Source organism: Magnetospira sp. QH-2, from assembly GCF_000968135.1.
Taxonomy (GTDB): Bacteria; Pseudomonadota; Alphaproteobacteria; order Rhodospirillales; family Magnetospiraceae; genus Magnetospira.
The window spans coordinates 2,279,433-2,394,775 of record NZ_FO538765.1; the positions used below are offsets into that span (position 1 = coordinate 2,279,433).

Consider the following 115,343-nt stretch of genomic DNA (forward strand, 5'->3'; position numbering starts at 1 on the left):
GCGCACCAAATTGCGCGCCCGCTCCTGCGTGGCGTCCGGGACCTCTTGCGCCGCCAGCACCGCATTGACCGAACTCACGGCTCCGGCACCATAGGAGCTGCCGGCCGCCGCCGGTTCCGCCGCATCTTGAAGATGCTCCGCGAAATCAGAAGAACCGCTGCTATCAGCTTTTTTCTTGCGATCCGCCGGGCCAACCCCGCGTGAGGCGCCGGGCCCGGTAACCTTCATGCCTGCCACGGAATTTTCCTCGCTCGTTTCCGTTGCCTGGGTACTCATAGCAACTAACCATAAAACAACGAACTTTGCTACTCGGCAAATGTTGCCGTCTTCTGCACGACAAGCGCCCCTGAAGGCAATTCCTGCCCCTCCGAACTATCGACAAACCGCGCCTTTTCAACGGGTTAGATATATTTTGCTCTGGCACGTTCCTTGCGAATGTCTTGATGGACTACTGGTTTCATTAAAGGGAGCGCCCAACCGGGCGTTTTGGTTGCCATGTTGTACGGCATGTTTTCATCCGCGATTATGGGCATGTACTCCCAGGCTCAGACCATGAGTAACATCGGCACCAATATCGCCAATGTGAATACAGGCGGCTACAAACGCACCGACACGCACTTCTCCACGGTGCTCAGCGAGCGGATGCAGCACGAAGGCGATCAAGGCGGAATCAGACCTAAGGAATACAATCGGATTTCCAATCAGGGCAATATTGTCGGCACCGACAGAGCCTTGGACCTGGCCATCAACGGCTCCGGTTTTTTCGTTTTGAACACCAAAGCGGATGGGAGCGGTGATACTTTTTACGGACGCGACGGCTCGTTCCATCAGGAAAGTGGCGAATTGTCCTCCGCCGTTGATAACAATGGCAATACCGTCCAATTCAAGAAAGGCTATCTGGCCGATAAGAACGGTTATTTCGTGCAAGGCTGGGAAGCCGACATCAACGGCAATTTCTCTCCAGGAGGTACCTTGAAGCCCATCCGCCTGGATATGTTCGCCTATTATGACCAGCCGGTTTCGACCACGGAGGCCAACCTGCACCTCAATCTGCCCGCCGATGCGGTGCCCGGTGAGAATTTCCGTTATAGCGCGGCGGTGTTTGACAGCCTGGGCGCTACTCAGGCCGTAACCTATAACTTCACCAAGACCGATACGGAAAACGAATGGACGGTGCAGGGCACTTACGACACCTTGCCCACGGCCCAGGTGAATTCGGTTTCCCTAAGCGCTGGGCAGACCGACACCCTTACTCTCACCGGAACCGTCGAGGCTGGTGATACCTACACGGCATCCATCAACGGCAACGCGGTTAACTATGTCGTCCTTCCCGGGGATGTCACCATTGACGATGTGCGCACCGGCTTGATGAATGCCATCAATGCAAGTGGTACCGTCAATACAATTGTCGCGGCCACGGCCGGGGCATTGCCGGGACAGATGGTTCTCAACTCCGTGGCTGCCGGCGCCACTTTCACAACCACGACCAGCGCCACCAATGCCGGCATCGCCACTGACGAAGCCATTGCGGTGAGTAGCGGCAGTTCCATTGAAGCTGGGGACGTCTATACCGTGACCATCGATGGCACGGCGGTAAGCTACACGGCATTGGGCACCGAGACCGATATGGACGGGGTCCGCGACGGACTGGTCGCGGCCATCAATGCCCACGCCACCGTCAGCACCAAGGTCACCGCAACGCCAAGTACAACCACCGGCGAAATCACCCTGACCGCCGCCACGGCAGGCACGGCCTTCGACGCCACGGTCTCGGCCACCAATGGCGGCGCCATTGCCGACAACAGCATCACGACCGCCATCACCACCGCCAATCTGAGTGCAACGCCGACCACCACTTCCAAGTCCACATTTGTTTTTGATGGCCAAGGCAAGCTCTCGGAGATTCGCACCGGCGCGGCGCAAGCCCAGGTCAATACTCTTACCCTGACCGGCGGTGTTATCGAGGCCGGTGATACCTATACGGCGACCATCGGCACCACCGATGTCACCTATACGACTTTGGGGACGGAAGCGGATATCGATGCCGTCCGTGACGCTCTGATGAATGCGATCAACGCCGATGCCACCGCCGGCGCGACGGTTGTCGCCACGGCGGGAGCGAACCCTGGCGAAATCGTGCTAACCGCGAACACGCCCGGTACGCCGTTCACCATCGGATTCAATGCCGCCAATGGTGGGGCGACCGCCGACAATGCCATCGCCGGGGTGAATACGACACCCAACAAAGTCAACCTGCCCTCGAGCAATCCGGCCACGACACTGACCAATTCCTTTACTTGGGCCAATGGCGGCACGGCCACCACCGCCTTCGATTTCACCGATACCACCCAGTTTGCCTCCGATGATCTGGTACAGCTCTACTACGACAGAAACGGCAATACCGGCGGGCAATTGAGCGGTATTACCTTCGATACCTTCGGGGTGGCGGTTGGCTCCTTCTCCAACGGCACCTCGCGGGCCTTGTACAAGCTGCCTTTGGCCCAGTTCGTCAATCCGGATCTGCTCAGCATCTATGACGGCAATGTTTACGGGATCAATGACAACGTGCTGGCCCCGTCCTTGGTTTCGGCGGAATTGGATGGTTTCGCCACCTTTACGCCCAACGCCAAAGAGCTTTCAAACGTTGACATCGGCGATGAATTCTCCAAGATCATCATGACTCAAAACGCCTATAATTCCTCTGCCACGGTATTCAAGACCGTGGACGAAATGACGGTGGTGGCCAAGGACCTGATCCGCTGACGCCATCTCACCCACTGAAAGGGCCCAATGGCTAATGCTCCACTGAAAAAAGCCTTGGTCACCTTGATCATTGGCGATTCCTACGTCGAGGCGTTCGAGAAGTACATTCAGCCTACCTGGAAGCCTTATGCCGAAAAGCACGGCTATGATATCGTTGCGCTGACGGATCTCATCGATCAGGACTGCGATCTATCGAGAAAATCCATCCATTGGCAAAAACTGCTCATTGGCCTGCATCCGCAACTCAAGGAATACGATCGGCTGGTCTGGATCGATTCGGATATTCTGATCAACTATCATATCGCTCCCTGCATTGTTTCCGCCCATACCGGCACCGGGATCGGCGGCGTCGCAACCAGCCCGCCCGACTGGGGCATGGGCGGCCAAGCGTTCGGGCGCTCCAGCCTCCATAGCATCATGCAGCAGTTGCGCATTTGCGCCCACAGAGCCCCGCCCCGCCCCGTCAGCATCCTGCAATCAAACTACCAAGACTATTATCGGGTCATGGGACTGGAAGGCACCGCCGACCAAATGATCAACACCGGCGTACTGGTCTTTGATCCGGCCGTTCACGCCTCGCTCTTGGCCGAAGTCTACTTAAAGCATGAAAAGAACTTTATCGATTTCGAGATGACTCCCCTGTCTTTCGAGATTCTGGAACAGGGGCTGTTTGACCCATTGGACGAGCGCTTCAACATGCCTTGGAGCCAGGTGGTCCTGCGCCATTACCCGTTCCTGTTTAACAACGAGTTCCTGCATGCCCATCCGGATCTGATCGTCCAATGTGTCAATGCCACCTTCCGCCAGTCCTGGTTTTTGCATTTCGCGGGAACGAGCAAGCATCCAATCACCAAACTGCCACTGCACTCGGTGGATATCACCTGCCCCGACCTCCCCGACCTGGTCTTTCCCGATATGAAGGATCAGTGGCGCGAATGGTTCGAATTTGTTGACGAAATTGGTTTCCGCAAGCGCTTTGCCGAACGCAGCGCGGGACGCGATATCGACGTGTTCATATGAAAACGCAAGGTCTCGCCCCCCTGGCGGAGGGGTTGGGGAACTAGGCCAGTATGACCCGGCAGATGTTGCCCGCCGCCTCGGTTTTCTTCCCTCACGGCTGACCGCACTCAAAATTATGGCATTAATTTCAATAAATTAGATAATCCGCGCAAGTGGCATGGCGCTTGCAAATTCCTTGTCGGACCTTTGTAACAGGACCCAACGGAATAGCGGAATACGTCATGAAAACCATTACCAAGCGCGTTCTCACCCTTCTAAAACCGGCCCTGGTGGCCTGTGCTTTGGTGGCTGTATGGGCTCAACCGGCCGATGCCGCCTCGCGGATCAAGGACATCGTCGAATTCGAAGGGGTCCGTGACAACCAATTGGTCGGCTACGGCCTGGTGGTCGGCCTCAACGGCACAGGCGATAGCCTGGGTGATGGGCATTTCACCAAGCAAAGCCTGCTGGCCATGTTGGAGCGCCTGGGGGTCAAACCCACCAGTGACGGCCTGACTTCCAGCAATACCGCCGCCGTGATGGTCACCGCCACCCTGCCCCCCTTCTCCCGCAAGGGAAGCCGCATCGACGTGAGTGTCAGTGCCCTTGGCGATTCAGACAGCCTCACCGGCGGTACCTTGTTGGTTACGCCGCTGCTTGGCGCCGATGGCGAGGTTTATGCCGTTGCGCAAGGTCAGTTGGCCGTGGGCGGCTTCAGCGCTGCGGGCAACGCCGAGAGCGTGACCAAGGGTGTCCCCACCGCCGCACGGATTGCCAATGGGGCCATCATCGAACGCGAAATCGGATTTGAGCTGAGCTCCTTGCAAAGCGTCAACATCAGCCTGCGCAACCCGGATTTCACGACCGCCCGACGGTTGGCTCAGGCCATCAACGCCTTTCTCGGCACCGATGCCGCCCGGCCGCGTGATCTCGGTACCGTGCTGCTGCGGGTTCCAGACAACTACGAAGGCAATGTGGTTGGTCTCCTGACGGACATCGAACAACTGCGCATCCATCCTGACCTCATGGCCCGCGTGGTCATCGACGAACACTCCGGCACCATTGTCATGGGCGAGAACGTGCGCATCAGCACCGTTGCCATTGCCCAAGGCAGTCTGACCATTCGGATCACCGAGGCGGCGCAGGTCAGCCAACCCGGCCCGTTCGCGGAAGTGGGCGAAACCACCACCGTCGACCGCACCGATATTCAGGTAGACGAACAAGCCGACAACCGCCTGGCGGTGGTGGACGGCGGCGTCAGCCTCCAGGACCTGGTCAACGGTTTGAACGCCCTGGGCATCGGCCCCCGTGATATGATTACCATCTTGCAGGCGATCAAGGCCGCCGGTGCCCTGCAAGCCGACATCGAGGTGATGTGATGACCGGAACAGACCTGATGGCCGCCCAGATGGAAAATGCCCTGATGGCCGGCAAAGCGCTGCAACAGCCGAAGCCAACGGCCAACCTGGGCCGCATGCGCGAAGTCGCCGAGGATTTCGAGGCTGTGTTCCTTGGCCAGATGCTGCAACCGATGTTTAACAGCATTGGCGCCGAAGAGCCTTTCGGTGGCGGCCACGCGGAAAAGGTCTGGCGCAGCATGATGGTCGATGAGTTCGGCAAGCAGATGGCCAAATCCGGTGGCGTCGGTATCGCTGATTCCATCATGCGACAAATGATCCTGATGCAGGAGAAAGCCCAATGAATAGCCCCGATACATCCAAGTATCCCCATGCGGATCTGGTCGACGATATCTTCTATGTGGCCGAGCGCATGATCGATTTCCTGGAACGCGAAAATCAGGCCCTCTACGACAAGAACTACGACCTTATCAAGGAGACGGTCGACGAGAAAATCAAACTCTCCATCGGCTACGAGAAGCTCTATCGAAAGCTTTCATCCAACCCGGAAGCTCTGGCCCAACTGCCCGATGAAGTGCGCCAGGAGTTGCGTGAAATGGCCAAGGATTTGGATGACCTGCTGGATGAAAACGGCATGCTTTTGGAAGCCAAGATCAAGGCGGTTCAGATCGTCGTGAACATGGTGGCCGAAGCCGCGCGAACCACCAAAAACGGTCCGAGTACTTACGATGCAGACGGCGCCGTGGCCCGCGAGGAACCTCGCGCGCCTACCCGCACGTCCTTCGCGCTCGACCGCAACTTCTAGACCTCGAGGAGAGGTTTCATGGCCGGCAATATCACCCTCGCATTGCAGACAGCTACTTCCGGACTCATGGCCAGTCAGGCCGGTCTTGATGTGGTCGCCAATAACATCGCCAACAGCAATACGGAGGGATATTCCCGTAAGATCGCCAACTTCGAGCAACGGGTCGTCGCCGCCGACGGCGCGGGCGTGCAGATCGCCGAGGTCACCCGCATCGTCGATGAAAACCTGCTGAAAAGTTTCCGTCGAGAACTGGGCAATACGGCCGAAGTATCGGTCAAAATGGACTACTTCGACCGGGTGCAGAATCTGTTCGGGGAACCCGCAGACAATGACTCTGTGGCTCACCTTATCGAAGAATTGACCATGTCCTTTGAAACCCTGTCCACCTCGCCGGAGCGTACCTTCGAGCAGGCGGAAGTGGTGCGCCGGGCCACCGAAATCGGCGTCAAGCTCAACCTGATGACCAATACCTTGCAAGACATGCGCTGGCAGGCGGACAAAGCCATCGCCGATGCCACGACCCGCATCAACAATCTGTCCTCCGAAATCGAGGATATGAACAATAAAATCGTCACCAATTCAACCATCGGCCACGACGTGACAGACCTTCTGGATAAAAGGGACATGGCCTTGGACGAACTGTCCTCCTATTTGGATATCCAGTATTTCACCCGTGAAAACAACGATGTGGTGGTATTCACCGAAGGCGGCGTGGCGCTGATCGATCATACCGCGCGGCAGATGACCCATATCGCGGCCTCCCAATTGGATGCCACGGTGACTCACTCCAAGGGCAACATCGGGGCCATCACCCTTTCCGGTGGCGGCACGTCTGAAATCGACATTACCGGATTGATCACCCGCGGCGAGTTGAAGGGCCTGATTGACCTGCGCGATCACACGTTGACTGATTTGCAAAGTCAGCTCGATATGCTGGCCGGTGAGTTGCGCGACACGGTGAATGCCCTGCACAACGACGGTGCCCCCTTCCCCGGGCTAACCTCGGCCACCGGCACTCGCACTTTCGTCGATCCCTCGACCCAAACCATCACCTTGTCCGGCGGCGATGTGACGGTGGCCCTGCTCGATACCAGTGGTGATCAAGTAGCCGCAACAACTCTTGACACCATCATGCAATCGACCACCTACGGTTCGTTGGCCGCCGGTCTCGCGGCCAATGCGAAAACCGCGACCGGCCCTTGGGATATCACGGAAATAGCCGCGACCTTGCAATCCTACATTCAGGCCAACGGCGGCAGCACCAGCGATACGGTGACGGTCAACACTGCGGGCAATCTCGAAATCAATATAAGCACCAGCAACCTGGGAATCGTGTTCCGCGATGAAACGGCCACCGCCAATGGTTCCACCAACAGCGATGTGACCATTCAGTACGATGCCAATGGCGATGGAACGGTCGATCGCCATGTCTCGGGTTTCTCGACATTCTTCGGTCTCAATGACCTTTTTGTCGATGGCCTCGACCGGACCCGCCACGACAGCGACATCAAGGCCAGCAACTACACCTGGCGTCCCACCAACGGCATGAACATGATGTTCAAGGATGGCACCAGCACGGCGGAAAGCATCACCTTGTTGGGTGGTACGGCCTACTCGCTCAGTGACATCGCCGAACTGATCAATGACGCCAACGATGGCATTTCCTTTGTGACCGCGACGGTCATTCCCGATGGGTCAGGCAATCGGTTGCGCTTGGAGCATGATGATGGACAGGTCTTCGAGGTTCTTGACGATCAAGGAGTCGGTGGCACCGATTCTTTCATCGAAAACCTGGGCCTGGAAATGAGCGATGCCAGAGCCGCCCAATTTTTTGGCGTGCGCTCCGATATCGTCAGCTCTCCGGCGCTGCAATCCCGCGGGGTCATCCAATGGAACGCGGACCTGGGCATCAACGGCGAATACTTCTTGAGCATCGGTGACAATACGATCAGCCAGAACATCGCCGAAATGATGACTAACGGGCATAGTTTTGAGGCCACCGGCGGCCTGTATGACCAGACGGTCACCTTCTCGGAATACGGCGGCGCCATTTTGTCTTACAATGCCGGTTTGGTCGCCACCACGGAACGCACACTTGAAAGTCAGGAAACCCTCAGCGAGGCCCTGCGCGAACAGGCTGACAACTACAGCGGCGTCAACTTGGATCAGGAAATGGCCAATCTATTGATTTTCCAGCAGTCCTTTTCCGCCGCAGCACGGGTGATCAATATCATCACCCAAATGTTCGACGACTTGGAATCGATGATCAGGTAAACTGGTTATAGAAGGATAAGGAGGCCGTCATGGTCACCCGCATAGCAGATTTATCGTTCACCACCTCGATGGTGGGTCGGCTGCAACAGCTGCAGGCGAACCTTCTTGAAAAGCAGGTGCAGGTCTCGAGCGAAAAGAAATCGCAGCAGTACTCTGGTATCTCTGACCATTCCCAACGCTTGGTCAGCATTGAGAATTTGACCGCCCTGAATGATCGATATGTCCGCAACAACGATATTGTCGGCACAAGGTTGGAAGTTCAGTGGAACGCCTATCAGGCCACGGAGATTACCATTACCGACATGCGCGACCGCCTCGAGACTTTCCTTGAATTCTCGACCAGTGACGAAACCGCGGTCGATGACATTCAGGACTGGGCGTATAAATCCATGCTGGCCATTGAATCACAGCTCAATGCCTTTGTGGATGGGCAGTATCTTTTCGCCGGATCCAAAACCCATACCAAGCCGGTGGATTTCGGACTGACCAATCTTAGTGACTTCCAGGCCAAGTATGACGGCGAGAAGGTCACCTATCCGACCACTCGCGATGCCCACTTGGTCGAAACATCCTTGTCCGAGGACACCACGGGCAACAGCACCTCCTGGCTCAGCTTCAACGCCACCACCAATATCATCACGGCCTCCACATCGGCCTTTGGCACGCTGAAAGCGGGATCGGTCTTTACGGTCTCAGGATCCCCCAGCAACGACGGCAACTACAGCGTTCGTGACGCCTATGCGTTCGATACCAGTGCCTTGGACGCAGCACCGACGATTACTTTGCCTGATGCCTCGACCCTGACCAATGCCGACTTCGGGACATTGAGCTATTCCAATCCAGTGACCATCACCGCGGCAACAGCGAGTTCCTTGTCCGGAATCGCGGTCGGTGATTCCATTACGATCGCCGGATCGACGGATGCCGACAACGACGGCACCTATACCGTGTCCGCCAATACCGGCACGGTGCTGACCGTTGTCCCCAACAAGATCACCGTCGCGACAGCCTTTGACACCAGTGCGCTGGACGCTGCGCCGACAATCGATTCATCGGTCTCCGGTGTCGGCGATCTGACCGCCGCCGACTATGGCACCCTGAGTTTTACCACCCCCAATACCGTCGTTGCCGCGACAGGAGGATCCCTGGCCAATTTGTCCGTTGGGGACGTGTTCACCATCTCCAATGCCACCGATTCCGACAATGACGGCAAATACACGGTGCTGACCAACGACGGCACCACCATGACCGTTACCTCATCAACCTTGACCACCGAAGCCGGTGTGGCTGGGACCATCACCGCCTCCAACTACTTCAAGGGCGACGATACGGTGTTGACTCATCGCATCGACAAAGACTTCACCATCGACATGGACATCAACGGCATCCACCCGGCATTCGAGAAAGCCATCCGGGCCATGGGCATCATCGCCCAGGGCACTTTTGGCACCGCCGGCGGTCTGGACGCCAACGAAAACCGGGTCACCGAGGCCCGCTGGTTGCTGGATTCAGCCTTGGATCAGGTCACCGGCGAGGCGCCACCCTACGGCACCGAAGTTTCCGGAGACATGGTCTCGTTGGGCTTTAATATCGGCTTCAAACAAATCCTGATGGAAGATACCAAGGAGCGCTTCACCAAGCTCAACACGGTCCTGACGGTGCAGGCCGACGAAATTGAAAACGTCGACCTGGCCCTGGCCATTGCCGAGTTCACCGATGCGTCCACGGCGTTGCAGGCCGCTTATCAAGCCTTCGCCCAGGCCCAATCCTTGTCCTTGGCTGATTATCTTTAAGAGGCGGATTTAAAAGTATCCTTTAGATATCAAGGCAGTAAATTTTTGATCTGGCCAGGAAAGGCCGACGACACGGGGCGGCGCCCCGTTAGGAGGTCTTGACGCCGCCAGAGCGGAAATATACGCCCTCGAGATCAAAGGAATACTTTTGAATCCGACTCTAAGGGCACTCGCGCCGGTCGGGTTCAATTGAACGGCATGGCATAGAGCAGCCCGCCATCCCGCCATTGCCGGTTCAAGCCGCGCTTGGTTTTCAATGGCGAGTCTTCTCCCAAATTGCGGGCAAATACTTCGCCGTAGTTTCCTACCTGAGCGATCACGCGCTTGGCCCATTGGGCATCCAACCCCAACAATTGCCCCAAATTGCCCTCGACGCCCAACAGCCGCGCCATCTCGGCCGAGGTGGGATCCTTGGTCATCTGATCAACATTTTTCGAATTCACCCCGAGTTCCTCCGCCCCGATCACCGCGTTGACCACCCATTTCACGATATCGAACCATGCGGGGGAATCTTCGCGAACCACCGGCCCCAAGGGTTCCTTTGAAATGATGTCGTCCAATAGGACATAGGCCTGAGGGTCCGGGGCGAGGGAATGGCGCAAAGAAATCAACCCGGATCGATCATCGGATATCAAGTCGCATCGGCCATTGAAAAATGCCTTGAACTGCCCCTCCCATGATCGAAAGGTATGCACGTCGAAGGCGATTGTTTTCCTGCGGCTCATATCGACAATGTTTTGGTGTGTGGTGGTATTCTCGGCCACACAGACGCTGGCATGGTCCAGGTCAGCGATCTTTTCCGCACCCAGGGATTTCAAGGCCAGAAACCCTTGGCCATCAAAATAGGTGACCCCGGCAAAATGGAAGGGCATATCCGCATCGCGAGACAGGTTCCAAGTGGTACTGCGGATCAACAGGTCGATCTCGCCACTTCGCAAGGCCTCGAATCGCGTGGAGGGGCCGAGGGGGTGGAACTGCACCGAACCAGCATCGCCAAGGACCGCCGCCGCCACGGCGCGGCAGAAATCCACATCAATCCCTTCCCATTGCCCCCCTTCGCCCAGACGGGCAAAGCCCTGATGATTCTCGGCCACGCCGCAGACCACAAATCCCCGGCTGCGGACGTCATCCAAGGTATCGGCAGCCACGGGAAGAGCCCGTAGTATGATGAGAAACAAGGACCCGCACAGGATCGCTATCGCCAATCGATTCATTTCGATTTTTCCTTTGTGCCCCCCATACGATAGGGGTAGCAGTATAGATTGGTCCAGAAAGGCTGTCGCGGCCAAATGGAGCCTGGATTCTTGATCTTCGTCAAGGGCTTCATAGGGATGCTGGCGCACATTCTCATGGAACCGGTTCACTCTCCGAGGAGGCTTCCTTTGACCCAACGCTGGCTATCCATTTTGATCGCGATCTTGATGCTGATGGCGTCCGGCCCCGCATCGGCGGAAATCGGCGGTCGCTATATTATGCGGGATCACCTGGGCAATGTGGTCTACGACAAAGATTTCGAGGGTAAATTCCAGCTCATAACTTTCGGTTACACCTTCTGTCCTGATATCTGCCCGACGCAATTGCAAACCACCGCCGATGCCTTGGCCCTGCTCACACCCGAGCAACTGGCCCAGGTGGTCCCCATTTTCGTCTCCGTGGATCCGGAAAGAGATACCCCTTCCGTCCTGCGGGACTACGTGGCAACGTTCCATCCGGCGATCATCGGCCTGAGCGGCACGCCACAACTGACCGACCGGATCATCGGCCTATACAAGGTCAAAGTGGCCAAGGTTCCCTCCTCCACAGGCGATCCGGACATGTACACCATGGACCATACGGCAGGCGCATTTCTGATGGGGCCGGACGGCAAATACATCGCCAAGATCCCCCATGCCTCCACACCGGAACAGATGGTCGAAAGACTACGCACGTTCATCAAATGATGGGAGGGGCATGGCCCCCATCGAAGCTGTTTTCAAAAGGGTCTTCAACCGCTATACTGCCGCCCGCCAGCATCGCAACAAAAGCCAGAAGGCATGAGCAATGAGTGACTTGGAAACCCTGTTGGACCGTGGCACGCGTGCACAGGTTATTGCCGGCCTGAGCTACGTGGGGGTGCTGTGCTTTGTGCCTTTGATGGTTCGCGACAACGCTTTTGTCCACTTTCACGCCAAACAGGGGCTGGTCTTGTGGGCCTGGAGTGTGATGGCAGGCATGGCCCTGTTCGTGCCATCGATCGGACGCCCCTTTGCCATGTTGTCGCTCATCGCCATCGTCATGCTATCGCTGATGGGCCTGGCCGCCGTGGCCTTGAAAAAAGCCTACAAGCTGCCTTTGGTCTACGAACTGGCCAACAAGATTTGATTCCCTGATCGAAATGCCCGCCTCCGCCAACATGGGGTGGAAAATCTGATTCATTCGGGTACAATCATTTCGGCTCAAAAACTAATTGCTTTCGAAATGCCTTTGATTTGGGGCAAAGGACCCGATATTGCCGCGGACCCGACTCCTTCCTGACGCCTTGCGCGCGCCTGCCGATGCTGCGGCGACCTCACCGCCGCGCAAAACTCTCGCCAAGGGCATGGTTGATTGGGAAATCTTTTTCGAGGCCAAGGACCAAGGGGTGATCCCGCTGGTCAAACAGGCCCGATCCCTCGATACTTTAGAAAAATGCTATGCGGTGACCGTGGCGCAGTTGTTTCGTCGAGACGGCGATTCCGACCGACGTCGGACCTTTGAGGCCTTGTTCCATGAACTGGTGGGAGCCGGGGAACAAGACCTGGAGGCCATCAAGGAGCGCCTGACCCTCGTCTTTCGCCATATCAAGGAGGAACGCAAGGAACGGGTCGATATGCTGCTCAAAGCCAAGGCTTCCAAAGCCGAAGAAGAGGAGCGCCGCGCCACCGAGGCGCAAGTGGACCTGGACGAGGATGAATCGGTCGAACTAGAGACTCCGATGGCCACGAGCCCCGATGAACCGGAAGGCCCCACCGCGCGCGAGGCGTTCAAGGAAGTGTTTGCACAGTTGTTCATCAATCGACTGATGCTGATGGAAGCGGACATGGACTGGTGCCAAAAAAACCATGTAAAGCCGCCCTTCTTCTGTTCCCCGGATTTCTCGGCCTTGTTCAAACAAGCGCTGATCGATCATCTGGGAGATGCCATGGCCGATCATTTCCCCAGCCTGCTCACCCGTATCAAGCTCAAGGAACCGGACGACCGCCTAGCCTATACCCTGGAGAACCTGGAAGACCGCAAATACCGCCGGGTGCTCTGGGAAACCTGGCAGGGGGTTTGGGCGCGCGTTACCCAGGAGCAAGTGGCTCCCAAAAAACCGTCGCCGGAAAAGCAAAAGAAAAAAGGCTTTCTGGAATCCCTGACCGGTCAATCGGGCGACAAAAAAGGCGATAGTATCGCCGGGTGGAAGAAAAAGGTCGCGGCAGTCAAGGAGCACAACGCCAACTGCGTGGCCCTATGGGAAATAATCACCGATACGTCAACGCTCTTCGTGCCTCCGACCAAGGAAGACGATGGCAAGATGCTCATGCAATTGTTCGGGCGCAGTATGTCGGGCCTGAAAAAGGAAATCACCGCCCTACGACAGATCGCCGGACAAGGCGGTGAATTGGGTCGCGCCTTTGACCGCTATCAGGCAGGCAAAAGCCTGGACCTGTCGCTCACCGTGGTCAGCTTCCAGGCACCGGATCTCTATCAGGATGACCATAAGAAGATCTTGAAAAAATATTTGGCTGGAATCCCTGCCGAGAGTCGCGCCTCGGCCTACCCCCTGACCACCCGTTTTCTGGGTGAATTCTTAAACTAAAGATTTTAATCGTTCCTAATGAATACCGGCCTCGTCCGTGGCCTTGACCGCCGTCAGGAATCCTGGGGTCGATCCGCTATGCAGATAGGCCAGGGCGCATCCTAGAGCCTTGTCCTTGCCTTCTTCCCCGGCGGGGGGGCAGCGGTCTTCAGACAGAGTCACCTTGGCCTGTCGCTCCTGACCATGATCGACCTTCAATGCATTCGGCAGATCTGCTTCCCGGCGGGCTCTATGCTCTTCGGCTTCGGCTTCGGTCTTCGCATCGACTTCCGCTTCGGATGTCTCGTCCTCCGAGGCCGCTTTTGCAGAGCTCTTGTCCTCTTTTTTCGCCGAGGCTTGCAAAACGATATCAGGCAGCACGCCAACCCCCTGGATCGCCCGCCCCGAAGGAACATAGTAAAGATCCGTGGTCAGCTTCAAAGCGCCTTCAAGATCCAGACGGGAAACCACCTGGACCGACCCTTTGCCAAACGACCGGGCCCCCATGACCGTGGCCCGTCGGTGATCCTGCAAGGCCGCCGCGACAATCTCGGAAGCCGACGCGGATCCCTCGTTAATCAACACGACAATGGGCAATCCGCGGGCCAAATCACCCCATTTGGCGTTGTGGTCGCGCCCGTTCCGTCCATCCCGACCACGGACGGAAACCACCTGGCCCTCATCAAGAAAACTATCGGCAAGGGTCACTGATTCACTCAACAGTCCGCCAGGATTGTTCCGCAGGTCCAGAACATAACCCTTCAATTTCGGTCCGATCTCCGCCCGCAGAGCCTCAATGGCTTCGACGGTGCCTTCGTCCGTGGTTTGCGAGAATCGGCTGACGCGGATATAGCCGATATCCCCCTCGGCCCGCCATTTGACCGCCTTCACATGCACGATGTCGCGCCTCAAGGTCACATCGAAAACATCGTTTTCGCCACGCAGAACCGTCAGTCTGATGGAGGTACCCGGTTTGCCGCGCATCACCCGAACCGCATCGGTCAGCTTCTTACCTTTGACTGCTTTGCCATCCAGATGGGTGATCAGGTCGTTGGCTTTCAGGCCGGCCCGAAAAGCAGGTGTATCATCGATCGGTGAAATAACCTTCACCGCACCGCTTTCCTTGTCCAGAGTTACCAAAATCCCAAGCCCGCCAAATTGACCTTGGGTGGTCACCTGCATTTCCTTGAATTCCTGCGGGTTCAGATAGCTGGAATGGGGATCCAGCTTTTCCATCATCGCATCCAGCGCCGCTTCGACCAAATGCCGATCCGTCTGCTCCTTGCCCTCTTCGGGTTTGTAGAGACGCAGGCCTTCGATGGCGGCATCGATCAGGTCCGCGTCCACCACGGGCTGAACATACTGAGTGCGGACCTTGGAGAAAGCATTGCGGAAATGTTCAAGCTGCTGAGGGTTGTCCGTCGTGGAGACTTCCAGGTAGACGTCTTGGAAGCGGGACAACTCTTTTTCCGCTTCCGAACCCAGGTCATCGAACAGGCGCCCCAGACCAAAAACGGCTTGGGCCGAATTCGCCCCGACACATCCCGCCAACACATGGGTCAACAGGCCACCGATGAGGAACCCGACGACCAGCAGTCCAGACCGATAGGCTAGGTTTCCGGCTCGCCCGGATCTGAGGGAAAAACGTTGTGCCACCGGTCAACCGTCGGCCGTGATGATTTCGGTCAGCTCCGCCAACACCTTTTCGGCATCATCGTTTTCCACCTGACAGGTTCCCGCCGCTTCGTGGCCGCCTCCGCCATATTTCAATGCCAATTCACCCACGTTTGTCTTGGAGCCACGGTCAATAACCGATTTACCGATGGCGAACACGGTATTGAGCTTTTGCAGCCCCCAAATCACATGAATCGAGATATTGATCTGCGGATAGAGCGCATAGATCAAGAACCGGTTGCCGGCGAAAATAATCTCCTCGCCGCGCAGGTCCAGCACGGCCAGATTGCCATGCACGGTTGTGCAGCGCTTAATCTGATCTTCGAACTGGCTTTGGTGCTCTTCGTACAGCTCCACCCGCTCCCGGACATCGGGCAGCGCCATGATCTCGTCGATGGTGTGATTGCGGCAATAGTCGATCAATTCCATCATCAACTGGTAATTGGAAATACGAAATTCCTTGAACCGCCCCAGGCCGGTGCGTGCGTCCATTAGGAAATTGAGCAGTTCCCAGCCACCCGGCTCACGGATTTCCGCCTCGGTGAACTGAGCCGAGTCGCCCTTGTCCACGGCCTCCATCAGATCCGGTGCCACATTGGGGAAGCCCTCGGGACCCTTGAAATGGTCATAAACCACCCGCGCCGCCGAGGGAGCATGGGGACTGACAATATAGTTTTCGGGAATGGCTTCGAGACGCAGAGTCTCGCTGAAATGATGGTCGAATGCCAGATGCACCCTGGGGTCATAGGGCAAGTTGGTTGTGATATCCGTGCTGGCCAACAACACCGTACCGTCCTGCACGTCTTTGGGATGGACGAACTTGATCTCGTCAACCATCTCCAGTTCCCGCAATAGCACCGCACAGACAAGACCGTCAAAATCGCTGCGCGTGACCAACCGATATTTAGCTTCCGACATGGAATGTTCTCCGAAGAATCCCGATTGCGTTAACTTTAAGTGCTTCTGTCGCCGGAGGAAAGCCTTCTCGCGGCAATCAGAAACTCCTTATTGCCCTCGGGCCCCTTGATGGGGCTTTCGGTCACGCCGAGAACCGCCCATTCGGCCTGGCATTCAATCCAGTTTCGAATGCTTTCACAGACTTCTTCGTGCAGGGCTGAGTCCCGCACGACACCGCCCTTCCCGACCCGCTCGCGCCCCACTTCGAACTGCGGCTTGATCAGCGCCACCAGGACCGCGCCGCGGGCCGCCAGAGCCAAGGGAGCGGGCAGCAAAGTGCGCAGCCCGATGAAACTGGCGTCGCAGACAATCAGGTCGATCGGTTCGGGGATCATCTCCGAAGTCAGGTAGCGGGCATTGGTGCGTTCCATGACCACCACCCGCGAGTCGGTACGCAGCTTTTTGGCCAATTGCCGGTGGCCCACATCTACCGCATAGACCTTGGTCGCGCCGTTGTTCAGCAACACATCGGTGAAGCCGCCAGTGGAAGCGCCCAGGTCGAGGCCGGTCTTGCCGGTCGGATCGATGCCAAACTCGGACAGGCCCTTGGCCAGTTTCAGCCCGCCACGCGAGACCCAGGGGTGATCCTGGCCATTGATATCGATAGGGATATCGGTGCGTACCTGCTGGCCCGGCTTGCCCAGGCGCTTACTCTCGGAGGTGACGCAGCCCGCCATGATCAAGGCCTGAGCCTTGCTCCGGCTTTCCACCAGACCGCGATCAACCAACAGCTGATCGAGGCGCATTTTCGGATTGGCCATGACCGCCTCACTTGATGAGGATCTGGGCCTCAGCCCCCCTGCGCCACCGTCGTCACTTCGATGCCCAGGGCGGCCAGGGCGGTGCCGACCATGGCACCGGCGCTCAGTCCGGCCCGGTCGTACTGCTTGGCCGGGTCGTCGTGATCCATATAGGTATCGGGCAGCACCAGCGGGCGGAACTTCAGATGCCCAGTATCCAGCAGGCCCGCATGGGCCAGATACTGAGCGACATAGGAGCCGAAACCGCCGACCGAGCCCTCTTCCACGGTGATCAGCACTTCGTGGTTGGTGGCCAGACGATGAACCAGGTCTTCGTCCAAGGGTTTGGCGAAGCGGGCATCGGCGACCGTTGTGGTCAGGCCACGCGCCGCCAGTTCTTCCGCCGCCGACAAGGCTTCGGCCAGACGGGTACCCAGGGAGAGGATGGCCACCTTGGTGCCTTCCTTCATCACCCGCCCCCGACCGATTTCCAGGATTTCGCTGCCCACCGGCATGTCCACACCGACCCCTTCGCCGCGCGGATAGCGGAAGGCGATGGGGCCTTCGTCATAGGCTGCCGCCGTGGCCACCATGCGATCCAGGTCGGCTTCGTCCGCCGCCGCCATGATGGTCATATTCGGGATACAGCCCAGATAGGCCACATCAAACGCGCCCGCGTGGGTGGCGCCGTCGGCCCCCACCAGCCCGGCCCGGTCGATGGGGAAACGCACCGGTAAATTCTGTAGAGCCACGTCATGGACCACCTGGTCATAGGCCCGCTGCAAGAAAGTGGAATAGATGGCACAGAAGGGCTTCAGCCCCTCGCAGGCCAACCCGGCGGAGAAGGTCACCGCATGCTGTTCGGCAATGCCCACGTCAAAAAAGCGCTTGGGATAGAGCTCGGCGAACTTGTCCACGCCGGTCCCAGCAGGCATGGCGGCGGTTACCGCGACAATCTTGCCGTCATTTTCCGCCTCGCGCACCAGGGCATTGCCGAATACCTTGGTATAGGCGGGGGCATTGGATACGGCCTTGATGGGCTCGCCGGTCACCACATTGAAACGGCCCACGCCGTGATACTTGTCGCGGGCTTCCTCGGCGGGTTGATAGCCCTTGCCTTTTTGAGTCACCACATGGACCAGCACCGGCCCCGGGCTATCTTCGAATTCGGCGTCTCGGACGTTTTTCAGCACCGGCAGAAGGTGTTCCAGATTGTGGCCGTCGATGGGGCCCACGTAATAGAATCCCAATTCCTCGAACAAGGTACCGCCGGTGACGAAGCCACGGGCATATTCATCGGCGCGCCGGGCGGCGGCTTCCAATGTACGGGGCAGATAGCGGGTCACTTCCTTGGCCAGGCTGCGCAGGCTGAGGAACGACTTGGAGGACACCACCCGAGACAGATAGGCGCTCATGGCGCCGACGGGCGGGGCAATGGACATATCGTTGTCGTTGAGAATGACCACCATGCGTGAGCGTTCGTATCCGGCGTTGTTCATGGCCTCATAGGCCATGCCGGCGCTCATGGAGCCGTCACCGATGACCGAGACCACGTGATTGTCGGCCTCTTTGATATCGCGCCCGACCGCCATGCCCAAACCGGCGGAAATGGATGTGGAGCTATGGCCGGTGCCAAAGGGGTCATATTCGGACTCGGTGCGCTTGACGAACCCGGAGAGTCCACCGCCTTGCCGCATGGTCGCCATCCGATGACGCCGTCCAGTGAGAATTTTGTGCGGATAGGCCTGATGCCCCACGTCCCAGATCAGCTTGTCGCGCGGTGTATCGAATACATGATGCAGGGCAACGGTCAGTTCCACCACACCCAGGCTGGCCCCCAGATGGCCACCGGTGACCGAAACATGTCGCACGATATCCGAACGGATTTCCGCCGACAGTTCGATCAACTGTTCGAGATCCAAATCCTTCAGATCGTCGGGCGACTGAATGGCATCCAACAGCGGTGTGGGGGCGTCCACGTTCAAAATACTGGTCCTTAGTTCCGCGCTCTCACGTCGAGCGTTCAACAACGAAGCGGGCGAGGTCCCGCAAAGGGTCTGCCTTTTCCCCGAACATTTCAAGGTGTTTAGCTGCCTGGTCGGCCAGCATGTCGGCCTGTTCCCGGGCCCGCCCTATGCCCAGCAGGGACACAAAGGTGGCTTTTCCGGCATCCGCGTCCTTATGGACCCGCTTGCCCACGGCAGCCTCGTCGCCGGTCTCATCAAGCAAATCGTCGGCAATTTGGAAGGCCAATCCCAAATCATGGGCATAGGCAATCAGTGCCTGCCGGGCGGCCTCGGGGGCCTTGCCCAGGATCGCCCCAGATTCGCAGGAAACGCGGATCAATGCCCCGGTTTTCATGCGTTGCAAACGGGTGATGGCGGGAATATCCAGATCGTTGTCCTCGGCCCACAAATCAATCATCTGGCCGCCAACCATGCCTTCAACACCGGAAGCCCGGGCCAGAGCCACCACCAGAGCGGCGCGTACCGCCGGGTCGGAATGGGTATCCTCGTCCGCCAGCACCTCGAAGGCCTGGGTCAACAGGGCGTCACCGACAAGAATTGCCGTCGCTTCGTCATATTGTTTGTGGCAGGTCGGACGCCCACGCCGCAGGTCGTCGTCGTCCATGGCGGGCAGATCGTCATGGACCAGGGAATAACAATGCACCATCTCGATCGCCGCCCCGGTGCGCAGGGCGGATCGCTCCGAGACATTGAACAGCTTCGCGCCCTGGACCGCCAAAAATGGCCGGATCCGTTTGCCGCCGCCCAAGGTGGCGTAGCGCATGGCCTCGATCAGCCGGTTTTCCGGCCCATCGGCGGCGGCCAACAGGTGATCGAGCATCTGCTCGATGGCGTCAGCGGTTTGAACCATGGTTTGTGAAAGGGTCATCGTTCGATTCCGCTCAATCCAATTCCGCCGGTTCGCTCGCCAAGCTCCCGTCCGGGCGTTGGACGATGCGGTCGATGCGAATGCGGGCCTCGCTGAGCTTTGCCTCGCAGTGACGTTTGAGATTGCTGCCGCGCTGATAGGCGTCGATGGCCTCGTCCAGCTTACCCTTCCCTTCTTCCAAGGTGCGGACGATGGTCTCCAATTCGGCCAGGGCTTCTTCGAAGCTCAGGCGCGTGATGTCGTCCGGCATGGTGCTGTCCGTATCGGTCATGAGTCTCTGTTCCGCTTATAAGGCGCGGCAGTCTAGTGCCGCCTTTTCGCACACGCAAGAAAAACGAAGGGCGGAGCCTGAGCCCCGCCCCGTTTGCCGTTGGATTTGCAAGATCTACTGGCTGGCGGCCGGTGCCGCCGCCTGGGTCGCCGGAGCAACCGCGTAGGGGTAGCCATATCCATAGCCATAGGCCGGATATCCGTAGCCGTATCCACCATAGTATGGATAGCCGCCATAGGCCGGATACCCGCCATAGGCCGGATACCCGCCATAATACGGATAGCCACCGTAGCCGTAGCCGGGATAACCGCCCCAGCCGTAGCCGGGATAACCACCCCAAGGACCACCGCCCCAGCCGTCATCGAACGGCCACCAGAACGCCTGAGAATCTTTTGTCGGAATAGCGGATACCGCCAAGGCCAAAACCAAAGCGCCCAGCAGCATACGGAATTTCATCATGATGGACCCTCCCTTTAGATCAAGATCGCGCCCCGCACCCTCCGCACGAGGCACGCGTTACTCCAGACCTGGGAACTATATCAGATTATGCTAATGTGGTCAAAAGTCACCTTGGGTTTTTTCCACATTTGAACGGATCAATGGCCCATCAAGGCGCTGACATGAGCCGCCACGCCGCCTGCCAGCCCGGTCAGGTCATACCCGCCTTCCAAAACCGAGACGGCCCGTCCGTCGCAACAATCATCGGCGATGGTGAGCAGGCCTTCAGTCACCCAGCCGAAATCCTCGTCCTGGAGTCGCAGATAGGCCAGCGGATCCTTGGCATGGGCATCGAACCCGGCCGAGATGATCAACAGGTCGGGCTTCCATTGGCGTATTTTTGGAAAGATGACGTCTTCATAGGCGCGGCGGAAGTCCTCCGAACCGCTGCCTGGATCCAGCGGATGATTGCAGACGTTGTCATGCTTACCCCGGTCGCTGGTGGCGCCGGTGCCCGGATAGGCGCCCGCCTGATGGGTCGAGGCATAAAGCATGTAAGGATAGTTCTCGCAAATGGCCTGGGTGCCATTGCCATGATGCACGTCGAAATCCACCACCGCCACCCGCTCGGCGCCGCAGGACTCATGGGCATGCAGCGCGCCGATGGCCGCATTGGCAAAGAAACAAAAGCCCATGGCATGCTCCGGCTCCGCATGGTGCCCCGGCGGACGCACGCCGCAAAAAGCGTTGCGCGCCTTGCCCGCCATCACCTGTTCCACCGCATCGATCATCGCCCCGGCGGAACGCAAAGCCGCTTCGGGGGTATGGGGACAAAGCGCCGTGTCGGGATCCAAATGCCGGTGCCCCTGGGCCGGAACATTCTCCAAAATATCGTCCACATACCAATCCGGATGCACCTTCTCGATCAGTGCCCGATCGGCCCGGGGCGCTTCGACCCGGTGTAGATGCAGATAGGCTTCGCCTTCCAATATGCGATTAATGGCCCGTAGCCGGTCCGGCCGTTCCGGGTGCCCTGCCCCCATTTCATGATCCAGGCAAGCAGGATGGGTGTAATACAGGGTCGACATGGTGGGGCTCCTCGGACCGGCAATGGATTTGGTAACGCAAAGTAACAGGCCGTTGCACCATGACGCCAGACCCCTTACACAATAAATGAGTTGTTCTGGCGGGATTGGCTCCCGATATGCAGGGAAAGTCCAGCCACCCTTTTTGACCAATAGATAAAGATATGACATGCGCTCTTTTTCGTTGATCGTCGCGACCCTGTCCTTGCTCGTCCTCACCGGTGCCGCGTCGGCCCAGGAAAAGGCCAAGGCGGGTGCCAAGAAATCCCGCGCTACCTTGGTCAGCGTGGATATGGTGCGCAAAGAACCACTCACACAGACCGTGCCGGTGCTGGGGCGCTTGATCTCCAGCCGCATCGGGGTGGTTTCGGCCCGCACCGATGGTCCGCTGGTCGCCTTTCGCGTTCAGGTCGGAGATCGGGTGGAATCGGGTCAGGTGATTGCCGTTCTGGACGCCGAGCGGGCCAAGCTCGAACTCACCCTCCGCCGCACCGAAGTGGCCCAGGCCGAAGCCGCCAAGCGAACCTCGCAAGCCCAGGCCGCCTTGCTGCGTCAGGAGCTCAAACGGCTGGAAAACCTGAAAAAGTCAGCCGCCTTCAGTCAGGCCCGCCTGGACGACAAGAAACAAGAAGTGCATGCCGCTCAATCGGCGGTGGCCGAGGCCCAGGCCAGCATCGCCCGCAGCCGGGCGGCCCTGAGCACCATCGAGGTGGATATCCGTGACAGCGAAATCCGCGCGCCCTATGCCGGTGTGGTCACCGAACGCCATACGGAACTGGGCGCTTGGGTCAAGACCGGCGAAGCGGTGGTCTCGTTGATCGATGATCGCAATCTGGAAATCGAGATCGATGTGCCATCCAGCCGGATCGATGGATTGCCCCAAGGCCGGGAACTGCGCTTCGACATGGGTAGCCACAGCGATTTGATGGCCCGGATCCGCGCCGTCATCCCCCGGGAAAACCCGCTGACCCGTACCCGCGCCGTGCGCCTGACCCCAGACTTCAACGATGACCAAATGAAAGGCCTTGCCGCGGGGCAGAGCCTCACTTTGCATATACCGGTGGGGGCCACCCGCGATGTGGTTACGGTCCACAAGGATGCGGTGGTCATGCGCAAAGGCAAGAACCTGGTCTATGTGGCCAAGGACGGCAAAGCGGAAAGCCGCAACGTGGACCTGGGCGTATCTGCCGGGACCCGCTTCGAGGTTCTGTCAGGATTGGAACCCGGTGACAAAGTCGTGACCCGTGGCAACGAGCGCCTACGCGATGGTCAGGCCATCCGTGCCAATGGCAACCCGGCCAAAGGCATGGCCGAGACAATGCCAAAACCGAAAGGCTGATCGCATGGATTTGATCCGCACATCCATTCATCGCCCCATCGCCGTGGTGGCGGCGGTATTGATGGTGGTGCTGTTTGGCATGGTTGCCTTGCAGACCATTCCCATCCAGCTCATTCCCGACGTCAACAAGCCTTTGATCACCGTCGACACCCGCTGGCCCGGCGCCGCTCCGGCGGAAGTGGAACGGGAAATCGTCAACCGGCAGGAAGAAGTGCTGCGCGGCCTTGAGGGTCTGGATGAAATGACCAGCCGCTCGCGCACCGGTCGTGCCACGGTGCGCCTGGAGTTCGCCATCGCCACGGACATGGACAAGGCCCTGCTGCTGGTCTCCAACCGCCTTGACCGGGTCAATGGCTACCCCGAGGAGGTGGACGAGCCCACTTTGGATACGGCAGGCAGCGAAGACAGCCCGATTGCCTGGTTCGGACTGACCCGCCTGCCGGGCAACGATAAGCCGATCCATACCTTCGGCGACTATGTGGAAAACGTCATCCAGGATCGCATCGAACGGGTGCCCGGCGTTTCCAGGGTCAATGTCTACGGTGGCAGCTCGGGGCGCATGGAAGTGGTCATCGATCCGGCGGCCATGGCCCGGTACGGCCTGACCGTGCCAAAAGTGGTCACCGCGCTGCGCCAGGCCAACGTTTCGGTCTCGGCGGGGTCCGTGGACGAAGGCAAGCGACGCTACGTGGTGCGCTCTGAAGCCGAATTCACCTCGTTGGATCATGTGCGCCAGGTCCTGCTCCGCACCAACAGCAATGCCACCACCGGGCAGGTGGCACGGGTCACCGTCGGCGATATCGCCGAGGTCCGCTTCGGTCATGCGGAACGGGGCGCCACCATCCGTCGCATGGGCCAACCGGCCATGGGCATCAATGCCGTCCGCGAAACCGGCGCCAACGTTATCGAGACCATGGCCGGGATCCGCGAAGCAGTGACCGAGTTGAACAAAGGTCCCCTGCCCCGTGCCGGTCTGCACCTGCGACAGATCTACGACGAGACCTTTTACATCGAGTCCGCCATCGACTTGGTGAAACAGAATATCTGGATCGGCGGCAGTCTGGCGGCGGTGATCCTGATGCTGTTCCTGCGCTCCTGGGCGGCGACTTTGATCATCACTCTGGCCATCCCGGTTTCGGTGATTGGTTCGTTTGTCGCCATGGCCGCCATGGGCCGTTCCATCAACGTCATTTCCCTGGCCGGGATCGCCTTCGCCGTGGGCATGGTAGTGGATGCCGCCATCGTGGTGCTGGAGAACATCTATCGCTTGCGTCAGGAAGGCAAGCCGAGACGGGTCGCCGCCTACCAGGGCGCCAAGCAGGTCTGGGGCGCGGTGCTTGTCTCGGCCCTGACCACGGTCATGGTGTTCATCCCCCTGCTGACCCTGGACCTGGAAGTGGGCCAGTTGTTCCGCGATATCGCCGTGGCCATCTCAGTAGCCGTGATGCTGTCTTTGGTCGTTGCGGTCAGCGTTATTCCCGCGCTGGCGAAATCGTTGTTACGGCAACCAGCGAAAGAGATGGGCAATGAAAACCGCCATATCCCCCTGATCGACCCCGCGGCACGGATGTTCAGCCGGTTCGCGATCAATTCGACCCGCACGATCGTAGGAAACCGAGGCCTGTCCTTACTTGTCGTGGCTGCGGCCTGCGGACTGGGGGCCTTGGCAACCTGGGCCTTTCTGCCCAAGCTTGAATATCTGCCGGACGGCAATCGCAACCTGATTTTCGGCTCCATCCTGCCGCCGCCAGGCTACAACCTGGAAACCACCACCGCCGTCGCCAATGACATCGAGAGCGCGGTCAAACACCTATGGACCAACGACCCGACCGAAAAGGCGGCCGAAGGCGAGCCACCGAAGATGGACAATTTCTTCTTTGTCGCGGCCCGTACCTTTACCTTCGTCGGCGCCTCCTCCACCGAGGGCAGCCGGGTGCGCGAGCTGATCCCCATCCTCCGCGGTCCGGTGTTCAAGGAACCGGGAACCCTGGGCTTCATGCGCCAGCCATCGATTTTTGGGCGGACCATCGGCAGCGGCCGGACCGTGGATGTACAGATCACCGGCGCCAAGCTGGAAGAAGTGCTGGATGTGGCCCGCCGCGCCTTTGGCATGATCAATGGCATTCTACCCCGCAGCGAAGGTCATAGTGTCCGCCCACGTCCGGGCCTGGAACTGGGCGCGCCGGAGGTCCGTATTTATCCCGATCCGGTGCGCTTGGCCGACAACGGCGTCACCGCCCGGGAGTTCGGCGACACGGTGGATGCCTTCAATGACGGCCTGCGGGTGGCCGAGATCACCGTGGACGGGGAACGCATCGACCTGACCCTGATGGGACCGGAAAACCGCATCACCCAGACCCAGGGCATCGAAGGCCTGCCCATTGTCACCGCTTCGGGCACCATTCTGCCTCTGTCCTCCCTGGCCGATGTGACCGTCACCACCGGGCCCATCGAGATCCGCCACCAGGAACGCGAACGGGTTGTCATCCTGCAAGTCAATCCGTCCCGTGACATCCCGCTGGAAACGGCCATGCAGGTGATCGACGAAGAGGTTCTGAGCAAGCTGCGGCAACAGGGCATGCCCGACGGGGTAAGGCTGCGGCTGGCGGGTACGGCGGACAAGCTGGTACAGACCTGGGACGCCATGGTCTGGCAACTGCTGATCGCCATCGCCATTGTCTATCTGGTCATGGCGGTGCTGTTCGAAAGCTTTGTCTATCCGCTGATCATATTGTTCTCGGTTCCCCTGGCCACGGCGGGCGGAATCGGGGGTCTGGCGCTGCTCAACACCTATGTTCAACAACCGTTGGACATGCTGACCATGCTCGGCTTCGTGATCCTTATTGGCATTGTGGTCAATAACGCTATCTTATTGGTGCATCAGACTCTTCACCATCTCCGTGATGAGGGTGTGGGAATTCATGAAGCGATCCTTGAAGCCACACGCAATCGCATTCGACCCATATTCATGTCCACTTTGACATCGGTTTTCGGCATGCTGCCACTGGTGCTGTTCCCCGGTGCCGGATCGGAACTCTATCGCGGATTGGGATCGGTGGTTTTGGGGGGATTGGCCCTGTCCGCGATCCTCACCTTGTTGATCATTCCGCCACTACTGACCCTTGTGGTGGGCACCGTGGAAGCCCGCCGGTTGGCTCGTCGGCGGCGGCGCTCGGCGCGTATTGCCGCCAAGAAGGCCGCAGAATCCCCTATGGAAAGCACCTGACCGCCAGGCCGCCAGAAAATCATTACGGTTTTTTGCAAAGCACAAAGACCCGAGGAGTCCAACGCAGAAGGAAGGGATAGATTCTCTTGGAATTCTTCCATTTTTGCTCACGTTATCTTCGAAATCGAAACTGATACCTTGTTGCACCGCACATCATTTTTGAAAAAAAGATTTTGAATTCCATTTTCGTTCATATATTCTAAAAAAATAAAGTGGTAGCTGGCGATAGACCGGTCCCACGCCATAAAATCTAAAAAAACCCAACAGGAAAAACTAGAGGAACCCTGGGAGATGGACCTGGAAATTTTTCAGAACAATGTGAGACAGGCAAGTGAATTGCTCAAAGCCATGAGCAATCCACATCGTCTTCTCGTTCTATGCCAGTTGGCGAGCGGTGAGAAATCCGTTGGTCAATTGGAAACAGTGGTTGGACTCAAGCAGTCGGCTCTGTCACAGCACCTGGCGCGTTTGCGGCGCGACCGATTGGTCCAAGCCCGCCGGAGCGCTCAGAACGTTTATTATTCCCTTGAAGGAGAAGAGGCCAGTTCCGTCATTGAAACGCTCTATGGCCTTTATTGTGGACCGGCGGAAGCCATGGCCGCAGACAGTGAGCAGGAAGCCGACAGCGCCGCCTGCCCCGCTCCGAACGCGACCGCGCACGCCGCCTAAGGCATTTAGCGGAATGGTCTTTGACCTTTGGCGAGTTCGCAAGAACCCACCAAAGGTTTTCGGCTGTCCTTAAGCTGCTATTAGACGTTCCACATCCGCCAAAAATGCGTCCATCGGGATCGGCTTTTGGAATAGGACGTCCACGCCCTCCAAGGCCCCCCGCTCAACAAGGCGAGACATGGCTTTGTAACCAGTTAAGACTATGATCTTGGTGTCGGGGCACTCCTGCTTTAGCCGCCGCACCACCATGGCGCCATTTCCGCCGGGCATGACGATATCGGCGACCACCAGATCAAAGCACTGGGCCTCAATCCGATCCATTGCCTCGCCTCCGCTATGGGCGACCACGGTCTCATGCCCGACCGAAACAATCATTTCCCGGATCATCTCACAGAATTGAAAGTCATCATCTATGATCAATACGCGGGCCAAGACCATTTCCTTTTTGACTTTTTGCAGTCCATAGGCGTGCGTACGTCAGTCGTCCAACTGACCTTGCTGCACGATCCATTTGAGCTCTTCCTTGATGATTTCCACATGCGGCGCATCCTTGACCCGCAGGACTTCGGAAATCACGTGGCAACGCGTCGCCGTGGACAATCGGTCGAAATTCTCCAAAAACAAAAACTTGATCCCTGGACGGATGGTTGGCGACAGCAACAGGCTTGCCACCAGTTTGCGCCGTACATCGTGGCGCAAATTACCCGCTTCGGTCAGTTCGAAGAACTCACGCACAAACTGCCGGGGAGCGATCACCCCTTCCAACAGGGCCTGCAGGTTCTGCCGCAAGGCCGTGGAATACTGTTTGCGGGTCTGAATAATCATATGAGAAGCATGGCGCCGCACCGCCGCGATGGCGCCCGGATTGAAGGCACTATCGGTAATCAGATCGACGCATTTCTTGACTCCGGGATGTCGACTGGTCTCGCCGACCAATTGCAGCACCCCATTCACCAGCTTGGTGTCTTTGCCCTGAGGCCCCAATCGAGCCGCTGCGGCGAGGGCCATGGGGTTCTCCGGGTCACGGGTCGCCATCATGGCCAACGGCAAGGGATCTTCCAGGCCTGACAAGCCCACTTGCTCGTTGAGCAAGAATTCCGGCATCAAGATACGATCCTCTTCCCCGGGTAGGCATAGTGGTTGCCCTGTCTTGTAGCGCTGCTTGATCTCCCCGGCGAGCTTGACGCTTTCGGTGGAGATTGTCAGCGCCGGACGCTTCATTTCAGCAACCTTTTTCTTCAGCGGTGCCGCTGCTTTCGTGGTCATTGTCCGCCCCGATCCCAAGTCTCTATATGCTGTACCGTTCATCCCAACAAAAAGTGCCGGACCGACTTCCGCCCGCGCCCCTCTTGCCTGATGACCTGCTTTATTGGTCGGTTCAATTATGCGGTGGTAGCCGGTTAATAAACCTTCAAAGCTCATCTAATCCCCAAACCGGCGGAGAACAAGCTCTTTCGCTGTTGCAAGAATGACTCACTTTCCGGCTTTTTTCCACCCTATCGTTTTCAATCCCCCAATTGCCTCGAACCGCACCGAGGTGAATCGGGTTTTGGTAGGCATCCGCCACCCCCTTGATGTGACTCTTGTTTTCACCAATGTTCACGAATTGATTCAGTGAAAAATTAGTGTTTTCAAATTGTCCATTGCTGAAATTTCAGTATTTCCAGGTCAATAGGCATGAAATCGATATTTGACAGAGCCCAAATACGCTTCTAACAATAATCGTGCTTGGCAAATCGAACGTGTGCTTGGGATACAAATAACAAAAAACATTATGAATTTCTGAAATACGACGATAGTTCAATAATTCTGATAAGGAATAATTGTCGTCACCAAAGGTCACACCGGCAGGTTTGCGCATCGAAGTCTTTGCGAAACGACCATCAGGGAACCAATGGGATGGCTGCCAAACAACCGCCGAAACTTGATCGCTTCCATATTTCCTATCGATTGGCCGATGACCGAACCTCATTTAGAAGCCTGACGCTCCACGCTTCCGATCGAGAACAGGCTCTGCGCCTTGCTCATCGGCAATTGGGGGCGGTATCGGTCATCGCGATCGAGAGCAGCGACGAAACGCCGCCGGCAGCCCGCTTCATTCATGGGCAATTCCTGGCTCAAGACTCAAAAGACGAAGGATTGTTGTACGGCCTGTGCAGCTAATATGCGCATCGGCATCGACCTGGGCGGCACCAAGATCGAAGGGATCGCTCTGGATGACCAGGGACGGGAACTCCTCCGGGACCGCATTTCCACCCCAGCCGGAGATTATCAAGGCACCCTGAGTGCGGTCATTCAACTGGTGGAAACCATTGAAAGAAAAACCGGACAGCAAGGGTCCGTGGGTGTCGGCATCCCCGGCACAATCTCTCCTGTCACGGGCCTGATCAAAAACGCCAATTCAACCTGCCTTATCGGCCATCCCTTGGACCGGGACCTGTCCAAAGGTCTCAATCGTCCGGTCAATCTGGCCAACGACGCCAATTGCTTTGCCGTGTCTGAGGCCATGGATGGCGCGGGAGAGGGCTATCAGGTGGTATTCGGCGTGATCCTTGGCACCGGCGTGGGCGGCGGCCTGGTTTTCAACCACCAAGCTCATGTGGGACCCAATGCCATTGGCGGAGAATGGGGCCACAACCCCCTGCCCTGGCCCACCGACGATGAACGGCCCGGCCCGCCCTGCTATTGCGGCAAAAGAGGCTGTATTGAGACTCATTTGTCTGGGCCGGGTTTCGCGGGGGACTATCGACGCCGCGCGGGGGCCGACCAGACCGTGCAAGGCGCCCTGGAAATCTGCCAGCGGATCAAGGACGGCGACCCAGCGGCCCAACAAGCCATGCAGACCTATGAACACCGCCTCGCGCGCGCTCTTGCCGGGGTCATCAATATAATCGACCCGGACATTATCGTGCTGGGGGGTGGCCTATCCAATATTGATCGATTGTACAACAACGTCCCGAAGCTGTGGCAAGATTGGGTATTCTCCGACCACGCCGACACGCCTTTGCGAAAGAACCGCCATGGCGATTCAAGCGGCGTCCGGGGCGCTGCATGGCTGTGGCCGTCGGCAGGCTAACACCCCTCGTCGGGGAGCAATTCCAACTGCATCAGGACACCGCGAATAGCAAAATCGCCGAAATCCTGAACCAGGGATTCAGCGATCCCGTCGGGCCTGTAATGGGCGGAGAGTTCCACCACCGGCAGGGGCTCGCCACTCGCGGGATCAAAATAGGCCATATGAATGGGGGTCACCGGAAGCGGTGTCAATCCGGCCCCCTCCAGCAAAGAGCCCGCTCCCTTGTCAGACGGTTTCGAGCCGGAGATCATTGCCGACACTTGCATGGCCCCACCTTGATCGGCCCCATCGAACAATGGAACCGCCATCATCCTTTTTCCGTCGCGTGCTGCCTTTAGAAGCTCGATCAGGTGGCGGCTGGGAAACAGGGTACCGGGCGGCAGATCAAAATAGGCCTCTTCCGGCTGGGTAAAAACCACTTGGCGGTTGTCAGCCTCCAACGTCGCTTCTCCGCGCATCAAACTGATCACCGCGCCATTGTCCACTTCGCGGCCCCAAAAACGATAGTGGGTACCATCACGGGCTTCCCAACTCGTCAAGGACCAGAGATTCTCCTCCAGCCCCCCATCCGCATCACCAAGGATCAATCGACTGCGGTTCTCGGTAGACCAGCCGTCACAACGGCTTTGGAAGCGGTAAAAAAAGATCCCGGTGGCCTGGACAACCCCCGAGCCTTCTCGGGATTCCAGCAACGACACATCATATAACGCCCGGTGCGACACCAAGCCCTGCGCGCGCGCGGTGGCGTCGCCCCAGACGAGGACGATCAGAAGGATACCAAAGAGGCCGCGCAGCAAGAACATCATGGACCGGTTCGAAGTTCATCATGAATGGGCCTCGAAATTGGACCTAATTGGTCGCCCTGTCCATGGGGCATGTCTTGCCGGGTAGGGAAATATCTGCCGGGTGAACTGGGCAAATAGTGCCTCTCGAGCCTTCCTATCCTCGCCATGAACAAATATATCGCTTTCGATTCAATCCTCTGAAAGCTGGCACGGTCCCTGCTTGGAGAGTGTTGGTAATCCCTCTCTCCCGGGTTCGCTCCCGCAACGTGAATGGAAGAATACCATGAACGCTCAATTCGGACTGCCCATCAAGACGGCCAATGACGAACCGGAACACGATCTGGTCAGCCATATCACCCATTTGATTTACTGGCTGAGCGATGATGTATCCCCTGCCTCCTCTCTCCGCGAAACCGGCTCGACCATTGATGCCGCCGAAGCAGCCCTGATCTCCGCCATGCAGGCGGCCAACCTAATTGCCGAGCAGAAAGCCCGGATTGCCAAGTTGGAAGAACAGGTGCTGACCGACGAGCTGACCCAACTGAGCAACCGGCGTGGCTTCTTGCGAGAAGTCCGCCGGATCCGCTCAGCAATGGACCGGTACGACGAACAAGGGTTGCTGCTGTTCATCGATCTGGATGGCTTCAAGCAGGTCAACGACACCTTCGGCCACGCCGCCGGAGACACCGTCCTGCAACGGGTTGCCGATGTGCTGCGTGACAGCGTGCGGCAATCGGATGTGGTCGCCCGTCTCGGTGGCGACGAATTCGTGGTGCTGCTTTCCCATGCCTCTCCCGAGGCGGCACGGACCAAGGCACGGGAGCTGGATCGCATTCTCAACGCTGCAAAGGCTTGGTGGCATGATCATCAAATTCCCATCCGGGCCAGCATCGGCATCCGTAAAGTGACCCGAAACTGCGCCATGGACAAGCTGCTGCGCGAGGCCGACAACGCCATGTACGCCAGCAAGCGGTCGCGATGTTCGAGCCTGCCCGCCTTGTCCCAGCCCTGACCGGTTATGAAAATCGAAATTCTGCCGCCGCTGCTCAGACCGGACCTCACCCCCCAGGAAACGAAATCCCGCGAGATTATCCCCGTCGGCCCCACTCAGCCGCTGGTGATTGACGGCGAGCGGGTAGACGTACAAGTCGCGACCCCGGAACCGTCAGGTCCACCCACCGCCCTGCAAAAGCTTGTGGGCAACCGGGATGTACGGGATCTTTCGCCCCGACAGATGGTGGATCTCAGCCTGGACCTCTATGCCGGGAACATTATTTCTTGGGATGAGTACACCCTGCTCGCCTTCCAGCCGGACCTGCATCCAGACTATGACGCCACGGTCGGTGCCTTGACCGGACGCCCGGCGGCCCCGGACACTCCCCGGGACTATGTCGCCCAATGGGAGGAAAAACTCGATTTCGAGATGAAGCACAACACCGATGATCGGGCGACCCTGGATAAGGTCGCCCACATCGTCACGGTGCTCAGGCAGATCGAAAACCCGACCAACCTGTCCATCTAAGAATTACTGAATGCGGACGTCCGCCACTTCGGCTCCGGCAGCTTTGGCCAGTTCCGTTTCGGAAACCACAGGCCAAGCTTCCTGCTCGAACCGGGCAGCCCAAAGATTTCGGACACCGGCCTTGACGATGCGGCTCCGTACTCTCTTTTGATCCGCTTCGCTGAAGCCAACCACCAAGCGATAGACCATGCCGCCATCCATGGGACGATGGACCACCACCGGACGCAAACCGGCCAGCTTGAGAGACTTGCTCGCCGCCTCTTCCATGGTGCCGTAGGACCCAATCACATAGACCAGTTCACTATTGACCAACCGCAGCGGCGGCTCATCGGTTTCGTGTACCGGAAGCCGGTCGGCCTTGGCGATCAGTGTCTGTTCGCTGACAGGGGCCACGGGCTTGGATTTGGGAAGCGGCAATCCGGCCAACAGGGTCTCGGTAGCGGAATACTGGCGCGCGGTCTCTTCATTTTTTTGGACCGGCCCAGCAGCGGTGACGAATGTCGCCAGATCTTCACCCGCGTCCTGTTCATCAGCTTCCGCGACCGGTGTTTCGGTCATCGCGGAGACAGCGCCCACCGGCGGCTGCTCACCCGTGGCCTTGGCCACTTCGACCGCCGCCACTTGAATTTCGTCGCTTGTATCGATGCAGATGTCGTCGCCCTTGATACCACGCCATACCGCGCAGTCCTGTTCGGTCACCGCCGACAGCATATGATCGCTCAGGGATTTCTCGGTCGCCAGATAGCTGATGCCGTCCACCGCCCATGTGGCGATACGAACCGACATGGGTAACGCACAGCCCCCGACCAATAATGGCAGGGCCAAAACAACGATTGCTTTTTTCATGGCCTCATCCTTCACAACGGAAACTATTGTGATTCCGCAACAATTTCCGATCCCCGTCTATTCTTTATGCCTGACTTTGAGGCTAGAGCGCAAGGGTTAACAAACGGCGAATAGACGCGACGGTCCACGCCCATGCCCCGTTTCCCCCATACTCAGGTAAGGTATCGCATGCCGATTCAGGCAGGGACCCGACGGAGCGTCAGTCTTCCGACGCGTCTTCACCCTCTTGTTTTTTCTTTACTTTCACCTTCGGCAACTGAGCCCGGATATGCAATTCTCGATAGCGGGTCTCATCAATGACAGCCGGCGCTCCCATCAACAAATCCTGTGCCTGTTGATTCATCGGAAATGCGATGACCTCGCGAATATTGGGCTCATCAGCCAGCAGCATGACCATGCGATCGATGCCCGGGGCACATCCGGCATGGGGCGGCGCCCCGAATTTAAAGGCATTGAGCATGCCGCCGAATTCCTTTTCCACCACCGCTTCGTCATACCCGGCGATATCGAAGGCCTTGACCATGATGTCCGGGCGATGGTTCCGCACCGCGCCCGAGGATAGCTCGATCCCGTTGCAGACGATATCATACTGATAAGCCAGGACATCCAACGGATCCATGGTCTCCAGAGCCTCCAGACCGCCTTGGGGCATGGAGAAGGGATTGTGGGAAAACTCGATTTTGCCGGTTTCCTCGTCCAGTTCGTACATGGGGAAATCGACCACCCAGCAGAACTTGAAACAACCTTTTTCGACCAAATCCAGATCCTCGCCGACCTTGGTCCGGGCGGCTGCGGCAAATGCCGCGAACTCCGACGGCACCCCGGCGACGAAAAATACCGCGTCGCCGTCCTTGAGACCCAGTTCGTCCCGAAGCGCGGCGGCCCGGTCCTGGCCGATGTTCTTGGCCACCGGTCCGGCACCCTCGCCGTCGCGGAAGAAAATATAGCCCAGGCCCGGCTGCCCCTCGGACTGGGCCCAGCTGTTCATGCGGTCGCAAAATGCCCGGCTGCCGCCGCCGACGGCGGGGATGGCATAGACCCGCACACGATCATTCTTCTCGATCATCCCGGCAAAGATCTTGAAGCCCGAGCCCCGGAAAGTCTCGGTGGCATCGCTCATCTCGATGGGATTGCGCAGGTCGGGCTTGTCGGTACCGTACTTCTGCATGGCCTCGCGGTAAGGTATGCGCGGGAACGGATGCTCGGTCACATGGCGGCCCTCGCCGAACTCCTCGAACACGCCGCTCAGTACCGGCTCGAGGATTTCAAACACGTCCTCCTGGGTGGCGAAGGACATCTCGAAGTCGAGCTGATAGAACTCGCCCGGCGAGCGGTCGGCACGGGCATCCTCGTCGCGGAAACAGGGCGCGATCTGGAAATACTTATCGAAACCGGCAACCATCAGCATCTGCTTGAACTGCTGCGGCGCCTGCGGCAGAGCATAGAACTGCCCCGGATGGATGCGCGACGGCACCAGATAGTCCCGCGCCCCTTCCGGCGACGAGGCGGTGAGAATCGGGGTCTGCATTTCCAGGAACCCGGAATCGGTCATGCGGCGGCGGATCGACGAGATGATCCGCGAGCGCAGCACGATATTGGCATGGACCTTTTCCCGGCGCAGGTCGATGAAGCGATACCGCAGCCGGGTTTCTTCCGGATACTCCGCCTCGCCGAAGACCTGCAAGGGCAGTTGCTCGGCCGGAGATTCGATGGTCATGGTCGCAACCTGCACCTCCACGTGGCCGGTGGGCAGGTTGGGATTGATGGTGTCCTCGGTGCGATCAACGACCTTTCCATCTACAATGATCACGCTTTCCGGGCGCATGGCCTCGGCCTGGGCAAACAGCGGGCTGGATACGTCGATGACACATTGGGTGACCCCGAAATGGTCGCGCAGGTCGATGAACAAGAGATTGCCGTGATCCCTTTTCCGATGCACCCAGCCCGACAGGCGGACCTCTTGTCCGGTGTTGTGGGGGCGCAATTCCCCGCAGTTGTGCGAGCGATAGGGATGCATGACTGTCTCCTGGAGGGGTATCTCGTTCATTAATCTGGGGCGCAAAACGCCATGGACCCGAGCCTTTGTCAAGGGATTGGCCCCCACAGGGGCCGAAAACATTTGAAATAGACCAACAACCCCCTCGACAAGTCCGTTTGGACTCTGCTATATGCCGGGCCTCCCCGTTGGGGGCTGTTAGCTCAGTTGGTAGAGCAGCTGACTCTTAATCAGCGGGTCGTGGGTTCGAATCCCTCACAGCCTACCATTTAGATCAAGGCCTTAGCATGGACGCTAGGGCCTTGTTTCTTTTGGGCCATAGCGAGCATTGCGATATCTCGAATTGATATGCCCTACTCGCCGAGGATCGAGACGGCGGCATGGCGAGGAAGCTTGAACGGCTTCCGCGGGAGGCTGGCTAGATCACGTCGTGTTTGATCGGATTCGATCAAACATGAAAAACGTGATCGATTCCAATAAGGTCGTGCGTGTCTAACGGGTCCGATTGGACCCGACACGCGCTAGATCACGTCGTGTTTGATCGGATTCGATCAAACACGAAAAACGTGATCGATTCCAATATGGTCGCGCGTGTCTAACGGGTCCGATTGGACCCGACACGCGCTCGTGTCAATCCACCCCCTTTGAGGCCTCCGCCCGAACCACAACCAGACCCTTGATCGGACCACGTTTGGAATGAGGGTGTCGATTTAGTCGACGAGATGTTTCCATTAGGTGACAGATTTGTTACAATCACCTCCCCCAACAAGAAAATCCCAACACATCCAGTGCTGGAATAGAAAAACATAGCGTACCAAACAAATAGCAGCACACAAGATTGCTGCTATGAAAATATGTATCTGAATTAAAAAGGCATAGAGAATGCTCAAGAAAATATTTCTTCCCGTCATATTTTCCATATTGGTTTATGGATTCTGGGTAAGTCCGAATTTCAAGGAAATCTCCGCTGGCGTATCCATATTCTTATTTGGAATGCTCTTCTTGGAAGAAGGGTTTAGGTCATTCACGGGTGGCCTATTAGAAAGCTTACTGAAAAAAACAACAGACAAGCTGTGGAAAAGCATAGGGTTTGGTATTGCCACCACTACCATAATGCAATCCAGCTCTCTTGTTTCTGTCATCACCATCTCTTTTCTTAGTGCTGGACTGATTGGCCTAACATCTGGTATCGGGATTATTTTTGGTGCCAATATCGGTACGACGACCGGCGCCTGGCTGGTAGCCGGTTTCGGGTTGAAGGTGAAGATCTCGGCTTATGCCATGCCCATGCTGGTATTCGGCATTATTCTCGTCTTTCAGCGCTCCCGTAGCCTCAAGGGAATCGGCTACATCCTGGCAGGGTTGGGTTTCCTTTTTCTCGGCATCCACCACATGAAAGAAGGCTTTGAAGCCTTCCGCCATACCATCGACCTGTCTTCGTTTGCCATTGAAGGCTATGCCGGGCTGCTCATCTATACCGGGATCGGCATCGCCGCGACCGTCATCATGCAGTCAAGCCATGCCACCTTGGTACTAATTCTAACCGCATTGTCCGCACAACAGATCAGCTATGAAAACGCCTTGGCCTTGGCTATTGGCGCGAATATCGGCACAACAATTACCGCCATCATCGGTGCAATGAGCGCCAACTACCAAGGTAAACGATTGGCCGGGGCTCATCTGATGTTCAATCTCGTGACCGGCATGGTCGCGATCATCTTTATCCACCAGCTTGTCATTGCGGTGGAGTTCGTGGCCAACAATGTCGGTATCAGAGAGGACGATTACTCGCTCAAGCTGGCTGTTTTCCATACGATTTTCAATCTTCTCGGCGTGATCATCATGGTGCCGTTGATTGGGAAAATGGTGGCCTTTCTCGAGAAATCAATTACCGCGCCAGAACAGACGGTCGTGCAACCGCGCTACCTCAATGAGTCCGTGGAAGATTTTCCAGAAACCATGTTGGAAGCCGTCCGCAACGAGGCCATGCATCTTTATGACAATGCATTTGAAATCATGGCACACGGCCTCAATTTGCATCGACATGACATTTTGTCGGATGTGGACCTGGAAAAGAAATTGTCTTCCAGCAGGGAGGTCATCGACATTGAAATCGACGACGTCTATCTGACCAAGGTCAAAGCGCTATACTCGGCGATCATCGACTTCATCAGCCGCACGCAAACCCGCCTGCCCAACGAGTACGGCAATGAACTGTTCGAACTGCGTCACGTCTGTGGCACCATTGTTCAGTCGGTCAAGGAAGTGAAGCATCTGCGAAAAAACATGTCAGCCTATGCCAACTCCGACAACGAATTCATTCGCCGCGAGTACAATGGCATTCGCATTCAAATTGCGGAACTGCTGCGCATGATTCAGCAACTCCGCGACGGCCAAAATGAGGATGTGGATTCACTCGATCTGGATGAATTCAAGGTGGCGATCGCGGAAGAGAACATTGTCGTCAATGGCACCCTTGATGGATTGATTCGTGATGGGCGGATTACCTCCGGCATGGGGTCGTCGCTCATCAATGATATGAGTTATGCCAAGACCATCATTTGGAACCTGGCAGACCTGGCCGATAGCTTGTTTGGCAAGGATAGCCTTGATCAGCGTGAGGCCAAACTCCTCGTATCCCTGGACCAAGAAGAGGTTGATGAACTGGCATCTGAATCTGGTTCTGTGAATTAATTATGACGCTTCAGATTAATATCCCTTTGACCATCAAAGGGGTGTTAATCTGGTTCGGTCAAAACAAAGGGTGTCAAAATGAAAACTCAATCCTTGTTGGAATCACTGGGCAATGTGCTGAAGGACGATAAAAAGAAGCACAAGCAGATCGATTCCCTAAAAAAAGTATTGGCAAAACTGAAACACAAAAAGAATTCCCTACGGAAAAAGTCCGCCCAGGCCAGTGGTGTCGAGAAGAAAAAGATCGATAAAAAGCTTCATCTGATCCATGCCCAAAGAAAGAAAGGCCTCAAGGCTTTGAAACACCTGAAAAGCAAGAAATAGATTGCGTTTCGGATTTTAAAAAGCACAAGCAGGCTCTCCCTGCCTAGGGCACCTTTCGCCTCTGAACTACACCGAATTTGCCGGAGTCAGACCCTCCGCCGATCAATCACGCCAAACCTTGGATTTGGCTGTGTTGAAATGAGTCGGCATCGTAAGTACTGTGGAATCGTTGCCTTGGAAATCACGATCCTGCGAAATTAATCGTTTTGCTACCGCTGAATGCTGATCGTGCTTTGGCGGAAGGAGAGAAAGAACCATGGGAGTCTCAATCAACAAGAAACTCTTACCTGTTGAAGGACTCCAGGAGGTTTACGGGGTTGAATTGCCCATTGGGCTGAAGTTTCGCCAGTTGATTGTTACGGGGCCGCCAGGTTCCGGCAAAACATATATGATCAATAAACTGCACGGTTGGCCCAATGAGGGCTATATCGATATGACTCAGACCAATTGGTGGCGAGATCGTACGTTGGTGTATCGCCCCCGCGAGGTTCATTTGGGTTTGCCGTTCTTTGGTTTTTCGGAAGCTTTGACGGTTTTTGATCGGGAATGGCTGGAAAAGGGTGAGCAGCCCAAACTTGAAACAAACCGAATTATGATCCCTCCCCTCGGGCAAGGGTTGTTCCAGTCCAATTGGCGGGAACGCTATATTTTTGAATTTCTTCTGCCGTCTCCCGAAACAATACTGGCGTTCAGAATGTCCCGGAAAACTGATTCCTATCATACGGTTGATGACGATCTGAACCTGGAGATCATTCGGCGCCAGGTAAATACCTATGCGACCACGGCTCTGCACTTGCACCGAAGCAAAATGCAGGTCTATGTCCGCGAAACCCTCGATCACCCGCCCATGCGAATTGTCGAGGATGGTGAAGAAAGACCACCCGAATGGGCCATCAATGCGCCGGAGAAGGTGACGGATTACTTTGATCTGGGCAAAACCATCAAATCGATTCTGGGTCGTGATGGCGTGAAGTGGGTCGTGCCGGAAAAAGTGCCACAGGTCTTACATGGTGAATCACGGGTTGCCTATGATGGAAAACCCCTCGTGCTCAACCTGAACGGCATGGACGTTCATATTGTTCCAGAAATCCCCTATGGAGCGCGCCGCAAGCGGATCGAGAAAAACTGGGTTCTCATCAACGCCCAATCCGCCAAGAAGGGTGTGTATTCGTTTCTGCGCATCAAGGAAGGCGAGATACTTCTGCTGGGCCGTGGAAACGAAGAATGTGCCCAGGCGCTTGACCTGCCAAAAAAGGTCGCCAAGCGCCACCTGAATATCATCAATGAAAACGGCGACCTGATTCTGCGGGTTCTTGATGAAGAGTATGAAACAACTCTTTCGGCCCTCCATCGCAGCAAGGATGATTTCACCAATATCGGACGGCCCCTGGGCTCACGGGTCCGTGGTATCAATGTTGGCCGGCTCCAGGCCCTCCAGAGCGTTCGAGACCTGTATAAATGGCCCATGAAACCGCTGCCGCCGACCCCGGCCTTGGTGTTGCTCCGGGAAGTCATCGCCCAAATAGAGCAGGAGCCCTGCCAACCGAAAGATTCGAACGGACAGCCGGGAGCCGTTATCGAGTTGCCCTATGGCAAGACAACCGTGATCGTCGGCGATCTCCATGCACAAGTGGATAACCTGTTAAACGTCCTGAGCAGCATCAATATTCTGGACGGACTGGAGAATGATACCATTTCGCTCGTCATCTTGGGGGATGCGGTGCATTCCGAAGAAGATGGTGAGCTTGAAAATATGGATAGCTCCGTCCTGATCATGGATCTTATATTCAGCCTGATGCTCCGGTTTCCCAGCCGCGTATTCTACCTTCTTGGCAATCACGATAGCTTCGACCCGGAAATCAGCAAACAAGGCGTGCTGCAAGGGGTCTTGCTCTGCCGCCGACTACGGGAACTAAGGGGTGATGAATATATTGCCGATATGAAGCGTCTATTCGAGACCCTGCCTTACATCGCAAAATCCGACGAGTTCGCGGCCTGCCATGGCGGGCCTCCCAGTCGCGCCATGACCTATGAAGAAATCATCGATCTTCGTAAGACGCCTCAAAGAGCGCAAGAAGTCCTCACCTCACGCCTGAACCGCTCGGGGGCCCCAGGCAGCTACACCAAGGGGGATATCAAACGATTGCGGAAGGGTCTGGGGACTCCCAAGCAGTCTCACTTGATTGTTGGGCACACGCCCCTTTCCCAGTATGGAACCTATTGGCTCAATGCCGGAGATATCAAAGGGCACCATATTTTGTATAGCGGCCGGACAAATGGACCCGGCATATTCCTTTGCGAAGGCTCTAAATTGACCCCCCTTGAGTTTCCATCGGAACCTTTGCTGGACCTCATGAATAGCTTGGACTGAAAAAGCATCGCGATGGAACAAAAAGACCCGCTCCCATGGTGGTGGAGCGGGTCTTGGTCTTTGGGGATGGCGGGATCGGCTTAGTTGAAGATCCCCTTCAACACGAAGAATATGATGGCCGCCAGAACGCCGCCCACCGGGAGCGTGATGATCCAAGCCAGGAAGATGCCCCCAATGACCCGGACGTCAATAGCGCCAACGCCTCGTGCGAGGCCGACACCGATCACCGCGCCGACGGCAATATGGGTCGTCGAAACAGGCAGCCCCAAACGAGAGGCCATAACAACGGTAATAGCCGCGGCCATGGTTGCACAGAAACCCCGGGTCGGGGTCAGTTCGGTGATCTTGGTCCCGACGGTCTGCATAACCTTGTAGCCATAGGTGACCAGACCGAAGATGATACCGCCACCACCAAGGACCAGAATCCATAGGGGCATGGCGGATTTCTGCGCAATTTCGCCGCCACTTTGGACAAGGCCGTAAACAGCAGCAAGCGGGCCAATACCATTGGCAACGTCATTGGCACCGTGAGCAAAGGCCATGCCGCAAGCCGTGAACAGCATCATCGGCACGAAGACCTTTTCGACACTGGCAAAGTGGAAGTCCTTGTCCGCTTCCGGGTCTACTTTGACCTTTTTGATCAACAAGTGGCCGATGAATCCAACCAACACGCCAAATGCCGCGGCAACCAGGAAGCTCATGGGGATGCTGAGATCGACTTTCAGATGCTTGAGCCCTTTGAACAAGGTGACCAGGGCGACGATAAAGCCGACCAGGAACACATAGACGGGGCCCCAGGCCTTCGCCTTTTCAAACGGGTTGTCGGTGTTCAAAATCAATTTGCGGATGCTGAGCATCAACAACAGAGCAATGACGCCGCCGAGCACCGGAGAAACCACCCAGCTGGCGACGATTTTACCAATGGCATCCCATTTGACCGCATCGAAGCCAATGCCAACGATCGCGAAACCGACGATGGCACCGACAATTGAATGGGTGGTCGAAACCGGCCAGCCACGCATGGAGGCGATCATCAACCATATGGCCGCAGCGAGCAATGCCGCTAGCATACCAAATGCCAAGATCTCCGGTTGGTCGGCGATACCACTGGGGTCAACCATCCCCTTGCGGATGGTTTTCGTCACATGTCCGCCCGCCAGGGCCGCGCCACCGAATTCGAAAATTGCGGCAATGATAATTGCCGTCTTGACGGTAATCGCTCCTGATCCGACTGATGTTCCCATGACATTGGCAACATCGTTGGCGCCGATGCCCCAGGTCATGTAGACCGCGAATATAATAGCGATGATGATCAGAATGGTGCCGTATTGAGAGAGAATGTCCATGATGATTTGTCCAGGCAGCTAAGAGTGAAAAGACCGAAGTGGTTAGCGGGCGATCAATAGAAGCAACCGATTCCCCACATGCTCCGCGTTGTCACCAAGGTTCGATGTCCATTTGATTAACTCGTTCCAAAAGACAACATCAACGGGGCCCATCTTGTCCTCGTTGGCAAACAGAACCTTGACGGCCTCGATGGCCAATCGATCGGTTTCGCTTTCGATTTTGCTCAGTTCATGAACCATTTGGTGGACATTGTCGGCCTCGCCACCACCGAATCCGACTTCAACCAACTCATCCAGCAAGGCGACGATTTCGCCGGCCTTGGCACAGGTATCCGCACATTTTTGAGCCAACGCAATCAACGGAGCTTTCAATTCCTCGACGGGCGGCATGGTTCGTGTCATCAGGAAACCAGCGATATCTTGCGAGACGCCGGCAATCTCATCTTGCATATGCAACAGGTCCAGAAGATCGCCTCTATTGACAGGCATCAGCAGGCTTTTAGGAAGATGCGACCGCATTTCTTCTTTGACCTTGTCGGCTTCTTCTTCCAACGCGAAAATACGGTCACGCACCTCTTCAACAGCCTTACTATTCCCGTCAAACAACGCCACAAATAGATCGGGCACCTGAGAAGAACATTGGACAGAAACCAACATATGGTTTTGAAGTTGCTTGAAAGGAGAGCGACCAAACAAACTAGTTAGCGGGTTAGTGACCATCTTTATATCCCCATATTTGTGGCAGGCGAAAAATCAAACAAATCACTCAACCTTTATCCATATGTAAACTTGGCAACTTCAAATCTGCTCACATATTTAAGTAAGGTTATTTATTATATGCTCATATAAATACACTCAATACAAACATCTCCCAAAATACGCGCGCAGATATTCCGTTGCCATGGATTCCACTGAAGCCATTGTTGAAATAACGAGTCCCCAGGCTCATCGGTTCGAGTCTAACAAATTTTTCCTATTAATTTCACACTTTTCTCAGAAATTGTGCCTTGATCTGTTCATGCTTCGAGTATTCAGAGGCGGGATCACCCGATGGCCCTTCTTCGAACACCTACCAAAAAAGATGTTATATTTTTTTATATTATTATAAGTTGTCGTGTCATCTGTCAAAACTGGGTCGAATTTCCCTTGTCGTACCAAGCGCTGACATAGGGTGGGTCCGCGAAAGGACCTTCACTGGACCTATCCCGAAGGAACCGCGAGGGTCTGCGCGCGCCGGGCTTCCCTTTGCCCGATATAAACCCCGGAGGCGACGATGATCCCCGCGCCGATCCAGGTCCAAAGATCCGGCATTTCTCCATAGGCCCAGAAACCAACCAGAGCGATGAAAGGGATTTGGACGAATCCGAAAGGCGCGACCAGGGACGCATCCGCCGAAGCGAAAGCCCGGTTAATGGCCAAATGCGCCCCCGTGGCGACGACACCGAGTCCCCCGATCCAGAACCAGGCGATGGTTGCCTCGGGCCAGACCCAAACCATCACCGCCGGGGGAAAGGAAAACATCGTCATGAACAGTCCCATCCATAGCACCATGGCATTGGGAGATTCGGTGCGTGCCAGAGACTTGTTGGACAGCATGGCCCCGGCAATGAACACGGCAGCCATCAGAGCCAAAAGCTGTGCGGTTTCGATGTCATGAAATCCGGGGCGCAGTATGATCAAAACCCCGGCAAACCCGACCAGGGTGGCGGCCCAGCGCCGGAAGCCGACGGTTTCGCGGAAAAACAGCGCGGCCCCTGCCGTGGTGAACAAGGGCGCGGAAAAACTCAAGGCCGTGGCCTCGGCGATGGGCATCATGGTGACCACGGAAAACCAGGTCAGCATGGCGGCGATACCAAACAGTGAGCGGCGCACGTGAGCCCAGGGCCTTTGGGTTTTCACCGCCCGCCAACCAACCAGGATCAGCCACGGCAGCATCAGCAGCAATTGCGCCAAATTGCGAAAGAAAGCCACTTCGAAAGGCGGCAAAAACCGTGCCGCCTCACGGGCCAGCAGACTGACGAGCCCCAACAGACAGGCCGCCAAAGACATCCACAACACGCCCCGGATCACGGCGGTCGCCGGTTTCTGAGCGGGGGTGAAAGCAGGCAGCGTCATAGGATACGGAGTCCGGCATATTCAGACCGCCACGGATGCGATCATGGTCAGCGGATCTGACGGCAATTCACCGAAAAAGTATAGCTATTCCGTGCAAGGCCTCAATTAAACCGAAGCTTCAACGGCCCGCCGTCGTCCCCACCAGACCTGGCCGCGCCGACGCAATCGCCGAACCCTTGGCACATCCACCGACAACACCATCAACCCGGCAGGCAGCATCCAAAATCCGAGAACGGGCAAGATCCCGAAGATTCCGCCAACCACCAAAGCCCAACCAAGGGCCAACCGATGGTGCCGTTTCTCCGGCATCTTGATGGAATCGATTCGAAACATAGTAACGACATAAGCGAAAGTGGATAGCCGGTCAACAAACCTTGCGGATTTCCAATTCCAAAATCCCCTCGGCCCCGGCTCCCTTGAGCTGCGGCACCAAATCGCGGACGGCGCCCCGGTCCAATACGGTTTCCACGGCAACCCATTCGGGGTCCGAAAGATGTGCCACGGTCGGCGCATGGATACTCGGTAGAATATCCAATACACCGTCCAGGTGTTTTTTCGGAACATCGAGTTTCAAAAGAACCTTGCCGCGCGCATCCAAGGCGGCCTTGAGCATCAAGGCGATCTGATCGATCTTGGCTTTCTTGGCCGGATTCTTAAGCGCCTCTTTGTTGGCAATGAACACCGTATGGGTATGCAAAAGGTCGCAAACAATGCGCAAACCATGGGCGCGGATGGTCGAACCGGTCTCGGTGATCTCCACCGCCGCATCGGCCAGCCCCTCGACCACCTTGGCCTCGGTGGCGCCCCATGAAAATTGCACATCGGCCTCGATGTTGCGGGCCCGCAGGTAACGGCTGGTGAATCCAGTCAGCTCGGTGGCAATGACTTTTCCTTGGAGATCCTCGACCGTTTTAATCGGCGAATCTTGGGTAACCACCAGCACCCAGCGAGCCCCCTGATCAGAACTCTTGGAATAGACCAGCGGTCGAATCACCTCCACATCGGCCTCGGATTCCATCACCCAATCGATACCGGTCAAACCGCAATCCAAGGTCCCGCCAGCCACATAGGGGCCCATTTCCTGAGAGCGCACCAGGGAGCAGGTGATTTCATCGTCATTGATGCTGGGGAAATAGTTTCTCGACCGGGTGCTGATTTTCCAACCGGCCTGATCGAACAGGTCGATGGTGGCGCCTTCCAGGCTGCCTTTTGGGATCCCGAGCTTGAGGATGTTGGTCATGTTGGCTCTCCGGCGGTTCGATCCGTTTTGCGATGGGGGGGGATCCTGCGTCGGGACGGCCCGAAATGCAAGCGGAACCAAGGGCCTGTGAATTGTCCACCGAATACGATGACTTTTCAGAAAAATACCATATCTTGGGTTTGCAAGGCAGCTTTTCGCAGGATATGATACCTCCGACGCATTTCGGACGGTGCTTAGAATAAGTTCGCCGGCGTACCAGAAACCGGTGCCTTTTTGCGTAACTTGTTAACTTTTGCCATTTACGTTTGAGCCAACGCTAGAATCCAGGGAGACCGGGTCCATGACCGAGACGGAACAGTTGAGCCTTACCGAGGAAAACGCCTTTAACCTTTCCCAGGTCGCTATTCAGCTTGACCAAGCACGCGAAGATAGCACGCAACTAGCCACCGCCCTTGAACGCAATATGGAAGTCTGGGTGGCCATGCGCATCATGGTTTCTCGCGCCGGAGAAGCCTTGCAGCAAGACACCAAGGACAATCTGATCCGCCTGAGCCAGTTTGTCGCCGAGACCACCATGAAATATGGTGCCGACATTCCGGGCGAAGTGATCGATACCCTGATCAACATTAATCTTCAGATCTCCGAAGGATTTTTGGAAAGCGCCAAGGCCTAGTCCGGATCCGGGCAGCGCTTTTCGAAGCGCGGCCCGCCCACGCGCGCCATGACTGATCCTGATCCGCCCGGCCTGTCTGCCGCAGAAATTCTATCCCAAATGCTGAATAATGCCTTGGGCCTGCATCAGTCTGGGCAATTGGTCGAGGCCCAGGCCGCCTATAAGACCATTCTCGATCACTTTCCCGACCAACCCGATACCCTGCATCTCCTTGGCGTGCTGCAACACCAGAACGGCGACCCCACTGCCGCCGCAGCCCTGATCGAGAAATCCATCCGTCTGGCCCCCGACTTCGGTCCGGCCCATGCGAATTTGGGGAATGTCTACAAGGACCTGGGCCGCCCGCAAGAAGCCGCCGAAAGCTTAATGCGAGCCATTGACCTGGACCCGCGAAACCCGGCCATCCGCACCAATCTCAGCCGGATTTTTGGCGAAATGGGGCATTGGGATGACGCCGCGGCCGCGGCCATGGATGCCCTGAACATGTCGCCCGGTGACGGTCAGGCCCTGATAAACCTAGCGGATATGCTGGAGGGCGGCGGCAAAACCGAAGATGCCCGCAAGGTCTTGGACCAAGGCACGGCGCAACGCCCCGATGACGCGGATCTGCAGGCGGCCATGGGCAACTTTCTGTTGCGCCGGGGCGAGGCCCCCGGAGCGATTAAACACCTCACCGCAGCGGTTCGATCGGACCCGGAAAACGCTCTGCATCATAATGCCCTTGGCTTGGCCCTCAACAGCCTGACCCTGAGTGATCAGGCTCTCCATTGCTTCGAAACAGCCGCCCGTCTCAATCCCAACGCGGCCGAGGCCTGGGTCAATCTCGCCAATGCTCATCGAGCGGGCGGTGCCCTTGGGCAAGCGGAAATCGCCTATCGTGAAGCCTTGCGGGCACACCCGAACCTGGTTGCCGCCTCGGGTCAATTGGGAACCATGCTGTTATTGTCCTTCGCCAATGCTGAAGCGGCCCTTCCATACTTGAAATCGGCGGCGGAAGCCTCCGCTCCAGACTCACCGCATCACTCGGCCTACTTGATGGCGCTGCACTATGCCGACGCTGTATCCGCCGGTGATATCGCCACCGCTCACAAAGACTATGGCATGGCGTTTCCCGATCCTCCCCGCCCCTCCCCGATTTCCCGCGCACCGGGATCACCGATGCGGGTGGGACTGGTGTCAGGGGACTACCGCCGTCATGCCACCGGGTTTTTCCTGCCACCGTTGCTGCGCGAGCGCGACCCTTCGGTCTGGTCCGCCTTGCTGTATTCGAATACCCAGACACCCGACAGCCAAACCGGGATTTTCCGCCAGTTAGCTGATGATTTCATCGATATAAGCAGCTTGGACGACGACGACGCCGCGGCTCGGATCCGCGCCGACAATCTGGATATCCTCATCGACCTGAACGGCCATACCTGGGGCAACCGCCTGCCGGTTTTGGCCCGCCGACCCGCACCGATCCAAGCGGCGTGGCTTGACTACGTGGGGAGCACCGGCTTGGCGCAGGTCGATGCGGTGCTGGTAGACGGACACCATGTGCCCCCGTCTCAAGAGGACCAATACAGAGAAACCGTGCTTCGCTTCAAAGAGAACCTATTTTGCTACGACCCGCCGATGGATGCCCCGGCCCCCACGCCGCCCCCCTGCTTGAAACAGGGCACCATCACATTCGGCTGTTTCAATGCCGCCTTCAAAATCACGCCAAGGACCATCGCCTTATGGAGCCAGATCCTTCGGGCGCTGCCCGATAGCCGGATGGTTCTGCGATCACCACCGTTCCAGTATGAGGAGACCATCGAACGCTTCCGGGCGCTCTTCCGATCCCACGAGATTGACCCGGCCCGGATCGAATTCCATGGACCGGCCACAAACGCGGAAGTCCTTGCCGCCTATGGGGCATTGGACCTTGTCCTGGACAGCCATCCCTACTCCGGGGGACTGACGACCCTGGAAGCCTTGTGGATGGGCGTGCCCGTGGTAACCATGCCGGGGGATCGCATGGCCGCCAACCACAGCGCCGCCCACCTAAGGACCATGGGACGCGCGGAATTGGTGGCCGATGATGAGGACGACTTTGTCCAGATCGCCCATGCCTTGGCCCGCGACACGGACCATTTGGTCCATTTACATCAAAACCTGCGGGCCGAAATGGATGCCTCGCCGATGACGAACGCGGTGGCCTATGCCCGTGATTTCGAACGATTGCTGTCACACTTGATCCAGGCTGTTTGAGGTTTGCTCCGTTTTTAATTTGAGGTAATCTCATACCCGTTAAAGTGATTGGGAAAGACACGAAGAAATCGTCTGTATCGATCCCGGCGCCGGGTCTTCATCTTCGGGGACGGCGTCATATTAGTTTCGTTATCGAAAAAAATTTTCGTTGGCGGAAGGCCGTACCCGTGTTAGTCTATTCTGTGTGTGAGAAACACACATGTAGCATCACAGCACCCCAAGAATGGGAGACTTACAAATGGCTGATATTACACTATCCGATGCGGTTCGTTCGAACCTGCTATCCCTTCAGAACACCCAAGGCTTGATTGACCGGACTCAAAGTCGTCTTTCCACGGGCCTGAAGGTTGCTTCACCGGTCGATGACGCGGTGAAGTTCTTCCAAGCTGAATCCTTGAGCAACCGCGCTACGTCCCTATTGGAACGTAAATCTGCGGTGGATCAGGGCATCCAGGCCTTGGACGCGACCTTGAAGGCTCTCGAATCCATCGAGGACTTCTCTTCTCAGCTCAAAGGTCTGGTCGATAGTGCCCGGTCCGCGGATGATGCCCAACGGGCGGAACTGCAAACCCAGGTCAACGAACTGGCCAAGCAGATCGAGAAGCTCATTGCCGATGCCACCTATCAGGGCTTGAACCTGTTGAACTCCTCGGCCTCGAAGCTGTCTGTCCGGTTCTCGGACAAGTCTGACTCGAAGCTCGAAGTGACCGGCATCGATATCAACCCCAGCGCCCTGTATCGTAATTCGCTCGGTACCGGCTTTGTGGGGCAAACCCTTGACGCCAGTCAGGCCAACTTCGTCGAATCGTTCCTGGGCTTCGGACAGTCGTTCGAAGGCTACGATCTGACCGATGCGACCGAACTGGCCTCCTTCAATGCCCATGCGGACGTTGCCATCTCCCGCCTGGATTCCACCATCAGCTACCTGCAAGCGAAAGCAGGCTCCATGGCCAATAACGTCGCCATCTTGCAAGTCCGGTCGGACTTCACGCAGGAATACGTCGATGTGTTGGACACCGGTGCCGGTAAGCTGACCGTGGCCGACCTCAACGAGGAAGGCGCCAACCTGCTGGCCCTGCAAACCCGCCAGCAGTTGGGCATTCAGTCCCTGGCCTTCGCCGGTCAGGCCGAACAGTCCATCTTGGGTCTGTTCCGTTAAGGACCTTCGTTTCGAAACGGCTCGGGGGGGCCTCGCGCTCCCCCGGTCGACCTTAACGTTTAGCGCTCCCCAAGGTCCTCATGCCCCTAAAAATTCAGCTCAAGAAGAGCCAGAAGATCATCATCAACGGTGCCGTATTGGAAAACGCTTCACAGCGCAGCGTTTCCTTGTTGATCGCCAACGATGCCGCCATTCTGCGCGATTCCGATATTCTCACCCCCGAAGATGCCGTTACCCCTGCCAGCCGAACCTATTACGCGCTGCAATGCATGTACGTGTTTCCGGGAACCGACGACAATCCCCACCACAAACAGTTTATGAGTTTCTTGGACAATTACGAAAAGGCAGCACCAAGCAGCCGCCTTATCACCAGCGCTGTCCGGGAAATGGTCGAACAAAGCGACCTTTACCATGCGCTTAAGAAATGCCAGGAACTGATCTTCCACGAGAAGGAATTATTGGCAGATGTACAAGAAGAACTTAGTAGCCAGCTATGAAAAAGCCCCGACCCCGGGGAACCCTCAAGCCACCGAAGCATGGGCTTTGGCACAGGCCGGAATTCGGCTGACCCGGGCCAAGGAAAGCGGCAGTATTGAGGACATGCAAGCAGCATTGCGGCTCAATTGGCAGCTATGGACCATCTTCCAATCGGAATTGCTCTCTCCCAATTGTACGGTGCCCGATGACGTTCGCAGCAGCGTTCTATCGCTGGCCAACTTCGTCGACAAACATACCCTCGAGATCATGCCTTCTCCAACCAAGGAAAAGATTGATGTCTTGATCAATATCAATCGGGAACTGTCCGGAGGATTGAATGCGGGTCTTGAAGGCGCCCCCGACCCAGCGGAAACCGGCAACGAGCCCTCCTCTTCCGATGGTGGAGTTTCCGCATGAGCGCCCCGGTCGCGGCCGATAAGGCCCAGTTGGTCGAAAAGGCCAATGCCCTGGTCGACAGCGAAAACTGGCAAGAACTTGCCAGCCTTTCTCTTGATTACCTGGATCAAGACCCCGATAGCGCCGAGGCGTATTTTTTGGCGGCTGTCGCGGCATTCCAGCAAGATTCCATCCGCGAGGCCGTTGATTTCGCGGAAATCGCCTTCTCCAAGGACTCCGCCGTTCGCGAAACGATCGAGCTTCTGTCCTCTTTGTATGTGTTTGCCGGTGAGCTGTCCCAAGCGCTTTTTCATGGAAAAATAGCGATGACGGTCCAAAGCAACGAGACTTATTCACGCTGGGTGCCGAAAGATCTAGCTACGTTCGGGCAAGCACTGGGGAAAGTGCGTGAAAATCCGCTCATGAATAAAGCCGTTCTGGCGACCCGGGACGAAGACCGCAACCAGGCGGTTCACTGGCTGCGGCAGCATATTGCTTTCAATCCGGAATCCCGCAAGGCCCACAAGGCTCTCGCCCATACCCTGACAGGCGCAGGGCTTTTCCACGAAGCGGTAAACTCGTTGCGCGCCGCGGCCCACGCCCTGCCAGGCGATGCCAGCATTCTCAGTCAGCTTTCAGACAATCTCGCCTATGCGGGATACCGGGATCAATCCCGGGCGCTTGGTGAATTGACCCGATCCATCGTCCCCGACGATGCGGCGGTTCAATTCGATACCATTTGCTCCCGGCTGACAGATTCCATGGATCCTTTGGACAGTATTAGCCAGGAAATACAGGGTTGGGGAGAGCGTTTCGGATGCAAGCCGGAACCCTGGGCTGTAGATCCCGTGGCGGGTCCGAGGTCACAATTGACCGTTGGCTACCTTGTTGGCGGAGCGGGAGCACGCGGCCACGCCGATGCGTTGGCCGATACCCTTGCCGCCCATGATACCGACAAGTATCGCTTGATCGGATTTGGCTGGGGCAAGCTGACTCAGGAACAAAACCTTAAATTCCAGAAATGCTTCAATACCTGGCACGATGTCCGCAATCTGGATCCCATCACCTTTGGCACCATGGTCGCCGCGGAGGCCGTGGATATCCTGGTTGACGCCAGTGGCTATGGATCACCAGAGCAATTGGCTGCGTTCGGAACTCGGATGGCCCCGGTTCAGGTCTCCTGGTTCGGAGCCCCCGCCGGAAGCGGAATGGGCGCAATGGATATTATGTTGACGGATTCCGTGCTCGATCCGAGCGATTCCGACCCGGCCCTGCATGAGCGCCTGTTTAAGCAGGAGAATGGTCTGCCACCGATCAATCTTCCCTCCCCGGAGCTCCCCATGCGTGAAGCTGGAAGCGGAGAGGAACCCGTCACCCTCGTGGCCAATGCTCCTATGGAATTCTTGTCTCCATACCAAGTTTCCATTTGGGCTCGCGTGCTCTTCGCACTGCCGGAAGCCTCCTTGGTGCTGCAAGACTATGCCTATGGCCATCAGGCGGTCATATCGCGGCTGATCGGCATGTTTGGCGATTACGGTCTTGCCCACAGGATTGATTTGGCCGCGCCGCATCAAACTGAAGCCTTGTATCACATGGGAGACATATGTCTGGCTCCGCTGATTGTCGGCAACCCGGCCGATGCGGCTCAGGCTCTTTGGCAGGGTTTGCCTGTCGTGACCCTCAATGGGCCGGATCGACGGCAACGGGAAGTGGCCAGCCTGCTCAATCAGTTGGGCTTGGGCGATATGGTTGCGGACTCCATTGAAAGCTATGTGGAAATCGTGGCTGACTGGGCCCGCGACGTGGATCGCCGGACCCAGTTCCGTCAATCCATCCGGGATCGTATGTCAGGGGCCTCTCTCTTTGATCCGAAGCAAAGAGCGCGATCCATGGAATCCACCTATGCCGCATTGTGGTCGGAGGCCGAGACCGGAGCATAATGAGTCATACCGTTTCGAAAGCCCCCCCAGGATCCGACGCCTTTTTTGAGCGGAACCTCGCGGCCTTCAAAACTCACATGCCATCGGTCTGGCAATTGCTTGAAACCATAGGAACACCCGTCTCCAAATTGGTTTCGGGCCCCGATGGAGCGATGAATATCGACCTGGGATCCGTGTCCCTCTATGACCGAGATGCCCGTGAGGTCACGCGGCAGCAATTGGACGAGTACTTCAAGCTACCGGACCGGCTCAAATTCAGCACGGTTTCCCATTGCAATCTTATCGGCCTGTCGATGGCGTTATTCCAGAGCACCCGAACGTTCATCGATGAACACATGTCCCCCGAAGAGTTTGTCGAATTGCCGGTGGTCGATATCGGTTATTGCTATGTGTTCGGCGTCGGCCTGGGATATCACCTGGAAGAACTTCTGGAGCGGACTCACTGCCGCACCATGATCATCGTCGAACCCACCCCGGAATTGCTGCTTCATTCCATGCGGGCCATCGATTGGGTTGCGTTATGGGAACAGGCTGCTGCCCGGGGTCAGGATGTCTATGTTGTCATCCGTTCGGAACCGGAGCATGTCTCTGAGACCATTTTCTCTATTCAGGACAAACACGGTCGCACCTTCCTCAACGGATCCTACGCCTACCATCACTACTATTCCTGGACCCTTAAAAGGATCCGGGAATTGATCAATACCAAGATGGAATCCTATCACTGGTCGAAGGGCTACTTTGAAGACGAATTGCTCATGATGGGCAATACGGTCGGGAATTTCGCGCGCTTCAACCACGCGATCATTCCCTGGGAACAGCGTCTGCACCAAGACACCCCGGTTCTGGTGGTGGGGTCCGGGCCATCGTTGGATAAAGACCTGCCGCATATTGCCCGCCTGAGGGATCAAGCGATCATTCTCAGTTGCGGAACCTCCTTGGGTATCCTGTTAAAGCATGGCATTCGACCCGATTTCCATCTGGAGAACGAGAACACCTACCCCCTGGTCAATAACCTGATCAAATTTAAAGAAGAGTACGGGTTGGAGGGCATCGTTTTGCTGGGTTCCTCTTCCATCCACCCGGAAGCCTCGGCACAGTTCGATGAGGTTTGGTACTACTACCGCTCTGGCCTCAGCTGCGACCATCTACTCAACCCAGGCTATCACGCCATCATCAGTGCCGGGCCTTTGGTGGCCAACGCGGGATTTGCCGCAGTTAGCGCCTTGGGGTTTCGGCGGCTGTATCTGTTTGGCGTGGATTGCGGACGCCGACCCGATGCCTCTCATCACTCAAAGGATGTGGTCTATCTGCAAGACGACTATGACAATTGGCTGGCGGGCTCGAGTCTCAAGGGACTGGAAGAGTCATTCAATCAAGTCGTGGAGGGCAACTTCGGCGGCAAGATCATAACATCGTGGAAACTCGCCTACTCCCGCACCCAGTTTTCCCGGATCCAATCGCTTAAAAATCTCGATATCCACAATTGCAGCGATGGAGCGGCTATTGCCGGCGCCCGCCCGCAGGCCGCAGCCGCGCTACGACTGAGCGATATGGACCTGCCCAGGGAGGCGGTCATCCGATCGGTACGCGAGCAATTGCCGCACTATGCGGCGGGCAAGGGCCTGAATATCAAGAACCTCAAGACCTATAAGGAATCGGTGGAATCTTTTGGCAGCGGAATCAAATTGATCATCGAACAGGCTCGCGCCGAGGACAGGCTGTTTTCGGAATTGGAAGACCGGATTCAGAACTGGTTTCTTGAACACAAAGAAGATTTGAAGGGTGTCTTGGTGCTCGCCCGCGAAAGCATGGCATCGGCCATACGCGTCGGAGCCTATATGGCGGGAAGAATCGATAACGAGGATCTGCGCCAAGAATTCTTAGCAATGTTTCTCGATAAATTCGACATCATGTGTGCAAGCATTACCGAGACGGCGCTGGATGCCTATGATGACTACATAGACCAAGCCAAAGCGGCCAGATCAGCTCGCGCAGGTTCACCGGGTTCCATTGCCCCCGACCCGAGCGAAAGACTTTAGCAGGCTGCTTCTGTAATCGAGTCTTTTGAGTCAAGCTGATTTCCAAGCCGTCGGTTTGAACCTGGGTTATGTGGCGCCCTTTGCTTCTGTCCGCGGTCGACGTCGTCGCCGCATGATGGGGATCAAGGGGGATCGGGTGCAGCAATCTGAAAAGCGTGGTCTTACGCCACTGCAGCCTGCGCGCTGTCATCCGAGCCCCGCGCGTCGCCACGCGTCCTGGCCGCCCTTCAGGCGATCTCGGTTTTCGTTGTGTTTAGATGGCGGTCTCCTCCTTGCGGTACTGGAAGTCCGTGCCGTCGATCCACATGCGATGCATGATTACGGCGAGACACCGGGCAACGGCTACCTTGGCGCGTTTCATCCCGCGCCTTTTGGCGACCGCGAGCCCCCAGTGTTTGAGCCAGGACCAACGGCGGGTTCGAGTGAGAAGTGCATTGGCGGCCTCGAACAAAAGCCAACGAACCATGGCATCTCCGCACTTGCTGATGGGGCCGCTTCGGTCCTGCTCTCCCGAGGCGTATCTGCGTGGGACAAGCCCGAAGTGGGCGCCGACCATGACCGACTTTTGAGACCGTTCCAGCACGTCGAGTCCTGTCCTGAAAGCGAGGGCGGTAACCGGGCCGACGCCGGGAACGGTCATCAGGCGTCGGCAAACGCTATCATCGCGCGCAGCGGCATGAACCTGCCGGTCGAGCTTGTCGAGTTGTTCGAGCAAGGCTTGGCGCGCAAGCAAGAGCGGCTCGGCGGCTGCGCTGAGGTGCGGGTTATCAGCCGTCAATTCCCGAACCCGCGCCGCGAAAAGGCGTCCGCGCGCCATACCGACCTTGAGGCCGAAAGCTTTCAATGTTCCTCGTACCGTATTGGACAACTGACGGACCTGATGAACCAGGGTCTCCCGATGGGTCAGCACCATCCGGAGCTCCTGACTGCGCGCGGTCTTGACGTGGGTCGCGCGGTACAAACCGGTCCGCATCGCCTGGCTGATCAAGCGGGCGTCGCGACGGTCCGTCTTGACTGGGCTGGCGCTGGCAAAGGCCTTCATTTGCCGGGTCTCGATACAAATCACAGGGAGGCCCCGACTGGACAGTCCTGCGTACAGCCAAGGCGCCAGAGGGCCAGCTTCCAACCCAATTCGCGCAAAGCCACGCCCGCTTTCCTCGAGCCAAGTGGCGACCGCCTCGGGTGTGCTTGACACCTTGCCTTCGCGAATGACGGTTCCCTTTGCATCAATCTCACAGATCGAAATGCTTGCCATCGATACGTCCATTCCAACAAAATACTCCATAGCTGGTCTCCTCTGTTCCATGTCCAGGAATTGACCCGGATCCTTGATCAAGACCGAGTGTGGAGACCAGCTGACTGTCTAGGCAATCCCTGACTGCTCGATTACCGCCATCTGAAAAAGTCCGATTTCGAGCGTGTGGCGACACATGCTTCGACAAGCTCAGCATGAGGGCCTTTGAATTTTCAATATGCTAGAGCGTGTCGTGTTTGATCGGATTCGATCAAACATGAAAAACGTGATCGATTCCAATAAGATCGCGCGTGTCTAGCGAGTCCGATTGGACCCGACACGCGCTAGCCTCACCCTGAGCTTGTCGAAGGGCGAGGCGGGTCGTAGGACAACACTTTTTCAGCAGCCGGTTAGATCCTGATCAGGCTGTGATGCTAAGCAGCATTTGCGCGACTTTGTTGTTGCCGGTCAATCCGCGGAACATGAACTGATAGTCCACTTTCAAGGACATGGCCGCAACCACCCGCCCCTGAGCCGCTTCGAATTCCTGCGCCAGTTCCAACTGCCGCTGCTGCACTTCCTGTGCCCGTTCAATCAACAGCTCATTGACGTCGGAAGTCAGCCCCTTGGCCTCGGTGCTGGCTTTCTCTTCGAAGTATTTCGCAATGGCAAAGGCGCTTTCATAGCGGGCCACCTCGACTTTCGCGGCAGCTTTTGCATCATCCAGGTCCGCCTTGGCGCGGGTCCGACCGTCGGTGGTGTTCAAATTCTCATAGTACCAGGCATTGACGATTTCCAGCCCTTTGCCGGTCAGAGTGCCGGTCAAGGCTTCGGGTGTTCCGGAATCCGGATTGAGGGTGAAGGTCACGCTGCTGCCGGTCACGCTATCGAAGCGCACCCCATGCTCAAGGCTGTAATTCACATTGGTGGGATCGTCCGGATAAGAGTTGTATTGTTTAAGCAGCTTGGACTGATGGTCCGGGATCCAAACCTTATCGTTGGAATCAATGATCTGATAGCTGTCGCCGAGATAGTTTCCCTGCACCCGCTGGGATCCGCCATAGCGGCTGGATTTGTAAAACACATCCGGCTCCAACCGGCTCAGAGGGTTCTTGGTCACGCCCCCGGATTCCGTGGTTGCGTCCAGGCGCTTGAGAAAATTGTCGAAGGTAGTGCCGTAGTTGCCATATCCGCTGTCCGTCTGCTCGGCGGAAACCACCAGCCGGATCATCGCATCGACATTGGATAAAATACTCTTGGCCTGACCGACGGTTTTGGACAGAAACGTGCTGACCTCACCGATATCGGCTTTCAACTTGGTATAAGAGTCGATCTCGGTCTGTTTGCCATTGATTTTGGTTTGATACTCGTTGGAGATCTTGTCACTCTCGGCCTGTATTTTCTTTTGTTGCTGAACCTGCATCTGAGAGAGCAGCATATTCGACGAATACTGCGATACGGTATTCGACGTTTTTCCCGGTATGAGGACGGCCATGGGTTAGAGCTCCTTCTAGCGCTGCGCGGTGTTCTTTCTGAACCCGATTGTCCATCATAGCAGAAAAATACCGTTTCCGAAACGGCAATGAGAAACCCTGGGATTCCTGATATCCGTCCCCCTGGCTTAACACGATTTTAAGGCCACCCGATCATGCTATTGGTTGGCATAAAATGGATAATCTATAAGGACTGTCATGGACATTTCCGTAATTGGATTGGGGAAGCTGGGATCCCCCATGGCCGCGATCATGGCGAGCAAAGGTCATCGGGTCATCGGTGTTGATTACAATGAAACTTTCGTCGCCGACCTGAAAGCCGGACGAGCGCCGGTGGAAGAGCCGGATCTGCAAGACCTGATCCATCAGGCGCAAGGCAACCTGGATGCCACGACGCGCTACGACGACGCCATCGCCCGCTCCACGGCGACCTTTATTATCGTGCCCACGCCAAGCGTCGAGAATGGCGAGTTCACCAATGACTATGTGATCCAGACTCTGGAAGCCATCGGACAGGCCCTACGCAACAAGACCGAGGATCACTTGGTGGTGGTCACCAGCACGGTGATGCCGGGCAGCAGCAGCCAGACCCTTATCCCGGTGCTGGAACAAGCTTCGGGACGGCGGATCGGCGAAGGTCTGGGCTACTGTTACAGCCCCGAGTTCATCGCCTTGGGGAGCGTCGTCCATGACCTGTTGAACCCGGACTTCATCTTGATGGGAGAATCCGACCCGGCGGCGGGAGACTGGCTCGAAAGCATCTATAAATCCGTTTGCGACAATGATCCGCCCATCGCCCGCATGGCCCTGGTCAATGCCGAACTGACGAAGATTTCGGTCAACGCCTATGTGACCATGAAGATTTCCTTTGCCAATATGCTGGCCGATGTCTGTGATCGGTTACCGGGAGCCAATGTGGACGAGGTCACTGCCGGATTGGGCCTGGACCGCCGCATTGGCCGTCACTACCTGAAGGGCGCCATGGCTTTCGGCGGCCCTTGTTTCCCGCGTGACAACCGGGCATTCGGGGTGGTGGCCGATCGCATCGGGGCCCGAGCCGATCTGCCCCGTTCCAGCGACTTGTTGAACCAGTACCAATCCCAGCGCATGAACGATATCGTCGGGCGATTGGCCCCATCGGGATGCACCGTGGCGGTGCTGGGCCTGTCGTATAAGCCCCATACCTACGTCATTGAGGAATCCGCCAGCCTGCGGCTGATCGAGGACCTGCATGGCAACGGACATAAGGTCATGGCGCATGATCCCATGGCCCTGGACAATGCCCGCGAGGCTCTGGGCGATCAGGCAGAGTATACCGCCGACATTGCCGATGCCTTGGCGGAGGCGAGCGTCGTCATCCTCGCCACTCCCTGGCCGCAGTACAGGGACATCGACCCGAGTCTGCTCGCGGGCAAAAAGGTCATTGATTGCTGGCGAATGCTCGACGATTCCGAATATGCTGGCCATTGCGAACTGCACCATCTCGGGGCCGGTATCCTGGCCTGAAGACTCCCTCCCTCCCGTTTTTCGAAAGGCGCGACATATGTTTGATTTTTTCCAGCAGGCGGACAAGGACGACCTGATCCTGGTGGCGGGCGGCGGCGGCTTCATTGGCGGCCACATGATCGCCGACCTGCGCCGGGCGGGCTATCGCCGTCTGCGCGCCGTGGATATCAAACCCGTCGAGAACTGGCATCTATCCTTCCCCGACGTGGACAACCAGGTCCTTGATCTGCGAGAGAAACCGGCCTGCATGGAAGCCGCCAAAGACGCGGCCTGGATCTATAACTTCGCCTGCGACATGGGCGGCATGGGCTTTATCGAGTTTCACAAGGCCGACTGCATGCTCTCGGTGCTGATCAATACCCATATGCTGATGGCGGCCCGGGAAGTGGGCGCCAAGCGGATGCTCTATTCCTCCTCGGCCTGCGTCTATGCCGCCGACAAGCAAACCGATGCCGACGTCACCGCCTTGAAGGAGAGCGATGCCTATCCGGCCATGGCCGAGGACGGCTACGGCTGGGAGAAGCTGTTCTCCGAGCGCATGTGCCGCCACTTCTACGAAGACTATGGCGTCGACAACAGGGTGGTCCGCTTTCACAACGTCTATGGCCCCGACGGATCCTGGAACGATGGACGGGAAAAGGCCCCCGCCGCCATCTCCCGCAAGGTGGCCCTGGCCAAGCTGACCGGCGACCACAGCATCGAGATCTGGGGTGACGGCCTGCAAACCCGCAGCTTCATGTATATCGATGACTGCCTCGAAGGCACCAAGATGATGATGGCCAGCGATGTGCGTGAGCCGCTCAACGTCGGCAGCGACGAACTGGTAACCATCAACGGCCTGGTGGACATGGTCGAAAGCTTCGCCGGGATCAAGCTGGAGCGCCATTATAACCTGGACGCCCCCAAGGGCGTGCGCGGCCGCAACTCGGACAACACCTTGATCCAGGAAAAGCTCGGCTGGGCCCCCTCCATCCCCCTCGTCGAGGGCATGGAAAAGACCTATCGCTGGGTCTATGACCAGGTGAAGGCGAGTTTGTGAGGGCGGGAGCCTGGAAAGGCCTGGGGGGCAGTGAGGTGAGGCTGTAATTAGTGGAGTGTCACCGTAACCCGCAACCGTAACCACCGCAACCCGATATAACTCAATAAAATTGGCATTCTTTGAATATTGTTACTATCAATGTGACAAAAAACTACAGCTTAAACCCAATAACAGATATATCGTCACGTCGACTTTCATCACCTTGGTATTCTAACAAAGCTTGATTGATGGTCGTCATTTGATCACTCATAGATTTGCCTTGTATTTCAACCAACAAATTCATCAACCTTTTTTTACCAAAGCCAAGACGTTTTGGTCCGCCAATTTGATCAAGGATGCCATCAGAAGTCATATAAAAAGCTTGATCTTGAGTGATGCTAATCTCATGGATATCATACTTTTGATCATGAGGAATGCTGCGATAGCCAATGCCTTTCTTGGTTCCCTTTGTTATTTGGGTTTTGCCATTATTGATTTCGAACAAATCGAACTTTGCACCAGAAAAAAAGAATTTCTCGCTTTCATTAGGTAGGTAACAAACACCTAACCCGAATTATTCATGAGTCTCCCTGGCATCGCAACGGCCGAGGGCCCGTGGCCGTTGCGATGCCAGGGAGACTCATGAATAATTCGGGTTAAGTAAATCAGCAGGAAGCCCCAACATTTCAGCGAAGCGTTTGTTTGAAACAACCACGTCCATATTCTCATTCGTATAGCAAATTCCACCCGGCATATTTTCCATGGCAATGCGCAAATAAGCTTCCTTTTCTGCTAGGCTCAGGACTCATAACCAGAAGATGACGGTTGCGGCGATGCAGATTGCGCTCATGAAGGTATGGGCGCAACGGTCGTAGCGGGTGGCGATACGCCGCCAGTCCTTGAGCCGACCGAACATGCGCTCGATCAAGTTTCGCTGCTTGTAGAGGGCTTTATCGTAAAGGATTTCCTCTTTGCGGTTCGAGCGACCTGGAATGCAGGGCTCGATGCCGAGATCAAGCAGGGCCTGGCGGAAACGGTCGCTGTCGTATCCCCTGTCGGCGATCAGGTCGTCGGCATCAGGGAATGCAGGGAGCATGGTGTCGGCGCCGCGATAGTCGCTGACTTGTCCTTCGGTCAGCAGCAGGATCAGGGGCTTTCCATCGGCATCGCAGGCGGCATGCAGTTTCGAATTCAGGCCGCCCTTGGTGCGCCCGATACGGCGGGGAACAGCCCCTTTTTGAGCAGGCTCGCCGCCGTCCTGTGGGCCTTGAGAGTCGGACTCAGAAAGAAGCTTTCGAGTTCAATCTCTTGCTAGACGCCGGGTGAGCTGGCGTATACTGGCGATGGTAATCCAAGCGACGGCGCTTTCGATGGTCGCCTCGAAATCCTTGGCCAGTCTACGACACCGACCGAGCCAAGCGAAGGTACGCTCCACGACCCAGCGCCGGGGTAGAACCTCGAAACCGTTTGCCGCATCGGAGCGCTTGATCACTTCAATGGTCCATTGTCCGATCTTTTCCAGCGCGCCGCGCAGCTTTTGTCCAGCATAGCCTCCGTCAGCGAAGACATGGCGTAGCCAAGGGAGGCGGCTGCGAAAGGAGGCGAGGATCCCGGGAGCACCGTCGCGATCCTGGATATCCGCCTCGTGCACCATGACGGCAACCATGAAGCCTTCGGTATCGGTGACGATGTGACGCTTCCGGCCTTTGATCTTCTTGCCTGCGTCAAAGCCCCGGGGGCCGCCGCTCTCCGTGGTTTTCACGCTCTGGCTGTCGATCACTCCGGCACTTGGGGAGGCCTCCCTGCCCATCGCCTCGCGTGCCGCCATGACAAGATGATGATTGATCGTCGCCCACCGACCGTCGTCGCGCCAATCGTAAAAATATCCCTGTACCGTCGAATAGGGCGGAAAGCATTTCGGCAACAGTCGCCACTGACATCCACTCGCCGCGATATAGAGCAACGCATTGACAACCTCCCGCAAATCCGTCTCGCGTGGCCGACCCAATCGGTTCGCCTCGGGTAAATGCGGCTCGATCCATTCCCATTCCTCTTGTGTCAGGTCGCTTGCATACCGGCTGTTGTTGCGCTCATACTTGGGACGAGTGGTCTCGGTCCACATCTTGTGTCTCCTTCATTGTTTGGTCACAACGATAGAATCACAAGTGACTGATTCCACTCAACTCTTTTTCAGCCAGCCTCTGAGATGGGTGGCGTCGATCATCACCGTATGGGTGGCCGTGCTTTCGGCGGCCAGGGTGGCGAAGATCCGGTCGAACACTCCGGCCTCGCTCCAACGGACGAAGCGGTTGTACAGGGTCTTGTGCGGTCCATAGGCGACGGGCGCGTCACGCCACATCAAGCCGTGGCGAAGAACATGGATGATGCCGCTGATCACCCGCCGGTCATCGACGCGCGGGACGCCTCTTGTTTTGTTCGGCAGCAACGGTTGAAGGCGTTCGAATTGTTTGTCGGACAACCAGAAATGATGGCTCTGCATCGGCTTTCCCCTCCCTAAAATTCCAGGGAAGGGAATCATGTCCACCGACTATTGGGAATCCCTTTTATGGGTCCTGAGCCTAAGGCTGCCTCGACTTTTTTTCTTTCTGCAATCTCGCGTCCAAGTTTTCGGTTCCAATAAACCATGACCAATAAGAAGGCCAATATGCCTGCACCGATTTTAGATAAAAATATGTAATCGACGGCTTGCTCAATACTAATTTTCACCCAATCATCATAGATTTTTTTCTTTGTTTTAACGTCGATGCGCGCAATCACTTTGTTGAGAATAGAAAGAAGTTCTGGGTCTGAATTTTGAACCAAAATACTATGTCTAAATTCAAATTCAGTAATACCGATAATCTTTAGGTTCCGCAAGTAAAGGGCCTCCATGTTGTAGATAGAGACAAGCTTATGTCCGATAAAGACATCAGCTTCACCTGAGGAAACAAGAGAGAGTGCTTTTTCAATGCTTGTGGTTGCGCGAACGTTCAACTCGGGGAAATTCTCTTTGATGTAATTGTAGCTTGTATAAAATTTTGGTATAGCGAGCGTCATACCTTCAAGGTCTTCGGGACCATTGACAAAGTTGGCATTGTTGCGTCCAACGATAACAAGGGGGTATCTTGAATAGGCATCTGAAATTAGTCCCAATGCTCTTTCATTGGCTGAGTTACCAACACCGGGAACGATATCAAGTTTTTGCTCACCAAATTTTTTCAATACATCAGGCCATGAGTCTGCTGCAACAAAGTCGAAGCGAATGCCTGTTTCCTCAGAGATAATGCTTAGATAATCACCCATAACCCCAGTCATTGTTCCGTTTTCAATAATGGACATAGGCTTCCAGTTTACTTCACTATAAGTCACAACTGGGTGGGCTCTTAACCACTGTTTTTCTTTCTCAGAAAAGTTGATCTTTGTTTGCCCCGTGTTACGGATTTCATAAAGGGCACCATTGGAAGCGAAATGGGTTTGGAATAGCTTATTCCTTGCTCCATCATCGATGGCTTTAAGGCTCTTTTGTAAGATATCGCGTAGAGGTTCATCTATTTTTTTAACCGCCATGCGGAGTGTATTTTCATCATCACGATGAAGTCCCGTAGCAGCCACTACCTTTAAGTTGGAAAGTAGATTTTCTTCCAATAAAACGGTTACAACGCTGAGACTTTCAATAAAACCGTCTGCATTCCCAAACGATACGGCAGTCATTCCATCAAGAGCACCATCTACATGGGTGCGAGTAATGTTTGGATAACGTTCCTTTATCAGGTGATCAAAAGATGTATCGGCAATTGCGGCAAGGCTAAGACCTCGAAGATCATCAAGGTTGTTTAATTCTGTACGATCTTTGTGAAGCACCAACGCAGCAGGGTTGACCGCATAGCCATCTGTGAATAGCATTGTTTCGCTACGTTCAGGCGTGAAATACACAGCAGGGAGAACATCAATATTCCCAGCATGAAATTCTTTGATAAGATCTGGCCACGTAAGACCATTAACAAATTCGATATTAAGCCCAGCAATTTCTGCTGCCTTTTGGATCATATCAATTGAAAAACCATAAGGCTGGCCATTACGCACATAATCAAAGGGTGGCCAGTCTGTTTCATTGGCGATTTTGATTGTTGGATTCTGTTTGATCCAATCTTGTTCCGTCTGAGTGAGGGAAATACTGGAATTACTACCGATTGCGATAGACGGCTCTATAAAAAGAGCTGCAATCAGCACCCCTATGGCAATGATATGTGATTTGAAAAACAAATATAGTATCCCCAGTCCAAATTATCTTGTCTAGCAACTATAAGCTGCTAAGAAAGCCCTAGATTCAGACCCCAAGTGCACCACCCAGGTATGCTGGGAACGCTATGGGACAGAGATATGCACACGTCAGCTTGGACGAAAGATGCGAGATTTACCGTCTGCATGCAGACGGTAAATCTCAACGGGCCATTGGGCGGCTGATGGGCCGCTCGGCCTCGACCATTGGCCGGGAATTGAAGCGCAACGCGCTGCCCCGGGCCGGATACAAGCCGGCCATGGCCGAGCGCATGGCCTGGGCGCGCAAACGCCGCCTGCCGAAAATCGAGCGCTTGAGCCCTCTGAAAACCCACATCCTGGATGCGCTTGCTATGGAACAGAGCCCGGAGCAGATCGCCGGAAGGCTCAAGCTCGAAGGATCAGAGCATACCGTCAGCGCCGAGACAATCTATGCCTGGATCTACGGGCCCCACGGGCGGCGGCGGAAGCTCCACCGCCTGTTGCCGCAGGCCAAATCCCGTCGCGGACGACGGGCCCGAAAAGGGCGGCGCGATCCGCCGATCCCCGACCGGATGCCGATCCATATGCGCCCGACCAAGGCCCATCTGCGCGCCGAGCCGGGCCATTGGGAGGCCGATCTGGTGCATTTCCGCAAGCAACGGGCCTGTCTGCTCACCTGTATCGAGCGGCGGTCTCGGCTGCTGCTCACCGCGCCCCTTCCAGACAAAACCGCCCGCACCACCGCCGAGGCGCTGGCCGGTTTGCTCAATCGGGCGCCCAAACGGGCCCGGAAAACCGTCACCCTGGACAACGGCGGCGAGTTCTACGACCACAAGAGCCTGCCTGTGCGCGCCTTCTTTTGCGATCCCCATTCCCCCTGGCAGCGCGGCTCCATTGAGAACGCCAACGGCGTCCTGCGCCGCAGCCTGCCCAGGCACATTCGCCTCATCAAATTCTCCGATCAAGACATCGAGGACATCACATGGACCTACAACACAACGCCCCGAAAATGCCTCGGTTTCCTCACGCCAATCGAGGCATTCGCCAAATCAATCGGTGTTGCGCTTGTAATTTGAATCCAGCAGCCTTGATATTTATATCAGTCTTCGTGAGATTTGGCAAATTTGTCCTATCTAGAGAATTGTGATTAATACAATTATGAGCACCTTTAATGCTAGAGCGTTTCCCACTTACTCTGGTTCATAACCAGCAGCGGAGAAGAAGTTTCGCGCCTCTGCGAGTGTGATGGCGTCGATGGCCGAGGCGACGGCATCCCAGAGGTCTTCGAGTTTCCGGGCGGCGGTCTTTTTGAGGAGAGCCTTGATCTTGGAGAACGCCATCTCGATCGGGTTGAAGTCCGGGCTATAGGGCGGCAGGAACAGCAAATGGGCTCCGGCCTGTTCGATGGCCTCGCGGATGGCGCTCGGTTTGTGGGCGGGCAGGTTGTCCAGAATGACGATGTCGCCGCGCCGGAGCGTCGGCACCAGGGCCTGCGTCACATAGGCCTCGAAGGCCACTCCGGTCATGGCGCCGTCCAGGGTCATCGGCGCGGTGATGCCCGAGAGGCGCAACGCCCCAACGAAGGTCGTCGTCTTCCAGTGGCCGTGCGGGATCGGTGCCCGGCAACGCTCCCCCCGCGCCGACCGACCGCGCAACCGGGCCATCTTGGTCGATACCCCGGTCTCGTCGATGAACACCAGGCGCTCCGGATCGAGGTCCGGCTGCCCGTCGAACCAAGCCAATCTGCGTTGCTTTACGTCTGGTCGTTCCTGTTCGGCGGCATGCGCCGTCTTTTTTTGAATGTCACCTCGTGGCGAACGAAAAACCGGTCCACCGCGCTGGTCGACGTCTCGACACCGTGGTTGACCCGCAGGTGCTCGACAACCTCGGAAAGCGTCACATCCGGTCGGGCTTCCACAAGCGCCAGGATCTCTTCGTAAAGGCCTTCCAACGGGCTGCGCGGAGACCGACTGCCCATCTTCTCCGGCTCCCAGCTTCCGGTGCGCCGCCAACGGGCCACCCAGCGGATCGCCGTTGCCTCGCCGACACCGTAACGGCGGGCCGCCGCCCGCCGCGTCATGCCACTGTCAACGGCTTCAACCACACGCCTGCGCAAATCGTTCGAGAGAGGTCGCGTCATAAGGGCTGGCCTCCTTCTCCAGCCCTTAGCTTGAATCACAAATCCGCCTCAAAGGGAATCCCTTGTGATTCAATCTTTCTGGGAAATGCTCTAGGCCGTGGACTCAATTGATCTGAGCCAGACGCGGATGGCGGCCAGTTTGACCATGGCGAGGAAGTTGGGGTTACGGTGACACTCCACTAATTATCGGCAGTCCGACCTTTCCATGCCCTGCCTTCAAGCACCCCCCTACCCCCGCGCCAGCCGTCCCCGCACCGGGTAGGCTGGGTCCGTGTATCCTGGGGTGGAGGCATGGCCGGGCGCGACCAGGCCGTCGACGATGGCCTCGTCCTCTGGGGCCAGCACATGGGCCAGGGCGCCCAGGTACTCGGTCCATTGGTCGAAGGTGCGGGGACCGGCAATGGCGGAAGCCACCAGGCGGTTGTTCAACACCCAATTGAAGGCGAATTGGGCCGAGCAATCAAAGGGGTCACAATCAAAGGGGTCAGAGTAAATCGATTTAGGCATTTGCCGCCTCCCGATATTTTTTTGACCTCAGATCCTCACCTCTGGGAATTGGCTCTATACGCCTGTCCGTCATTTTTTCAATCAAAGGGGTCAGAGTAAATCGATTTAGGCATTTGCCGCCTCCCGATATTTTTTTGACCTCAGATCCTCACCTCTGGGAATTGGCTCTATACGCCTGTCCGTCATTTTTTTGATTTCACCCTTGAAGCGATCACCGCCGAGTACCCAGCCTTTGTTGGTGTTCAACCGGATCTCCTCCAGCGCTCGATCCGGAATGCCTTCCTTAAAAAGACCCTGATACGCCTTTCGTCTTTGCCCGCCAGAATGGCCAAGGGTGTCGTAACAGGGGTGCCCAGTTATCAATTTAATCTGACTCCATTGGTCATAAACTCAAAGGAGGAAAAATCGAAAAAAGCCGCATAAACTATCCAAGCCCCGGAGCGGCTACTGTCAGGTGATTACCCTCTCTGTACAATTAATGAGACAATGCTACAAGCAAGGGTATACATTCTTGTAGTATGTGACGAGAAATAGCTTTGCTGGCCATCCTTTTTGAATTGGGTTATCTTCAAAGTACTTTAATGATAGATTTTTCATCTGATCTTTTGTTAGCTCCACATCTTCGCAGGAAGAATCCCGCCCTCTTTTATCGTTAGAATATTTTATTAGATAAATTACAGACCCCATCTGAAAAGAGCATATTGCCTGGCTAGCGCTGTCCGACGATTCACATTTCTCTTTTAATTCCTTCTGGGTAATTGTCAAAGCATGCGCGATAGTCTTTATTTGCTCTTTTTCTAATTCTTCTGCCTGAGAAAAATTGGCGGCCAGCATCATGGCCAAGGAAAATGTAAGCAATTTTAGTTTCATGGTTTCCGCCTGTATTTTTTAGAGCATCTCTAGACACCACATGATTTAAACCGTTTTGATTAGGTGTCAAACTACATATTTCAATAGAGAATAGATCAAGGCTCCCATATTCCTCCTGTTTTTGGCACTATTTCTATGGCCTCAACCATTCATGGGAATGGTCTTTGTTGCAGGGATTGGAACTAATCTGCTCCAACATCCTTTTTCCATGCCGTGAAACTCCAGCATAAGGCGGCGATCAAAATCGCCCCGAAGTCCGCCCCGTTTTGATTCACCCTCCGGGTGGGCCATACATGCCGCGGCATCATTTGCTCACCATATCAGTTCATATAGAAAATTATCCTTCTTGCGGCATGAATGATCGGGATCACTTGGAAAATAGGGGACAAGAACCTCGGGAACATGGTCACGGCCCTGGATGGCGGCGGCGTGGACCAGGAGTTCGAGGCGTATTTGGGAGCTTGACGCCCGTTAACATTTGATAGATTGACTGCCCAGGTGCGTGTCGGCGAACAATGCATTGAAAGTTGATTTCTTCTGAGCCAGATCCCCCGCCGACCGTGATGTGATAAGTGTCTCGTGTATGGAGTGAACCCAACCACCCCTTCATATAGAACGCGCACGCGGAAGACCGGAACACGATAAAAAAGCTTTCTATACTTTGATCACCCGGCCGTGTTGCCGACCACCCATCGGCTTGGGCCGTGCAGTGTTCACCATTGGAAAATGTAACCGTGACACGCGGGCGGGTTCCACCTTCCATTGATGGATGGGCTTGGACGGTCCCTTCATCTGACTGGCACAATGTTGTTTCTGCCGCCTTTAGCGGGAGTGTCATCAGAAGGAAAATCATCGACACGAAAACACATTTCACAAAGGGCATAACCAACTTTCATTTGTATCGCTTGATGTGAAGTCCCCGCCATTGTGTGTCGACCGTGTTGTGAAAAGTTCGCCTCTCGGCGTTCAGGGCCCTTGCTCGTGTACGACTAAACGTGGCTCCCATCTCTTGCACATGAACCAGTCACCCACGGTGTTTAAAGGCCTAAAGTCTCTTCCGGATCGCGGATAGAAAAGGTTTAACGCTACAAAATGTTTGTTGCGAACCCAACATTGCTGAGCGGCTCCAATGGTAAGTCACGTCGTCATACATGAGTTCATTGAGCGCTCTGTCGATCAACTCCTTGGGCGTTTCAGCTTGTGCATCCATGACAGCCCAAGCGCCCCTGTGCATATGCTCAAAATGACTCCGATATGTTTTGTCTGTCCATATTTCCAGTATCCCGAGGCTGAGAATGGACGCGATGTAATGAATATCAAGTATAATTAAGAGATAATTCTTGAAATTCTGAGTGTCCACGATTTTAACCAGCTCCGCAATATCTTCTTCCTGGCGGGCTTTTGTGGCGTAATTAAAATAAAAATATGGCCAGATTTCAATGGTCAGGAAAATGCGATCCCATAAGGTTTTGTATTTCGGCCGCCTTGGGATTTGCAAGAGGGTGAATTGCTCCCGAATACGTGTCATGAAAATGTTTCTGTAGGCAGCGCGCACTGAGGGTCCCGGTTTTGTCAAAAGTATGGCCCGCCGGACCTGACGTGATCGTTTCCCATAAGGTCGCGCCTGTCCGATGGGTCCAATTGGACCCGACACGCACTAGGGGCGCGCACAGGTTTCGTGTGCGGCTTTCAGGAGGTCCCCCACCGTCCGGATCGTCTCGAAAACGCCATCGGCTATGCGGCAATTTACGGTTTTTTCAAGAGAATCCCGGACCCCCAGGATGCGAAAGTCCATACCCAATTGAGTGGAGGCCTCCGCTACCTTATAGAGGCTTGTATCGTTCTGAACTTGCTCAAGTGGCAACTCGTAATAGTGAGCCACGGCATCGCGAATGGCTGTGTCCAGGGTCGGGGCAGCGACACCTCCAGCCAAGGCATAGGTCTGTCCAAACAACAGGACCATCATAGCTAGCCCATGAACTCCATATCGCAAAATGGTTTGCCTCCTTCTCTCAAAAACTTAAAACCTATTCAGGCCATCAATTTGGACCGGCAGCATATCACCATATTTTTACCAATATCATATTTAAACATCGAGCACCCCCATCCATTGGCGTCGGAGTCACGCATGTTCAAATTTCTTTTCGCTCAGCTATTTCTCATTGGTTCGTTCTCAACCTTTTGCTTGTTCATGGTGAGTGCCGACACCCTTCACGAGGCTGTTGAACGCAAGGATATCGCGCAGGTGAAGGCTCTTATTTCGAACGGAGAAGACCTTAGTACCGTGGATCAAAGCGGCCTGACCCCACTTCACTGGGCGATCATTCGCGGACGGACCCCCATTGCCAAGCTGCTGATTGACCAGGGTGCGGATATTCACGCCAAGGGAAAAAACGGTCAAACACCGCTCTATTTTGCCGCTGGAGGTGGCCATCTTAAAATTGCGGAATATTTGATTTCCAAGGGGGCGGACGTCAACACATCGGTGGTGGAGAACAGCGCTGACGTGAATGCCGAAGTTTTTGACGGCTTTACGCCTCTTCATATTGCTATTTTTCGAGGACGTCGTACGGCTCTCGATATGGTCGCGTTGCTTGTGACCAATGGCGCGCACATCAACGCAACCAACCGATCAGGGTATACGCCACTGCATTTTGCCGCGCATATGGGAAGTTTGGTTCTTATCAATTTGCTTATCGAAAAGCAGGCCGATATCCATGCCCAAGACAAGAATGGAAGAACACCTCTTGATCTTGCACAAGAATTTGGTCACGGCCCCGTTGTTGACACTCTAAAGATGGCTCAACAGCCCGATACATCGACACGATGATTATTAGAGCCGATTTTATCGATGAGGATAATATTGGCGAAACACGGCCTGGTCCAAATGGGCAGTCCTGATTCTAGCAAGAGAATTTCCAAATCTGACAAATAACCACACCTTCACGGCGGTGGGAGAAAATCATGAAGATGTTTCTAGATATCGATGGTGTTTTACTCACTCGTCAGGGTGGATTGTCAGTGGGTGCGGAGATTTTTCTGAGGCATATTGTAGACAAGCATGAGGCCTATTGGCTGTCCACAAGGACGAATAATGGAACCCTCGATGGTGCCCGTAAGGCCTTCCATGGGTTACTTCACATTAATTTGATTGAGCGTATTCAGCCCGTGCGCTGGACAACGTTAAAAACCGAGGCCCTGCCGTTTGGGACAGAAAACTGGCTGTGGATTGATGACGAACTGATGTTTGTTGAACGCCAACAATTGGAGGCCGAAAACGCCCTGGGGAATTTTTTGCGTATTAACCTCAGAAAACAACCTGATATCCTCAACACATTGCGGTTTTAAACGGGCCCCTTGCTCAAGGGGCCGAGCAGAGACTACGAATATTTCGGTGACACTCCACAAAATAGCAGGTTGCGACGACAAGGGTACCTCATCAGCCCCCCTACCCCCGCGCCAGCCGTCCCCGCACCGGGTAGGCTGGGTCCGTGTATCCTGGGGTGGAGGCATGGCCGGGTGGCACTAGGCCGTCGACGATGGCCTCGTCCTCTGGGGCCAGCACATGGGCCAGGGCGCCCAGGTACTCGGTCCATTGGTCGAAGGTGCGGGGACCGGCAATGGCGGAAGCCACCAGGCGGTTGTTCAGCACCCAATTGAAGGCGAATTGGGCCGGAGTCATGCCCCGGGCCACGGCATGCTCGCTGAGTTGTTGCGCTAACACTAGGGACTCGGGCCGGTATTCCGTTTGCAGGATGCGGCGGTCCTGCCGCCCGGCGCGGGAGTCCGCCGGCGGCGTCCCACCGGGTTCGTACTTGCCGCTGAGGACACCCCGGGCCAAGGGGCTGTAAGGCACCACGCCCAGACCATGATAGAGACTGGCCGGTAGGGTCTCCACCTCGGCTTGCCGATTGAGGATATTGTACAGCGGTTGCACGGCCACCGGACCCGGCACGCCCAATCGCTGGGCCGTGGCCACATAGTCAGCGATGCGCCAAGCCTTGAAATTGCTCATGCCCCAATAGCGGATCTTTCCGCTTTGGATCAGGCCCGCCAAGGTCAGCACCACCTCCTCCACCGGTACGGCTTCGTCGTCGCGATGGAGATACAGCAGGTCGATGGTGTCCGTATGCAGACGGCGCAGGCTGCCCTCGACCCCTTCGATCATCCACTTGCGTCCCAGCCCCCCCTGATTGGGGCCCTTGCCCATGGGGCTGCCGGTCTTGGAGGCCAGAACCCATGAGTCCCGGTCCGCAGCGATCAGGTCCGCCAGAACCTCTTCGCTGCGGCCATTTTGATAGATATCCGCCGTATCGACGAAATTGACCCCCACGTCGCGGGCCGAGCTCATGATCCAGTTGCAATCATCAGCCTCGGTCGGACCACCGAACATCATGGTCCCCAGGCACAGCCGGGATACCTTCAACCCACTCGCCCCCAGGCGGACATATTCGATATTGTCACCTAAGTTCACGGGCTGCCCCTCCCATTCCCACACGACCAATTCGGGATAACCATCATAATACATAATCAGGATGAAAAATAGGCCCGAGACAGAAAAAGCCCCGGGAAACAATTATCTCCCGGGGCTCTTCAATGCGATATGGGTGGAACTCAATACCCACCCTTGCGCTTGGTTTCCGGCAGCCCGGCGACCTTGGTCCCCTGTTTTGATGGCTGCATGGGGAACAGCGTAAAGAGATCCTTGGCCGAGATCTTTTCACCCCAGGCCGCCGACATGGCCTTGACCATGGCGCGCTCGTTCGGCTGATTGCCATTGTTGTCAAAGTACTCTTCGCGCAGGAAACGGATCAAATCCCAATGGCGCTCGGTCAATTCCCCCAGGCTCTCCGCCTCGGCGATCTCCCGTGCCATGTCTTCACTCCAATCGGCGGTATCGACCAGATAGCCATTGGCAGTCTTTTCCACGTCCGCGTAACCCATTTTCTGTTTCCTCCTATATATCGGCCGGATCCCCTGTCCTTGAACGGACTCCGGCCCTGTCTTGGAACAGGTCCTATAATCGGCATCACGCCACCAGATTTCAATGGTTAAGCCACCTGCTTTTCATCGATCAAGACCCCACCGACAATCAACAAAACATGCCTGGAATTCGCGCCATTTCTCCATCATGCGAATTGTAACTTTTCTCAATTGTCATCTTCCTGTAACATTTTTGTAAGAAAACCTTCTCATTCAGGGCATGAGGCATTTGTGAATGGATTTGTTCTTTTCGTTGATCGTGATCGCATGCAGCAATCCGATCTGCCATTACGTCATGCCGCCGACAAACTACAAATCCGAAGAGCAATGCCGCATCAATGCCGCCATGATCGCAGGCATGAAAAGAGCCGACAACTTCGTCGCCTCGGGAAGCCCGTTCACTTATGAGTATGAGTGCCACCCGGTGGTTCAAGTATCCCAGGCCCCTTTGAATGATTCAGGCGGGACCAAGTAGGGTTCCCTGTCTTACCGAAAACGGTATGAGCGCCGCTCCAGATCAACCAGGACATGTCAAAACACTCGCCTTTCCTTGGATGAGTGGCTAAAACCCATTGATTTCACATTAAAATGTGTTCTTTGCCGAATTTATGGGCCAAAATTCCGGGTCCGTTGCTCCGGGTTTTTCATGGCGGGTTCTGCCCCGCATTCCAACCTAAAAACATGTCAAAAGTATCCACTGGACCCGGATGGTCAAATTTGGAGGAGACGTGACAATGGTCCGCAACCCAGGTGTGTCCGGTCGGCGATGGCGCTCCTGTCTGATCACCCTGCTGATGTTTCAGATGGTGTTACCGATTGCCTGGCGGGCCAAGGCGGAGACCCCCGCCCCGTACCATATCTACATCGATGCGGATTGGACCCATTCGCTGCCTTCGAGCCGGGCAATCGAATGGGGAATCAAGACCGCGCTGAGGGCCATTGATAATAAGATCAGCGGGTTTCCCATGGAAATCCGCCGCATCGACCATCGCGCCAATACCAAGCGCCATTTGAAAAACCAGAAAACCATTCTCGCCGATGACCGAGCCTTGGCCGTGTTTACCGGCCTCCATTCCCCTCCCTTGCTGGCCAACAAGCAATTCATCAATACCAACGAGATCCTCACGTTAGACCCCTGGGCCGCTGCCGGTCCCATCACCCGAAGCCCGGAACCCAATTGGATCTTCCGACTCTCAGTGGATGATGCGGTCGCCGGACGTGTCATCGTCGAGCACGCGGTTAAGAACCGAGGCTTTAAAAACCTGGTCTTGATTGCCGAGGACACCGGTTGGGGCCGTTTCAACAACAAAAACATGTCGGCCATGGCCAGGGAGCTAAAGGTTGAGCAATTTCAGGTTCTTTGGTCCAATTGGGGCATCTCGAAACCGGCGGCGAAAATCCTCTTGAGACAGGCCACCAATCGGGGGGCGGATGCCATTCTCCTGGTCACCAATCCGGCTGAATGCGTTGTCTTCGCGCAGGCCGCGATGGAACTGGAGCCCTCGCTCCGACGTCCTTTCCAAAGCCATTGGGGATGCAGCAGTGGCGGATTTGCGGGAAAGATCGGCCCGGAGGCTCTCAACAGCTTGGACATGGAGTTCATTCAAAGCCGTTTCTCGTTCCTATGGCAGCCAAACATCGCTCATGCAGGTGACGTGCTGAACGTCACCCGCCAGATGTTTCCCGAGTTGATCGCCAAGGCCGAGGACATTCGGCCCCCGGCCGCCTTTATCCATGCCCACGACCTGACCATGCTCCTGATTGCCGCGGCAAAACAGGCCAAGCTGACCGGAGACCTGGCGACGGATCGACAAAACCTGCGCGAAGCCCTGCTGGATTTGAGGAAGCCGGTGCGCGGGCTGATCAAGACCTATGAAAAACCCTTCAGTCCCTGGTCCCCGGAGAATTCCGATGGCCACGAAGCCTTGGGCCGCGAAGACTACGTCATGGCTCGATACGATGAACAAGGCCGCATTCTGATGGAGCCTCGGTGATGATCCACAGCGCTGATCGGCGGTTGACCGGGGTTCAAGGGCCTTGATCCGAAAAAAAATCCCCATTGGTTGGTTACTGGGCCTGATTTCCATCGGCGGCATGTTGGTGATCGGCGGCGTACTGGGTCTGGTGACACTGAAAAGTTTTGGCGGTGCGTTTGAACAACATGCGGCCCGTTTGACCCTTTCCCAAACAGAAACATCGATTGCCGGGATCCACGAGTTCGTGAGAACCCGAACCGACATGCTCCGCGACATCGCTCACTCCCCGCTTCTCTTGCAGGGAGTCATGCAGCAGGAAACCGGCCTCCCCAACGCGGTCGATCATTTGGAGAGTTCACGTTTGGCCGGGCAAAGGGTTCGGCTGATGCTGTTTGATTTTGAAGCCATGCCAATCCATGACACGGCGGCCGCCCCCAGGCAGCCCCCCAAAGAGATCCTCACGGCGCTTTTGGAAAGCGACAGCCCCACATTAGCCCGCTTTTCATGGTTCCCTGGGGGGAAAAGCGCCTTATGGCTCGGTGCCTCCATATCATGGCGTGGCAGCACCGAAGGTGTTCTGATCGCCGAAATTCCCATGGACCGCATGGGGTTCTTGAGCGCGCGGATGTTCTCCACCGGGCATGGAAAGCTGGAAATCCTTCAAGACAGCAAAACCCTGTTTTCGGACTCTTGGCAAGCAATGGGGAAGACCATTGGACGAGGACTGCCCCAGTTAGGAGTCCAAATTCGGTATACCTCAGATTTGAGCCAGATCCGCCGTGAACAGCAAGAGCTGGCGGTCAATTTGATCTTCGTCGGCAGTCTCTTGGTGGCGGCAATCGGTTTGATCACCTTTTGGGTAGGACGCCGGACCCTGGTCCAACCGCTGCTCAAAATCGAACAAATGACAGCCCGGATCATCAATGGAGAATCGGTTGAATCAGCCAGCCTCAAATCACATGTGGTTGAATTGCAGAGCCTGGGCCGCCGGTTTGATGAAATGGCCCGAGAAACCCAATTAGCCCGCCAGCACCTGCAAAGTCTGGTCGAGGCACGGACACAGGCACTGAACAAAGAGCTCCAAGACAAGAAGACGGCCACAATGGAACTGCGTAAGGTTTCGGCCTTGCAATCGGCCATCCTCGAAAGCGCCACCTATGCCATCGTCACCATGGATCCCTTGGGCACCATCATGTCCTTCAATCCGACAGCCGAGCGCATGTTTGGATATAGGGCACCGGATATGATCGGCAAACGATCGGTCCTGGTGCTGCATCGCCATGAGGACTTGGTCAAAAAATCGGAAACGTTGAGCCGTGAGCGCGGGCAAACCATTGCGTCACCCTTCGACGCCCTCACCTTTGTCGCGGACCGGGGCCGCGTCGACGAAACCGAATGTCATCTGGTACGGCGCGGTGGTGGGACTTTTCCCGCGCGGCTGACCATTACCCGACTGGGCGACCGCGACGATCTGGTGGAAGGCTATATGGCCGTCTCTTCTGATATCACGCAACGCAAAGAGACCGAGGAAAAGCTGCAACTGGCCCATGAGATCATTCAAAAAGCCGGCGAAGCGGTCGTGATCACCAACCCGTCCGGACAGATCATTGATATCAACCCGGCCTACGAGAAAGTCACCGGATATCACCGCAAAGACATTCTGGGGCGCAATCCGAGCATGGCCAAATCGGGACGTCATGACGCGGCCTTTTACGCCGATATGTGGACCACTCTCAATGCGACGGGCCGTTGGGAAGGCGAAATCTGGGACCGGCGTGCCAGTGGAGAAATCTTCCCCAAATGGCTTGGTATAAACGCCATCAGAGATGATGATGGTCATGTGAGCAATTATGTGGGCATTTTCACGGATATCAGCGCTCAGAAATCCACCGAACGGAAGCTCGAGCGGCTGGCCTTTTTCGACCCACTGACAAAGCTGCCCAACCGGGCCTTGTTCCGAGATCGCCTGACCCAGGGCTTGGAGATGGCCCGGCGGGATACCCATCCTTTGGCGCTGATGTTCATCGACCTGGACCGTTTCAAGAATATCAATGACAACTTGGGCCACGATGTTGGCGACGAAGTGTTGATCGCGGTGGCGCAACGGATCAAAGGATGCCTACGCAAGAGCGATACGGTGGCCCGCCTGGGCGGTGACGAATTCACCGTCATCCTGCGCGACCCCGGAGACAGCGTGGATCTGGGCACCCTGGCGGACGATATCATCGGAGTTTTGACCAAGCCGTTCCATATCCGCGAACAAGACCTGTTCATCGGCGCCAGCATTGGCATCGCCTTGTTCCCGGAGGATGGAGCCGACGACGAAACCCTGATGAAGAACGCTGACGTGGCCATGTATCAAGCCAAGCAGGCCGGACGCGGGACCTATCGCTTCTTCACCAATGAGATGAACGATAACACCGGTCGCCGCATTGCCCTGGAAGCGGATCTGCGGACCGCCATCGATCAGGACCAATTGGCTCTCCACTACCAACCGAAAATCGCCTTGGAGAATAATCGGATTATTGGCTTCGAGGCTCTGGTCCGTTGGAATCACCCCACTAAGGGCATGATTTCACCAATCGAGTTTATACCCCTGGCCGAAGAAACAGGCCTGATCGTTCCCTTGGGCGAATGGGTATTGAAAACGGCCTGCACGCGGATCAAAAATTGGCGAACCAAGCTCAATGAAGATCTGACCATCGCCGTCAATCTATCCGCCCGTCAATTCGAAGACCCTTTACTAACGGAAAAGATCGAAGGAATTCTGACAGAATTGCACCTGCCCAGTAGCGCTTTGGAACTGGAAATTACCGAAAGCATCGCCATGGCCGATGTGGAACGAACCATTGCCGTCATCGATGGCCTTAAATCCCGTGGCCTGAGGATCTCCATTGATGACTTCGGTACGGGCTATTCATCGCTCAGCTATTTGAAGCGCTTCCCGCTGCATTCCTTGAAAATCGACAAATCCTTCATCCACGGTCTGGCCATAGCCTCGGACGACGAGGCTATCGTCACCGCCATCCTTTCCATGGCCCATAGCATGAACCTCAACGTCATCGCCGAAGGGGTAGAAACGGAAGACCAACTCAGCTTCCTGCGCACCAATGACTGCGAAGAGGTGCAGGGTTATTTCATCAGCAAACCGATACCGGCCGAAGATGTTGAAAAAATGCTTTAGCCTTATGGCGCTGTTGGGTCTGACAGCAAGCGGCGTGCAGGCAGATGACGCCATGATTTTGGAAGTGCGCGTGGAAAAAATGGAAAATACCGAAGGCCGGGTCGTCGTGGCGCTATTCACCGACGCCAAAAGTTTTTTGGAAAAGGCATTGATCGACCAGGCCGTTGCCATTGACGGGGACCAGGCCGTCGCCCGTTTCGAAGGTCTGGCTCCAGGAACCTATGCCGTCTCGGCCTATCACGATATCAACGACAATGATCGCCTGGACCGCAATTTCCTTGGCCTGCCGTTAGAGCCCTATGCGTTCTCCAATCAAGCGCCGGTTAATCTGGCCCCGCCCACCTGGGAGGCAGCACGGATTGTCCTGGATGGACCGTTTAAACGGATCGTCATCCGTTTGGGCGAACACTGATTGAGCGGAGTCTCGACTGAACCGCCCATTCAAAGTGCACTTACATCGTGATCGCTGCCTCCTCAACACACAAATCAGGCCCACCGAACGGCTAATGCCTAATTTTTAGCCACATACATCTTTTGGGGCACAACAAAGCTCATTGAACAGGCATTTTCCAACACCGGAAATAATTACTCTTTATTTTGCAACATACTACCGTATGGCATGCCATTTGCTATCTATCGTCAAACATGGAACGAGAGCCAATAATTACGGCAACAATAGGCAGAGCCCACCGTGACACTCACATTGAAAACCCCCGTTGGTTTGAACGTCCTTCTCTGCGCCAAGGGGGAGGAGCGTGGGGCTCAGCTCGAAAAAGTGTTGCTTGATGCCGGATACGGATTGGCCGTGCGGTTGGACGATCCCGCCAAGGTCATCGAAATGATCCAGACGACCGAGCCGGATTTGTTGGTCTTCGCCCATCCAAAGCCGGCCGAACCTGAATTTAAAGTCATCAGCGACATTCGCGCGACCCTGCCCCGCCCCATTCTCATGTTCAGCGAAGATGGGACAACGGCAACCATGCGGGCCGCAGTGGCTGCCGGAGTCAATTCTTATGTCTTGGTGGGCGTCAATGCCAATCGGGTGCATTCGGCCATTGATCTGGCCTTTGCCCATTATTCGGAAGCCCAGGAATTGAGGGGCGAACTGGCCAAGGCGACCACGGCGCTGGCCGAACGCAAAATGATTGAACGAGCCAAGGGCATCATCATGAAGACCAAGGCCCTGGACGAAGAAGAAGCTTATGCCTTCATGCGCAGCACGGCCATGAACCGCGACATGCGGCTGGCCGCTCTCGCCAAAACGGTGATCGAGGCCCATGAACTGGTGAACTAATTCCGCGCGAGATCCCCAAGGACGGGGATCGAACGTCCATTAAAAACCGACGGGCTAATGGCGGTCTCGAGGTTCCCAGCAGGCCAACGTCGGCCTCGCACCGTGGTGATGGATTCCACTCGTAGAGGGATTCCGCGCCGCATGTGAAGACAGACGGAGTACATTATGGGAGCTTTTGCCAATCCCTTTGATCCGGACAAGGTCCTTTGGGCCGGTTGTCCCTGTGGGCAGCATAAATCGCTGCTCGAACACCAGATGGCCATGAGCGGCCAATCGGAATCCCGGTTTGCCTGCGAGACCATTGAACCGGAAGCCGAAACCGCGATCAACACGCCGATGATGGCCGATAGCGCCATCGACGACGATGAACCCGATATGCTCGACCAGGAAGCGGTCATGGAGCGGGCGGTGGAATCCGCCGTGCTCAACGGCATCTTCGGCAACGACATGCAACGCCGCACTTTCTTGCAGGCGGTGGGCGCCGGAACCGCCGCAGCGGCTATTTCCCAGTTCTTCCCGTTGCAGGAAGCCAAGGCGGCGGTGCTCGACAATCTTAAGGGCGGCCCGCTGGAAAAGAAGCATCTCAACGTCGGCTTCGTGCCCATCACCTGTGCCACGCCGATCATCATGGCGCACCCCATGGGCTTCTATAAGAAGTACGGCCTGGACGTGGACGTCATCAAGACCGCCGGTTGGGCGGTGGCCCGCGATAAATCCCTTTCCGGGGAATACGACGCGGCCCACATGCTGACCCCGATGCCCCTGTCCATCACCATGGGTGCCGGTTCCACGGCTCATCCTTGGACCATGCCGGCCATCGAAAACATCAACGGACAGGCCATCACCTTGGCCAACAAGCACAAGGACAAGCGCGATCCGAAGATGTGGAAGGGCTTCAAGTTCGCCGTGCCCTTTGAATACTCCATGCACAACTTCCTGCTGCGCTACTACGTGGCGGAACATGGCCTGGACCCGGACAAGGACATCCAGATCCGCGTGCTGCCGCCGCCAGAGATGGTCGCCAACCTGCGGGCTGGAAACGTCGACGGCTACCTGTCGCCCGATCCGTTCAACCAGCGGGCGGTCTACGATGGCGTTGGCTTCCTGCATGCCCTGACCAAGGAAATCTGGTCCGGCCATCCCTGCTGTGCATTCGCCTCGAGCGAAAAGTTCATCAAGGAAGCGCCGAACACCTTCCTGGCGTTGTTCAAGTCGATTCTCGAAGCGACGGCCTATTCGTCCAACAAGGCCAACCGTGCCGAGATCGCCAAGGCCATTTCGCCCAAGAACTATCTGAATCAGCCGGAAACGGTGGTGAAGCAGGTTCTGACCGGTCGTTTCGCCGACGGTCTGGGCAAGGTCCGCAACGATCCCGACCGCATCGATTTCGATCCGTTCCCCTGGCATTCCATGGGTATCTGGATCATGACGCAGATGAAGCGGTGGGGCTACGTCAAGGGCGACGTGGACTACAAGGGCGTGGCCGAGCAGGTCTATCTGGCCACCGATGCTCAGAAGCTGATGACCTCCATGGGTCAGACGCCGCCTGACAAGACCTACGACAAGCACACCATCATGGGTAAGGAATTCGATCCGTCGAAGCCCGAGGCCTATGTGGATAGCTTCGCCATCAAGCGCGGATAAAACCGCGTGATTTCGGCAGAAAGGAGTTCATTCCGATGACTATTTCACCACGACTTCGGGCCTTTGTCCTCTCGATCGCCCTGTTTTCCGTCTTTGCCATCGTCTGGCATGTGGCGGTGCTGGCCCCCGAGCAGACCATCCCGGAGGGAATGGACCCCGAGTATGCCGAAATGATGGGTTTCACCGGCGGCACGAAGGGGGGCTCGTCCATACCGGGCCCCCTGGAGGTCGGCGGCGCCATCTGGGAGCATGTTTCCGATCCCTTCTACGACAACGGCCCCAACGACAAAGGCATCGGCATTCAGTTGGCCTATTCTCTGGCCCGGGTGCTGGTCGGCTTCTTCTTTGCCGCCATCCTGGCCATTCCCCTGGGCTTTTTGATCGGCATGTCGCCGATGTTCCATCGGGCGCTGGATCCGTTCATCCAGATCATGAAGCCCATCTCGCCCTTGGCCTGGATGCCGCTGGCCCTTTACACCATCCAAGATTCCGGCATCTCCTCCATTTTTGTTATTTTTATCTGTTCGGTCTGGCCCATGCTGGTCAATACCGCCTTCGGCGTGGCCTCTGTGCGCAAGGAGTGGCTGAATGTGGCTCGCACCTTGGAGGTCGGACGCCTGCGCACGGCGCTGTTCGTCATCCTGCCCGCTGCCGCGCCGACCATCATGACCGGCATGCGCATCTCCATCGGCATTGCCTGGCTGGTCATCGTCGCCGCCGAGATGTTGGTGGGCGGTACGGGCATCGGCTACTTCGTCTGGAACGAGTGGAACAACCTGTCCATCACCAGCGTCATCAGCGCCATCTTCTTCATCGGCGTGTTCGGCATGGTGCTGGATCTGATCCTCGCCACCATCGCCAAGTTCATCACCTACACCGAATAACCCGAGAGCGGAGATCGATCCATGACCCTGCCCGCCCCGAAAATCAGTATCGAAGGCCTGGAACGCCGCTTTCCCGCCCCCGACGGCAAGGGCGCCGACGTCTCGGTGTTCAAGGATCTCTATTTCCATGTCCAGGAAGGCGAGTTCGTCTGTCTGATCGGCCATTCCGGCTGCGGCAAGACCACCTTACTCAACATCCTCGCCGGGCTCGACGAAGCCAGCGCCGGGGGCGTGGTGGTCAACGGCCAGGAAATCAGCGGCACTTCGCTGGATCGAGCCGTCGTATTCCAAAGCCATGCACTCATGCCTTGGATGACGGCCCTGGGCAATATCGCCTTCGCGGTAAAGTCCCGTTGGCCCAAGTGGAACAAGGAAAAAATCCGCCTCCACTGCCAGAAGTACCTGGACATGGTGCATTTGAGCGGCGCCGAGGACAAGAAACCGGCCCAACTGTCCGGCGGCATGAAACAGCGCGTGGGCATCGCCCGGGCCTTTGCCATCCAGCCGCAAATCCTGCTGATGGACGAACCTTTCAGCGCCCTGGACGCCCTGACCCGAGGCTCTTTGCAACAAGAATTGCTGAGCATCTGCCAGGAAACCAAACAGACGGTGTTCATGATCACCCATGACATCGACGAAGCCATTTTGCTCGCCGACCGCATCGTGCTGATGACCAACGGTCCGGAAGCCCAGGTCTGCGAAATCGTTGAGAACACCCTGCCGCGCAATCGCACCAAGCATGACATGCACAAGCAGGCCAACTACTACCCCATGCGCAACCATCTGATCGAGTTCCTGGTCAACCGTTCCAAGCAGTTCAAGGACGAACTGGCGGCCAGCGACTACGACCCCAAGCACCCGCCCATCGCCCGGCCCACGCGAGAGCCGGAACCGCCGATCCGCGGGGCGGCCTAACGCTTTTTCAATCACCAAGACAACCACAGGAGAGCCCGAAAATGAATCGCTTGGATGTGACGGAGAAGATTATTGCCACCAAATTGGCCAAAGACCTCAAATGGGCCGATGTCGCCAAGGAAATTGGCCAGTCCAAGGAATGGGCCACCACCGGCCTGCTGGGCCAGATGCAGATGAACGAGGAAGAGGCGGCCACGGCGGCCAAGATCTTCGACCTGACCGACGAGGAAGCCAAATGGCTGACCACCTGCCCCTATCGCGGTGGGTTGGGCCAGTCGGTGCCCACCGACGCCCTGGTGTACCGTTTCTACGAAATCATTCAGGTTTATGGTCCGACCATCAAGGCGCTGATCGAGGAAGAATTCGGCGACGGCATCATGTCGGCCATCGATTTCTCCATGGATATTTCCCGCGAGGAAGATCCGAAAGGCGATCGAGTCATTGTGATGCTGAACGGCAAATTCCTGCCCTACAAGCGCTACTAAGACACTAAAAACCGAAACCGGCGGGTAACGGCGCCCGCCGGCCCCCTATTCCCGATCATCGGCAACAGTCAAAGGAGATTGCGCGCCATGTCGAAAGTCCCCGTGACCCTGCTCACCGGCTACCTGGGTGCCGGTAAAACCACGCTTCTCAACCGGATCCTCACCGAAAACCACGGCAAGAAATACGCTGTCATCGTCAACGAGTTCGGCGAGGAAGGCATCGACAACGAACTGGTAATCGGTGCCGACGAGGAAGTATTCGAGATGAATAACGGGTGCATCTGTTGCACCGTGCGCGGGGATCTGATTCGCATCATTGGCAATCTTTTGAAACGACCAGACCAATTTGATGGCATGCTCATCGAAACCACCGGCCTGGCCGACCCGGCGCCCGTGGTGCAGACCTTCTTCGTCGACGAAGATATCAAGGACGAACTCGCCCTTGATTCAGTGGTGACCCTGGTGGACGCCGCCCATTTCCTCGACCGGGTGGATGATTCCCACGAAGCCGAGGAACAGGTGGCTTTCGCCGATCTGATCTTGCTCAACAAGGTGGACCTGGTGGATGCCGCCGGGCTGGCGGCTGTGCACAAACGGGTCCGCGAACTGAACCGCTTCGCAAAAATCATCGAGACGGAAAAGTCCGCCGTCCCGCTGGACATGGTCATGGATCAGGGCGCCTTCGACCTGCAACGGGCCTTGGAAGTGGACCCGGGATTCCTGGAAGAGGAAGACCATGATCACGACGACAGCATTTCCAGCGTCTCCCTGACCGCCCGGGCTCCCGTGGTGGCCGAGAAATTCTCCGCATGGATCCGCAACCTGATCATGACCCGGGGCACCGATATTTTCCGCTCCAAGGGGATCTTATCCCTGGAAGGTCAAGAAAACCGCTATGTATTCCAAGGCGTTCACATGGTCATGGACAGCGACTGGAGTGCCCCCTGGGGCGACGACGAACGCAACAGCCGCCTGGTGCTGATCGGGCGCGATCTGGACGGATCGCTTCTGCAGAAGGAGTTCGAGGCATGTACTCAGGCTGTGTAAAACCAGGCTGCGAGGATCCCGGCTGCGGCGAAGGCGGCATTGATGCCGGGGCCATGGTGGTCTCGCCGGATGTCACGTCCGAGGAATTCGACCTCGGCGCCTATGTAAATGGGGTCTGCCATGGTCCGCGATCCAACAAGGTGGCGGTTGGTCTTGGAGATGGCCGGGTATTGGCCGCCCCGATCTCTCGCATGGACGCGTTGAAAGAGATCAGTCGCCACGAAGGGGTGGTTTCAGCCCTGGCTCCTTTTGGCGAGGGCTTCATTTCGGGCGGTGACGATGGGCGCGTGCTGTTCAGCCGACCTGACGGTGGTGTCGAGGAACTGCATCACTTCGAGGATCAATGGGTCGAACACATGGCGGTTCACGAAGCAACCGGCACCATCGCCGTCACCGTGGGTCGTGATATCCATCTTCTCGATCGAGACGGCAACGCGGTTGGCGTTTGCGGGCCTCATCAAAGCACCCTTTCCGGCTTGGCGCTATCGGCAGATGGAACCATGGTCGCGGCCTCCCACTACGATGGGGCCACCCTTTGGACCGCTGGGGCCGACAAGCCCTCCAACAAGCTCTATTGGAAAGGCTCCCATACCGGTGTCACGCTGAGCCCCAACAATCGGTATCTGGTCACCGCGACCCAGGAAAAGGAACTCCACTGCTGGAATCTCGAGACCGGCAAGGACATGAAAATGAGCGGTTATCCGGCGAAGATCCGATCATTGGATTGGACACATGACGGGCGTTTCCTTGCTGCCGCCGGGGCCGATGTGCTGACCAGTTGGTCCTTTGACGGATCGGGGCCATCCGGCAGGCCGCCACTGGAACTGGGCTATGTCTTCAACGCCGTCGTCTCGTCGGTCGCCGTCCACCCGCATCTACCCCTTGTTATCGGAGGCTACGACAGCGGCACGGTTTTGATCGGCGATATCGAGCGAGGAGATGCTCTGATCGCCCGGCCAACCGGGCAAGGGTCGATTACCGCCACCTGTTGGGGCGGTGATACCCATACCGCCATTTGCGGCACCGCGGATGGCAAATTGGCCTGTATGACGATCAGTGGCGAAATGCTACAGCGTCCTGTATCTTGATCCCGATTCTGGGGGACTGAACCATGCATATTGTTGAAGGCTACCTTCCCATCGAACACGCGATCGGCTGGAGCCTTGCCGCCGCGCCGTTCGTCGCCTACAGCGTTCGAAAGACCAGCAAGCTGTTGGCCGAGAAGCCTCAATTGAAGCTTTTATTTGCCGCTTCTGGTGCCTTTGCCTTTGTCTTGTCGGCATTGAAGCTGCCGTCGGTCACGGGCAGCACCTCCCATCCCACCGGTATCGGTATGGGGACCGTCTTGTTCGGACCGGCGGTGATGCCGTTGATCGGTAGTATTGTATTGGTGTTTCAAGCCCTGTTGCTGGCTCATGGAGGCCTTACGACATTGGGCGCCAATATCTTTTCGCTTGCCGTGGTCGGACCTTGGCTTGCCTGGATGGTCTATCGGGGTCTGATGGGGATGAATGCCAACCTATCGGTTGCCGTGTTCATGGCGGCCATCGTGGCCAATCTGGGCACCTACATGACCACGGCCACGCAGTTGGCCTTGGCCTTTCCCGACCCAATCAGCGGCATCGGCGGCTCAATGATCAAATTCACCAGCGTCTTTGCTCTGACTCAGGTGCCCTTGGCGATCAGCGAGGCCCTCCTGACCGTTGTGGTCATCAATCTCCTGCGCACCAATGCCATGCAGGAGTTGGTGCTATTGAAGTTTGCCGGGAGGCAAGGATGAACGCGTCATCTACCAATATTTTGTTGCTGCTGGCCGCCGTGGCGGTGATTGCCGTGCCGTTGCTGCTGGGGATCGACGGCGAGTACGCCGGTACCGATGGTCAGGCGGTGGGCGTGATCGAGGATACCTCGCCCAATTACAAGCCCTGGGTCGACCATGTCTGGAGCCCGCCTTCCGGAGAAGTGGAGAGTATGCTATTCACGCTACAGGCCGCTTTGGGAGCCGGACTTTTGGGCTACTTCATCGGTTCACGGAGAGCCCGCCGCAAAGCGGAGAATTCGACGGTGGAAACCGAATGAGGTCGGACAACCATGCGGTTCCTGGATGCCAGTGCCCACTGCAACGGGTGGTCCCATCACCATGCAGGTGAAAAGCTGCTGTTCGCCTTCGGGATGATCGCAATTCTGTACGTCGCTGATCCTCTCGCAGCTGCTCCCCTGGTTGCCTTGGTAATGGCCTGCGCGGCTTGGCTGGGCGCCGGCGTACCATTGCCCACCTACTTGAAAACAGTCGCGATTCCCGCCGGGTTTCTGATCGTCAGCCTACCGATACTGCTGATCTCGGTTTCCTGGACCCCTGCGTTTCAGATCACTTTGGCCTGGGAGACCCTGACGGCCAGCGGACAGGTCTTGGCCCGGGCCCTGGGTGCCATGAGCTGCCTTGCATTTTTGATCCTGACCACCCCTGCCCCCAGAATTCTGGTTTTTTTCGGCGCCCGCGGATTGCCCAAACCGGTGTTGGAGATGGTATTTCTAATCTATCGCTTCTCCTTCATCCTGTTCGATCAACTGGTCAACGGGTTCCGCTCTCAACAGGCTCGCGGTGGCTATGACAACCTGAGGACCGGCTTATCCTCCAGCGGTCTCCTTGCTTCAACCTTGCTGGGTCGCGCCCTGGCCCAGGGACGCCGCATGGAAGCCGGGTTGGCTTGTCGCGGGTTCGAGGGCAGTTTTGAAACCGTATCGCGCGGAGGCACCCTCTCCTATCGCCGCCTTGGTTTCATTGGTGCTGGATTGATACTTGTTCTAGCGGCCAGCCTCTGGATGGAGCAGGGAATGCCATGGACATGAAAGGGCAGACTTTGCCTGCCATGGAAGTCCGCGGTGTCACCTATCGTTACCCCGGTGGCGACTTCGGGCTGAGCGATTTGAATCTGACCATCCGCCGCAGGCGGCGGCTGGCGGTCCTGGGTGCCAATGGATCGGGGAAATCAACCCTGCTCATGCATTTGAACGGAGCCTTGAAACCGGACAAGGGCGAGATCCTGCTGGATGATGCACCCATGGGCTATGGACGGGCGCAACTTCGGGACTGGCGGCAGCGCGTAGGGGTGGTTTTACAGAACCCCGATGACATGCTGTTTGCCACCACTGTCTACGAAGATGTGGCCTATGGTCCAAAAAACCGGGGCCTTCCCGTTTCCGACGTCGAGACGATAACCACCCGGGTATTGGCGTGGCTGGATCTATCCGAGTTGGCTGACCGCCCTCCTCATATGCTCAGCTACGGACAGAGAAAACGAGTGGCCATCGCGGGTATTGTGGCCATGGAACCTCAGGTGATCGTGCTGGACGAACCAACGGCCGGATTGGATTCCTGGGCATCAAAAAAACTGATCGAATGCCTCGATCGATTGGAAGAAACCGGGACCACGTTTGTCTTCGCAACCCACGACGCGCACCTCGTGTTGGAATGGGCCGACGACGTCGCCTTGTTCAAGGACGGCTCGGTGGTTTTTCAGGGAACCACGACCGAATACGTGCAGCGGTCCGACCGGATGGATGACCCGGGCATCCCCAGGCCCGCCGTGTTCGGATTTCTAGATCTCCTCTTTGCCGACGAACGGTTTGACGCCCAAGAGAGGGACGCTGCACGGGAGAAATATATTTCCTTCCTGCGCGGGTCCACCCTCGGATAATCTGATGTCGATCCAAGGTGGGAGATCAGTTGTATTTCCGGATCGGTGGAGAGTAATTCCAGAAAACTAACCCTATGATAAACCTCGGAGGCTTATTTTGCGGCATGGTGTTGGACTGACGATCGGCTTCGGACTTTTAGTCTCCCTGCTTTTCCCGGCGAGCGCCTTTGCCGCCCCCGCCCAATGGATCGCGGTCAAAAACGGTAAGCTGCCGACTAATAGCGTCATCGGTGGGTCAATCCCAGGACGCAAGTTCGCCGTCTGTCGGTCGCAGTTCCAGAACGGCAAGCACATCGGCAAGGTCGCCAAGGGCGTCTGCTCTTTCGGCTGGGGCTGGAAGGAGCAGAAGGCCACCAAGGATTTCGAGGTTCTGGTCGCACCCGCGCCATCGATCAAATGGGTTCCCGCCAAGGGAAGCAAGCCACCCAAAGGCAGCCTCGTCGGCGGCGCCAACGATCAACGGGTCTGCCGCGCCAAGCACAAGGAAGGCACCTACCCGGGTAAAACCTACAAGGGGAAGTGCAATATCCCCTATCGGGGCAAGGAAGTGGCCAAGGCGCCGTTCGACTATCTGGTGGTCACGGCTGAAAAACCGGCTGAAAAACCCTCGCAAACCCTCAAATCCCTGAGCGAGCTGCCTTTCGACGCCAAGAACCTGAAGAAGACCGTCGAGGGAAACCTGCTTTCCAGGATCCCCCTGGTCGGATCCGACTTGGTCAGCCAGATCGCCACGATCTTCGCCGCCAACAGTCAGGCCAAATGGGCCGAATACGAGAATTACTATGGCACCCGGCTGACCTGGAAGCAGAAGCATCACCTCTGGCTGTTTATCGAAAAGCCCGCCGGGGCGACCAAGGGGACCGGTGGGTCGGGTGTCGGCGCCAGCATGTTCCTGCATATTCCGGGGCGCCTCACCCCCAACCTGCCGGGCCGGGTCTTGGCCCTGTTCAAGGGCGCGGACCTGGAACACCTGATTGTCTCCGGCGTGGCCACGGGACCGAAGGAGACAAACCGCGACAGCCGCAAGCGCGAGGATATCAAGGTCGCCGACCTGCCCAAGCCCTTGCGCGAGCGGATCAAGAAAACCTACAAGGGCATGGTCTCATTCCCGCCCGCCATTCAAGCCCTGGCCTCCATCGAGGCCAAAGGGCTGCTTAAGGGAGCCCTGGACTCCTTCGGCTTTCCCCACAAGGACCTGACCCTGCGTGTCGGCATGGAACAACCGGAATACAGCGTCATGGGAAATGACGGGGGAGACGAACCGGAAGAGGCCGGAGGCGACGATTCCGGACAAACCTTCTACGCCGAACTGATCCGACGCGGCAAATGGAGCAAGCCGTTTAATCTGGCCGGGGTAACCCTGTGGGATTCCACGGTGGGCATCAACACCGAGTTGAAGATGCTGGTCTCCGGCCATGGCACCATCAACAAGAACAACAAGGCGGTGCTCTATTACAATGGCCCCTTCCCACGCCAAAACGTGCCGCCCAGCGAGTTCAAGGATCTGGCCTTCGCCTTGGGCGCCGCCGAGATTTCCTATGCTCAGTACCTGAACCTCATGCTGTCGCTGCAGGTGCCGACTTCACCGGGCAAGAGCCTCAATTTCATCAACGATGTGGGCGGCTTCTTCAATGGCGCGGGCAAGCTGTTGCGCGATGGGGCCTCAAAGCTGCCCTTGGGCGTGTTGAAGATCACCCACAATCCCTTACGCGGCTACAAGCCGAAATCCGGCGATTTTCCACCGCCTAGAATGTTCAATATCCACGCCATCGGCCCCGATGGATCCATGGGCGAAGGCAAGGACGAGCGCAAGGGCCCGCTGATTGCCCTGCGCGGCCATGGGACGCTGCTGGGCAAGAATCTGGCCGACTTCAACGGGGAACTGTCCCGAAGCGGCTTGGAAGCCCGGGGCGGCTTCGGCGACAAAATCAAGCTGGGGCCGTTTGGATCCATCGGGACAACGGGCAACGTGAGCACCTACATCGGCCCGGACAAGACCAAGCCGTTGCACCTGTCCTTGTCGGGGGACCTGAAGGCGGGGCCGCTGGCAAACCGGTCATTTAGAACCTCGTTCAACAAGAACGGCGCCCACTTCCACAGCCCGGCGGAGTGCGCCACGGCGTTCGTCGTCAAGGCCGAGGTGGGATCGGCGAACCTGGGAAGACTGTCTTTCGACTCGCTGCCGCTCAAGGTGGTTCCCAAGCCGGGCATGGTCGCCGAATGCGCCGCCAAAGGCCTCAAGGATGCCGCCGAGTACACGGCCAAAATGGCCAAAAAAGGGGTCCAGGCAGCGGCTAGCGCGGCGAAAGTCGGCACCAAGGGCGCAAAAAAGGCCCTCAGACAATTGAACAAGGCGGCGAATGCGGCAAAAAAAGCCGCCGAGGCCATGAAAAACGCCGATCAGGCCGCCCAAGCCGCCGTGGAAATGTCCTTCGCCGCCGTCGGTGGCGTAAAAAACGTACTCAACAGCACCTTTAAGGCCGTAGTCAATGTGGCCGACAAGGCATCCTGTTTCTTCAAAAGCTGCAACCTGCCGCACATTCCCGGCAAATGGAGCAACCCGGAAATCTTCACCAAGGATATTGTCGATCTCAGCCTGACCTATGAGAACGACCTGCTCTATGTGCTGCGTGACGGACGGGCCTTCCGCCATCGCATGAACCGCGACGGGGATGGCCGCTATCGCAAGTTCCAGGGCGCCCAGGAGATCAAGCGGCCCAAAGGCGCGGCGCTGTTCCGTATCGACGGGGTGATCGGATCGGGCCAGTACCCCACCGGAGCGGTGGCCCTTGACCGCAATGGGCGGGTCTATTTCAGCTCCTCCCGGGGCCAGCCGTTCAAGCCGGCCCAGGGCACCATGCGGGCCATGGACGTGAGTGCCAGTGCCACCCATATCTGGATCGCCCGCGCCGACGGCCCCAAAGGTGGCATGATCATGCGCGCGCCCCTCGATCAGTTCCCCAACTTCAGTTGGGAAACGTCGAACGGTGTTGGATTGCGGGTCGACGCCACGCGGGATAACAGAGCCTGGATTCTGGCCCATGACCCGAAGTCACCGATCAAGCAGTGGCGAGTCTGGGAGCCGAAGAGCCACTACAACAATTGGGCGCCGCAGCAGGCCTGGGGCGTGGAGATCACCACCAGTTCCGACAAGACGCCGAAGATCTGGCTGACCCAGATGGCCAGCAAGTACGGCGGTCCGCTGTTCAACTGGACCGGCAACGGTTCCAAGTACCAGCAGTTCCATGGTGGGGGAACCCTCATCGCGGCGGGGCGCAACGGCACCATGGCCATGGTCAATGGCTATGGGCGGGCCTATCTGGCGGTGAACAGCTATTCCAAGGTGGAATAGCCGGACGGCTCAATCGCGGGCCTTCTTGATCACCGGCGTGTTGCTTTCGTTGAACCAGGGGCGCCCCTCGGCATCCACGGCCACCCAATGGCTGGTGGTGTTGTTCACCTTATCGAACGTGCCGTTGGTACCGTTCCATTTACGCAGCACATTGCTGTCGTCGGAAATGTAGACGGTGCCGGTCACATCGCTGATACCGATGGTCAGGGCTTTGTTGATTTTGTTGGTCGGGCGGAACTCGAACTTACTGCCGGTCCATTGGTTGACGTAGCTCTGCTGGTCGATCATCCAGACATCGCCGCCGGGCCCCACGGCGATATAGTTCAGGTCCGTGTCGGTGCTCCACTTGGTGAAGGTTTCCTCATCCGGGCCCTTTGTGTAGAGGTAGTAGTTGCTGAGGGCATCAAAGACAACCACATAGACGGTCCCATCCGCCCCCACGGCAATATCCGATGGCGTGAGGCTGCTGGAGATCGTGTATTCCTTCAGCGCATTATTGCGTTCACGGAAAATACCGGTTGTCGGGTTGGAAGTAACCGCCCAGATATCGCCATTCAGTCCAATATCGTAATCGGTGAAATCATAGGAGTTGCTGAAGAATGTGGTTTCTTCGTCGACGAACTTCCGTTTGCCGCTGTTGTACTTTTCCAGGTCTCCGCCCACCGTATAGGCCCAGATAACGCCGTCCGGATCCGATTGCAGCAAGGCATATTGGCCGCCAACCAGGGCCGTGAAACTGACTGTCTCGAATTTCATGTTCTTGGAAAAGGTGAAACCCGAGGCCTGGGTGGACACCACCGCCGCCGTATCACCGCTGCCGGTGGTGTCCCCGGTACTGCGGATACTGGCCACCCGGTCGCCGGCCTCGTCGCGATCGAAAAACTTCGAAGCCAGAGCCAGATTGGCAGAGGTCACCACCCACGGATACCCTTTGGGGCCAACCGCCACGGACAGCGGTGTATGGCCGGTGATATTGATTTTTTCAAATCTCTGTTTCTGGGCATCGAAGCGCATCAACTGATTGATATCAGACACAATGAAGACACTGCCATCCGGACCAACGGATAGGCTGATGGCTTTTTGCGAATATACCTTGCAAGGCGTGCTGTCACAGCGCTGAACAAGCTTGTCGGTGCGGATGGTCCAAGGGGTGCCGTCGGGCGCCAGAGCGACCACCGCCACATTGGTGCCCGAGATGAGATCGAAGCGGGTCATGGCCGCATTGAGCTTGTACAGACGCCCCAAGGCATCCGCCGCGACAACGTCTCCCTTGGATGAGATCGAGAGGTCCGACGCCGTGGCATTGACAATCTGCTTCCAGGCCAACCCCGTGTGACGGAAAACGCGCCCCAGTGCCGAGATGCCCCAAGGGTTGCCATCGGGATCCACGGCCAGTCGGACCAAAGAACCCGGGAAACTTTCGAAACGACTGCGGCTGTTGGACCACTTGGCCAAATTGCCGCCCGAGACCAGGGAAAATACGCTGCCGTCTTTGCCAATGGCCAATTGGGTCACCGATTTGCGGGTGTTGGTGAACGTCAGATCGCCGCTGGCGGAAGTAGCGGCGGGATCCACTCCCCCGTCGATGTCGCCGATAGTCGGATTGACCGAGCCCGGTGCTTGCGCCGTCTGGGCGGTGGCGGCTTCGGCCTGAACCGGTTTGGCTACGATTTTCGAGGCTTGCACTGGGGCCGCATCGGCGGGAAGCGCGGCGGGTACCGGCGCGACGACCGGCGGCGCCTGAAGGTCCGAGGCGATGGCCGGATCCGCCCTGGCTTCCCGAGCCCGGGGCACACTGGCCTTGGGGGTCTCGGCTTCGCCTTCCTCCTTACGGATTTTCTCCGGCGCGACCAGCAAGGTAGTGGCCATGATGGTTCCGTTAGCAAGCACCGCCCAAGGGCCGCCGTCGGGGGCGGCCGCAATCCCTATGGCATTATTGACTCCCTCGACCAAAACCCAGCGCCCCTGGGTCGGCTTCCAGGTCCGCACCCGGCCTTCGCCATCGGCAATGACGGCCACATCTTTGCCGTTGACCTCGATATCTCTGGCGCGACCGGGCAGATCCACCCATTGGGTGCCATCGTGAAAGTGGATGGCCCGGTCCTTGTCGATGATCCAGGGATGTCCCGCCGTATCCAAGGCAATCCGCACCGCGCTGCCCGGCTGGTCCCGCCATTCGCTGCGGAGCGGGTTCCATTTCTGGATGCGCCCGTCCTGGCGGGCGATATAAACATTGCCCAGGGCATCCGCGCCCACGTCGGCCACCTCCGTGGCCTTGTTTTCCCACCACAGCCCGTTGTAGCGGAAGACCACGCCTTCTCGATCAATGGCCCAGGGGCGGTTGCCGGTGGCCGCCGAAATACGGACGAAGCGGCCCGACATGGGGCGCCAGCGCTGCTGCTCGGCGTCCCAGCGCCAGGGCCGTCCGTCGGGGGCGAGGCGATAGGCCTGCCCTTCGGTATTGATCGACAAATCGATGGTCTTGCCGGGTACCTCGGTCCAAAGGGGGCCGGACGGTGGATTTTCCTGCGCCCGGATCGACGACGAAAGGAGACCGACCAACAAGGCCAGTCCGATCATTCGCCACGGAAATCGGGTCGGAGATCGGCTCACGGAAGCCCCCTCTTCAAATCACTGTTAGCCGGAACTCAATTGGCCAGAATCCGGTTCTTCAGTGCCGCCAGGGACTGTCGCGCTGCCTTGGTTTGCTGCCAGGATTGGACCTGTACGTCGCCGACACGGAACTCTTCGAAGAACTCCCGGCCTTGCAGTTTATCAACAATCTGGTTGAAAGTCGGGCGCGGCGTGAACCAGTCTTTGTGACGCTGTTCCAACCGTTCCAGATCCCGCTCCAGGTCCGACAAGGTGGCGTCGATCTGCGCCCGATCCTCGGCTGAACGGCGCGTATACTGCGGCCGTCGAGGAGTCATGAGAATCAGGATGGACCGCTCGAATTCACGTTCGACCCGTTCGGAGAAAAAGTATTTCAGACCCGGCACATCCATCAGCCCCGGGACACCGTCGGAGCTTTTCGATGTCTCGCGCTCGCTCAAGCCGCCGAGGATCAGAGTTTCACCAAACTTCATGGTGACCGTGGAATTGACGTTGGTCTTGGTAGTATCAAGCCGGAACTCGAAGACGACGGAGTTTGATGGGTCAGTCAAGAACGTCCGCTCCGCAACCACATGCAGTCGCAACCGGTCATTGGGCAGGATTTCCGGAGTCACCGCCAGCTTGACACCCACTTCCTTTTGGACCGATACGCTGTCGCCATTGCCACCGGACACAGCGGCAGCCAGGATCTCGGTACCGGAAAAGAATTCCGAAGTTTGTCCGGCTTGCGCCACCAAGCTGGGCTTAGCCAGGATCTGGTTATTGGAGTCCAGGGAATTGGCGATATTCAGGGAATATGTCACCGCCGGAATACCGATCATGCTGGTGATGGTTTGAGTGCTCTCCGCCAGCCCTGATTCCAACCAATCATTCTTGCGCGAGGTGTTGATACCCCAGGCCAGCGTGCCCGCTTGCGGATCGCCAAACTGCAACTGCAACCCGTTGAGCAGATTAACACCCCGGGAATCGCGCACATCCTCTTGGGTACCGATCAACACCACATCGACCACAACCATGTCCGGTTCAGTACCGGCGGCGGCGTCCTGGCCCGCTTCGTTGCCATAGTCCTGAGCTGCTCCATCGGGCTGTCCATACGGATCTTCGGCAGGAGCGCCATAGGGGTCGTCCGACGGCGTGGCGTATGGATCATCTTGGCCGAACTGGGCCATCAGCACCTTGGCATCGTTTTCATAAAAGGCGTTCCAGCCGTTGACCCGGCGTTCCAGCATTTTGGTACTCTGGGCATCGGCCACCACGTTCCGATATTGCGACACAAAGGCTTTGGCCCCGTCGCGATCATCCATGGCCGCCAGGGAAAGCGCCGAGGCCTTCAGAACTTGCGGATTCTTCGCCGCTTCCGGGTCCACTTCCATCAGCCGCTTGAGGGCGGCTTCGGTGGTTTGCGGATCGCGGGAATAATAAGAGGACGCCGCCAAGCTGTAGAGGACCGCCGGATCATCGCCACGGTGCAGGGCCACGGCAGCGAAATGGCCGCGGGCCAGGGAATAGCGCCGCTGATCCATATACAGCAGCCCCAACTGATAGCGGGCCGAGAGGTAACCAGGGTTAAATTTGAGCGCTTGCTTATAGCCCTGTTCGGCCAGCCGATACTTGCTGGCATCCCCTGCCACCCCCATGAGGTGATAGGTCAGGCCATTGAGGAATTGCAGGTCCGGATTGGTCACATCAAGCTTGAGGGCCAGATTGATATACCGAGAGGCCTCTTTCAGCTCGCCATCTTCCACCGACTGTAGGCTCAGGGTCACCAGTTCCTTGATGGGATTGCTTTCTTCCGCTGGATTGATACTCGACCGTTCCACCGGCTTCTGGACGCCCTCGCTCACCGCCAAGGAATCCAGGTCCAAGGTCTGACACCCTGAAACCAAAAGCGTTGTACCAAGCAGAACCGCCCGAATTTTACCACTACCCATCAAACGTTTACCCCTCGCTCATTGTTCGTTCTTCATTTTTCATTGTCAGCGTCTTGGCCTACGGAATGAATGGAAAACGGTCGACGATCATTTCTGTGTCGTGCCAGCCCTTCCTCCCGCGACAAGGTTGTCGCTTACCCCGACAGACTGCCCCCCCTTATTGGACGGCGGAATCAATTCCGCATTGGGGATGGAGGTAACAATACAGACCGGATTGTACCCCGACAATTATACTTTCAGCTTAACGACTTATTGTTGCCAGACCTCACCATTAAACACCATGAGCATTTGAATTGCCTTCCGGGATTCCTTCGGGCAAAACTCCGGGAATCTCTTTCGTTTCCCCGACCCGATCCGACCTTTCCATAGACGAGGCCCCCCGATCATGACCGCTCACACAATCGTTTTTCTCGACCGGGATACCATCGCGCCGCAGATCAATCTGCGCCACCCGGCATTCGATCATCAGTGGGTCGAGCATGACCGCACCAGCGTGGATCAGGTGATCGAGCGCCTGGCAGGGGCCACCGTCTGTATCAACAACAAGGTCCCTCTGCGCCGGGAGATTCTGGAACAGCTGCCGAATCTCGAATTGATTGCCATGGCCGCCACCGGGACCGATTGCATCGACAAGGAATACTGCGCCGAGGCGGGAATCACCCTGTCCAACATTCGGGGCTATGCGGACCACACGGTTCCCGAACATACCTTTGCACTGATCCTCGCCTTCGCCCGACAGATCCTGGCCTATCGGCAGGATGTCATTGATGGGAAATGGATCAAGGCCGACCAGTTCTGCTTTTTTGATCACACCATCTGGGAACTGCATGGCAAGCGCCTGGGAATCATCGGCAAAGGCAGCCTCGGAACCGGTGTCGCCGCGTTGGCCAAGGCCTTTGGCATGAAGCCGATGTTCGCCGCCCACAAAGGATCGACGGGCATGGGAGCGCCCTACACGCCCTGGGACGACGTGCTCGAAACCGCTGATGTTCTGACCTTGCATTGCCCGCTCACACCCGCCACCAAGGGCCTTTTGGGCTGGACCGAGTTTCAGGCAATGAAAAAACGACCGCTGATCGTCAATACGGCGCGCGGCGGTCTGATCAACGATGACGATCTGGTCCGGGCCCTGGACGAAAACCTGATTCGCGGTGCCGCCATCGATGTGTCGATGCCCGAGCCTCCGACCATGGACCATCCGATGATGCGCATCGCCGATCGGCCTAATGTCATTTTCACCCCTCATGTGGCCTGGGCCAGTGACGAAGCCATGCAGGCTCTCGCCGATCAACTGATCGACAACATCGAAAACTTTGTTCGGGGCGAACCAAGCAACGTTGTGACGCACCAATAAGAGCCAAAGACTCTTCATTGATCAGGCGCATCGATTCCGGCTGTCGAATTCAAAAAAGATCGGTTCAATCGACCAACTGGCAGCCATCGCGCCATCCATGTCCGACACGCAGCCGCCGTCTACGGCCTATTCCGGTTTCTCGCAACGCAGGCGATTTTTACTGCATAGCCAAGGGGTTCATTGTAAGATTTTTCCAAACTGGTCAAATACAGCAGGCTGCTAAGATACCCCATAACAAATGCCATGATGGAGAGCCCGGGTGAGCGGTGACATACGAGTCGTAAAAGGTGAAGCCGAGGCGCTACCCGACCTACCCGATTTCCTTCAAGACAAATCAGAAAAGTTTCGGACCAACTATGTTTTGCTCAGATCGCTGCTGGAAACAGAGGGCGTCAACCGGATCTTACGGGATTTCAACGCCATGGTCGGCGTTTCCGTGGCGATTATCGATCTCGACGCAAATGTCTTGGCGTCATCGAAATGGCAACGGCTATGCACTGATTTCCACAGGGCCTATCCGGGTACCTGCGAACGCTGCATAGAAAGTGACACGGAACTGGCGAACGAGCTCGAGTCCGGCGCTGAATTTACCATGTATGGCTGCCGAAACGGGCTGGTTGATTGCGCCTCGCCGATCATCATCGAAGGCGAGCATGTGGCCAACCTGTTTATTGGCCAATTCTTGATCAAACAGCCGGACCGAAGCTTCTTCGAGCAGCAGGCCAATACCTTCGGGCTGCCGGTCGCAGACTATATGGGGGCGTTGGACGAGGTGCCGGTAGTCGATGAGGCACGCATCCCACCGATCATGGGGTTCCTGGTCCATTTCGCCAATCTGGTGGCGTCCATGGGATTGGAAAAGCTGCGCTCCTTGCAAATCGAGGAGACGGCGCGGCAAAGCCTCGAGATCCAAGTTGAGGAACGAACCGCGGAATTGCGTCAGGCCGAAGAGCGCTCCCGCCTGCTGCTCGAATCAGTGGGCGAAGGAGTCTTCGGGGTCGACCTGAAAGGCCGCATCACCTTCGTCAATCCGCAGGCCGAAGCGATGCTCGGCTATCGGGCGGAAGAGCTGATTGGCGAACTCGCTCACCCCCTGTTCCACCATACCCGTTCAGACGGTTCGAACTATCCGGTCCACGAATGCTGGATGTTTAAATCCTTCACATTTGGGGAATCCTACCGAATTGATGACGAGGTCCTTTGGCGCAAGGACGGCACCCCTTATGAAATCGAGTATCACAGCACCCCGGTTCGCAGGGGCGAGGAACTGGTTGGTGCGGTGATCTCTTTCATCGATATCTCCCTGCGCAAGGAGGCCGAACGCCAACTGACCAATGCTTATGGCGTGATCACGGGTTCGATTACCTATGCCGGTCGTATTCAGCGGTCTATTCTTCCCGACGATAGCCTTCTGGCGGAAAATCTCGCCGATCACTTCGTGCTCTGGATACCCCGCGACGTCGTTGGTGGCGACATGTACTGGTGCCGTCAATGGGGCGATGGTTTGCTGATTCTGCTGGGTGATTGCACCGGTCACGGTGTCCCGGGAGCTTTCATGACCTTGATCACGAACGGGGCCCTGCGGATCGCCGAAAAGGAAGTCATGCCAGGAGATGTGGCGGACCTGATTTCCAGGATGCACCAGATCATTCAGACCGGTTTGGGACAGCACAAGGATACGAGTGAATCAGATGACGGCCTTGATATGGGGGCCTGCTTCATTCCGGCCGATAAGGCAAAACTGTTTTTTGTCGGCGCACGATTCGAACTATTCGTCACTGAAAAAGGCCATGTTCGGGTTGTAAAAGGAACCCGAAAGGGAATCGGATACTGTGGGATTTCTGCGGATCAGAAATACGAAACGGTGGAAATTGACGTTTGTGACGATCAGACTTTCTATATGAGCACGGATGGCATTGTCGATCAGATCGGCGGCGAACGACGGCGCAGCTTCGGTAAAAAACGGTTCACCCAGCTCCTTGCCGATATATTCGATCAACCGGTAGCTGATCAGAAGGCATCGATTGAGCAAGCTGTTCTCGCGTTTCAAGGGGAAGAAAGCAGGCGGGACGATGTTTCCGTGATTGGATTCAAAGTCGGTTAGGTCGGCTCCAATCGGACCCGTTGGAAACGCGCGGCTTTATTGGAATCGATCACGTTTTTCATGTTTGATCGAATCCGGTCAAACACGACGGGATCCAGAGGCTCGCCCATGAACCTTCCACCGCGAGAAATCCTTCTGTCCCTTTTCGACGCGGCTGTCGATGCCGCGCGTCCGGAGACCTGCCTGCCACCCTACTTGCCGTCCCGACCCAAAGGAAAAACGGTCGTTATCGGCATGGGAAAAAGCGCGGCGGCCATGGCCAAGACCGTGGAGGATCATTGGGACGGCCCCTTGTCAGGGGTGGTGGTGACGCGCTACGGGCATGGGGTCGATTGCCATTCGGTAAAAGTTTTGGCAGCTTCTCATCCGGTGCCCGACCAAGCCGGAGTTGATGCCACCCGCGAGATCCTTTCCTGCATCCAAGGACTGACCGAGGATGATCTGGTTTTATGCCTGATTTCCGGTGGCGGCTCGGCTCTTCTGGTTCAGCCGCCAGATAGTGTACCGCTGGCGGAAAAGCAGGCCTTGACTCTATCCTTGCTGAAATGCGGCGCGACGATCTCGGAAATCAACGCGGTCCGCAAACAGTTCTCCTTGGTCAAGGGCGGGCGTTTGGCCGCGGCTTGCGGTCCGGCAAAGATGGTCTCTTTGATCATCTCTGACGTGCCGGGGGATGACTTGGCCTTTATTGCGTCCGGTCCGACCTATCCCAACGACACTACGGCGGAACAGGTTTCAGCTATTCTCGAACGATACCATATCGCCCTTTCTACCAAGCTCGCCCGGGCCCTTGATCGCTCTCAAAATCTACCACCCCATCACCGGGCCTTCGACCGGGTGGAGAACGTCTTGATCGCCACGCCGCAGATGTCCCTGGACGCCGCCGCCGCGCAAGCCAAGGGGATGGGATTGTCCCCCTTGATCCTGGGTGACCGTATTGAGGGAGAGTCCCGCGAGGTGGCCATAGTCATGGCGGGCATTGCGACCCAATGCGCCGCCCGGCGCCAGCCCGTTGAGCCGCCTTGCGTTTTGCTGTCGGGTGGGGAAACCACGGTCACCATCAGCGGAAACGGAAAAGGGGGGCCCAACACAGAATTCCTGCTTTCCCTCGCCATTGCTCTGAACGGCCATGACAGTATTTCAGCCATAGCCTGCGATACCGATGGCATCGATGGCAGCGAGGACAATGCCGGGGCCGTCGTGACCCCAGATACGTTGGAACGGGCTCGCGATCTTGACCTGTCTCCCCTCGCCTACCTTTCGGCCAACAATGCCTATTGCTTTTTTCACAGTCTGGATGATCTGGTTGTGCCCGGTCCGACCTTGACCAATGTAAATGATTTTCGGGCAATTCTCATTGAAGGTGACCGAATGGGATGAAAGGCCCCTCCCCCCCCCTTTGCTTCGCGGAGAAGTCACTTGAAATATATCACTTTTTGACACCCCAGAACCTATACAGGTTTTTTTCCTATATTTTGAATCTCAATGTGACATACATCATGAATATGTTCTTCATGCGTGCGCCTTCGGGAGGCGCTTTGTTGGCACCACACCCGGCTTTTTGGATTCTTGTTTCTTTTCTGGGCCAACATTCTTAACCAATCAATTTGAAGGCAACGAAATGGTGAAACTACCGCACATCAAATCAACCCTGGGCAGTTCGTATGACGCTCGGGGATCTTGGGCGTAGGTTGCGGTTGGTAAGGCTCCCAAATTTCCTGGGAATGTAACCGGGATCTTTGTTTAAAGATTCAAGGAAGTAGCCGGATTCTTCAGGGCATTCCATGTCCTGTTGGTCACGACCAGATCTACCTTAAAACCCATATGTTGCATCACTTACACTTATCGCTATTATGACTGTTTATGCGGATCTACCCTCATTAATATATAATGCCGCAACATAATCTAAGAGGCCGTCAATGGAATACGTTATTATTCTCGTGACAGGATATTTCATTTTTCGCGCGCTTATAAAATCAAGCAAAGAAAAGCAGGTGCAAAACAATCATATAGCCACTCGCAGTTCCACCGCGTCGTACGGAAGCAACTCTCCGGATGACTACAACATCGGTGTTCGATCTCATTCTCGATCTAGCGACTATGGGTATGAGCGATCTCCTCCTCGTGAGGCAAAATACATACCGCCTGGTCGCGAAGTATCCGTGAGTGGCCACGGAATTTCCAGCGGTATGATCTACGTTGGCAAACTCGGCAAACGCGCTCATTGGGAAACCCCAAAAGCATATATCAACCTTGATGCCGAGGTGGCGACGGCTGGGGAGGATGTCCTTGGTGCAGAAATGCCCTATTGGCCAAGCTATAGCGAAATCTCACCCCACAGCCGCCTTGCCTACCTTCGTTGGCTCATGGGAGGGCGTCGTGATCCAGAATATGGAATCGGGTACGTTTTCTTATTCTTCTATGGGCTTGAGCGACGGTTGTTCGTGGACAAGGCCTACACGGAAGCCTCCAATCTCATTCAAGAAGTGAACGAGCTTCGCGAGGTCTACGGTGACAATGGATCTTTTGATCGTTACAGCCAGAGCTTCCTGGATGCCGCAATCTTTGCGCATGATGCCAATTTGGGCGACTTCATTTACAAGCCGATGGCAGAACCGCAAAGAAGCTGGGAACTGCCGTTGCGGCTGAGGGTGGCCATTGGGGCCCAGATCGAAGAAAAGGGAGCAATTGAGGCGGATTTGGCTCTGGATTGGTGGGTCGCCAGCCGCGATCGGCAATTACCCAAAACGGTACGCCGTGTCTTCTCGGAACTGCGCTCCGTGTTTTGCCTTCGATTTGCTGGAAAGTACCCGGAAGGCCTGAAGTTCAACAAACCCAAAGCACTGATACGAAATCAGTACAGGTCTGCAAGCGGTGATTTTGATATCCGCATATCGCTGGATATCCCTGATGTCGGCAATCTCACCGCGCCGCTGAAAAAAATTGATGCCCTTGCCCAAGAGTGCATTGAAGAACTCAAAAACTACAGTCGAGTCAAAGCGAAAAACGAGGGAAAGGGCGTTTCCCTCGAAGCCATTGCGCAGCTACCCGCCGACGTCCGCAGTCGAATGCCTTCCTCTGCTGTGGACAAGCTTCGTGCATGGTTGGAGGAAAGGATTTCCCACGACTTCGCCTCGGTGGCTGTATCCGACATATTCTCGGTGACCGGTGTGGAACTTGATGGCAAGCCGACGGCGGCGAAAGTCCGCCGCGTATCTTCCGTCCTGGACATCGCCGGATATGATTTGGAACCCCACCCGGATTTCGGAGGAAAGGTCGGAATTGGCCAAGAAATGGTCGTCTTTCGGAGCGAAGATGGAGCAGCAATATCGGCTTCGGAGGCCTATTTAAGCGTTGCGCATACACTGTCTCTTTCTGTGGCAGTGGCCAATGCCGATGGGGAGATCTGCCGGGACGAAAGAATCCATCTTCGAGAAATGATCGCCCAGGAAGGGAAATGGCTTTCCACACCCGAGAAAGTGCGTTTGGCCGCCCACCTCGAATGGCTAATTGCGACCCCGCCTACCTGGGCTTCACTACAAGCAAAGCTGAAGAAGCTGCCGCTGGATGGGCGCCGCCTGGTCGCAAGGTTCGCGCTGGCGACGGCAGCGGCCGACGGTCGCATCGATCCCGGCGAAGTGAAGCTTCTGGAAAAAGTTTATGCGCTCATGGAGGTGGAGAAGAACCAACTTTACACCGACCTCCATGCCCTTGAGGGAGGCGGACAGGACCGCCCCGTCTCGGTCAAGGCAGCGGAGCCTACGAAGGATTACATGATCCCTGCGCAGCCGGCGCCTCAACGACAGGTCGACGGCCCGGTTGTGCTTGATATGTCCCGGATCGAGCAAATACGCCAGGATACTCACCAAGTCTCGCAGATCCTAAGCGAGGTTTTTGCCGAACCTGAAGCGGCTGTCGAGGATGTTCCGGAAATCGATACCCAAGCCGAGATGGAATCGGAAGAAGGAGCTTTCGTTGGCCTCGATGCCGACCACACTGCGCTGCTTGAGGAGTTGATGGCGCGGACTCACTGGCCACGCGAGGACTATGAACGCCTGTGCACCGAATTCGGGCTGATGGCGGAAGGTGCGATCGAGACCATCAACGACTGGGCCTTTGATGCGCATGACGATGCGGCAATCGAAGACGGAGAAACCCTTGAAATCAATAGAGAGCTGCTGCAAGGAGGATCGGCATGACCAAGCGCCGGATCAAACCTCGTGAACGCGATGCCATCATACAGGCTCTCAACGCGGGGGTGGTTCCTCGCATCGGTATTCAACACATTGCCGTCGGACGGTCCAGGGAAACGGACGCGCTGCTGAAGGATATCGACAAGATTTCCGACGAAGGCTCGGCCATACGCTTCATCATTGGTGAATATGGAGCGGGAAAGACGTTCTTCTTGAACTTGGTCAAACAGATTTCACTAGAGAAGAAACTTGTCGTGGTATCCGCCGATCTCGCTCCGGACCGGCGGCTGCATGCAACGGGCGGGCAAGCACGGAACTTATACGCCGAGCTCATGAGAAACCTCTCCACGCGAACCAAACCGGACGGTGGTGCGCTCCAAAGCATCATCGAGCGGTTCGTTTCGGACGCGGCAAGGAAGGCGAAGTCCGAAAACAAAGAGGTTGAGGAGCACATCAATCTCCAATTGTCAGATCTTGAAGATCTCGTGGGGGGATTCGATTTTGCTGTGGTCTTGTCAGCCTATTGGCGCGGGTACAACGACGGGGACGACGACCTGAAAAGCTCTGCGCTTCGATGGTTGCGGGCGGAGTACACAACGAAAACGGAAGCCCGCAAGGACCTGGGTGTTCGCACCATCATCGACGACGCTTCCGTTTACGACCATCTCAAGCTTATGGCGAGGTTCGTGGAAATCACCGGCTATGGCGGCCTGATGGTCTCCATCGATGAGATGGTCAACCTCTATAAGCTAAACAGCGCCCAGGCTCGGAATGCCAACTATGAGCAACTGCTCCGTATCATTAACGATGTTCTGCAGGGCAACTCATCCGGTATCGGGTTTGTTTTTGGGGGCACCCCGGACTTTCTCATGGATACCCGTCGTGGCGTTTACAGCTACGAAGCCTTGCAGTCCCGGCTGGCAGAGAACCAGTTTGCGAGAAACGGACTCGTCGATCTCACCGGGCCTGTTGTTCGGCTGCAGTCTCTGACTCCGGAGGAGCTCTATGTGCTACTCGCCAATATTCGTCGTGTATTCGCCTCGGGCGACGAGGCCAATCACCTGGTGCCGGACGAAGCGATGAAAGCCTTTATGGCGCATTGTAACGAGAAGATCGGCGAAGCCTATTTCCGAACACCACGCAACACGGCCAAGGCATTTGTGAACCTGCTTTCGGTCTTGGAGCAGAACCCGGGAACAGAGTGGGCCGACCTGCTTGGCGCGACCGAGATCGAGGTCGATGTTCCACTCGATGATGCCTTGGACGAAGTCCCAGGCGCTATTGCTGACGAGAGCGGCGATGAACTCACAAGATTCAGGCTCTAGCGCCTCCTCTGTTGCATTCGACCGACTACATCCGGCTGTTCAACGGTGGATATGGAAGCAAGGTTGGAGCAGCCTCCGGTCCATCCAGGAAAAGGCGATAGGGCCAATCCTGGCGCAACAGCGGGATGTCATCATTGCGGCGGCTACGGCGGGTGGAAAAACAGAAGCAGCGTTTCTGCCGGTTATTTCGCGTTGCATTGACGGTCAGGGCAATGGATTTCGAGCCCTGTATGTCAGTCCGCTGAAAGCCCTGATCAATGATCAGGCAAGGCGCTTGGAGGACTTATGCGATCAAGCTGATCTCGATCTGACGCCTTGGCATGGCGATATCTCCGCCTCGGTCAAGAACAGAGCTATCCGCAATCCAGGTGGGTTGGTTTTGATAACACCGGAATCGTTGGAGGCAATGTTCGTTCGCCGTGGATCCCAGATTGGCACCCTGTTCTCCTCACTCAACTATATTGTCATCGACGAATTGCACGCCTTCATCGGGACAGAGCGAGGTATCCAACTTCTCTCCCTGCTTTCCCGGCTTGAGCACGTGCTTAAACGACAAGTCGTGCGGATCGGTTTGTCGGCTACGCTCGGAGACATGGGCATTGCTGCTGAAGCGCTCCGAGCCAATAAGGAGGTATCTCCGGAGATTGTCCTCGACGATGCTGCCGGTTCAGAGCTGTTGGTGCAGGTGCGTGGCTACCAGCGGCACAATCCGGACTCAGAAGACAATGATGGTTGGGAAATCGAAAACCACCTCCTGAAAACGCTCAGAGGCGAAAGCAACCTCATATTTGCGGGATCAAGGCAGCGCGTTGAGGTGATGGCGGATCGGCTGCGGCGAATAAGTGGTGAAAAGGGCGTTCCCAATGAGTTCTTTCCACACCACGGAAACCTGTCCAAGGAGCTACGAGAAGCGCTGGAGAAAAGGCTGAAAGACGGCAATCTGCCGACAAATGCTATCGCCACGACGACCCTTGAGCTCGGAATCGATATTGGTGACGTTGTGAGCGTGGCCCAAATTGGAGCACCTAGGTCGATTGCGGGATTGAGGCAACGGTTAGGCCGGTCTGGGAGACGAGGGGACGCACCCAGTATCCTGCGCATTTATGCCGAGGAAGCGCCTCTAACGGCTAAATCTCCAATCGCTGATCGATTGCGACAAGATACCGTGATGTCTGTCGCGGCGATACGTCTACTTGTCAGGAAATGGTGCGAGGCCCCTCGAAACGGTGCGTTGCACTTGTCCACCCTTACTCATCAAGTGCTGGCCCTGATCAAACAATATGGCGGCATGAGTGCGCCCGCACTCTATTGGCAGCTATGTATCAAGGGGGAATTTCGCAACGTAGATGAGGGTCTATTTGTGAGGCTCTTACGCCAAATGGGCAGCGAAGATGCGAGGCTGCTTGAGCAGGCAGACGACGGTGCATTGTTGCTGGGTGAGGTCGGTGAAAGGATTGCTGATCGGTACGATTTCTATGTGGTGTTTCAAACGCCAGAGGAATACCGAGTTGAAAGCGGCGGTCGGACTCTGGGGCAGATCTCCGCGAACTCGCAGCTTGTGCCCGAGCAATATGTGATTTTTGCCGGGCGCCGCTGGCAAGTGGAAGACGTTGATTCCGAGGCGAAGGTTGTAAGGGTTATCCCTGCGGCCGGCGGCATCCCACCAACATTTGACGGGATCGGGGTTGAAGAAATCAGTGATGGCTTGGTGGCGGAAATGCGTGCTGTTTATCAGGACAGTGCCCCCGCACCCTACTGCGACCCCGCTGGACGTCAGTTTCTAGAGGAAGGACGCAAGGCCTATGCGTCGGCGAACCTTCATCGATTTGACGCCCTGTTTGAGGACCGCCAGTCCTACCTTTTTCCATGGCTAGGTTCTCGCCGACAGACAACTCTTTGCCATTGGCTCAATATGTTTGACGGGATTATCGCTGAAGCGGAGGGGGTCGCGATAGGAGTCCGCGCCGATCTAGGCGACTTGCAGCATGCTCTAGCTGAAATGGCAGCTTGCGGCCCACCTGACCACATGAACCTCGCCTATCGAATCAAGATGAAGAAAAGTCAAAAATACCACGAGTACCTTAGCGACGAGCTACTTGATCATGAACTTGCACGCGATTTTTTTGATTCGGAAGGCCTACAAGAGGTTGTTAAAACAATACGATCTGGTTGTTGACCGTCACCTTGGAACTGGGCTGGTCCCAAGAAGCCCAAATCAGGGTGAAGAACCACGTGTCCAAGGCGTCTTAAGTAAGGCTTGAAAGAAAATCGTCCAGCTCTGACGTCGTTTTCGGGCGTGACATTTTTTGCCGTGGCGTTGCCCGGTCTGATTGTTCCTGTTTTCTGCCCTTTCCACCTTTCTTCTTGCTCTTTCCGCTGGCGGCAGCAGCGTGTGGCGCGGTCTGAGGTTTCGCCTCTTCAGGGGATGGGGGCTCGTCGGTGAAGGAGGAATTCGCCTCTTGCAAAACACTTGGATCGGAAGGGTTTGCCGGTGGGTAGGGCTCATAGGGTTGCAAGTCTCGCAAGGAAACAGGGGTCTCGTAGCTACATTTCCTCGCGCCTTTCTTGGCGAATCCGTTGGAGCATTTGCCAAGTGTCTTGTTCCAGGATTTGTCGAACTTAACGATGCCATCGGCACATTCCGGGCACGCGCCGAGATGGCGGCCAATGGGGATGCCTCGGACGAGGCTTGCAAAGTTCCTTTTGCCGGTGATGTAGCCGCAGCCGTTTTCGCAGACGAGGTGCTCCTTTCCATTCCAACTGACAACAAGGGATGAAGGCCCGGCGCAGGTTGGACAGACGGGCAGTTGGGGCAGTGATGAATCCGGCTGCTTGAGATCGTGACGCGAGAGCAACTTGAGCATTTGGTCTGCGAAGTCCTTAGAAATGGTACGCGTCATCAACTCGGTAGTACGGTCACGCTCCTGGGACAACATGTTCAGGGATCCATGCCATACGGTGCGGTTGTCGATCACGATGGCCTTTTCGTGTGTGACCGTACGCATATCCACGGTCATGCCCGCACGGCGGCAGATATCAAACATGGATCTCAGATGACCGCCAATATGCTTGCTGTTGGGTTGCTGGCTGATCGGTTTGGTAACGATTCTGATCTTGATTCCACGCTCCAGAAGGGATTGGAAGGCATCCATCCATCGGCTGAGGTTTTTCGGTGTCGCGAAGGCGCTGAAGATCACAACCGACTGCCGGGCTTCCATTAAGTCTTGCCGGACGCCGGCATAGAACCCTGTTTCATCATGAAGGGTGGTCGGGCCCTCCACCTTGAACTCGCGGCCATGGGCAAGGTCGCGGACCTTGCCGAGCAAGTCTGATTCGTCCAACAGGTCCCGAGCGCTCAAATGTTCCGCCCGCCCGGCGTAGTCCGACAGGAAACGACGCATCCACTCCGTGGTCCCCCTTTCTCCGAAGTCCTCGGAATTGTAGATCAGTACCAGCTGCTCCTTGGCCCGGCTGAGGGCCACGTTCAAGAGATTGGCGGGCTGGTCTTCCCCGTCCGAGGAATCGAGGAATAAGTTCCTCCGAGTTCGGCCTTCGGACATGACATAATCGAAGACCATGATGCTGCGCTCCGATCCCTGGAACCGGTGCGCCGTGCCAATGCTGGAGGAGTGGATAAGCGCGCGATATTTCTCTTCCGTGGCCTTCAGCAACAACTCCGCCTGACCAGCATAAGGCGTGACGAAACCGATACGCTCCATGGCGCTTTTTCCCTCGCCCGTCAGCAGGCCGTCCAACACCATTTTGTCGATCAGGGACAGCGCCAGGGCAGCGTGGGTTGGGTTGAAACGCCCCTTGCCGGAGAACGGCGGGCTCGACCAAGCGCCAATGTCCTTGGTGTCGATCAGCAACAGTCGTTTGTCGGTCTTCTGCCCGGGGAGGCGAGGTGCCAGCGGGCGTGAAAGGACGCGCTGGCCTGTGATCAGGGAGCCTTCGTAGAAATGATCCGATACCAAGCGCCCGATTTCGTCATGCATGCGGTTCTGTTCTCGGAGCGCGACGAGGTTGTCCGGGAGCGGCTTGCCGTTGCGGTGCTCCTTGACGGCCTTCCGGATTCCGCATTTGTCGAATGGTGTTTTCGCCATCCATTCCGCGACAAGCTCGCTGTCGTTGTTCTTGACGATAGCCGGGAGCTGTTTGAAGTCGCCAACGATGACCACCTGCTTTTTCGACCGACCAGCAGCCCAGTACGTCATGGGCAGAACGACCATGCTCGCTTCGTCGATGACAACCACATCGAAATCTAGTTTGGATAAAGTCGGATCGAGAAACGACTTGTGGACAGTGGTGCCGATGACATCGGCTTCGCGCAGCACCTTGTCCGCCATATCATCCAGTTCCTTGGCGATTTCCGCCAGCCGGTCGACGATGGCGGCAACGCGCGGTTCGATCTCGCCGAGCCGGTCTTTTAATTCGGCTTCGGACGCGAGGTCGGCGACACGTCCGTTAATATCGACCAACCGCACTTCCAAGGATTTCATTTCCTCAACGAGAGCAGCGATGGAATCTTCCGCCTTCTCCAGATCATTCTCCGCAGCTTTCCGTTGTCGGCGGGTTTTGACGAGTTCCCCTTGTACCGCCTCGCGGGAACGCCCGAATCCAAGTCGGGTTTTCAGCGTCTGCTCTTCCGGAGCTTTGGCATATTCGGTTTCAAGTCCTCGGATGACATCGTCGAGGTTGGCAATATCCTGTCGATACTGTTTGGCCTGGTCGGACGCTTCCCGGTATAGGCCCGGCAGGTCGGCAGCGCGTTGAGTGGCAGCGTGAAAATCCTCATATGTTGCCAAGCCAGCCCGGACTTGCCGCAATTCCGGGTCAAGCCTCGCCTTCTCGCGTGTCAAGTCGTCCCGTTCCTTGGTAATCTCGACAGTGCGTGCCTTGACCACTTCCTCGAGAAGGGCCTGCTCACCCCACTTGTCCCTGAACTCCTGAGTGATGCCGTCCCCACCTGGGCGGATAATGGTCTTTTCTCCATCGTAGGAGGGATGCATTCTTGCCACAGTTGCTTGGGTTTCAAGAATGGTTCCGAGGGCTCCGTCTACGGCCTTATTGGCATTGGATGCCACCAACATCCTTTTGCCCTCAGCCAGGAAGCTAACGGCCAGAAGCCCAATGACGGCAGTTTTGCCGCATCCGGGGGGTCCCCAGAGGATCGTGTAGTCGGATTCCTGGGCGATCTCAATAAGGCGCTCTTGTTCCTTGTTAAGTTTCCAGGCGGGTTCCTGTGCGTTTAGGAAGGCGGGTACGACGGAGGGGATCGGCGCTTCCACGACCGTTGCCGTGTGCGTGCCGATGACGAAATTGGCTTGGTCATGATGGAAGGGAGTGGTTTTGTCGAAAACCTCAACCAGTTGCTTGCGTAACAGTTTTTCGATGACGTTTTCGGCTTTGGCAATCACGACTTTTGCCAGGAGTTCACCGTGGTCTTTTTCGATGCCGATGACGACGTGACTAAGGTTCACCTGGGCGACCTTGCCGCGATAGTCGATACCGTTGACAGCGACCGCCAGGCTTTCATCCGGCTCGAAATCGAACTGCCGGTCCAAACCGAACCGGTAGAGAAACAGCCCGCCCATTTCGCCGGCACGATCACCATTCTTCAGCGTTTGGGTTTGGAGGTTCTTTTCGGCGAATTCGATCTCGTCACTTAAGGCAAGGATCATCTGCCCAAGCGGAGTGTCGCCAATGAATTTGGCTCGATTAAAAGGAGGTTCTTTGCGGCGCGGTGCAGGCTTGGACGGCTTCTCTTCTTCGTCGGTATCGGTGGAGTGGTCATCCATCAGTAGACATCCACCTGCCAGAACTCTGCTTCAAGCCGATCCGCAAGCATACCCGCCTCGCTGATCGTCTCGTAAAACGGCGCGTCCTTGGCGAGGGGGAGGTAGCTGACCACGCCGATGAACCGTTCGCCGTCAATGACGAGGGCGTGCGGGTGCACACCACTCGGGTCGAGACCTGCACTTTCGTACACAGCCACTGGATCGATACCTTCCTCTATCGCGCCGCAAAGGCTGAATATGACGAAATGCGTTTTGGCTGCCTTCTTCACGATGCCGATCATGACGCGCTGAGTTCTCGCCGCCGTGACGTGCATTTCAACGATCAAGGCGTTTCGATCGGCGAATATGGCTGGACGGAGCATGCTGGACTTGAGGATATTCTCAACAGTAGGCCAGAAGGTTTCTGGGTGGAGAATTCTCATCGTTCCTTCGGGCAGACCTGGCGGTGTTTCGTCGGCCGGACCGGTTTGAGGTGCAGGAATGATGGATGTAGCTTCATCCTCTGGCAGAGCAGGCGCGAGAGGCTGAGGTGTTTGGGCTTCCTGGGCTGCTTGTTGCGCCTGGAATTTTTGCGGCGCAGACGATGATCGGCGCTGACTGAACAGATCCAATTCGGCTTTCTTTGTCGCACCTTCCTTTACGGTGGCCGCAGCCCGAATGCGGTCAGGGGAGCGCTTGGCGAAGGCAAAACGCCGCAAGCTTTTATCCTTGGAGAAGTCCCTGAGTTTGGATGCGATAAAGCCCGCGATGGGATAGGTCGCGGCCCAACCAAGTTCACTGTAACGGGTGCCGTCCAATCGACCGGTGACACGTTTGAGAAAGGTGTTCAGATTGGCGTCAGTGCGCAGCTTTTCCTGCGGATTCTCGTGATAGAAATGGACAAGAACATTCAGGGCCTCGAACAGCTTCGCGTCCTGGCTCCACACGGTATCATTCAGTTGGAAGCGAAAGCCGGCTTTCTTGCTTGTCTCTTTGATCAAGCCGTGTTCCAGCAATTCGACAATCAGGTGACGGAAGTTGGACCGGCCTGATCGGAAGGTTGGATTTGTCTCCTTATAATAGGCTTGCTCAAGCTTATCTTCCCGCCAACTCGGTCGGGCTGCAAGAAGCCTCACGAGAGCTTTTGGCCCTTCTCCACCCAATTCCAGAAAGTCGCATTTCTCGTCAACGTTTTGGTAGTCGGCCATGGTGCGGTCAGTAACATCTATGGGTTCAACAACGTAGCCGCTCGAAGCGAGCTATAAGATATATAATGGTTTTGAATACACTAAAAAGGATTTAATTCAGAATGCTCTGCACTATCTGACCAGAAAGGCCGTGCTATCGCTCGATGGCTATAGCGGCGTCGAATTTAGGTTTTCAGGTACTACGGGTTAAGCGAATGTCAGAGCATGCAGCTATCGAAAAGTGAGAGACCGCTCTGCAGTCGTATCCGTCCGGTGAAGCCCGTTTGTCAGGTGGGATGAAGGAATTCGCTGGTTTCGATGGCGTTAAGGGCGGCTTTGAGGGTCAGGCTTTGATAGACGGGGAACCATTGGCCGGTGTGACGATGCCACTGGACATCGAACCTGTCGCGACCGATCCAGGTGAGACGGGTGAAGGGTGCATCGAATTCCTCGCCCAGGTTTTCGGAGAAGCCCGACCGGTAACGCTGCAGGAAGCGGTATTTGGTTCCATGCCATTTACCCTGAATATCGACAGGATAATTGAACGGTGTCGGGGTGATGACCGGCAGAAAGCGCGGTTTTAAGACGCTGTCGATGAACGCTTGGCATGTGGCCGTGATGGCGGCCTTCTTCTCCCCGAACAGGCCGTTGAACCCGGTATAGCCGTCCGCATGCACCCAGCCCTTGTAGGCCGATAGGTGGCCTTCGGGATGCGCGCCCTTGCGGTCGATGCTGAATCGATACCAGACACCGGGCGGCGCGGTCTTTCGTTCCGTCCCCGCCTCTTCTCCGGCCCAAGGGCGCTCGTCGCGCACATAGGCCCAGACACGGGCGGTTTGGATCTTCCTTCTGCCCGACGCCTGCATCTTGACCGGCGTGTCGTCGGCGAACAGCGCCGGACCGGCCCGGACGTGACGGCCAATGGCCTCGGCCAACGGTTCGAGCAGCGCCGTCGAACGTCCCACCCAGTCGGTCAGGGTGGATCGCTCCAGATCGACGCCGTCGCGGGCAAAGATCCGTGATTGCCGATACAATGGCAGGTGATCGGCATATTTGCTCACCAGCACATGAGCCAGCAGGCCGGGGCCGGGCCGCCCCTTCTCGATCGGCCGCGACGGTAAGGGCGCCTGTCTGTTTTGACGGGTGAGTTGCAGTCCCGCGACCTTCTGATCGAGAAGCTCAAGCACCAGCTTTCAGGCCATGCCCGTCACCGTTTCGGGAGGACGTCCGAGAGCCTGGATCAACTGCGCCTGACCTTCGTCGAGGACGAGGCCATCGCCTGCGCGGCGGTGGAACAGGCCGCTCCGGGCGGCGCATATCTTCCGCTTCGACTTCCATGAAAAGGAACTAAAACCCATTAATTGGCTGCCGAGAAGCATATTATTTTATGATTTTCGCCAGAATTCACATATCTTCGATAAATGTTCTTGACAATTCCTAGGAACAAGCAAAATCATAGAGGAGCATAAACCGCTCTATGGAATTTATGTGTTTTCCATGGAGCTATTCGTCCTATCTCGAACCAAAGGAGGCTCCCGATGGGTGGTTTTACCGGACTTGACCTTCCTTCCGACGCTCGTCGGGAGGAGAAAAGAAAATCAATCCGACAATCCGGAAACCGGATGTCGGCACCGAGAACAACCGTTGCGACCTACCGGCATTCAGAACCGACCCGGCGACCGGTACAGACATTCGACTCAGGTACCACCGTTGTGCCGCCCGGATCACAGAACCTCATGAAAGAGACGGAAGTACGTACGAGACTGTCGGCGGTCATCGAAGAGGATGCGCTCCCCGCCTCCATTTCACCTATCAAGCCCGCGACCAAGTCTTCTCCGTTTGACGATACGTCGGATCAACTTCGCCATATTCGTGAGCAGCAAGAGGAGCAGGAAAAGGCGGAACGCGCTCGAAAGCGCGAAGCCGAAAAGCTGGAAAAGGAGCGGCAGCGGCAGGAAGAAGCCGAACGCAGGAAGAGCGAGGAAGCCAATCGGCGGCTGCGGGAAAACAACCAGCGGATGGCGGAACTGCAGCAAAAAGCGAAATCCATCGCCGACCCCGATGACTACGAATGGGATTTCAACAAGGGGCGCGTCACTCCCGGCCATGAAGCGGACCGGATCAAGTTCAGGCGGACCTCGGACTGGTCCTCCACCGATGCGCTGAAGATGATGAACACCCGATCCTATTTCCAGGGCGGATTTCCGGATTCCGAAGGCGTTCGGGAACGTGTCGTCGATTGGTTCAAGGCGACATTCCCCGAAACACCGAAAGGCTGGGAGGACTCCGAATGGTCGCGCGGCTTTTCGTCCCAGCCGGAAGATCGCCGCAAGGTCGATGAGGAGCTGGACCGCCCGACGGGGTGCACTGGAAGCCCGGCATCTGCTCGACCAACTGACAGCCTCCATGCAGCCCATGGGAGGCGAAGAACCGCCGAGTGATGATGAGGAACCGGACGCCCCCGATCCAGAAGAACCGGATGATCCCGACGAACCCGATGATCCCGACAAGCCGGACCCGGATGATCCCGACGATTGCGACGATATTCGCGAAAAGGTCGAATCTCTGGAAGAACAGGTTGGTGACAATGAAGAAAAGCAGGATCGGGTTTGGCAGGAAATCGAGAAGCGTCTGGAGAATATCGATAAATATGAAGCGAGCATCGAGCGATTAAAGCGTGAGGCGGTAATTGCAGAAGAATATGCTGAATCCAGTTGGGGCGAAAAACTTCCGTGGTCGACATCTCCGTGGGGAGTAGCTTGGAAAACTCTCACCACACCAAGCACGCTGGATTCAAATTTCAAGTGCAACACCGATTGATTTGGCGAATGCCTCGATTGGCGTGAGGAAACCGAGGCATTTTCGGGGCGTTGTGTTGTAGGTCCATGTGATGTCCTCGATGTCTTGATCGGAGAATTTATTGAGGCGAATGTGCCTGGGCAGGCTGCGGCGCAGGACGCCGTTGGCGTTCTCGATGGAGCCGCGCTGCCAGGGGGAATGGGGATCGCAAAAGAAGGCGCGCACAGGCAGGCTCTTGTGGTCGTAGAACTCGCCGCCGTTGTCCAGGGTGACGGTTTTCCGGGCCCGTTTGGGCGCACGGTTGAGCAGCCTGGCCAGCGCCTCGGCGGTGGTGCGGGCGGTTTTGTCTGGAAGGGTCGCGGTGAGCAGCAGCCGAGACCGCCGCTCGATACAGGTGAGCAAACAGGCCCGTTGCTTGCGGAAGTGCACCAAGTCGGCCTCCCAATGGCCCGGCTCGGCGCGCAGATGGGCCTTGGTCGGACGCATATGGATCGGCATCCGGTCGGGGATCGGCGGATCGCGCCGCCCTTTTCGGGCCCGTCGTCCGCGACGGGATTTGGCCTGCGGCAACAGGCGGTGGAGCTTCCGCCGCCGCCCGTGGGGCCCGTAGATCCAGGCATAGATTGTCTCGGCGCTGATGGTATGCTCTGATCCTTCGAGCTTGAGCCTTCCGGCGATCTGCTCCGGGCTCTGTTCCATAGCAAGTGCATCCAGGATGTGGGTTTTCAGAGGGCTCAAGCGCTCGATTTTCGGCAGGCGGCGTTTGCGCGCCCAGGCCATGCGCTCGGCCATGGCCGGCTTGTATCCGGCCCGGGGCAGCGCGTTGCGCTTCAATTCCCGGCCAATGGTCGAGGCCGAGCGGCCCATCAGCCGCCCAATGGCCCGTTGAGATTTACCGTCTGCATGCAGACGGTAAATCTCGCATCTTTCGTCCAAGCTGACGTGTGCATATTTCTGTCCCATAGCGTTCCCAGCATACCTGGGTGGTGCACTTGGGGTCTGAATCTAGGCAGCCTTAGAAAATCGATAGAAAAATCACTGTATGACGTGTCATCTATCCGCATTGGAACGATGAAGTAGTCATCGCTTATTTGCTTCTTCAGGATGTTGGCTAAACCAATTTCCTTCTGGATTCCGTCCCGTATACGTTGGTTTTCATCAAAAGCGTTTTGTGAGACGACTAGGACAAATTTGACGGTCCTGTGCCGAAGAGCATCTTCGATGTCCTGCCAGAAATCTTCGCCGCCAAGCAACTTCTCTTGATCGCACCAAACTTGATACCCAGCCATGGAG

Annotated in this window: 98 protein-coding genes, 1 tRNA gene and 2 pseudogenes (2 of these 101 cut by a window edge); 58 read left to right on the forward strand and 43 right to left on the reverse strand. The window is 56.6% G+C overall.

Going from position 1 to position 115,343, the window contains the following annotated elements:
* Nucleotides 1-228: the 5' portion of a flagellar assembly protein FliX gene (locus MGMAQ_RS10785; protein WP_046021549.1), read on the reverse strand. Its footprint begins 207 nt before the window's first position; the window shows 228 of its 435 coding nt (coding positions 1-228); its start codon is at nucleotides 226-228; its stop codon lies beyond the left edge, outside the window.
* A gap of 267 nt (nucleotides 229-495) precedes the next feature.
* Here MGMAQ_RS10785 and MGMAQ_RS10790 point away from each other — a divergent pair, with 267 nt between their 5' ends.
* The 7 genes from MGMAQ_RS10790 to MGMAQ_RS10820 all read left to right on the forward strand — a co-directional run bounded on the left by MGMAQ_RS10790 (nucleotide 496) and on the right by MGMAQ_RS10820 (nucleotide 9,992).
* A complete protein-coding gene (locus MGMAQ_RS10790; protein ID WP_046021550.1) occupies nucleotides 496-2,763 on the forward strand; it encodes a flagellar hook-basal body complex protein in 2,268 nt (755 codons plus the stop codon).
* A 27-nt stretch (nucleotides 2,764-2,790) separates the two neighbouring features.
* Nucleotides 2,791-3,783, forward strand: a complete 993-nt coding sequence (locus MGMAQ_RS10795) for a hypothetical protein (RefSeq protein WP_046021551.1) — start codon at nucleotides 2,791-2,793, stop codon at nucleotides 3,781-3,783.
* Nucleotides 3,784-4,004: 221 nt separating this feature from the next.
* Entirely contained in the window at nucleotides 4,005-5,141 is a 1,137-nt protein-coding gene (locus MGMAQ_RS10800; RefSeq protein WP_046021552.1) for a flagellar basal body P-ring protein FlgI, read from the forward strand.
* Nucleotides 5,141-5,464 carry a rod-binding protein gene (locus MGMAQ_RS10805; RefSeq protein ID WP_082085381.1) on the forward strand — a complete coding sequence of 108 codons (324 nt, stop codon included), beginning with the start codon at nucleotides 5,141-5,143 and terminating at the stop codon, nucleotides 5,462-5,464. The genes MGMAQ_RS10800 and MGMAQ_RS10805 overlap by 1 nt, the downstream gene beginning before the upstream one ends.
* On the forward strand, nucleotides 5,461-5,925 hold the full coding sequence (locus MGMAQ_RS10810) for a flagellar export chaperone FlgN (protein WP_046021553.1): 465 nt from the start codon (nucleotides 5,461-5,463) through the stop codon (nucleotides 5,923-5,925). The genes MGMAQ_RS10805 and MGMAQ_RS10810 overlap by 4 nt, the downstream gene beginning before the upstream one ends.
* A gap of 18 nt (nucleotides 5,926-5,943) precedes the next feature.
* Complete coding sequence (gene flgK / locus MGMAQ_RS10815) at nucleotides 5,944-8,199, forward strand: flagellar hook-associated protein FlgK (RefSeq protein WP_046021554.1); 2,256 nt, start codon at nucleotides 5,944-5,946, stop codon at nucleotides 8,197-8,199.
* Between the two features lie 29 nt (nucleotides 8,200-8,228).
* Complete coding sequence (locus MGMAQ_RS10820) at nucleotides 8,229-9,992, forward strand: flagellin (RefSeq protein ID WP_046021555.1); 1,764 nt, start codon at nucleotides 8,229-8,231, stop codon at nucleotides 9,990-9,992.
* Between the two features lie 185 nt (nucleotides 9,993-10,177).
* On the opposite strand, the gene MGMAQ_RS10825 is transcribed toward MGMAQ_RS10820, so the two are convergent.
* Nucleotides 10,178-11,206 carry an amino acid ABC transporter substrate-binding protein gene (locus MGMAQ_RS10825; RefSeq protein WP_046021556.1) on the reverse strand — a complete coding sequence of 343 codons (1,029 nt, stop codon included), beginning with the start codon at nucleotides 11,204-11,206 and terminating at the stop codon, nucleotides 10,178-10,180.
* A 75-nt stretch (nucleotides 11,207-11,281) separates the two neighbouring features.
* Here MGMAQ_RS10825 and MGMAQ_RS10830 point away from each other — a divergent pair, with 75 nt between their 5' ends.
* The 3 genes from MGMAQ_RS10830 to MGMAQ_RS10840 all read left to right on the forward strand — a co-directional run bounded on the left by MGMAQ_RS10830 (nucleotide 11,282) and on the right by MGMAQ_RS10840 (nucleotide 13,812).
* Nucleotides 11,282-11,932, forward strand: a complete 651-nt coding sequence (locus tag MGMAQ_RS10830) for an SCO family protein (protein WP_082085382.1) — start codon at nucleotides 11,282-11,284, stop codon at nucleotides 11,930-11,932.
* Between the two features lie 100 nt (nucleotides 11,933-12,032).
* Entirely contained in the window at nucleotides 12,033-12,353 is a 321-nt protein-coding gene (locus tag MGMAQ_RS10835) for a hypothetical protein (protein WP_046021557.1), read from the forward strand.
* Between the two features lie 127 nt (nucleotides 12,354-12,480).
* The gene (locus MGMAQ_RS10840; protein WP_148560925.1) at nucleotides 12,481-13,812 is read left to right on the forward strand and encodes a hypothetical protein; all 1,332 of its coding nucleotides are present in this window, start codon (nucleotides 12,481-12,483) and stop codon (nucleotides 13,810-13,812) included.
* A gap of 15 nt (nucleotides 13,813-13,827) precedes the next feature.
* On the opposite strand, the gene MGMAQ_RS10845 is transcribed toward MGMAQ_RS10840, so the two are convergent.
* The 8 genes from MGMAQ_RS10845 to MGMAQ_RS10880 form a co-directional block, all read right to left on the reverse strand.
* Nucleotides 13,828-15,447 carry a S41 family peptidase gene (locus MGMAQ_RS10845; protein ID WP_052716324.1) on the reverse strand — a complete coding sequence of 540 codons (1,620 nt, stop codon included), beginning with the start codon at nucleotides 15,445-15,447 and terminating at the stop codon, nucleotides 13,828-13,830.
* Nucleotides 15,448-15,450: 3 nt separating this feature from the next.
* A complete protein-coding gene (locus tag MGMAQ_RS10850) occupies nucleotides 15,451-16,383 on the reverse strand; it encodes an exopolyphosphatase (protein ID WP_046021559.1) in 933 nt (310 codons plus the stop codon).
* A 35-nt stretch (nucleotides 16,384-16,418) separates the two neighbouring features.
* Entirely contained in the window at nucleotides 16,419-17,183 is a 765-nt protein-coding gene (locus tag MGMAQ_RS10855) for a TlyA family RNA methyltransferase (RefSeq protein WP_046021560.1), read from the reverse strand.
* 29 nt (nucleotides 17,184-17,212) lie between these two features.
* Complete coding sequence (gene dxs, locus MGMAQ_RS10860; protein WP_046021561.1) at nucleotides 17,213-19,147, reverse strand: 1-deoxy-D-xylulose-5-phosphate synthase; 1,935 nt, start codon at nucleotides 19,145-19,147, stop codon at nucleotides 17,213-17,215.
* Between the two features lie 25 nt (nucleotides 19,148-19,172).
* Nucleotides 19,173-20,057, reverse strand: coding sequence for a polyprenyl synthetase family protein (locus tag MGMAQ_RS10865; RefSeq protein WP_046021562.1), 885 nt, complete (start codon nucleotides 20,055-20,057; stop codon nucleotides 19,173-19,175).
* Between the two features lie 13 nt (nucleotides 20,058-20,070).
* Nucleotides 20,071-20,328 carry an exodeoxyribonuclease VII small subunit gene (locus tag MGMAQ_RS10870; RefSeq protein WP_046021563.1) on the reverse strand — a complete coding sequence of 86 codons (258 nt, stop codon included), beginning with the start codon at nucleotides 20,326-20,328 and terminating at the stop codon, nucleotides 20,071-20,073.
* Nucleotides 20,329-20,442: 114 nt separating this feature from the next.
* A complete protein-coding gene (locus MGMAQ_RS10875) occupies nucleotides 20,443-20,787 on the reverse strand; it encodes a sulfur globule protein CV3 (protein WP_148560926.1) in 345 nt (114 codons plus the stop codon).
* A 137-nt stretch (nucleotides 20,788-20,924) separates the two neighbouring features.
* Entirely contained in the window at nucleotides 20,925-21,854 is a 930-nt protein-coding gene (locus MGMAQ_RS10880) for a histone deacetylase family protein (protein ID WP_046021564.1), read from the reverse strand.
* 166 nt (nucleotides 21,855-22,020) lie between these two features.
* Here MGMAQ_RS10880 and MGMAQ_RS10885 point away from each other — a divergent pair, with 166 nt between their 5' ends.
* From MGMAQ_RS10885 to MGMAQ_RS10895, 3 genes are all read left to right on the forward strand, one after another.
* Nucleotides 22,021-23,190, forward strand: a complete 1,170-nt coding sequence (locus tag MGMAQ_RS10885; protein ID WP_052716325.1) for an efflux RND transporter periplasmic adaptor subunit — start codon at nucleotides 22,021-22,023, stop codon at nucleotides 23,188-23,190.
* Between the two features lie 4 nt (nucleotides 23,191-23,194).
* Nucleotides 23,195-26,416 (forward strand): efflux RND transporter permease subunit, encoded by a 3,222-nt coding sequence (locus MGMAQ_RS10890; protein ID WP_065814691.1) that lies wholly within the window; start codon nucleotides 23,195-23,197, stop codon nucleotides 26,414-26,416.
* A gap of 291 nt (nucleotides 26,417-26,707) precedes the next feature.
* Nucleotides 26,708-27,085, forward strand: a complete 378-nt coding sequence (locus tag MGMAQ_RS10895; protein ID WP_046021565.1) for a helix-turn-helix transcriptional regulator — start codon at nucleotides 26,708-26,710, stop codon at nucleotides 27,083-27,085.
* Nucleotides 27,086-27,154: 69 nt separating this feature from the next.
* Here MGMAQ_RS10895 and MGMAQ_RS10900 read toward each other — a convergent pair whose 3' ends face one another.
* Nucleotides 27,155-27,517, reverse strand: coding sequence for a response regulator (locus MGMAQ_RS10900; protein WP_046021566.1), 363 nt, complete (start codon nucleotides 27,515-27,517; stop codon nucleotides 27,155-27,157).
* A 45-nt stretch (nucleotides 27,518-27,562) separates the two neighbouring features.
* Nucleotides 27,563-28,351, reverse strand: coding sequence for a hypothetical protein (locus tag MGMAQ_RS10905; protein WP_052716326.1), 789 nt, complete (start codon nucleotides 28,349-28,351; stop codon nucleotides 27,563-27,565).
* A gap of 633 nt (nucleotides 28,352-28,984) precedes the next feature.
* On the opposite strand from MGMAQ_RS10905, the gene MGMAQ_RS10910 reads away from it, so the two are divergent.
* Together MGMAQ_RS10910 and mak are read left to right on the forward strand one after the other, a co-directional pair.
* Nucleotides 28,985-29,248, forward strand: coding sequence for a hypothetical protein (locus MGMAQ_RS10910; protein ID WP_046021567.1), 264 nt, complete (start codon nucleotides 28,985-28,987; stop codon nucleotides 29,246-29,248).
* A 1-nt stretch (nucleotide 29,249) separates the two neighbouring features.
* A complete protein-coding gene (mak, locus tag MGMAQ_RS10915) occupies nucleotides 29,250-30,161 on the forward strand; it encodes a fructokinase (RefSeq protein WP_046021568.1) in 912 nt (303 codons plus the stop codon).
* Here the strand turns inward: mak and MGMAQ_RS10920 are convergent.
* The gene (locus tag MGMAQ_RS10920; RefSeq protein ID WP_046021569.1) at nucleotides 30,158-30,967 is read right to left on the reverse strand and encodes an EipB family protein; all 810 of its coding nucleotides are present in this window, start codon (nucleotides 30,965-30,967) and stop codon (nucleotides 30,158-30,160) included. The two genes, mak and MGMAQ_RS10920, sit on opposite strands and share 4 nt — an antisense overlap.
* Nucleotides 30,968-31,229: 262 nt before the next feature.
* On the opposite strand from MGMAQ_RS10920, the gene MGMAQ_RS10925 reads away from it, so the two are divergent.
* Nucleotides 31,230-31,958: a GGDEF domain-containing protein gene (locus MGMAQ_RS10925; RefSeq protein WP_052716327.1), complete on the forward strand. Its 729-nt coding sequence runs from the start codon at nucleotides 31,230-31,232 to the stop codon at nucleotides 31,956-31,958.
* A 6-nt stretch (nucleotides 31,959-31,964) separates the two neighbouring features.
* A complete protein-coding gene (locus tag MGMAQ_RS19615; protein WP_052716328.1) occupies nucleotides 31,965-32,468 on the forward strand; it encodes a hypothetical protein in 504 nt (167 codons plus the stop codon).
* A gap of 3 nt (nucleotides 32,469-32,471) precedes the next feature.
* Here MGMAQ_RS19615 and MGMAQ_RS10935 read toward each other — a convergent pair whose 3' ends face one another.
* Nucleotides 32,472-33,314, reverse strand: a complete 843-nt coding sequence (locus MGMAQ_RS10935) for an SPOR domain-containing protein (RefSeq protein ID WP_148560927.1) — start codon at nucleotides 33,312-33,314, stop codon at nucleotides 32,472-32,474.
* A gap of 199 nt (nucleotides 33,315-33,513) precedes the next feature.
* Nucleotides 33,514-35,331 (reverse strand): aspartate--tRNA ligase, encoded by a 1,818-nt coding sequence (gene aspS / locus MGMAQ_RS10940; RefSeq protein ID WP_046021571.1) that lies wholly within the window; start codon nucleotides 35,329-35,331, stop codon nucleotides 33,514-33,516.
* A 171-nt stretch (nucleotides 35,332-35,502) separates the two neighbouring features.
* Between aspS and MGMAQ_RS10945 the strand changes: the two genes are divergently transcribed.
* The 4 genes from MGMAQ_RS10945 to MGMAQ_RS10960 all read left to right on the forward strand — a co-directional run bounded on the left by MGMAQ_RS10945 (nucleotide 35,503) and on the right by MGMAQ_RS10960 (nucleotide 40,699).
* Nucleotides 35,503-35,578, forward strand: a tRNA-Lys gene (locus tag MGMAQ_RS10945).
* Nucleotides 35,579-36,192: 614 nt separating this feature from the next.
* Entirely contained in the window at nucleotides 36,193-38,004 is a 1,812-nt protein-coding gene (locus tag MGMAQ_RS10950; RefSeq protein WP_046021572.1) for a Na/Pi cotransporter family protein, read from the forward strand.
* A gap of 78 nt (nucleotides 38,005-38,082) precedes the next feature.
* Complete coding sequence (locus tag MGMAQ_RS10955; RefSeq protein ID WP_046021573.1) at nucleotides 38,083-38,328, forward strand: hypothetical protein; 246 nt, start codon at nucleotides 38,083-38,085, stop codon at nucleotides 38,326-38,328.
* Nucleotides 38,329-39,022: 694 nt separating this feature from the next.
* Nucleotides 39,023-40,699 (forward strand): metallophosphoesterase, encoded by a 1,677-nt coding sequence (locus MGMAQ_RS10960; protein ID WP_158498834.1) that lies wholly within the window; start codon nucleotides 39,023-39,025, stop codon nucleotides 40,697-40,699.
* Nucleotides 40,700-40,779: 80 nt separating this feature from the next.
* Here MGMAQ_RS10960 and MGMAQ_RS10965 read toward each other — a convergent pair whose 3' ends face one another.
* The 5 genes from MGMAQ_RS10965 to hisG form a co-directional block, all read right to left on the reverse strand.
* On the reverse strand, nucleotides 40,780-42,045 hold the full coding sequence (locus MGMAQ_RS10965) for an inorganic phosphate transporter (RefSeq protein WP_046021575.1): 1,266 nt from the start codon (nucleotides 42,043-42,045) through the stop codon (nucleotides 40,780-40,782).
* 42 nt (nucleotides 42,046-42,087) lie between these two features.
* On the reverse strand, nucleotides 42,088-42,765 hold the full coding sequence (locus MGMAQ_RS10970; protein WP_046021576.1) for a TIGR00153 family protein: 678 nt from the start codon (nucleotides 42,763-42,765) through the stop codon (nucleotides 42,088-42,090).
* Between the two features lie 480 nt (nucleotides 42,766-43,245).
* Complete coding sequence (locus MGMAQ_RS10975; protein WP_052716329.1) at nucleotides 43,246-44,160, reverse strand: DMT family transporter; 915 nt, start codon at nucleotides 44,158-44,160, stop codon at nucleotides 43,246-43,248.
* Nucleotides 44,161-44,265: 105 nt separating this feature from the next.
* Complete coding sequence (locus tag MGMAQ_RS10980) at nucleotides 44,266-44,493, reverse strand: PGPGW domain-containing protein (RefSeq protein ID WP_046021577.1); 228 nt, start codon at nucleotides 44,491-44,493, stop codon at nucleotides 44,266-44,268.
* A gap of 31 nt (nucleotides 44,494-44,524) precedes the next feature.
* Nucleotides 44,525-45,400: an ATP phosphoribosyltransferase gene (gene hisG, locus MGMAQ_RS10985; protein ID WP_046021578.1), complete on the reverse strand. Its 876-nt coding sequence runs from the start codon at nucleotides 45,398-45,400 to the stop codon at nucleotides 44,525-44,527.
* A gap of 301 nt (nucleotides 45,401-45,701) precedes the next feature.
* Here hisG and MGMAQ_RS10990 point away from each other — a divergent pair, with 301 nt between their 5' ends.
* The 7 genes from MGMAQ_RS10990 (at nucleotide 45,702) to MGMAQ_RS11020 (ending at nucleotide 54,277) form a co-directional block, all read left to right on the forward strand.
* Nucleotides 45,702-46,034, forward strand: coding sequence for a flagellar biosynthesis regulator FlaF (locus MGMAQ_RS10990; protein WP_046021579.1), 333 nt, complete (start codon nucleotides 45,702-45,704; stop codon nucleotides 46,032-46,034).
* A gap of 48 nt (nucleotides 46,035-46,082) precedes the next feature.
* The gene (locus MGMAQ_RS19620; protein ID WP_082085384.1) at nucleotides 46,083-48,266 is read left to right on the forward strand and encodes a tetratricopeptide repeat protein; all 2,184 of its coding nucleotides are present in this window, start codon (nucleotides 46,083-46,085) and stop codon (nucleotides 48,264-48,266) included.
* A 238-nt stretch (nucleotides 48,267-48,504) separates the two neighbouring features.
* Complete coding sequence (locus MGMAQ_RS11000; protein ID WP_046021580.1) at nucleotides 48,505-49,425, forward strand: hypothetical protein; 921 nt, start codon at nucleotides 48,505-48,507, stop codon at nucleotides 49,423-49,425.
* Between the two features lie 80 nt (nucleotides 49,426-49,505).
* Nucleotides 49,506-49,922, forward strand: a complete 417-nt coding sequence (locus MGMAQ_RS11005) for a flagellar biosynthesis repressor FlbT (protein ID WP_046021581.1) — start codon at nucleotides 49,506-49,508, stop codon at nucleotides 49,920-49,922.
* The gene (locus MGMAQ_RS11010; RefSeq protein WP_046021582.1) at nucleotides 49,891-50,319 is read left to right on the forward strand and encodes a flagellar biosynthesis regulator FlaF; all 429 of its coding nucleotides are present in this window, start codon (nucleotides 49,891-49,893) and stop codon (nucleotides 50,317-50,319) included. Before MGMAQ_RS11005 ends, MGMAQ_RS11010 begins: the two co-directional genes overlap by 32 nt.
* Entirely contained in the window at nucleotides 50,316-52,238 is a 1,923-nt protein-coding gene (locus tag MGMAQ_RS11015) for a hypothetical protein (protein WP_046021583.1), read from the forward strand. Before MGMAQ_RS11010 ends, MGMAQ_RS11015 begins: the two co-directional genes overlap by 4 nt.
* The gene (locus tag MGMAQ_RS11020; RefSeq protein WP_046021584.1) at nucleotides 52,238-54,277 is read left to right on the forward strand and encodes a 6-hydroxymethylpterin diphosphokinase MptE-like protein; all 2,040 of its coding nucleotides are present in this window, start codon (nucleotides 52,238-52,240) and stop codon (nucleotides 54,275-54,277) included. The genes MGMAQ_RS11015 and MGMAQ_RS11020 overlap by 1 nt, the downstream gene beginning before the upstream one ends.
* A 253-nt stretch (nucleotides 54,278-54,530) precedes the next feature.
* Here the strand turns inward: MGMAQ_RS11020 and MGMAQ_RS11025 are convergent, their stop codons facing one another.
* Complete coding sequence (locus MGMAQ_RS11025) at nucleotides 54,531-55,562, reverse strand: IS110 family transposase (RefSeq protein WP_046021585.1); 1,032 nt, start codon at nucleotides 55,560-55,562, stop codon at nucleotides 54,531-54,533.
* A gap of 370 nt (nucleotides 55,563-55,932) precedes the next feature.
* The gene (locus tag MGMAQ_RS11030) at nucleotides 55,933-57,006 is read right to left on the reverse strand and encodes a hypothetical protein (protein WP_046021586.1); all 1,074 of its coding nucleotides are present in this window, start codon (nucleotides 57,004-57,006) and stop codon (nucleotides 55,933-55,935) included.
* A 196-nt stretch (nucleotides 57,007-57,202) separates the two neighbouring features.
* Between MGMAQ_RS11030 and MGMAQ_RS11035 the strand changes: the two genes are divergently transcribed.
* Nucleotides 57,203-58,510, forward strand: coding sequence for a UDP-glucose/GDP-mannose dehydrogenase family protein (locus MGMAQ_RS11035; protein WP_046021587.1), 1,308 nt, complete (start codon nucleotides 57,203-57,205; stop codon nucleotides 58,508-58,510).
* 37 nt (nucleotides 58,511-58,547) lie between these two features.
* Entirely contained in the window at nucleotides 58,548-59,549 is a 1,002-nt protein-coding gene (locus MGMAQ_RS11040) for an NAD-dependent epimerase/dehydratase family protein (protein WP_046021588.1), read from the forward strand.
* Nucleotides 59,550-59,700: 151 nt separating this feature from the next.
* On the opposite strand, the gene MGMAQ_RS20385 is transcribed toward MGMAQ_RS11040, so the two are convergent.
* The 6 genes and pseudogenes from MGMAQ_RS20385 to MGMAQ_RS11065 form a co-directional block, all read right to left on the reverse strand.
* Nucleotides 59,701-60,033 (reverse strand): PP2C family protein-serine/threonine phosphatase, encoded by a 333-nt coding sequence (locus MGMAQ_RS20385; RefSeq protein ID WP_082085386.1) that lies wholly within the window; start codon nucleotides 60,031-60,033, stop codon nucleotides 59,701-59,703.
* 135 nt (nucleotides 60,034-60,168) lie between these two features.
* Nucleotides 60,169-60,303, reverse strand: coding sequence for a PAS-domain containing protein (locus MGMAQ_RS20390; RefSeq protein WP_082085387.1), 135 nt, complete (start codon nucleotides 60,301-60,303; stop codon nucleotides 60,169-60,171).
* Nucleotides 60,304-60,333: 30 nt separating this feature from the next.
* Nucleotides 60,334-60,800 (reverse strand): annotated as a pseudogene (locus MGMAQ_RS20395) (IS5 family transposase); the annotation flags it as partial.
* 28 nt (nucleotides 60,801-60,828) lie between these two features.
* A complete protein-coding gene (locus tag MGMAQ_RS11055; RefSeq protein ID WP_046020182.1) occupies nucleotides 60,829-61,650 on the reverse strand; it encodes an IS5 family transposase in 822 nt (273 codons plus the stop codon).
* Between the two features lie 78 nt (nucleotides 61,651-61,728).
* Nucleotides 61,729-62,028: pseudogene (locus MGMAQ_RS11060) on the reverse strand (transposase); the annotation flags it as partial.
* Between the two features lie 35 nt (nucleotides 62,029-62,063).
* Nucleotides 62,064-63,791: a transporter substrate-binding domain-containing protein gene (locus MGMAQ_RS11065; protein ID WP_046021592.1), complete on the reverse strand. Its 1,728-nt coding sequence runs from the start codon at nucleotides 63,789-63,791 to the stop codon at nucleotides 62,064-62,066.
* A gap of 104 nt (nucleotides 63,792-63,895) precedes the next feature.
* Here MGMAQ_RS11065 and MGMAQ_RS11070 point away from each other — a divergent pair, with 104 nt between their 5' ends.
* Nucleotides 63,896-64,864: an IS30 family transposase gene (locus tag MGMAQ_RS11070; RefSeq protein WP_052716331.1), complete on the forward strand. Its 969-nt coding sequence runs from the start codon at nucleotides 63,896-63,898 to the stop codon at nucleotides 64,862-64,864.
* A 114-nt stretch (nucleotides 64,865-64,978) separates the two neighbouring features.
* On the opposite strand, the gene MGMAQ_RS20405 is transcribed toward MGMAQ_RS11070, so the two are convergent.
* The 6 genes from MGMAQ_RS20405 to MGMAQ_RS11105 all read right to left on the reverse strand — a co-directional run bounded on the left by MGMAQ_RS20405 (nucleotide 64,979) and on the right by MGMAQ_RS11105 (nucleotide 69,271).
* Nucleotides 64,979-65,928 (reverse strand): IS630 family transposase gene (locus MGMAQ_RS20405; protein ID WP_252508621.1). Its coding sequence is split into 2 segments (ribosomal slippage): nucleotides 64,979-65,586 and nucleotides 65,586-65,928, totalling 951 coding nucleotides; the frame shifts between segments, so codons are not numbered across the junction.
* 228 nt (nucleotides 65,929-66,156) lie between these two features.
* Nucleotides 66,157-66,435, reverse strand: a complete 279-nt coding sequence (locus MGMAQ_RS11085; RefSeq protein WP_046021593.1) for an aldo/keto reductase — start codon at nucleotides 66,433-66,435, stop codon at nucleotides 66,157-66,159.
* 105 nt (nucleotides 66,436-66,540) lie between these two features.
* Nucleotides 66,541-66,681 carry a hypothetical protein gene (locus MGMAQ_RS21060; RefSeq protein WP_158498837.1) on the reverse strand — a complete coding sequence of 47 codons (141 nt, stop codon included), beginning with the start codon at nucleotides 66,679-66,681 and terminating at the stop codon, nucleotides 66,541-66,543.
* Between the two features lie 243 nt (nucleotides 66,682-66,924).
* Nucleotides 66,925-67,305: a Rap1a/Tai family immunity protein gene (locus tag MGMAQ_RS11095; protein WP_046021594.1), complete on the reverse strand. Its 381-nt coding sequence runs from the start codon at nucleotides 67,303-67,305 to the stop codon at nucleotides 66,925-66,927.
* Nucleotides 67,306-68,350: 1,045 nt separating this feature from the next.
* Complete coding sequence (locus MGMAQ_RS11100) at nucleotides 68,351-68,833, reverse strand: hypothetical protein (protein ID WP_046021595.1); 483 nt, start codon at nucleotides 68,831-68,833, stop codon at nucleotides 68,351-68,353.
* Between the two features lie 129 nt (nucleotides 68,834-68,962).
* Complete coding sequence (locus MGMAQ_RS11105; protein ID WP_046021596.1) at nucleotides 68,963-69,271, reverse strand: hypothetical protein; 309 nt, start codon at nucleotides 69,269-69,271, stop codon at nucleotides 68,963-68,965.
* Nucleotides 69,272-69,280: 9 nt separating this feature from the next.
* On the opposite strand from MGMAQ_RS11105, the gene MGMAQ_RS11110 reads away from it, so the two are divergent.
* Entirely contained in the window at nucleotides 69,281-70,135 is an 855-nt protein-coding gene (locus MGMAQ_RS11110; protein ID WP_082085391.1) for an ankyrin repeat domain-containing protein, read from the forward strand.
* A gap of 134 nt (nucleotides 70,136-70,269) precedes the next feature.
* On the forward strand, nucleotides 70,270-70,653 hold the full coding sequence (locus tag MGMAQ_RS11115) for a hypothetical protein (protein WP_046021598.1): 384 nt from the start codon (nucleotides 70,270-70,272) through the stop codon (nucleotides 70,651-70,653).
* A gap of 100 nt (nucleotides 70,654-70,753) precedes the next feature.
* On the opposite strand, the gene MGMAQ_RS11120 is transcribed toward MGMAQ_RS11115, so the two are convergent.
* Both MGMAQ_RS11120 and MGMAQ_RS11125 read right to left on the reverse strand, forming a co-directional pair.
* A complete protein-coding gene (locus tag MGMAQ_RS11120) occupies nucleotides 70,754-71,779 on the reverse strand; it encodes an aldo/keto reductase (protein ID WP_252508622.1) in 1,026 nt (341 codons plus the stop codon).
* Between the two features lie 140 nt (nucleotides 71,780-71,919).
* Nucleotides 71,920-72,249: a TusE/DsrC/DsvC family sulfur relay protein gene (locus MGMAQ_RS11125; protein ID WP_046021599.1), complete on the reverse strand. Its 330-nt coding sequence runs from the start codon at nucleotides 72,247-72,249 to the stop codon at nucleotides 71,920-71,922.
* A gap of 274 nt (nucleotides 72,250-72,523) precedes the next feature.
* Between MGMAQ_RS11125 and MGMAQ_RS11130 the strand changes: the two genes are divergently transcribed.
* The 16 genes from MGMAQ_RS11130 (at nucleotide 72,524) to MGMAQ_RS11205 (ending at nucleotide 90,767) form a co-directional block, all read left to right on the forward strand.
* Nucleotides 72,524-72,763 carry a hypothetical protein gene (locus MGMAQ_RS11130; RefSeq protein WP_046021600.1) on the forward strand — a complete coding sequence of 80 codons (240 nt, stop codon included), beginning with the start codon at nucleotides 72,524-72,526 and terminating at the stop codon, nucleotides 72,761-72,763.
* 259 nt (nucleotides 72,764-73,022) lie between these two features.
* Nucleotides 73,023-74,282, forward strand: a complete 1,260-nt coding sequence (locus MGMAQ_RS11135) for an ABC transporter substrate-binding protein (RefSeq protein ID WP_052716333.1) — start codon at nucleotides 73,023-73,025, stop codon at nucleotides 74,280-74,282.
* Between the two features lie 43 nt (nucleotides 74,283-74,325).
* Complete coding sequence (locus MGMAQ_RS19625) at nucleotides 74,326-77,448, forward strand: bifunctional diguanylate cyclase/phosphodiesterase (protein WP_052716334.1); 3,123 nt, start codon at nucleotides 74,326-74,328, stop codon at nucleotides 77,446-77,448.
* 4 nt (nucleotides 77,449-77,452) lie between these two features.
* Nucleotides 77,453-77,860: a DUF2141 domain-containing protein gene (locus MGMAQ_RS11145; protein ID WP_052716335.1), complete on the forward strand. Its 408-nt coding sequence runs from the start codon at nucleotides 77,453-77,455 to the stop codon at nucleotides 77,858-77,860.
* A gap of 309 nt (nucleotides 77,861-78,169) precedes the next feature.
* On the forward strand, nucleotides 78,170-78,742 hold the full coding sequence (locus MGMAQ_RS11150) for an ANTAR domain-containing response regulator (protein WP_046021601.1): 573 nt from the start codon (nucleotides 78,170-78,172) through the stop codon (nucleotides 78,740-78,742).
* Nucleotides 78,743-78,907: 165 nt separating this feature from the next.
* Nucleotides 78,908-80,386, forward strand: a complete 1,479-nt coding sequence (locus MGMAQ_RS11155; RefSeq protein ID WP_198409113.1) for a CmpA/NrtA family ABC transporter substrate-binding protein — start codon at nucleotides 78,908-78,910, stop codon at nucleotides 80,384-80,386.
* Nucleotides 80,387-80,421: 35 nt separating this feature from the next.
* A complete protein-coding gene (gene ntrB, locus MGMAQ_RS11160; RefSeq protein WP_046021602.1) occupies nucleotides 80,422-81,270 on the forward strand; it encodes a nitrate ABC transporter permease in 849 nt (282 codons plus the stop codon).
* 21 nt (nucleotides 81,271-81,291) lie between these two features.
* Complete coding sequence (locus MGMAQ_RS11165) at nucleotides 81,292-82,185, forward strand: ABC transporter ATP-binding protein (RefSeq protein ID WP_046021603.1); 894 nt, start codon at nucleotides 81,292-81,294, stop codon at nucleotides 82,183-82,185.
* A gap of 41 nt (nucleotides 82,186-82,226) precedes the next feature.
* Nucleotides 82,227-82,670, forward strand: coding sequence for a cyanase (cynS, locus tag MGMAQ_RS11170; RefSeq protein WP_046021604.1), 444 nt, complete (start codon nucleotides 82,227-82,229; stop codon nucleotides 82,668-82,670).
* Nucleotides 82,671-82,757: 87 nt separating this feature from the next.
* On the forward strand, nucleotides 82,758-83,717 hold the full coding sequence (locus tag MGMAQ_RS11175) for a GTP-binding protein (RefSeq protein WP_046021605.1): 960 nt from the start codon (nucleotides 82,758-82,760) through the stop codon (nucleotides 83,715-83,717).
* The gene (locus MGMAQ_RS11180) at nucleotides 83,699-84,805 is read left to right on the forward strand and encodes a WD40 repeat domain-containing protein (protein WP_052716336.1); all 1,107 of its coding nucleotides are present in this window, start codon (nucleotides 83,699-83,701) and stop codon (nucleotides 84,803-84,805) included. The genes MGMAQ_RS11175 and MGMAQ_RS11180 overlap by 19 nt, the downstream gene beginning before the upstream one ends.
* 23 nt (nucleotides 84,806-84,828) lie before the next feature.
* Nucleotides 84,829-85,497 (forward strand): energy-coupling factor ABC transporter permease, encoded by a 669-nt coding sequence (locus MGMAQ_RS11185; RefSeq protein ID WP_046021606.1) that lies wholly within the window; start codon nucleotides 84,829-84,831, stop codon nucleotides 85,495-85,497.
* Nucleotides 85,494-85,796: an energy-coupling factor ABC transporter substrate-binding protein gene (locus MGMAQ_RS11190; RefSeq protein WP_046021607.1), complete on the forward strand. Its 303-nt coding sequence runs from the start codon at nucleotides 85,494-85,496 to the stop codon at nucleotides 85,794-85,796. The genes MGMAQ_RS11185 and MGMAQ_RS11190 overlap by 4 nt, the downstream gene beginning before the upstream one ends.
* Before the next feature lie 12 nt (nucleotides 85,797-85,808).
* Complete coding sequence (gene cbiQ / locus MGMAQ_RS11195) at nucleotides 85,809-86,567, forward strand: cobalt ECF transporter T component CbiQ (RefSeq protein WP_046021608.1); 759 nt, start codon at nucleotides 85,809-85,811, stop codon at nucleotides 86,565-86,567.
* Entirely contained in the window at nucleotides 86,564-87,415 is an 852-nt protein-coding gene (locus tag MGMAQ_RS11200) for an energy-coupling factor ABC transporter ATP-binding protein (RefSeq protein ID WP_158498838.1), read from the forward strand. Before cbiQ ends, MGMAQ_RS11200 begins: the two co-directional genes overlap by 4 nt.
* 97 nt (nucleotides 87,416-87,512) lie before the next feature.
* Nucleotides 87,513-90,767, forward strand: a complete 3,255-nt coding sequence (locus MGMAQ_RS11205) for a DM9 repeat-containing protein (protein WP_046021609.1) — start codon at nucleotides 87,513-87,515, stop codon at nucleotides 90,765-90,767.
* A gap of 9 nt (nucleotides 90,768-90,776) precedes the next feature.
* On the opposite strand, the gene MGMAQ_RS11210 is transcribed toward MGMAQ_RS11205, so the two are convergent.
* Both MGMAQ_RS11210 and MGMAQ_RS11220 read right to left on the reverse strand, forming a co-directional pair.
* The gene (locus tag MGMAQ_RS11210; protein WP_148560930.1) at nucleotides 90,777-93,380 is read right to left on the reverse strand and encodes a tectonin domain-containing protein; all 2,604 of its coding nucleotides are present in this window, start codon (nucleotides 93,378-93,380) and stop codon (nucleotides 90,777-90,779) included.
* 35 nt (nucleotides 93,381-93,415) lie between these two features.
* Entirely contained in the window at nucleotides 93,416-95,311 is a 1,896-nt protein-coding gene (locus tag MGMAQ_RS11220) for a type II and III secretion system protein (RefSeq protein WP_082085395.1), read from the reverse strand.
* Between the two features lie 385 nt (nucleotides 95,312-95,696).
* Between MGMAQ_RS11220 and MGMAQ_RS11225 the strand changes: the two genes are divergently transcribed.
* From MGMAQ_RS11225 to MGMAQ_RS11250, 6 genes are all read left to right on the forward strand, one after another.
* Nucleotides 95,697-96,665, forward strand: coding sequence for a D-2-hydroxyacid dehydrogenase (locus MGMAQ_RS11225; RefSeq protein ID WP_046021613.1), 969 nt, complete (start codon nucleotides 95,697-95,699; stop codon nucleotides 96,663-96,665).
* Between the two features lie 259 nt (nucleotides 96,666-96,924).
* Nucleotides 96,925-98,769: a PocR ligand-binding domain-containing protein gene (locus MGMAQ_RS19630; RefSeq protein WP_052716339.1), complete on the forward strand. Its 1,845-nt coding sequence runs from the start codon at nucleotides 96,925-96,927 to the stop codon at nucleotides 98,767-98,769.
* Nucleotides 98,770-98,877: 108 nt separating this feature from the next.
* Complete coding sequence (locus MGMAQ_RS11235; RefSeq protein WP_046021614.1) at nucleotides 98,878-100,149, forward strand: glycerate kinase; 1,272 nt, start codon at nucleotides 98,878-98,880, stop codon at nucleotides 100,147-100,149.
* A 539-nt stretch (nucleotides 100,150-100,688) separates the two neighbouring features.
* The gene (locus tag MGMAQ_RS11240) at nucleotides 100,689-102,968 is read left to right on the forward strand and encodes a TerB N-terminal domain-containing protein (protein ID WP_082085396.1); all 2,280 of its coding nucleotides are present in this window, start codon (nucleotides 100,689-100,691) and stop codon (nucleotides 102,966-102,968) included.
* Complete coding sequence (locus MGMAQ_RS11245; protein ID WP_046021616.1) at nucleotides 102,965-104,287, forward strand: ATP-binding protein; 1,323 nt, start codon at nucleotides 102,965-102,967, stop codon at nucleotides 104,285-104,287. The genes MGMAQ_RS11240 and MGMAQ_RS11245 overlap by 4 nt, the downstream gene beginning before the upstream one ends.
* Nucleotides 104,262-106,463, forward strand: coding sequence for a DEAD/DEAH box helicase (locus tag MGMAQ_RS11250; protein WP_046021617.1), 2,202 nt, complete (start codon nucleotides 104,262-104,264; stop codon nucleotides 106,461-106,463). Before MGMAQ_RS11245 ends, MGMAQ_RS11250 begins: the two co-directional genes overlap by 26 nt.
* A gap of 70 nt (nucleotides 106,464-106,533) precedes the next feature.
* Here MGMAQ_RS11250 and MGMAQ_RS11255 read toward each other — a convergent pair whose 3' ends face one another.
* From MGMAQ_RS11255 to MGMAQ_RS21515, 3 genes are all read right to left on the reverse strand, one after another.
* Nucleotides 106,534-110,085 (reverse strand): AAA domain-containing protein, encoded by a 3,552-nt coding sequence (locus MGMAQ_RS11255; RefSeq protein ID WP_046021618.1) that lies wholly within the window; start codon nucleotides 110,083-110,085, stop codon nucleotides 106,534-106,536.
* Nucleotides 110,085-111,272, reverse strand: a complete 1,188-nt coding sequence (locus MGMAQ_RS11260) for a hypothetical protein (RefSeq protein WP_046021619.1) — start codon at nucleotides 111,270-111,272, stop codon at nucleotides 110,085-110,087. The genes MGMAQ_RS11255 and MGMAQ_RS11260 overlap by 1 nt, the downstream gene beginning before the upstream one ends.
* Before the next feature lie 266 nt (nucleotides 111,273-111,538).
* Complete coding sequence (locus MGMAQ_RS21515) at nucleotides 111,539-112,438, reverse strand: transposase (protein ID WP_052716340.1); 900 nt, start codon at nucleotides 112,436-112,438, stop codon at nucleotides 111,539-111,541.
* Between MGMAQ_RS21515 and MGMAQ_RS20725 the strand changes: the two genes are divergently transcribed.
* The 3 genes from MGMAQ_RS20725 to MGMAQ_RS21070 all read left to right on the forward strand — a co-directional run bounded on the left by MGMAQ_RS20725 (nucleotide 112,388) and on the right by MGMAQ_RS21070 (nucleotide 114,071).
* Complete coding sequence (locus MGMAQ_RS20725; RefSeq protein WP_198409115.1) at nucleotides 112,388-112,591, forward strand: hypothetical protein; 204 nt, start codon at nucleotides 112,388-112,390, stop codon at nucleotides 112,589-112,591. The genes MGMAQ_RS21515 and MGMAQ_RS20725 overlap by 51 nt on opposite strands.
* 198 nt (nucleotides 112,592-112,789) lie before the next feature.
* Entirely contained in the window at nucleotides 112,790-113,692 is a 903-nt protein-coding gene (locus MGMAQ_RS21065; RefSeq protein WP_158498839.1) for a hypothetical protein, read from the forward strand.
* A complete protein-coding gene (locus MGMAQ_RS21070) occupies nucleotides 113,658-114,071 on the forward strand; it encodes a hypothetical protein (RefSeq protein ID WP_046021622.1) in 414 nt (137 codons plus the stop codon). The genes MGMAQ_RS21065 and MGMAQ_RS21070 overlap by 35 nt, the downstream gene beginning before the upstream one ends.
* Here the strand turns inward: MGMAQ_RS21070 and MGMAQ_RS11285 are convergent.
* Together MGMAQ_RS11285 and MGMAQ_RS11290 are read right to left on the reverse strand one after the other, a co-directional pair.
* The gene (locus tag MGMAQ_RS11285; RefSeq protein ID WP_158498733.1) at nucleotides 114,045-114,986 is read right to left on the reverse strand and encodes an IS30 family transposase; all 942 of its coding nucleotides are present in this window, start codon (nucleotides 114,984-114,986) and stop codon (nucleotides 114,045-114,047) included. The two genes, MGMAQ_RS21070 and MGMAQ_RS11285, sit on opposite strands and share 27 nt — an antisense overlap.
* On the reverse strand, nucleotides 114,917-115,343 hold the 3' portion of the coding sequence (locus tag MGMAQ_RS11290) for a toll/interleukin-1 receptor domain-containing protein (protein WP_252508721.1). 95 nt of this gene lie beyond the right edge of the window; the window shows 427 of its 522 coding nt (coding positions 96-522); its start codon lies beyond the right edge, outside the window — the gene reads right to left on this strand; the stop codon is at nucleotides 114,917-114,919. Before MGMAQ_RS11290 ends, MGMAQ_RS11285 begins: the two co-directional genes overlap by 70 nt.

Bases quoted from the DNA above. Each gene is read 5' to 3' on its own strand.
- MGMAQ_RS10990 (WP_046021579.1), top strand. From the start codon at position 45,702: ATGACCGAGACGGAACAGTTGAGCCTTACCGAGGAAAACGCCTTTAAC.
- MGMAQ_RS11010 (WP_046021582.1), top strand. From the start codon at position 49,891: ATGTACAAGAAGAACTTAGTAGCCAGCTATGAAAAAGCCCCGACCCCG.
- MGMAQ_RS10880 (WP_046021564.1), bottom strand. From the start codon at position 21,854: ATGTCGACCCTGTATTACACCCATCCTGCTTGCCTGGATCATGAAATG.
- MGMAQ_RS10935 (WP_148560927.1), bottom strand. From the start codon at position 33,314: ATGAAAAAAGCAATCGTTGTTTTGGCCCTGCCATTATTGGTCGGGGGC.
- MGMAQ_RS11100 (WP_046021595.1), bottom strand. From the start codon at position 68,833: ATGACACGTATTCGGGAGCAATTCACCCTCTTGCAAATCCCAAGGCGG.
- MGMAQ_RS11185 (WP_046021606.1), top strand. From the start codon at position 84,829: ATGCATATTGTTGAAGGCTACCTTCCCATCGAACACGCGATCGGCTGG.
- MGMAQ_RS11145 (WP_052716335.1), top strand. From the start codon at position 77,453: ATGGCGCTGTTGGGTCTGACAGCAAGCGGCGTGCAGGCAGATGACGCC.
- MGMAQ_RS21065 (WP_158498839.1), top strand. From the start codon at position 112,790: ATGGGTGGTTTTACCGGACTTGACCTTCCTTCCGACGCTCGTCGGGAG.
- MGMAQ_RS10825 (WP_046021556.1), bottom strand. From the start codon at position 11,206: ATGAATCGATTGGCGATAGCGATCCTGTGCGGGTCCTTGTTTCTCATC.
- MGMAQ_RS10800 (WP_046021552.1), top strand. From the start codon at position 4,005: ATGAAAACCATTACCAAGCGCGTTCTCACCCTTCTAAAACCGGCCCTG.
- MGMAQ_RS10905 (WP_052716326.1), bottom strand. From the start codon at position 28,351: ATGACCACGAAAGCAGCGGCACCGCTGAAGAAAAAGGTTGCTGAAATG.
- MGMAQ_RS11085 (WP_046021593.1), bottom strand. From the start codon at position 66,435: ATGCCTAAATCGATTTACTCTGACCCCTTTGATTGTGACCCCTTTGAT.
- MGMAQ_RS11055 (WP_046020182.1), bottom strand. From the start codon at position 61,650: ATGTGGACCGAGACCACTCGTCCCAAGTATGAGCGCAACAACAGCCGG.
- MGMAQ_RS10795 (WP_046021551.1), top strand. From the start codon at position 2,791: ATGGCTAATGCTCCACTGAAAAAAGCCTTGGTCACCTTGATCATTGGC.
- MGMAQ_RS19620 (WP_082085384.1), top strand. From the start codon at position 46,083: ATGACTGATCCTGATCCGCCCGGCCTGTCTGCCGCAGAAATTCTATCC.
- MGMAQ_RS11030 (WP_046021586.1), bottom strand. From the start codon at position 57,006: ATGGCCGTCCTCATACCGGGAAAAACGTCGAATACCGTATCGCAGTAT.
- cynS (WP_046021604.1), top strand. From the start codon at position 82,227: ATGAATCGCTTGGATGTGACGGAGAAGATTATTGCCACCAAATTGGCC.
- ntrB (WP_046021602.1), top strand. From the start codon at position 80,422: ATGACTATTTCACCACGACTTCGGGCCTTTGTCCTCTCGATCGCCCTG.
- MGMAQ_RS11260 (WP_046021619.1), bottom strand. From the start codon at position 111,272: ATGGCCGACTACCAAAACGTTGACGAGAAATGCGACTTTCTGGAATTG.
- MGMAQ_RS10870 (WP_046021563.1), bottom strand. From the start codon at position 20,328: ATGACCGATACGGACAGCACCATGCCGGACGACATCACGCGCCTGAGC.
- MGMAQ_RS21070 (WP_046021622.1), top strand. From the start codon at position 113,658: ATGCAGCCCATGGGAGGCGAAGAACCGCCGAGTGATGATGAGGAACCG.
- flgK (WP_046021554.1), top strand. From the start codon at position 5,944: ATGGCCGGCAATATCACCCTCGCATTGCAGACAGCTACTTCCGGACTC.
- MGMAQ_RS11070 (WP_052716331.1), top strand. From the start codon at position 63,896: ATGGGACAGAGATATGCACACGTCAGCTTGGACGAAAGATGCGAGATT.
- MGMAQ_RS11005 (WP_046021581.1), top strand. From the start codon at position 49,506: ATGCCCCTAAAAATTCAGCTCAAGAAGAGCCAGAAGATCATCATCAAC.
- MGMAQ_RS11250 (WP_046021617.1), top strand. From the start codon at position 104,262: ATGAACTCACAAGATTCAGGCTCTAGCGCCTCCTCTGTTGCATTCGAC.
- MGMAQ_RS11200 (WP_158498838.1), top strand. From the start codon at position 86,564: ATGAAAGGGCAGACTTTGCCTGCCATGGAAGTCCGCGGTGTCACCTAT.
- aspS (WP_046021571.1), bottom strand. From the start codon at position 35,331: ATGCATCCCTATCGCTCGCACAACTGCGGGGAATTGCGCCCCCACAAC.
- MGMAQ_RS11135 (WP_052716333.1), top strand. From the start codon at position 73,023: ATGGTCCGCAACCCAGGTGTGTCCGGTCGGCGATGGCGCTCCTGTCTG.
- mak (WP_046021568.1), top strand. From the start codon at position 29,250: ATGCGCATCGGCATCGACCTGGGCGGCACCAAGATCGAAGGGATCGCT.
- MGMAQ_RS11245 (WP_046021616.1), top strand. From the start codon at position 102,965: ATGACCAAGCGCCGGATCAAACCTCGTGAACGCGATGCCATCATACAG.
- MGMAQ_RS10960 (WP_158498834.1), top strand. From the start codon at position 39,023: ATGTCCCGGAAAACTGATTCCTATCATACGGTTGATGACGATCTGAAC.
- MGMAQ_RS11220 (WP_082085395.1), bottom strand. From the start codon at position 95,311: ATGGGTAGTGGTAAAATTCGGGCGGTTCTGCTTGGTACAACGCTTTTG.
- MGMAQ_RS19615 (WP_052716328.1), top strand. From the start codon at position 31,965: ATGAAAATCGAAATTCTGCCGCCGCTGCTCAGACCGGACCTCACCCCC.
- MGMAQ_RS11175 (WP_046021605.1), top strand. From the start codon at position 82,758: ATGTCGAAAGTCCCCGTGACCCTGCTCACCGGCTACCTGGGTGCCGGT.
- MGMAQ_RS10965 (WP_046021575.1), bottom strand. From the start codon at position 42,045: ATGGACATTCTCTCTCAATACGGCACCATTCTGATCATCATCGCTATT.
- MGMAQ_RS10875 (WP_148560926.1), bottom strand. From the start codon at position 20,787: ATGATGAAATTCCGTATGCTGCTGGGCGCTTTGGTTTTGGCCTTGGCG.
- MGMAQ_RS11020 (WP_046021584.1), top strand. From the start codon at position 52,238: ATGAGTCATACCGTTTCGAAAGCCCCCCCAGGATCCGACGCCTTTTTT.
- MGMAQ_RS10850 (WP_046021559.1), bottom strand. From the start codon at position 16,383: ATGTCGGAAGCTAAATATCGGTTGGTCACGCGCAGCGATTTTGACGGT.
- MGMAQ_RS10925 (WP_052716327.1), top strand. From the start codon at position 31,230: ATGAACGCTCAATTCGGACTGCCCATCAAGACGGCCAATGACGAACCG.
- MGMAQ_RS10950 (WP_046021572.1), top strand. From the start codon at position 36,193: ATGCTCAAGAAAATATTTCTTCCCGTCATATTTTCCATATTGGTTTAT.
- MGMAQ_RS11130 (WP_046021600.1), top strand. From the start codon at position 72,524: ATGGATTTGTTCTTTTCGTTGATCGTGATCGCATGCAGCAATCCGATC.
- MGMAQ_RS11040 (WP_046021588.1), top strand. From the start codon at position 58,548: ATGTTTGATTTTTTCCAGCAGGCGGACAAGGACGACCTGATCCTGGTG.
- MGMAQ_RS11035 (WP_046021587.1), top strand. From the start codon at position 57,203: ATGGACATTTCCGTAATTGGATTGGGGAAGCTGGGATCCCCCATGGCC.
- hisG (WP_046021578.1), bottom strand. From the start codon at position 45,400: ATGACCAACATCCTCAAGCTCGGGATCCCAAAAGGCAGCCTGGAAGGC.
- MGMAQ_RS11180 (WP_052716336.1), top strand. From the start codon at position 83,699: ATGTACTCAGGCTGTGTAAAACCAGGCTGCGAGGATCCCGGCTGCGGC.
- MGMAQ_RS10865 (WP_046021562.1), bottom strand. From the start codon at position 20,057: ATGACCCTTTCACAAACCATGGTTCAAACCGCTGACGCCATCGAGCAG.
- MGMAQ_RS10980 (WP_046021577.1), bottom strand. From the start codon at position 44,493: ATGTTTCGAATCGATTCCATCAAGATGCCGGAGAAACGGCACCATCGG.
- MGMAQ_RS11015 (WP_046021583.1), top strand. From the start codon at position 50,316: ATGAGCGCCCCGGTCGCGGCCGATAAGGCCCAGTTGGTCGAAAAGGCC.
- MGMAQ_RS10805 (WP_082085381.1), top strand. From the start codon at position 5,141: ATGACCGGAACAGACCTGATGGCCGCCCAGATGGAAAATGCCCTGATG.
- MGMAQ_RS10830 (WP_082085382.1), top strand. From the start codon at position 11,282: ATGGAGCCTGGATTCTTGATCTTCGTCAAGGGCTTCATAGGGATGCTG.
- MGMAQ_RS11165 (WP_046021603.1), top strand. From the start codon at position 81,292: ATGACCCTGCCCGCCCCGAAAATCAGTATCGAAGGCCTGGAACGCCGC.
- MGMAQ_RS11190 (WP_046021607.1), top strand. From the start codon at position 85,494: ATGAACGCGTCATCTACCAATATTTTGTTGCTGCTGGCCGCCGTGGCG.
- MGMAQ_RS11225 (WP_046021613.1), top strand. From the start codon at position 95,697: ATGACCGCTCACACAATCGTTTTTCTCGACCGGGATACCATCGCGCCG.
- MGMAQ_RS10955 (WP_046021573.1), top strand. From the start codon at position 38,083: ATGAAAACTCAATCCTTGTTGGAATCACTGGGCAATGTGCTGAAGGAC.
- MGMAQ_RS10820 (WP_046021555.1), top strand. From the start codon at position 8,229: ATGGTCACCCGCATAGCAGATTTATCGTTCACCACCTCGATGGTGGGT.
- cbiQ (WP_046021608.1), top strand. From the start codon at position 85,809: ATGCGGTTCCTGGATGCCAGTGCCCACTGCAACGGGTGGTCCCATCAC.
- MGMAQ_RS11155 (WP_198409113.1), top strand. From the start codon at position 78,908: ATGGGAGCTTTTGCCAATCCCTTTGATCCGGACAAGGTCCTTTGGGCC.
- MGMAQ_RS11255 (WP_046021618.1), bottom strand. From the start codon at position 110,085: ATGGATGACCACTCCACCGATACCGACGAAGAAGAGAAGCCGTCCAAG.
- MGMAQ_RS11110 (WP_082085391.1), top strand. From the start codon at position 69,281: ATGAACTCCATATCGCAAAATGGTTTGCCTCCTTCTCTCAAAAACTTA.
- MGMAQ_RS11240 (WP_082085396.1), top strand. From the start codon at position 100,689: ATGGAATACGTTATTATTCTCGTGACAGGATATTTCATTTTTCGCGCG.
- MGMAQ_RS10970 (WP_046021576.1), bottom strand. From the start codon at position 42,765: ATGGTCACTAACCCGCTAACTAGTTTGTTTGGTCGCTCTCCTTTCAAG.
- MGMAQ_RS10810 (WP_046021553.1), top strand. From the start codon at position 5,461: ATGAATAGCCCCGATACATCCAAGTATCCCCATGCGGATCTGGTCGAC.
- MGMAQ_RS11235 (WP_046021614.1), top strand. From the start codon at position 98,878: ATGAACCTTCCACCGCGAGAAATCCTTCTGTCCCTTTTCGACGCGGCT.
- MGMAQ_RS10855 (WP_046021560.1), bottom strand. From the start codon at position 17,183: ATGGCCAATCCGAAAATGCGCCTCGATCAGCTGTTGGTTGATCGCGGT.
- MGMAQ_RS11115 (WP_046021598.1), top strand. From the start codon at position 70,270: ATGAAGATGTTTCTAGATATCGATGGTGTTTTACTCACTCGTCAGGGT.
- MGMAQ_RS11125 (WP_046021599.1), bottom strand. From the start codon at position 72,249: ATGGGTTACGCGGACGTGGAAAAGACTGCCAATGGCTATCTGGTCGAT.
- MGMAQ_RS11095 (WP_046021594.1), bottom strand. From the start codon at position 67,305: ATGAAACTAAAATTGCTTACATTTTCCTTGGCCATGATGCTGGCCGCC.
- MGMAQ_RS10920 (WP_046021569.1), bottom strand. From the start codon at position 30,967: ATGATGTTCTTGCTGCGCGGCCTCTTTGGTATCCTTCTGATCGTCCTC.
- MGMAQ_RS11000 (WP_046021580.1), top strand. From the start codon at position 48,505: ATGGCTGATATTACACTATCCGATGCGGTTCGTTCGAACCTGCTATCC.
- MGMAQ_RS10975 (WP_052716329.1), bottom strand. From the start codon at position 44,160: ATGACGCTGCCTGCTTTCACCCCCGCTCAGAAACCGGCGACCGCCGTG.
- MGMAQ_RS10835 (WP_046021557.1), top strand. From the start codon at position 12,033: ATGAGTGACTTGGAAACCCTGTTGGACCGTGGCACGCGTGCACAGGTT.
- MGMAQ_RS11105 (WP_046021596.1), bottom strand. From the start codon at position 69,271: ATGATGGTCCTGTTGTTTGGACAGACCTATGCCTTGGCTGGAGGTGTC.
- MGMAQ_RS10895 (WP_046021565.1), top strand. From the start codon at position 26,708: ATGGACCTGGAAATTTTTCAGAACAATGTGAGACAGGCAAGTGAATTG.
- MGMAQ_RS10885 (WP_052716325.1), top strand. From the start codon at position 22,021: ATGCGCTCTTTTTCGTTGATCGTCGCGACCCTGTCCTTGCTCGTCCTC.
- MGMAQ_RS10890 (WP_065814691.1), top strand. From the start codon at position 23,195: ATGGATTTGATCCGCACATCCATTCATCGCCCCATCGCCGTGGTGGCG.
- MGMAQ_RS10790 (WP_046021550.1), top strand. From the start codon at position 496: ATGTTGTACGGCATGTTTTCATCCGCGATTATGGGCATGTACTCCCAG.
- MGMAQ_RS11025 (WP_046021585.1), bottom strand. From the start codon at position 55,562: ATGGAGTATTTTGTTGGAATGGACGTATCGATGGCAAGCATTTCGATC.
- MGMAQ_RS10910 (WP_046021567.1), top strand. From the start codon at position 28,985: ATGGCTGCCAAACAACCGCCGAAACTTGATCGCTTCCATATTTCCTAT.